Origin of the sequence: Streptomyces sp. NPDC008238, assembly GCF_042956445.1 — a bacterium.
Taxonomy (GTDB): domain Bacteria; phylum Actinomycetota; class Actinomycetes; order Streptomycetales; family Streptomycetaceae; genus Actinacidiphila.
In genome coordinates, this window is record NZ_JBIBGK010000007.1 from 172,610 (window position 1) to 285,295 (window position 112,686).

103 protein-coding genes (2 of these 103 only partly in view) are annotated in these 112,686 nt (G+C 73.8%); 40 read left to right on the plus strand and 63 right to left on the minus strand.

Annotation, left to right across the window (positions count from 1 at the left end; translation table 11 throughout):
* The 5 genes from ACFZAU_RS18025 to ACFZAU_RS18045 all read left to right on the plus strand — a co-directional run.
* On the plus strand, nt 1-154 hold the end of the coding sequence (locus ACFZAU_RS18025) for a PLL family lectin (protein ID WP_500552939.1). It extends 977 nt beyond the left edge of the window; only the last 154 of its 1,131 coding nucleotides appear in the window; its start codon lies beyond the left edge, outside the window; the stop codon is at nt 152-154.
* Between the two features lie 369 nt (nt 155-523).
* Complete coding sequence (locus tag ACFZAU_RS18030; RefSeq protein ID WP_500552940.1) at nt 524-2,272, plus strand: stealth family protein; 1,749 nt, start codon at nt 524-526, stop codon at nt 2,270-2,272.
* Nucleotides 2,269-3,243, plus strand: a complete 975-nt coding sequence (locus ACFZAU_RS18035) for a hypothetical protein (protein WP_500552941.1) — start codon at nt 2,269-2,271, stop codon at nt 3,241-3,243. The genes ACFZAU_RS18030 and ACFZAU_RS18035 overlap by 4 nt, the downstream gene beginning before the upstream one ends.
* Entirely contained in the window at nt 3,240-6,113 is a 2,874-nt protein-coding gene (locus ACFZAU_RS18040; protein WP_500552942.1) for a stealth family protein, read from the plus strand. The genes ACFZAU_RS18035 and ACFZAU_RS18040 overlap by 4 nt, the downstream gene beginning before the upstream one ends.
* 55 nt (nt 6,114-6,168) lie before the next feature.
* A complete protein-coding gene (locus ACFZAU_RS18045) occupies nt 6,169-7,554 on the plus strand; it encodes a hypothetical protein (RefSeq protein WP_500552943.1) in 1,386 nt (461 codons plus the stop codon).
* Between the two features lie 84 nt (nt 7,555-7,638).
* Here ACFZAU_RS18045 and ACFZAU_RS18050 read toward each other — a convergent pair whose 3' ends face one another.
* The 5 genes from ACFZAU_RS18050 to ACFZAU_RS18070 form a co-directional block, all read right to left on the minus strand.
* On the minus strand, nt 7,639-9,768 hold the full coding sequence (locus ACFZAU_RS18050; RefSeq protein WP_500552944.1) for a 3-hydroxyacyl-CoA dehydrogenase NAD-binding domain-containing protein: 2,130 nt from the start codon (nt 9,766-9,768) through the stop codon (nt 7,639-7,641).
* Entirely contained in the window at nt 9,765-10,985 is a 1,221-nt protein-coding gene (locus tag ACFZAU_RS18055) for a thiolase family protein (RefSeq protein ID WP_500460298.1), read from the minus strand. Before ACFZAU_RS18055 ends, ACFZAU_RS18050 begins: the two co-directional genes overlap by 4 nt.
* 794 nt (nt 10,986-11,779) lie before the next feature.
* On the minus strand, nt 11,780-13,021 hold the full coding sequence (locus ACFZAU_RS18060) for an HRDC domain-containing protein (RefSeq protein ID WP_500552945.1): 1,242 nt from the start codon (nt 13,019-13,021) through the stop codon (nt 11,780-11,782).
* Nucleotides 13,022-13,100: 79 nt separating this feature from the next.
* Nucleotides 13,101-13,763: a LuxR C-terminal-related transcriptional regulator gene (locus ACFZAU_RS18065; protein WP_499601712.1), complete on the minus strand. Its 663-nt coding sequence runs from the start codon at nt 13,761-13,763 to the stop codon at nt 13,101-13,103.
* 215 nt (nt 13,764-13,978) lie between these two features.
* Entirely contained in the window at nt 13,979-14,629 is a 651-nt protein-coding gene (locus ACFZAU_RS18070; protein WP_500552946.1) for a DUF3000 domain-containing protein, read from the minus strand.
* Nucleotides 14,630-14,718: 89 nt separating this feature from the next.
* On the opposite strand from ACFZAU_RS18070, the gene hemE reads away from it, so the two are divergent.
* Nucleotides 14,719-15,762 carry a uroporphyrinogen decarboxylase gene (gene hemE / locus ACFZAU_RS18075; RefSeq protein ID WP_500460302.1) on the plus strand — a complete coding sequence of 348 codons (1,044 nt, stop codon included), beginning with the start codon at nt 14,719-14,721 and terminating at the stop codon, nt 15,760-15,762.
* 55 nt (nt 15,763-15,817) lie between these two features.
* Here the strand turns inward: hemE and ACFZAU_RS18080 are convergent, their stop codons facing one another.
* The gene (locus ACFZAU_RS18080) at nt 15,818-16,858 is read right to left on the minus strand and encodes a DUF4349 domain-containing protein (protein WP_500552947.1); all 1,041 of its coding nucleotides are present in this window, start codon (nt 16,856-16,858) and stop codon (nt 15,818-15,820) included.
* Nucleotides 16,859-16,985: 127 nt separating this feature from the next.
* On the opposite strand from ACFZAU_RS18080, the gene hemG reads away from it, so the two are divergent.
* Together hemG and hemQ are read left to right on the plus strand one after the other, a co-directional pair.
* Entirely contained in the window at nt 16,986-18,431 is a 1,446-nt protein-coding gene (hemG, locus tag ACFZAU_RS18085) for a protoporphyrinogen oxidase (RefSeq protein ID WP_500552948.1), read from the plus strand.
* A gap of 4 nt (nt 18,432-18,435) precedes the next feature.
* Complete coding sequence (hemQ, locus tag ACFZAU_RS18090; RefSeq protein ID WP_500552949.1) at nt 18,436-19,167, plus strand: hydrogen peroxide-dependent heme synthase; 732 nt, start codon at nt 18,436-18,438, stop codon at nt 19,165-19,167.
* A 21-nt stretch (nt 19,168-19,188) separates the two neighbouring features.
* Here hemQ and ACFZAU_RS18095 read toward each other — a convergent pair whose 3' ends face one another.
* The 5 genes from ACFZAU_RS18095 to ACFZAU_RS18115 all read right to left on the minus strand — a co-directional run bounded on the left by ACFZAU_RS18095 (nt 19,189) and on the right by ACFZAU_RS18115 (nt 24,284).
* Nucleotides 19,189-19,938, minus strand: coding sequence for a TIGR04222 domain-containing membrane protein (locus ACFZAU_RS18095; protein WP_500552950.1), 750 nt, complete (start codon nt 19,936-19,938; stop codon nt 19,189-19,191).
* Nucleotides 19,939-20,035: 97 nt separating this feature from the next.
* A complete protein-coding gene (locus ACFZAU_RS18100; protein ID WP_500552951.1) occupies nt 20,036-21,211 on the minus strand; it encodes a DUF1996 domain-containing protein in 1,176 nt (391 codons plus the stop codon).
* Between the two features lie 14 nt (nt 21,212-21,225).
* Entirely contained in the window at nt 21,226-21,963 is a 738-nt protein-coding gene (locus ACFZAU_RS18105) for a DUF4142 domain-containing protein (protein WP_499601701.1), read from the minus strand.
* A 162-nt stretch (nt 21,964-22,125) separates the two neighbouring features.
* Nucleotides 22,126-23,490: an MbnB/TglH/ChrH family RiPP precursor modification enzyme gene (locus tag ACFZAU_RS18110; protein WP_500552952.1), complete on the minus strand. Its 1,365-nt coding sequence runs from the start codon at nt 23,488-23,490 to the stop codon at nt 22,126-22,128.
* A gap of 113 nt (nt 23,491-23,603) precedes the next feature.
* A complete protein-coding gene (locus tag ACFZAU_RS18115; protein WP_500552953.1) occupies nt 23,604-24,284 on the minus strand; it encodes a peptidyl-tRNA hydrolase in 681 nt (226 codons plus the stop codon).
* A 68-nt stretch (nt 24,285-24,352) separates the two neighbouring features.
* Here ACFZAU_RS18115 and ACFZAU_RS18120 point away from each other — a divergent pair, with 68 nt between their 5' ends.
* The 3 genes from ACFZAU_RS18120 to ACFZAU_RS18130 are packed head-to-tail and all read left to right on the plus strand — an operon-like array spanning nt 24,353 to nt 26,545.
* On the plus strand, nt 24,353-25,027 hold the full coding sequence (locus ACFZAU_RS18120) for an AIM24 family protein (RefSeq protein ID WP_499601696.1): 675 nt from the start codon (nt 24,353-24,355) through the stop codon (nt 25,025-25,027).
* A 1-nt stretch (nt 25,028) separates the two neighbouring features.
* Complete coding sequence (locus ACFZAU_RS18125; RefSeq protein WP_500552954.1) at nt 25,029-25,877, plus strand: ABC transporter ATP-binding protein; 849 nt, start codon at nt 25,029-25,031, stop codon at nt 25,875-25,877.
* Nucleotides 25,874-26,545, plus strand: a complete 672-nt coding sequence (locus ACFZAU_RS18130) for an ABC transporter (protein ID WP_500552955.1) — start codon at nt 25,874-25,876, stop codon at nt 26,543-26,545. The genes ACFZAU_RS18125 and ACFZAU_RS18130 overlap by 4 nt, the downstream gene beginning before the upstream one ends.
* A gap of 27 nt (nt 26,546-26,572) precedes the next feature.
* Here the strand turns inward: ACFZAU_RS18130 and ACFZAU_RS18135 are convergent, their stop codons facing one another.
* The 6 genes from ACFZAU_RS18135 to ACFZAU_RS18160 all read right to left on the minus strand — a co-directional run bounded on the left by ACFZAU_RS18135 (nt 26,573) and on the right by ACFZAU_RS18160 (nt 32,689).
* Nucleotides 26,573-27,196: a LysE family translocator gene (locus tag ACFZAU_RS18135; RefSeq protein WP_500552956.1), complete on the minus strand. Its 624-nt coding sequence runs from the start codon at nt 27,194-27,196 to the stop codon at nt 26,573-26,575.
* Between the two features lie 4 nt (nt 27,197-27,200).
* Entirely contained in the window at nt 27,201-29,273 is a 2,073-nt protein-coding gene (locus tag ACFZAU_RS18140) for a spermine/spermidine synthase domain-containing protein (protein ID WP_500552957.1), read from the minus strand.
* A gap of 98 nt (nt 29,274-29,371) precedes the next feature.
* Entirely contained in the window at nt 29,372-29,779 is a 408-nt protein-coding gene (gene msrB / locus ACFZAU_RS18145) for a peptide-methionine (R)-S-oxide reductase MsrB (RefSeq protein WP_499601690.1), read from the minus strand.
* Between the two features lie 13 nt (nt 29,780-29,792).
* Entirely contained in the window at nt 29,793-31,184 is a 1,392-nt protein-coding gene (murC, locus tag ACFZAU_RS18150; protein WP_500552958.1) for a UDP-N-acetylmuramate--L-alanine ligase, read from the minus strand.
* Between the two features lie 79 nt (nt 31,185-31,263).
* Nucleotides 31,264-31,737, minus strand: coding sequence for an indole-3-glycerol phosphate synthase (locus tag ACFZAU_RS18155; protein WP_499601687.1), 474 nt, complete (start codon nt 31,735-31,737; stop codon nt 31,264-31,266).
* A 193-nt stretch (nt 31,738-31,930) separates the two neighbouring features.
* Nucleotides 31,931-32,689, minus strand: a complete 759-nt coding sequence (locus ACFZAU_RS18160; RefSeq protein WP_500552959.1) for a pyrimidine reductase family protein — start codon at nt 32,687-32,689, stop codon at nt 31,931-31,933.
* 86 nt (nt 32,690-32,775) lie between these two features.
* On the opposite strand from ACFZAU_RS18160, the gene zapE reads away from it, so the two are divergent.
* Together zapE and ACFZAU_RS18170 are read left to right on the plus strand one after the other, a co-directional pair.
* A complete protein-coding gene (gene zapE / locus ACFZAU_RS18165; RefSeq protein ID WP_500552960.1) occupies nt 32,776-33,882 on the plus strand; it encodes a cell division protein ZapE in 1,107 nt (368 codons plus the stop codon).
* A 106-nt stretch (nt 33,883-33,988) separates the two neighbouring features.
* A complete protein-coding gene (locus ACFZAU_RS18170; protein WP_500552961.1) occupies nt 33,989-34,864 on the plus strand; it encodes a PPK2 family polyphosphate kinase in 876 nt (291 codons plus the stop codon).
* 19 nt (nt 34,865-34,883) lie between these two features.
* Here the strand turns inward: ACFZAU_RS18170 and ACFZAU_RS18175 are convergent, their stop codons facing one another.
* The 3 genes from ACFZAU_RS18175 to ACFZAU_RS18185 are packed head-to-tail and all read right to left on the minus strand — an operon-like array spanning nt 34,884 to nt 37,729.
* Entirely contained in the window at nt 34,884-35,021 is a 138-nt protein-coding gene (locus tag ACFZAU_RS18175) for a hypothetical protein (protein ID WP_499602017.1), read from the minus strand.
* Nucleotides 35,022-35,034: 13 nt separating this feature from the next.
* Nucleotides 35,035-36,792, minus strand: coding sequence for a malto-oligosyltrehalose trehalohydrolase (gene treZ, locus ACFZAU_RS18180; RefSeq protein ID WP_500552962.1), 1,758 nt, complete (start codon nt 36,790-36,792; stop codon nt 35,035-35,037).
* A gap of 28 nt (nt 36,793-36,820) precedes the next feature.
* Nucleotides 36,821-37,729, minus strand: coding sequence for a GNAT family N-acetyltransferase (locus tag ACFZAU_RS18185; RefSeq protein ID WP_500552963.1), 909 nt, complete (start codon nt 37,727-37,729; stop codon nt 36,821-36,823).
* A gap of 237 nt (nt 37,730-37,966) precedes the next feature.
* Between ACFZAU_RS18185 and ACFZAU_RS18190 the strand changes: the two genes are divergently transcribed.
* Nucleotides 37,967-38,521 (plus strand): FHA domain-containing protein, encoded by a 555-nt coding sequence (locus tag ACFZAU_RS18190; RefSeq protein ID WP_499601678.1) that lies wholly within the window; start codon nt 37,967-37,969, stop codon nt 38,519-38,521.
* A gap of 19 nt (nt 38,522-38,540) precedes the next feature.
* Here the strand turns inward: ACFZAU_RS18190 and ACFZAU_RS18195 are convergent, their stop codons facing one another.
* The 5 genes from ACFZAU_RS18195 to glgX form a co-directional block, all read right to left on the minus strand.
* On the minus strand, nt 38,541-39,077 hold the full coding sequence (locus ACFZAU_RS18195) for a hypothetical protein (protein WP_500552964.1): 537 nt from the start codon (nt 39,075-39,077) through the stop codon (nt 38,541-38,543).
* A 44-nt stretch (nt 39,078-39,121) separates the two neighbouring features.
* Entirely contained in the window at nt 39,122-39,604 is a 483-nt protein-coding gene (locus ACFZAU_RS18200; protein ID WP_499601675.1) for a VOC family protein, read from the minus strand.
* Between the two features lie 97 nt (nt 39,605-39,701).
* The gene (locus ACFZAU_RS18205) at nt 39,702-40,430 is read right to left on the minus strand and encodes a hypothetical protein (protein WP_500552965.1); all 729 of its coding nucleotides are present in this window, start codon (nt 40,428-40,430) and stop codon (nt 39,702-39,704) included.
* Nucleotides 40,431-40,550: 120 nt separating this feature from the next.
* Entirely contained in the window at nt 40,551-42,947 is a 2,397-nt protein-coding gene (gene treY, locus ACFZAU_RS18210; protein WP_500552966.1) for a malto-oligosyltrehalose synthase, read from the minus strand.
* A 51-nt stretch (nt 42,948-42,998) separates the two neighbouring features.
* Nucleotides 42,999-45,119, minus strand: coding sequence for a glycogen debranching protein GlgX (gene glgX, locus ACFZAU_RS18215; protein WP_500552967.1), 2,121 nt, complete (start codon nt 45,117-45,119; stop codon nt 42,999-43,001).
* 342 nt (nt 45,120-45,461) lie between these two features.
* On the opposite strand from glgX, the gene ACFZAU_RS18220 reads away from it, so the two are divergent.
* From ACFZAU_RS18220 to ACFZAU_RS18235, 4 genes are all read left to right on the plus strand, one after another.
* Nucleotides 45,462-46,193, plus strand: coding sequence for a Tat pathway signal sequence domain protein (locus tag ACFZAU_RS18220; RefSeq protein WP_500552968.1), 732 nt, complete (start codon nt 45,462-45,464; stop codon nt 46,191-46,193).
* A 19-nt stretch (nt 46,194-46,212) separates the two neighbouring features.
* The gene (locus tag ACFZAU_RS18225; protein WP_500552969.1) at nt 46,213-47,499 is read left to right on the plus strand and encodes a copper amine oxidase; all 1,287 of its coding nucleotides are present in this window, start codon (nt 46,213-46,215) and stop codon (nt 47,497-47,499) included.
* Nucleotides 47,500-47,623: 124 nt separating this feature from the next.
* On the plus strand, nt 47,624-48,871 hold the full coding sequence (locus ACFZAU_RS18230; protein ID WP_500552970.1) for a DUF5919 domain-containing protein: 1,248 nt from the start codon (nt 47,624-47,626) through the stop codon (nt 48,869-48,871).
* Nucleotides 48,872-49,103: 232 nt separating this feature from the next.
* Entirely contained in the window at nt 49,104-49,817 is a 714-nt protein-coding gene (locus tag ACFZAU_RS18235; RefSeq protein WP_500552971.1) for a 3'-5' exonuclease, read from the plus strand.
* Between the two features lie 135 nt (nt 49,818-49,952).
* Here ACFZAU_RS18235 and ACFZAU_RS18240 read toward each other — a convergent pair whose 3' ends face one another.
* Nucleotides 49,953-50,813 carry an aminoglycoside phosphotransferase family protein gene (locus tag ACFZAU_RS18240; protein WP_500552972.1) on the minus strand — a complete coding sequence of 287 codons (861 nt, stop codon included), beginning with the start codon at nt 50,811-50,813 and terminating at the stop codon, nt 49,953-49,955.
* Nucleotides 50,814-50,846: 33 nt separating this feature from the next.
* Between ACFZAU_RS18240 and ACFZAU_RS18245 the strand changes: the two genes are divergently transcribed.
* The 3 genes from ACFZAU_RS18245 to ACFZAU_RS18255 all read left to right on the plus strand — a co-directional run bounded on the left by ACFZAU_RS18245 (nt 50,847) and on the right by ACFZAU_RS18255 (nt 52,830).
* Complete coding sequence (locus tag ACFZAU_RS18245) at nt 50,847-51,200, plus strand: hypothetical protein (RefSeq protein ID WP_500552973.1); 354 nt, start codon at nt 50,847-50,849, stop codon at nt 51,198-51,200.
* Between the two features lie 375 nt (nt 51,201-51,575).
* Nucleotides 51,576-52,475, plus strand: coding sequence for a hypothetical protein (locus ACFZAU_RS18250; protein WP_500552974.1), 900 nt, complete (start codon nt 51,576-51,578; stop codon nt 52,473-52,475).
* 55 nt (nt 52,476-52,530) lie between these two features.
* Nucleotides 52,531-52,830 carry a YciI family protein gene (locus tag ACFZAU_RS18255; RefSeq protein WP_500552975.1) on the plus strand — a complete coding sequence of 100 codons (300 nt, stop codon included), beginning with the start codon at nt 52,531-52,533 and terminating at the stop codon, nt 52,828-52,830.
* A 16-nt stretch (nt 52,831-52,846) separates the two neighbouring features.
* On the opposite strand, the gene ACFZAU_RS18260 is transcribed toward ACFZAU_RS18255, so the two are convergent.
* The 8 genes from ACFZAU_RS18260 to ACFZAU_RS18295 form a co-directional block, all read right to left on the minus strand.
* Nucleotides 52,847-53,482 carry a CHAT domain-containing protein gene (locus ACFZAU_RS18260; RefSeq protein WP_500553042.1) on the minus strand — a complete coding sequence of 212 codons (636 nt, stop codon included), beginning with the start codon at nt 53,480-53,482 and terminating at the stop codon, nt 52,847-52,849.
* Nucleotides 53,370-56,540: a hypothetical protein gene (locus ACFZAU_RS18265; RefSeq protein WP_500552976.1), complete on the minus strand. Its 3,171-nt coding sequence runs from the start codon at nt 56,538-56,540 to the stop codon at nt 53,370-53,372. Before ACFZAU_RS18265 ends, ACFZAU_RS18260 begins: the two co-directional genes overlap by 113 nt.
* Nucleotides 56,541-57,765: 1,225 nt before the next feature.
* On the minus strand, nt 57,766-58,881 hold the full coding sequence (locus tag ACFZAU_RS18270; protein ID WP_500552977.1) for a carboxylate-amine ligase: 1,116 nt from the start codon (nt 58,879-58,881) through the stop codon (nt 57,766-57,768).
* A 6-nt stretch (nt 58,882-58,887) separates the two neighbouring features.
* Nucleotides 58,888-60,105 carry a condensation domain-containing protein gene (locus tag ACFZAU_RS18275; RefSeq protein ID WP_500552978.1) on the minus strand — a complete coding sequence of 406 codons (1,218 nt, stop codon included), beginning with the start codon at nt 60,103-60,105 and terminating at the stop codon, nt 58,888-58,890.
* Nucleotides 60,106-60,133: 28 nt separating this feature from the next.
* A complete protein-coding gene (locus ACFZAU_RS18280) occupies nt 60,134-61,051 on the minus strand; it encodes an NAD-dependent epimerase/dehydratase family protein (RefSeq protein WP_500552979.1) in 918 nt (305 codons plus the stop codon).
* Nucleotides 61,048-62,196 (minus strand): GNAT family N-acetyltransferase, encoded by a 1,149-nt coding sequence (locus ACFZAU_RS18285; RefSeq protein ID WP_500552980.1) that lies wholly within the window; start codon nt 62,194-62,196, stop codon nt 61,048-61,050. Before ACFZAU_RS18285 ends, ACFZAU_RS18280 begins: the two co-directional genes overlap by 4 nt.
* On the minus strand, nt 62,193-63,434 hold the full coding sequence (locus ACFZAU_RS18290) for an aminotransferase class I/II-fold pyridoxal phosphate-dependent enzyme (RefSeq protein ID WP_500552981.1): 1,242 nt from the start codon (nt 63,432-63,434) through the stop codon (nt 62,193-62,195). Before ACFZAU_RS18290 ends, ACFZAU_RS18285 begins: the two co-directional genes overlap by 4 nt.
* Before the next feature lie 16 nt (nt 63,435-63,450).
* Nucleotides 63,451-64,698 (minus strand): cytochrome P450, encoded by a 1,248-nt coding sequence (locus tag ACFZAU_RS18295; RefSeq protein ID WP_500552982.1) that lies wholly within the window; start codon nt 64,696-64,698, stop codon nt 63,451-63,453.
* A gap of 516 nt (nt 64,699-65,214) precedes the next feature.
* Between ACFZAU_RS18295 and ACFZAU_RS18300 the strand changes: the two genes are divergently transcribed.
* The 8 genes from ACFZAU_RS18300 to ACFZAU_RS18335 all read left to right on the plus strand — a co-directional run bounded on the left by ACFZAU_RS18300 (nt 65,215) and on the right by ACFZAU_RS18335 (nt 71,559).
* Nucleotides 65,215-66,333: an LLM class flavin-dependent oxidoreductase gene (locus ACFZAU_RS18300; protein WP_500552983.1), complete on the plus strand. Its 1,119-nt coding sequence runs from the start codon at nt 65,215-65,217 to the stop codon at nt 66,331-66,333.
* Nucleotides 66,330-66,962 (plus strand): FMN reductase, encoded by a 633-nt coding sequence (locus ACFZAU_RS18305; protein ID WP_500552984.1) that lies wholly within the window; start codon nt 66,330-66,332, stop codon nt 66,960-66,962. Before ACFZAU_RS18300 ends, ACFZAU_RS18305 begins: the two co-directional genes overlap by 4 nt.
* 8 nt (nt 66,963-66,970) lie before the next feature.
* Complete coding sequence (locus ACFZAU_RS18310) at nt 66,971-67,294, plus strand: GNAT family N-acetyltransferase (RefSeq protein WP_499601648.1); 324 nt, start codon at nt 66,971-66,973, stop codon at nt 67,292-67,294.
* Between the two features lie 134 nt (nt 67,295-67,428).
* A complete protein-coding gene (locus ACFZAU_RS18315; RefSeq protein ID WP_500552985.1) occupies nt 67,429-68,418 on the plus strand; it encodes a pirin family protein in 990 nt (329 codons plus the stop codon).
* The gene (locus ACFZAU_RS18320) at nt 68,415-68,783 is read left to right on the plus strand and encodes a tetratricopeptide repeat protein (RefSeq protein WP_500460354.1); all 369 of its coding nucleotides are present in this window, start codon (nt 68,415-68,417) and stop codon (nt 68,781-68,783) included. The genes ACFZAU_RS18315 and ACFZAU_RS18320 overlap by 4 nt, the downstream gene beginning before the upstream one ends.
* A 138-nt stretch (nt 68,784-68,921) precedes the next feature.
* On the plus strand, nt 68,922-69,710 hold the full coding sequence (locus ACFZAU_RS18325; RefSeq protein WP_500552986.1) for a VC0807 family protein: 789 nt from the start codon (nt 68,922-68,924) through the stop codon (nt 69,708-69,710).
* A gap of 180 nt (nt 69,711-69,890) precedes the next feature.
* Entirely contained in the window at nt 69,891-71,312 is a 1,422-nt protein-coding gene (locus ACFZAU_RS18330) for a carboxylesterase/lipase family protein (RefSeq protein ID WP_500552987.1), read from the plus strand.
* A gap of 49 nt (nt 71,313-71,361) precedes the next feature.
* A complete protein-coding gene (locus tag ACFZAU_RS18335) occupies nt 71,362-71,559 on the plus strand; it encodes a hypothetical protein (protein WP_500552988.1) in 198 nt (65 codons plus the stop codon).
* Between the two features lie 118 nt (nt 71,560-71,677).
* Here ACFZAU_RS18335 and ACFZAU_RS18340 read toward each other — a convergent pair whose 3' ends face one another.
* Both ACFZAU_RS18340 and ACFZAU_RS18345 read right to left on the minus strand, forming a co-directional pair.
* The gene (locus ACFZAU_RS18340) at nt 71,678-73,900 is read right to left on the minus strand and encodes an MMPL family transporter (protein WP_500553043.1); all 2,223 of its coding nucleotides are present in this window, start codon (nt 73,898-73,900) and stop codon (nt 71,678-71,680) included.
* A gap of 323 nt (nt 73,901-74,223) precedes the next feature.
* The gene (locus tag ACFZAU_RS18345; protein WP_499601634.1) at nt 74,224-75,435 is read right to left on the minus strand and encodes a pyridoxal phosphate-dependent aminotransferase; all 1,212 of its coding nucleotides are present in this window, start codon (nt 75,433-75,435) and stop codon (nt 74,224-74,226) included.
* Nucleotides 75,436-75,542: 107 nt separating this feature from the next.
* On the opposite strand from ACFZAU_RS18345, the gene ACFZAU_RS18350 reads away from it, so the two are divergent.
* On the plus strand, nt 75,543-76,154 hold the full coding sequence (locus ACFZAU_RS18350) for a winged helix-turn-helix transcriptional regulator (protein WP_500552989.1): 612 nt from the start codon (nt 75,543-75,545) through the stop codon (nt 76,152-76,154).
* A 19-nt stretch (nt 76,155-76,173) separates the two neighbouring features.
* Nucleotides 76,174-76,968: a class I SAM-dependent methyltransferase gene (locus ACFZAU_RS18355; protein WP_500552990.1), complete on the plus strand. Its 795-nt coding sequence runs from the start codon at nt 76,174-76,176 to the stop codon at nt 76,966-76,968.
* A 755-nt stretch (nt 76,969-77,723) separates the two neighbouring features.
* On the opposite strand, the gene lepB is transcribed toward ACFZAU_RS18355, so the two are convergent.
* Nucleotides 77,724-78,395: a signal peptidase I gene (gene lepB / locus ACFZAU_RS18360; protein ID WP_500552991.1), complete on the minus strand. Its 672-nt coding sequence runs from the start codon at nt 78,393-78,395 to the stop codon at nt 77,724-77,726.
* 120 nt (nt 78,396-78,515) lie between these two features.
* Here lepB and ACFZAU_RS18365 point away from each other — a divergent pair, with 120 nt between their 5' ends.
* Nucleotides 78,516-79,991, plus strand: a complete 1,476-nt coding sequence (locus tag ACFZAU_RS18365; RefSeq protein WP_500552992.1) for an ArnT family glycosyltransferase — start codon at nt 78,516-78,518, stop codon at nt 79,989-79,991.
* A 219-nt stretch (nt 79,992-80,210) separates the two neighbouring features.
* On the plus strand, nt 80,211-81,062 hold the full coding sequence (locus tag ACFZAU_RS18370) for an LLM class flavin-dependent oxidoreductase (RefSeq protein WP_500460363.1): 852 nt from the start codon (nt 80,211-80,213) through the stop codon (nt 81,060-81,062).
* Nucleotides 81,063-81,111: 49 nt separating this feature from the next.
* On the opposite strand, the gene ACFZAU_RS18375 is transcribed toward ACFZAU_RS18370, so the two are convergent.
* From ACFZAU_RS18375 to ACFZAU_RS18445, 15 genes are all read right to left on the minus strand, one after another.
* Nucleotides 81,112-81,867, minus strand: coding sequence for a sirohydrochlorin chelatase (locus ACFZAU_RS18375; protein ID WP_500552993.1), 756 nt, complete (start codon nt 81,865-81,867; stop codon nt 81,112-81,114).
* Between the two features lie 2 nt (nt 81,868-81,869).
* Nucleotides 81,870-82,763, minus strand: a complete 894-nt coding sequence (locus tag ACFZAU_RS18380) for an ABC transporter permease (protein WP_499601617.1) — start codon at nt 82,761-82,763, stop codon at nt 81,870-81,872.
* Nucleotides 82,750-83,544 (minus strand): ABC transporter ATP-binding protein, encoded by a 795-nt coding sequence (locus ACFZAU_RS18385; RefSeq protein WP_500552994.1) that lies wholly within the window; start codon nt 83,542-83,544, stop codon nt 82,750-82,752. Before ACFZAU_RS18385 ends, ACFZAU_RS18380 begins: the two co-directional genes overlap by 14 nt.
* 53 nt (nt 83,545-83,597) lie before the next feature.
* Complete coding sequence (locus ACFZAU_RS18390) at nt 83,598-84,674, minus strand: ABC transporter substrate-binding protein (RefSeq protein WP_500553044.1); 1,077 nt, start codon at nt 84,672-84,674, stop codon at nt 83,598-83,600.
* A gap of 275 nt (nt 84,675-84,949) precedes the next feature.
* The gene (locus ACFZAU_RS18395; RefSeq protein WP_500552995.1) at nt 84,950-86,299 is read right to left on the minus strand and encodes a sulfate adenylyltransferase subunit 1; all 1,350 of its coding nucleotides are present in this window, start codon (nt 86,297-86,299) and stop codon (nt 84,950-84,952) included.
* Nucleotides 86,300-86,301: 2 nt separating this feature from the next.
* Nucleotides 86,302-87,237, minus strand: coding sequence for a sulfate adenylyltransferase subunit CysD (gene cysD, locus ACFZAU_RS18400; RefSeq protein WP_500552996.1), 936 nt, complete (start codon nt 87,235-87,237; stop codon nt 86,302-86,304).
* A gap of 76 nt (nt 87,238-87,313) precedes the next feature.
* Nucleotides 87,314-87,859 carry an adenylyl-sulfate kinase gene (cysC, locus tag ACFZAU_RS18405; protein WP_499601610.1) on the minus strand — a complete coding sequence of 182 codons (546 nt, stop codon included), beginning with the start codon at nt 87,857-87,859 and terminating at the stop codon, nt 87,314-87,316.
* 32 nt (nt 87,860-87,891) lie between these two features.
* Nucleotides 87,892-88,599 carry a phosphoadenylyl-sulfate reductase gene (locus ACFZAU_RS18410; protein WP_500460369.1) on the minus strand — a complete coding sequence of 236 codons (708 nt, stop codon included), beginning with the start codon at nt 88,597-88,599 and terminating at the stop codon, nt 87,892-87,894.
* Nucleotides 88,596-88,775, minus strand: coding sequence for a hypothetical protein (locus ACFZAU_RS18415; RefSeq protein WP_499601605.1), 180 nt, complete (start codon nt 88,773-88,775; stop codon nt 88,596-88,598). Before ACFZAU_RS18415 ends, ACFZAU_RS18410 begins: the two co-directional genes overlap by 4 nt.
* Nucleotides 88,772-90,469, minus strand: coding sequence for a nitrite/sulfite reductase (locus tag ACFZAU_RS18420; protein WP_500552997.1), 1,698 nt, complete (start codon nt 90,467-90,469; stop codon nt 88,772-88,774). Before ACFZAU_RS18420 ends, ACFZAU_RS18415 begins: the two co-directional genes overlap by 4 nt.
* A gap of 169 nt (nt 90,470-90,638) precedes the next feature.
* Nucleotides 90,639-90,722, minus strand: coding sequence for a putative leader peptide (locus ACFZAU_RS18425; RefSeq protein ID WP_322975673.1), 84 nt, complete (start codon nt 90,720-90,722; stop codon nt 90,639-90,641).
* Nucleotides 90,723-90,815: 93 nt separating this feature from the next.
* Entirely contained in the window at nt 90,816-91,853 is a 1,038-nt protein-coding gene (locus ACFZAU_RS18430) for a carbohydrate kinase family protein (RefSeq protein ID WP_500552998.1), read from the minus strand.
* A 26-nt stretch (nt 91,854-91,879) separates the two neighbouring features.
* Complete coding sequence (locus ACFZAU_RS18435) at nt 91,880-92,458, minus strand: GNAT family N-acetyltransferase (RefSeq protein WP_500552999.1); 579 nt, start codon at nt 92,456-92,458, stop codon at nt 91,880-91,882.
* 72 nt (nt 92,459-92,530) lie between these two features.
* Entirely contained in the window at nt 92,531-93,823 is a 1,293-nt protein-coding gene (locus ACFZAU_RS18440) for a helix-turn-helix domain-containing protein (protein WP_500553000.1), read from the minus strand.
* A gap of 360 nt (nt 93,824-94,183) precedes the next feature.
* A complete protein-coding gene (locus ACFZAU_RS18445; protein WP_500553001.1) occupies nt 94,184-95,818 on the minus strand; it encodes an acyl-CoA dehydrogenase family protein in 1,635 nt (544 codons plus the stop codon).
* An 18-nt stretch (nt 95,819-95,836) separates the two neighbouring features.
* On the opposite strand from ACFZAU_RS18445, the gene ACFZAU_RS18450 reads away from it, so the two are divergent.
* Nucleotides 95,837-96,997 carry a YihY/virulence factor BrkB family protein gene (locus ACFZAU_RS18450; protein ID WP_500460375.1) on the plus strand — a complete coding sequence of 387 codons (1,161 nt, stop codon included), beginning with the start codon at nt 95,837-95,839 and terminating at the stop codon, nt 96,995-96,997.
* Nucleotides 96,998-97,063: 66 nt separating this feature from the next.
* Nucleotides 97,064-97,741, plus strand: coding sequence for a helix-turn-helix domain-containing protein (locus ACFZAU_RS18455; protein WP_500553002.1), 678 nt, complete (start codon nt 97,064-97,066; stop codon nt 97,739-97,741).
* 640 nt (nt 97,742-98,381) lie between these two features.
* On the opposite strand, the gene ACFZAU_RS18460 is transcribed toward ACFZAU_RS18455, so the two are convergent.
* From ACFZAU_RS18460 to ACFZAU_RS18480, 5 genes are all read right to left on the minus strand, one after another.
* On the minus strand, nt 98,382-98,774 hold the full coding sequence (locus ACFZAU_RS18460) for a VOC family protein (protein WP_500553003.1): 393 nt from the start codon (nt 98,772-98,774) through the stop codon (nt 98,382-98,384).
* A gap of 63 nt (nt 98,775-98,837) precedes the next feature.
* Nucleotides 98,838-99,311 carry a hypothetical protein gene (locus ACFZAU_RS18465; protein ID WP_500553004.1) on the minus strand — a complete coding sequence of 158 codons (474 nt, stop codon included), beginning with the start codon at nt 99,309-99,311 and terminating at the stop codon, nt 98,838-98,840.
* Complete coding sequence (locus ACFZAU_RS18470) at nt 99,295-99,813, minus strand: RNA polymerase sigma factor (RefSeq protein WP_500460380.1); 519 nt, start codon at nt 99,811-99,813, stop codon at nt 99,295-99,297. Before ACFZAU_RS18470 ends, ACFZAU_RS18465 begins: the two co-directional genes overlap by 17 nt.
* Nucleotides 99,814-99,891: 78 nt before the next feature.
* Nucleotides 99,892-100,524 (minus strand): class F sortase, encoded by a 633-nt coding sequence (locus tag ACFZAU_RS18475; protein ID WP_500553005.1) that lies wholly within the window; start codon nt 100,522-100,524, stop codon nt 99,892-99,894.
* Complete coding sequence (locus ACFZAU_RS18480; protein WP_500553006.1) at nt 100,521-100,859, minus strand: LPXTG cell wall anchor domain-containing protein; 339 nt, start codon at nt 100,857-100,859, stop codon at nt 100,521-100,523. The genes ACFZAU_RS18475 and ACFZAU_RS18480 overlap by 4 nt, the downstream gene beginning before the upstream one ends.
* Before the next feature lie 285 nt (nt 100,860-101,144).
* Between ACFZAU_RS18480 and ACFZAU_RS18485 the strand changes: the two genes are divergently transcribed.
* Together ACFZAU_RS18485 and rsgA are read left to right on the plus strand one after the other, a co-directional pair.
* Entirely contained in the window at nt 101,145-102,209 is a 1,065-nt protein-coding gene (locus ACFZAU_RS18485; protein ID WP_500553007.1) for a hypothetical protein, read from the plus strand.
* Between the two features lie 232 nt (nt 102,210-102,441).
* Entirely contained in the window at nt 102,442-103,563 is a 1,122-nt protein-coding gene (gene rsgA / locus ACFZAU_RS18490) for a ribosome small subunit-dependent GTPase A (RefSeq protein WP_500553008.1), read from the plus strand.
* Between the two features lie 42 nt (nt 103,564-103,605).
* On the opposite strand, the gene ACFZAU_RS18495 is transcribed toward rsgA, so the two are convergent.
* The 5 genes from ACFZAU_RS18495 to ACFZAU_RS18515 all read right to left on the minus strand — a co-directional run bounded on the left by ACFZAU_RS18495 (nt 103,606) and on the right by ACFZAU_RS18515 (nt 109,389).
* Nucleotides 103,606-103,737: a hypothetical protein gene (locus tag ACFZAU_RS18495; protein WP_431965331.1), complete on the minus strand. Its 132-nt coding sequence runs from the start codon at nt 103,735-103,737 to the stop codon at nt 103,606-103,608.
* 141 nt (nt 103,738-103,878) lie between these two features.
* Entirely contained in the window at nt 103,879-105,288 is a 1,410-nt protein-coding gene (locus ACFZAU_RS18500; protein WP_500553009.1) for a GH1 family beta-glucosidase, read from the minus strand.
* An 838-nt stretch (nt 105,289-106,126) separates the two neighbouring features.
* Nucleotides 106,127-107,032 carry a carbohydrate ABC transporter permease gene (locus tag ACFZAU_RS18505; protein ID WP_500553010.1) on the minus strand — a complete coding sequence of 302 codons (906 nt, stop codon included), beginning with the start codon at nt 107,030-107,032 and terminating at the stop codon, nt 106,127-106,129.
* Entirely contained in the window at nt 107,029-107,985 is a 957-nt protein-coding gene (locus tag ACFZAU_RS18510) for a carbohydrate ABC transporter permease (protein ID WP_500553012.1), read from the minus strand. Before ACFZAU_RS18510 ends, ACFZAU_RS18505 begins: the two co-directional genes overlap by 4 nt.
* Nucleotides 107,986-108,084: 99 nt before the next feature.
* Nucleotides 108,085-109,389: an ABC transporter substrate-binding protein gene (locus ACFZAU_RS18515; protein ID WP_500553013.1), complete on the minus strand. Its 1,305-nt coding sequence runs from the start codon at nt 109,387-109,389 to the stop codon at nt 108,085-108,087.
* Nucleotides 109,390-109,859: 470 nt separating this feature from the next.
* Between ACFZAU_RS18515 and ACFZAU_RS18520 the strand changes: the two genes are divergently transcribed.
* The 3 genes from ACFZAU_RS18520 to ACFZAU_RS18530 all read left to right on the plus strand — a co-directional run bounded on the left by ACFZAU_RS18520 (nt 109,860) and on the right by ACFZAU_RS18530 (nt 111,914).
* Complete coding sequence (locus tag ACFZAU_RS18520; RefSeq protein ID WP_500553014.1) at nt 109,860-110,897, plus strand: MarR family transcriptional regulator; 1,038 nt, start codon at nt 109,860-109,862, stop codon at nt 110,895-110,897.
* Nucleotides 110,898-111,001: 104 nt separating this feature from the next.
* Nucleotides 111,002-111,439 (plus strand): roadblock/LC7 domain-containing protein, encoded by a 438-nt coding sequence (locus tag ACFZAU_RS18525; protein WP_500553015.1) that lies wholly within the window; start codon nt 111,002-111,004, stop codon nt 111,437-111,439.
* 85 nt (nt 111,440-111,524) lie between these two features.
* Complete coding sequence (locus ACFZAU_RS18530) at nt 111,525-111,914, plus strand: hypothetical protein (RefSeq protein ID WP_499601996.1); 390 nt, start codon at nt 111,525-111,527, stop codon at nt 111,912-111,914.
* An 11-nt stretch (nt 111,915-111,925) separates the two neighbouring features.
* Here the strand turns inward: ACFZAU_RS18530 and ACFZAU_RS18535 are convergent, their stop codons facing one another.
* Nucleotides 111,926-112,686 carry the 3' portion of a LacI family DNA-binding transcriptional regulator gene (locus ACFZAU_RS18535; RefSeq protein ID WP_500553016.1) on the minus strand. Its footprint extends 289 nt past the window's final position, so only the last 761 of its 1,050 coding nucleotides appear in the window; its start codon lies beyond the right edge, outside the window — the gene reads right to left on this strand; the stop codon is at nt 111,926-111,928.

Here is a 112,686-nt window from a genome sequence, read left to right on the forward strand (position 1 = left end):
GGACACCGGTGTCCCGTGCCTGGGCGGACCGGCGCTCGCGCACGACGCGTACGGACGTGTGGTGCTCGCCGTGATCGGCACCGACGGCCGGCCGCGCCTCGCCCGGCAGCAAGAGGACGGCGGGCTGACGCTCTCGGAGTGGATCCGGATATGAGTGGTTTTGCGTTCCGGGTTTCGATTACGTGACAGACTTTGCGTTTTCAATAACTCGACCTGGACAGAGTGCGTGGGCCATGTAAACATTCCGTGAGGTCTGCGTTCGTGTGCGAGGGGGCTCGATGGCACGGACGGCCGTCGTGGGCTGCGTTCGCGACGGCGTGGGGCCGACGGCAGCGTGTGGAGACGGGTGCGCCCCTCGGGGCGGGGGGTGTGATGACGTCAGCGGTGGTGCGGGCGGTGGGTTCCCGCGTCGGGCGGCGTGGCGTGCTGACGGTGCCCGACAGTTCCTGGGTGGTGCGGTAGTTCGGTGGTGAGCCTCAACAATCCTGAGGCCAGCGCACTTGTGTCGACATATCGATCGCTCGTGCCTGCCCGCGCGCGCCGCCGGATCATCCGTGGCGTCCCCCAGCCGCTGCGCAACGCGGTGAAGCGTTCGCTCACCCTCGCCGACGACACACGGTCCGCCGTGGTCGTGCGGGCGCTGGGCGGCAGGGGCGGCAGCGGCCGGCACAGCCTCGCCGGACTGGCCCGTGTCGTCCGGGTGGACGGCAGGCACGTGCGCGCCGTCGTCGTCCCCGAAGTCACGGCCTGGGCCGCCCGCGCACGGAACCTGCACCTGCTGGTCGAGGCGTTCGAGGAAGCCGGCATCGACTACTTCTGCGTCCGCGGGACGTCCTCGGCCACGCCCGGCGTCGCGGTGCCGGCGCGCCTGCGCGGCGCCGTCGAGGAGGTGCTGCGGGAGGCCTTCGAGCGCGAGCCCGGATACGTCGGCCCGGTCACCGGGGGCCAGATGCGCACCGGGGGCTCCGCCGGCGTGTGGCGCAGCCTGCGCGGCAACCGCGTCCTGCGCGTCGTGTGGAACGTCTGCGACCCGACCGGGAACCTGGTCTTCGGCCGGGACTCCGGCTGCGACCTGGAGTTCTGGGCCGAGGAGAACGGCGAGCTGGTCGCGCCGCGGCCCAACCGCGTGATGACCCAGACCCCCGTGACCGCCGAACGCTGCTGGGCCCCGCAGCGGCTGTTCAGCCCGCTGCCGGACGCCTACACCTCGGGCCACGCCCGTACCTTCCCCGAGTTCACCGCTCCGCTGCCCGAGGACCACCCCTTCCCGATCGACGTCGTCTACACCTGGGTCGACGACTCCGACCCCGTCTGGCGCGCGGCCAAGGACCGGGCCCGCCGGGCCCTCGTCTCCCGTTCCGAGCAGGGCCTGCACGAACAGGCCGCCAACGACTCCCGGTACACCAGCCGGGACGAACTGCGCTACTCGCTGCGCTCGCTGCACCAGTACGCGCCCTGGGTGCGCAACATCTACCTGGTCACCGCCGGCCAGCGGCCCGCCTGGCTCGACACCACGTTCCCGGGCCTCAGGGTCGTGGACCACCGGGAGATCTTCTCCGACCCCCGCGCGCTGCCGACGTTCAACTCGCACGCGATCGAGAGCCAGCTGCACCACATCGACGGCCTGTCGGAGCACTTCCTCTACCTGAACGACGACGTCTTCCTCGGCCGCCCCGTGCAGCCCGGGCACTTCTTCCACCCCAACGGGCTGAGCAAGTTCTTCACCTCCAAGGCCCTCATCCCGCCGGGCACGGTCACCTCGCAGGACCTCCCGGTCAACGCGGCGGGCAAGAACAGCCGCGGACTCATCGCCCAGCAGTTCGGCACCGTCATCTCCCAGAAGATGAAGCACACGCCGCACGCGCTGCGGCGCAGCGTGCTGGCCGAGATCGAGCAGGTGTACGCCCAGGCGCACCGCAGCACCCAGAACTCCCGCTTCCGCTCGCCCCACGACGTCCCCATCACGTCGTCCCTGCACCACTACCACGCGTACCACTCGGCCCGCGCGACCGCGGGGGAGCTGCGCTACCTGTACGTGGACCTGGCCGACGAGCTCGCCGGCCGGCGTCTGAACGTCCTGCTGGCCAAGCGGAACTTCGACACGTTCTGCGTCAACGACACCGTGGTGCCCGAGGACCGCGACGCCCAGGCGCGGATGCTCGACACCTTCCTCACCAGTTACTTCCCCGTCCCCAGCCCCTACGAGGACCCCGGATCCGAGGGGCGACCCGCACCGCGGCGCACCGCAGAGTTGGGAACCACCCGCGAATGACCGTCCGACCCCACCGCCAGGGCCTCCGCCGCAGGGCGGCCGCCGTACGCAACACCCTGTACCGCCGCGCCGCGGCCCTGCGCACCTCGCTGATGCTGCGGTTCTTCCTCCCCCTGAGGGCCCGCAGGACCGCGCGCCTGCGGTACGCGGCCGTCCTCGACGGACAGACCGTGAACCTCCACGCCGAGCTCCCCGGCTCCGTCACGGGGACCGGCGAGGCCGAGATCGAGCTGAGCCGCCGGCGGCGGACCCACCGCACCCCGGCCCGGGTGTACGAGGGGCAGGAGGGCCGGCTGCTCATGGACGCCGCGGTGCTGCTCGGTGACGAGGTGGGGGGCGCCCCGGTCGGAACGGGCCGGTGGAAGATCCGCCTGCGGCTGCGCTCGGGAGGGCGTTCCCGGACGCTGCCCCTGCTGCTCGTCGAGCCGCCGGTGCCCTACGACGGCCCCACGATGCCGATGGCCGCCTCGCCGGTCACCGGCCGCCGGTACCGGATCGGGCGGACGGTGACCGGGAACGCGCGGGTGGTGACCTCGGCCGCGCGGCCGGGTGCCGAAGTCCTCAAGGTGGACCTGTCGCACGCCGGTCTCACCGTGACCTTCCGGGTCTTCGGCACCGAGGTCGCCGAACCGTGTGTGGAGTTCACCGCGGCGGGCCGCCGGATCCAGCAGCCCGTGACCGCGGGCGGCGACGGTTCCTGGCACGTCGTCGTCCCCCTGGCGCAGATGACGCCGCGCCGGCGGGCGACCGAGCACTGGGACGTCGCCCTCTGCTCCCGGGGGAGGCGGCCGATGCGGCTCGGACGCCGGCTCCACGACGTGCGCAATCCGCTGCGCGTGTTCGCCGTCCAGCAGGCCGTGGTCGCGCCGCACGGACAGGACCCTCGGGTCGTCCATCCCCGCTACACCCCCGCGGGCAACTTCCGCGTGACGTGCACCCGCATGCCCGAGGCCGGGGAGCGGGCCCGATGAGGATCACCTTCCTGCTGACCACCGCCGACGCGGTGGGCGGCACCGAACGGGCCGTGTTCAACCAGGCCTCCGAACTCGCCGCCCGCCACGACGTGCGCGTGCTCAGCGTGTTCAAGAGCCGCGCCGAACTGTTCTTCACACCGGACGAGCGGGTCCGCGTCGACTACCTCGTCGACGTGACCGGTCCCGTGCAGCGCCCGCTGCGCGGCACCGGTCTGGACGACCAGGCCTGCGCCGCGCTGGCGGCGCTGCCCAGCGACATCGTCGAACGGGACTGGGAGGCGGCGTTCAACCGGCTCTCGGACGTCGAGCTCGAACTCGCCCTGCAGGACACGGACACCGACATCCTGGTCACCACCACACCGGCGCTGATGGCGCTCGCGGTGCGGCTCGCGCCGTCCCGGGTGATCACCGTGCACCAGGAGCACCGTGTCTCCGAACTGCGCGGCACCAGTGGTGAGCCGTTGCTGCGGCACGCCGCGCGGCTCGACGCGCTGGCCGTGCTGAGCGGCCGCACGGCCGACTGGTTCGCGGAGACCCTGGGCCTGAGCGCCCCCCGGATCGCGGTGATCCCCAACGCGTTGCCCGCCGGGTTCCGTCCCCGGTCGACGCTGGAGAGCAGGACGGTGGTGATCGCCGGCCGTCTCGTGGCGGAGAAGCAGATCGACCAGGCGCTGGAGGCGTGGTCGCTGGTGGCCCCGCACCACCCCACCTGGACCCTGCGGATCTTCGGCGACGGGCCGCTCAGCGGTGCCCTGCGCCGCCAGATCACCCAGCTCGGACTGCACGACAGCGTCCAGCTGAACGGCAACTCCCCGCACCTGACGGAGGAGTGGGCCAAGGCCAGCATCGCCCTGATGACCTCCCGGAACGAGGCCTTCCCGCTGGTCCTGATGGAGGCGCAGGCCGCCGGGGTGCCGGTGGTCTCCTACGACTGCCCCAACGGCCCGCGGGAGATCGTCCTCGACGGGCAGACCGGCGTGCTGGTGCCGCACGGCGACGTCGGGACCCTCGCCGGCCGCCTCGACCAGCTCATGGGCGACGCCGCGCTCCGCCACCAACTGGGCGCCAACGCCCTCGATGCGATCGCCCGCTTCGCGCCCCCCGTCGTCACGGCGCAGTGGGAGGGCTTCTTCCAGGAGCTCGTCGACCTCCGCGCCCAGGGCGGCCGGGCCTCGGCGAAGGCGGACCGCCAGGCGCTCCACGCCATGTACAGCGGGTCGGACGGTGCCGTGAAGGCGGCCACCCCCGCCCCCGCCACCCAGGTGCGGTCGGGCAGGCAGCGCGGCATCCAGGAGCGGATCGCCAAGAAGCGCCCGTCGCTCGTCCACAACGGCGGCCAGCTGTGCCGCGTCACGGACGCGGAGTCGCCCTTCGACATCGTCCAGGCCAACCTCGCCTTCGCCGCCGACGTGCTGGAAGCGGCGTCGATCCCGTACTTCGTAGTGCGCGACAGGATGATCCGCCGCACGGTCGCCGTCCACGCCTCGCACCGCGAGGCGTTCCTGAAGGAACTGGCCGACCGCTACCGGAACGAGGCCGTGTACGCCGCGTTCCTGGACGACCGGCAGAACCCGATCACCACCGTCTTCGCCGAACTCGCCACCGACTTCCTCGAACTGCCGTGCTCCGGCGTCCGCGTGTACCAGAGCGTGGTGTCGGTGTCGCAGACGCTGCGCCTCGGCGAGGTCTACGGGTGCACCGTCTCCTTCTGGGAGGACGACCCCGAGGACGGCACCGTCTTCGTCTCGCCCGCCCGGACCCTGATCGGCGACCGGGTCTCCCAGCGGGCCATGGAACGGGTCCCCCTGACCCTGTCCGGGCGCGCGTACTCCTCCATCGCGCCCTACACCCGGACCCTGCACGACGACGTCACCTTCCCGATCGACGCCGTGTACACCTGGGTCGACGGCTCGGACATGGCATGGCTGGAGCGCAAGAACGAGGTGCTGGCCCGGCTCGGGCTGGAGACCGTGGACGCCGCCGCCAGCGCGGCGCGCTTCCGCAGCCGGGACGAGCTGCGCTACTCGCTGCGCTCGGTCGACATGTACGCCCCGTGGATCCGCAACGTCTACATCGTGACGGACCGCCAGGTCCCGGCGTGGCTGGATACCGCGCACCCGCGGGTCCGGGTCGTCGACCACACCGAGATCTTCGGGGACCACGGCGCCCTGCCCACCTTCAACTCGCACGCGATCGAGAGCCGGCTCCACCACATCGAGGGCCTGGCGGAGCACTTCCTCTACTTCAACGACGACTTCTTCATGGGCCGGACGGTGCAGCCGGGCCTGTTCTTCCACGGCAACGGGCAGGCCAAGCACTTCCTGTCGCCGACCGCGGTGCCGATGGTGCCGGCCACGGAGGCCGACGACTTCAACATCAGCGCCGCGAAGAACAACCGGGAGCTGATCGCCGGCTCCTTCGGGCAGTCCCTGACGCACTCCTTCCTGCACGCGCCGTACGCCCTGCGGCGGAGCGTCATGGCCGACCTCGAGGAGGCCTATCCCGAGGTGGTCGCGGCCACGTCGGCCAGCCGGCTGCGCAGTCACAGCGACGTGTCGATCGCCTCGTCGCTGCACCACTACTACGCGTACCACACCGGGCGCGGCGTGCCCGGCTCGATCTCCTGCGGATTCGTGAACGTCGGCCTGGGCGAGCACCGGACCCGCCTCAACCGGCTGCTGACCACACGCCCGAACGACGTGTTCTGCCTCAACGACTTCCACGACGGCGACGTCCCCGAGGAGGAGCAGGACGCCATCCTCGCCGCCTTCCTCCCGAGCTACTTCCCCGTGGCCGGCCAGTTCGAGACGGGTTCGCCCCGCAACGCCCTCCACCACGCCGGCCGGCTCCCGGAATGGCCGTTGTGACCCGCACCGTTCTCCGGGCCGCGGCTCCCACCGGGGCCGCTGAAAGGACGTCAGGATGAAGCTCTGCATCATCGGCAACTCCGTCGCCGCCTCGCGGACGGCGCAGGAGGCGCCGCTGGCCGGATGGGGCCAGAGCCTCGCGGATTTCCTGCAGCCCTCGTGCTCCGTGCGGAACTACGCCCGGGACGCGATGACCCTCCGCGACTACTACCCCACCCGGTTCGTGGCCCTCCTGAACATGCTGGAGCCGGGGGACCTGGTCGCCGTCGAGTTCGGCGCCGTCGACCAGCGGATCAACGTCCCGAAGCGGTACCACAGCCCCCGCGAGTTCAAGGAGTTCCTGTACCTGTACGTGGACGGCATCCGCGGCGAGGGCGCGGTGCCGCTGCTCGTGACGCCGTCCGCGCGCTGCGTCTTCGACCCCCACGGGGCCGTCCTGGACACGCACGACGGCTACCCGCAACTCGTGCGGGAGGTGGCCGCGGAGACCGGTGCCGCGCTCGTCGACCTGAACGCCATCACGACGTCGATGCTGCAGGAACTGGGCTGGAACAGGGCCCGGCAGTACTACAACTGGCTGGACGCGGGGGACCACCCCAACTACCCCGACGGCAACGTCGACTCCTCCCACTTCAACGAGACCGGAGCCCGTGAGGTCGCCAGGCGCTTCGCCGGGGCACTCCAGGACATCCCGGGAATCCCCCCGGGGCTGGTGGACCCGCGCACGCTGACCCCGTCGATGTTCCCGCCCGTCGTGCCGGAGTTCACGGTGGAGAACCCGGAGTCGGCGCTCCACTCGCCCGTTGCGTCCGCGGCGCCGCCGGTCCATGCGTCGCCCTCCCCGTCGGCGCTCGTCAGCCCCCAGGTGAAGTTCACGGGCAAGGCCGACGCGGGCACGTCCTACCTCCTGTTCTTCGAGAACGGGACCTACCTCGGCGGCACCCGGGTGGGGCAGAACGGGGTCTGGCAGTGGCGGCGCCTGGTCGGCTGGGCGGCCGGCGACCACGTCCTGCAGGCCGTGGCGATCACCGCACAGGGCCCCTCGCAGGCGACGGGCCTGCCCTTCACCGTGCTGGACCGGGTCGAAGCCCCGGTGGTGGCCGGTCCCGCCGACGGCGCCTGGAGCGGCCCGCGTCCGCGGTTCTCCGGCACCGCCGCCCCCGGGGTGTCCAAGGTCATGGTGCTCGAGGGGGAGCGGCTGATCGCCGAGGCCGCGGTGAAGGACGACGGGACCTGGAGCGTCACCCACCCGCACGACTGGCGGCCCGGGACGTACACGGTGGAGTTCGTGGCGGTCTTCAGCGCGCTCTCCTCGCCGCCCGCCCGGCACACGCTCAAGGTCCACGGCATCCCCGACGGGAACTGGATCAAGGAGTCGGTGCACGCCCGGGTGAGCTGCGGCGACTCCTGCGACCACCACCCCTTCGCCGGCCGGTGGTGACCCCCTCCTGACACGGGTCCTGACACAGGTCCGCCCCGGCGCCGTGCTCGGCGCCGGGGCGGACCCGTCGGTACGGCGGTGCGGCTACGCGGGCACGCTCGCCACGCCCGGGGCCAGGAACGGCTTGCCGTTCACCCGCTCCGAGACGCCCTCGCGGTCCAGGTACGGCGTGATGCCGCCCAGGTGGAAGGGCCAGCCGGCACCCGTGATCAGGCAGAGGTCGATGTCCTGCGCCTCGGCGACGACACCCTCCTCCAGCATGATGCCGATCTCCTGCGCGACGGCGTCCAGGACGCGGGCGCGCACCTGCTCCTCCGTCAGGACGCTGTCGCCCTGCACCAGGAGCGCGGCGACCTCCGGGTCCAGCTCCGGCTTCCCGGAGTCGTAGACGTAGAAGCCGCGCTTGCCCGCCTTGACGACGGCCGCGAGGTTCGCCGAGACCGTGAAGCGGTCCGGGAAGGCGCGGTTGAGCGTCTCGGAGACGTGCAGGCCGATCGCCGGGCCGACCAGCTCCAGCAGCACCAGCGGGGACATCGGCAGACCGAGCGGCTCGATGGCCTTCTCCGCGGTCGCGACCGGGGTGCCCTCGTCGATGACGTTCTGGATCTCGCCCATGAAGCGGGTGAGGATGCGGTTGACGACGAACGCCGGGGCGTCCTTGGTCAGCACCGCGGTCTTCTTCAGCTTCCTCGCCACGGCGAACGCGGTGGCCAGCGACGCGTCGTCGGTCTGCTCGCCGCGCACGATCTCCAGCAGCGGCAGCACCGCGACCGGGTTGAAGAAGTGGAAGCCGACGACCCGCTCCGGGTGCTCCAGCTTCGAGGCCATCTCGCTCACCGACAGCGAGGAGGTGTTGGTGGCCAGGATCGTCTCCGGCTTCACCACCGCCTCGACCTCGGCGAACACCTGCTGCTTGACGCCGATCTCCTCGAAGACCGCCTCGATGACGAAGTCCGCGTCGCCGAAGGCGGCGGCCTTGTCCAGCGAGCCGGAGACCAGGCCCTTGAGGCGGTTCGCCCTGTCCTGGTTGACTCGGCCCTTGAGCAGCAGCTTGTCGATCTCGCCGTGGACGTAGCCGACGCCCTTGTCCACGCGCTCCTGGTCGATGTCGGTGAGGACCACCGGCACCTCCAGGCGGCGCGCGAAGAGCAGCGCCAGCTGCGAGGCCATCAGACCGGCACCGACGACGCCCACCTTGGTGACCGGGCGGCCCAGGTTCCTGTCCGGGGCGCCGGCCGGGCGCTTGGCGCGCTTCTGCACCAGGTTGAAGGCGTAGATACCGGAGCGCAGTTCACCGCCCATGATGAGGTCCGCCAGGGCCTCGTCCTCGGCGTCGAAGCCGGCCGACAGGTCGCCGTCCTTGGCGGCGGCGATGACGTCCAGCGCCCGGTACGCGGCCGGGGCGGCGCCGTGCACCTTGGAGTCGGCGAAGGCACGGCCCTTGGCGACGGCCTCGTCCCACGCCGCGCCACGGTCCACCTCGGGGCGGACGACCTGGATCTCGCCCTTGAGGACGGCCGCGGTCCAGGAGAGCGACTGCTCCAGGAAGTCCGCGCCGTCGAACAGCGCGTCGGCGATGCCCAGGTCGTAGACCTGACCGCCCTTCAGCTGCTTGTTCTGGTTGAGCGAGTTCTCGATGATCACGCTCACCGCGCGCTCCGCGCCGATCAGGTTCGGCAGCAGCGCGCAGCCGCCCCAGCCCGGGACCAGGCCCAGGAACACCTCGGGGAGGGAGAACGCCGGGATGGCCGACGAGACGGTGCGGTAGCCGCAGTGCAGGCCCACCTCGACGCCGCCGCCCATGGCCGCGCCGTTGTAGTACGCGAAGGTCGGCACGGCCAGCCCGGACAGCCGGCGGAAGACGTCGTGGCCGCCCTTGCCGATGGCCAGCGCGTCCTCACGGCGCTTCAGCAGCTCGACGCCCTTGAGGTCGGCGCCGACCGCGAAGATGAACGGCTTGCCGGTGAGGCCGACGCCGACGATCTCGCCGTCCGCGGCCTCCTTCTCGACCTGGTCGATGGCGGCGCTCAGGTTCGCCAGCGACTGCGGGCCGAAGGTGGTCGGCTTGGTGTGGTCCAGGCCGTTGTCCAGGGTGATCAGGGCGAAGCGCCCGGCGCCCAGGGGCAGGTCGAGGTGGCGCACGTGCGCCTGCGTCACGACCTCGTCCGGGAACAGCTCGGCGGCGCCCTTGAGGAGCTCGGCGGTGGTGGTCACTTGCTGCCTCCGTCGAAGTGCGGGTTCTCCCAGATCACGGTGCCGCCCATGCCGAAGCCGACGCACATGGTGGTCAGGCCGTAGCGGACGTGCGGCTGGTCCTCGAACTGGCGGGCCAGCTGCGTCATCAGCCGGACGCCGGAGGAGGCGAGCGGGTGGCCGAACGCGATGGCGCCGCCGTACTGGTTGACGCGCGCGTCGTCGTCGGCGATGCCGTAGTGGTCCAGGAAGGCCAGCACCTGGACGGCGAACGCCTCGTTGACCTCGAACAGGCCGATGTCGGAGATCGACAGGCCCGCCTTGGCCAGCGCCTTCTCCGTCGCCGGGACCGGGCCGATGCCCATCACCTCGGGCTCGACGCCCACGAAGGCGTACGAGACCAGACGCATCTTCACCGGGAGCTCCAGCTCCCGGGCGACGTCCTCGGCGGCGATCAGCGAGGCGGTGGCGCCGTCGTTGAGGCCGGCCGAGTTGCCCGCGGTCACGTTGCCGTGGGCGCGGAACGGGGTCTTCAGGCCCGTCAGGCTCTCCAGCGTGGTCCCCGGGCGCATCGGCTCGTCCGCCGTGGCCAGGCCCCAGCCGGTCTCCCCGCCCTCGGGGGAGGTGCGGCGCACCGAGACCGGCACCAGGTCCTGCTGTACCTTGCCGTTCGCGTACGCCTTCGCCGCCTTCTCCTGGCTGCGCACCGCGTACTCGTCGGCGCGCCGCTTCGTCAGGTGCGGGAAGCGGTCGTGCAGGTTCTCCGCCGTCATGCCCATGAACAGCGCGGAGTCGTCGACCAGCTTCTCCGACACGAAGCGCGGGTTCGGGTCCACGCCCTCGCCCATCGGGTGCCGGCCCATGTGCTCCACGCCGCCCGCGACCGCCACGTCGTACGCCCCGAAGGCGACGCCGCCGGCGACGCTGGTGACCGCGGTCATCGCGCCCGCGCACATGCGGTCGATGGAGAAGCCCGGGACGGACTTGGGCAGCCCCGCCAGGATCGCGGCCGTACGGCCCAGGGTCAGTCCCTGGTCGCCGATCTGGGTGGTCGCGGCGATGGCGACCTCGTCGATGCGCTCCGGGGAGAGCGCGGGGTTGCGCCGCAGCAGCTCCCGGATGGACTTGATGACCAGGTCGTCGGCACGGGTCTCGTGGTAGATGCCCTTCGGGCCCGCCTTGCCGAACGGGGTGCGGACGCCGTCGACGAAGACGACGTCCCTAGCGGTACGAGGCACGTTGGCTCTCCTCAAGGTGCGGGTTCGCTTGCCGCGGGCAGAAGACGGCGGCTCCGGCGTACATGCTACTCGTGGGTAACCGATGTGCACAGTGCGGGTGGGGCGCGTCACACGCCGATCTTCCTCCGGCGTTCCCGCGTTCGGGTCGTTCCTGGCTGCCGGTTGGGTTTCTCCCCCACCCGCCCTCCCTCCCCCAGCCTTCGGCCGGGGGGACCCCCATGGGCGCACCCCGCCACACCCCCTCCGGCCGGTTTGCGCGCACAACCGCCGGTGGGGGGTCAGATAGGCGTGCGGGGGTACCCGGAAGCGCTCACTGACCCCGCGGCCCCGTGGTTCAGGCCCGCATCGGTCGGCACCGGGTCCGCCGCCCGTCCGTCTCAGCCTTCGGCCAGGGGGCGCACCCCGACACACCCCCTCCCCTTGTGCGGGCGCAGGGTGTCCCGTTGGGGGTGCGTTAGGCAGGTGCCGTGCCCCGGCCTGCCTTGTGACCACCCACCGGCCGTTGGTCGCCGTCGATACGGAGGGGGTGGGGTCGTAGGGGTGGGCGTTCTGGACGCTGACGTGTATTTGATGTGCGGCACAGACGGCACCGGCGAATGCTGCCCGTCATGCACATAAATATGCGGTACAGAATGCCCACCCCGGAGGCCCTGCCCCCGGACCACCCACGCACAGAGCGCAGACCCGCACCAATCGCGCCGGGCAATCGGGTGGGAGGGCGGGCGAACAGCCCGCCGCAGGCGCAAACAACCCGCACACAACAACAAGCCGCAACCACGGACCCCGGGCAATCGCTACGCGGGCGGCTTCGCCGCCAGCGCGGTCGTGAGGATGGGCGTCGTCAGTTCGACCTGCCAGGGGCGGGCCCCGGCCCCCTGGAGGAAGGCCGACACCGACTCGGGGCTGCGGTCGCGCGGGGGCGCCCAGCACAGGCGGCGGACGGTGTCCGGGGTGATGAGGTTCTCCTGGGGGAGGTTCAGCTGCTCGGCCAGTGCCGAGACCGCCGCCCGCGCCGCGGAGAGCCGGGCCGCCGCGGCCGGGTCCTTGTCGGCCCAGGCGCGCGGCGGCGGGGGGCCGGTGTAGGCGGGGCCGGGCTGCGGCAGGTCGCGCTCGGGGATGCTGCGGGCGTGGTCGATCGCGGCCTGCCACTGCTCCAGCTGGCGCCGCCCCATGCGGTGCCCGAACCCGGGGAGCGCGGCCAGCGCGTGCGCGTTGGGGGTGGCCTCCAGGGACGCGGTGACGATCGCCGCGTCGGTGAGGACCCGCCCGGGGGAGACGTCCCGCTCGCGGGCGATCCGGTCGCGGAGGTTCCACAGCTCGCGCACGACCGCCATCTGGCGGCGCCGGCGCACCTTGTGCATGCCGGACGTGCGGCGCCAGGGGTCGACGCGGGGCGGGGGCGGCGGGGCCGCGGCGATGGCCGCGAACTCCTGCATGGCCCACTCCAGCTTGCCCTGGGCGCGCAGCTCCTCCTCCAGCGCGTCGCGCAGGTCGACCAGGAGCTCGACGTCGAGCGCGGCGTACCGCAGCCACGGTTCGGGCAGGGGGCGGGTGGACCAGTCGACGGCGGAGTGGCCCTTCTCCAGGGCGTACCCGAGGACGTTCTCCACCATCGCGCCGAGCCCGACCCGGGCGAACCCGGCGAGGCGGCCGGCCAGCTCGGTGTCGAACAGCCGGGTGGGGCGCATGCCGGCCTCGTCGAGGCACGGCAGGTCCTGCGTGGCGGCGTGCAGCACCCATTCCGTGCCGTCCAGCGCGGCGCTGAGCGCCGACAGGTCCGGACAGGCGACGGGGTCGATCAGCGCGGTCCCTGCTCCGGTGCGGCGCAGCTGGACCAGGTAGGCCCGCTGCCCGTAGCGGTAGCCGGATGCGCGCTCGGCGTCGACGGCGACAGGTCCGGAGCCCGCGGCGAAAGCCGCGACGACGTCGGCGAAGGCCTCCGGGCTGGCGGTCACCGGCGGGATGCCCTCGCGCGGGTCCAGCAGCGGGACCGGCGCCGGGGGTGCTTCTGTTGCGGTCTCTCGGGCGTCGGTCACCAGTCAAGAGTATCTGTGTACAGCAGGGGCCCGCCGACGGAACGTTCCGGCGGCGGGCGCACCCGGGATATGACGTCGATCAGTGGATGATGCCGGTACGCAGCGCGACCGCGACCATGCCGGCCCGGTCACCGGTGCCCAGCTTGCGGGCGATCCGGGCCAGGTGGCTCTTCACGGTCAGCGCGGACAGCCCCATGGAGACCCCGATCGCCTTGTTCGACTGGCCCTCCGCGACCAGCCGGAGCACCTCCACCTCGCGGCCGGACAGCTCGCGGTAGCCGCCGCCGTGGCCGGGGGCTCCCGGTGGGCGGCGCTGCAGCCGCTGGCCGGCGGGGCCCAGGGGCACGGAGCCGGGGCGGCCGGGGATGCCGAGGTTGGTGCGGGTGCCGGTGACGACGTAGCCCTTCACACCGCCCGCGAGGGCGTTGCGCACGGCGCCGATGTCGTCGGCGGCGGACAGGGCGAGGCCGTTGGGCCAGCCGGCCGCCCGGGTCTCGGCGAGCAGGGTCAGCCCGGAACCGTCGGGGAGGTGCACGTCGGCGACGCAGATGTCTCGGGGGGTGCCCACCCTGGGCCTGGCCTCGGCGATGGAGGACGCCTCGATCACGTCGCGCACCCCGAGCGCCCACAAGTGGCGCGTGACGGTGGAACGTACGCGGGGATCGGCGACCACCACCATCGCCGTCGGCTTGTTCGGGCGGTAGGCGACCAGGCTTGTGGGGTGCTCGAGAAGAACCGACACCGGGCCTCCTGGGACATTGGCGGGAAGGGTCACAGGTTCCTTCGGCAGCAACTTCGCCCGGCTTTAGAGAATGATCACGACTTGTTTAGTAACAATTCCGGCAATTCGGACGGGCTGTCGAGCAGGGTCGATCGAAGGTGTGAAGATCGCGGTCACCGGGTGTCAGAGCGTGTTGACGGCGGTAAAGCGAGTGGTCAGCGCGGGCGCGCCGGTCCTCAGCGGGTCTGCTGCGGGCCGCGCCGCTTCGGCAGCGGCACCACCGAGGGGCCGCCCCCCGGCGGGGGGCACGGGGGCTCGGCGGGCACCGGCGGCAGTCCCGCACCGGTGCACAGCAGGTCGCACCAGGCCGCCAGGTGCGAGGCCATGTCCGGAACGCCGCCGCTCACCGCGAGCGGCGTCCACGAGGCACGGATCTCGATGCGGGTGGAGTCCTCCCGCCTGGCCAGGGTGCCGAAGTGGTGCGAGGAACTGCGCGAGACCGTGCCGCCCGCCTCGGTGAAGGCCGCGCCGCGCCCCTCCAGGGCGCCCGTCAGCCACGACCAGCTCACCTCGGGCAGCAGCGGGTCCCCCGCGATCTCCGGTTCCAGCTCCGCCCGGACCAGGGTGACCAGCCGGAACGTACCGTGCCAGCCCTCCTGGCCGTCGGGGTCGTAGAGCAGCACCAGGCGCCCGTCCCCGAGCTCCTCGTCGTCGACGACGACCGCCGCCTCCAGGGCGTACGCGTGCGGAGCCAGGCGCTTGGGCGGGGGCACGGGATCGAGCTCCACCTCGGGCCGTACCCGGGCGCGCAGCAGTGCGTCGACCGCGTGCTGGAACGGGAGGGGGGCGTCGTTCCCGTCCGAGAGGTGCCCATGAGCCGCTGCCATGCCCGGAAGCGTAGGCCGAAGGGGGCCCGCAGTGAGGGAGGACACCCGGTCGGGCGGGTCGCCCACTTGGCGCATGCGAAGATTCGGGGGTGAGTGCGCACCAGCAGACCGCTGCTTCCCCCTTCATCCTGGCGTGCCGGCGCCGGCCCGTGCCGCACACCCCCGTGTGGTTCATGCGCCAGGCCGGGCGCTCCCTCCCCGAGTACCTCAAGGTGCGCGAGGGGATCCCCATGCTCGAGTCGTGCATGCGGCCCGACCTCGTCACCGAGATCACGCTGCAGCCCGTGCGGCGGCACAAGGTCGACGCGGCGATCTACTTCAGCGACATCGTGGTGCCGCTCAAGGCCATCGGGCTCGACCTCGACATCAAGCCGGGCGTCGGCCCGGTCGTCGAGCAGCCCATCCGCTCCCGCGAGGACCTGCAGCGCCTGCGGCCGCTCGACCCGGACGACGTCAAGTACGTCACCGAGGCGATCGGCATGCTCACGGGTGAACTGGGCGCGACGCCGCTGATCGGGTTCGCGGGTGCGCCCTTCACCCTGGCCAGCTACCTGGTCGAGGGCGGCCCGTCGCGCAACCACGAGCGCACCAAGGCCATGATGTACGGCGAGCCCGAACTGTGGGCGGAGCTCCTGGACCGTCTCGCGGACATCACCTCGGCCTTCCTGAAGGTGCAGATCGAGGCCGGCGCCAGCGCGGTGCAGCTCTTCGACTCCTGGGTCGGCGCGCTCGCCCCCGAGGACTACCGGCGCCACGTCATGCCCGCCTCCGTCAAGGTCTTCCGGGCCGTCGAGGACTACGGCGTCCCCCGCATCCACTTCGGCGTCGGCACCGGTGAGCTGCTCGGGCTGATGGGCGAGGCCGGCGCGGACGTGGTCGGCGTGGACTGGCGGGTCCCGCTGGACGAGGCCGCCCGCAGGGTCGGCCCCGGCAAGGCGCTCCAGGGCAACCTCGACCCCGCGGTGCTCTTCGCCCCGCGCGAGGCGGTCGAGAAGAAGACCCGCGAGGTCCTGTACTCGGCCGGTGCCGCCCCCGGCCACATCTTCAACCTGGGCCACGGCGTCCTGCCCAGCACGGACCCCGACGCCCTGACCCGCCTCGTGGACTTCGTCCACACCGAGACGTCCCGCTGACACCGCCGGCACCGGTGACCCCGCGCCGCACGGCGCGGGGTCACCGGTGCCGCCGCTACTCCCGCGGCTGGGCCTCGCCGTCGCCCGCCCCCACCGGCGCGGGCACCCGCACCGGCTCCGGGGGCGCGGCGACGGTGCGCCGGGCGGGCAGCGCCCGGCGCAACAGCCGGAAGCCCAGGTAGCCGAGGAGGACCAGCGCGGCGAACGGCGCCACCACGGCGAGGACGACGAGCAGGGTCCGCAGGGTCACGTAGAAGGCGTGCCAGCCGCTGCCGAGGGCGTCGCCCACCGTGGCCCAGAAGCCGTCGGCCTTCTCCGGTGCCTCCTCGGCGGCCGGCTCCTGCACCTCCAGGGTGATCGTCGCCATCCCCGTCCGCGCCTTCAGCGAGGCCTGCTGGGCCTCCAGCGCCTCCAGGTCGGCCTGGCGGGAGCTGAGTTCGCCCTCCAGGGCGACGACGTCGCTGAGCCTGGTCGCCCGGTCCATCAGCTCCCGCACCCGCGCCACGCTCGCCCGCTGCGTCTTGAGCCGGCTCTCCACGTCCACCACCTCGCCGGTGACGTCCTGGGCGTCCACCTTGCGGTTGCGCAGGGTGCCCAGCCCGGAGAGGTCCTGGAGCACCCGGTCGTAGCCCTCCGGCGGCACGCGGAGCGTGATGGTGGAGTACTCCAGGCCGTCCTCGTCCAGGCTGGTGCTCTCGTTGCCGACGTAGCCGCCCGCGCCCTCCACCAGCGTGCGCGCCTTGGCCACGGCTCCGGGGACGTTCCTGGCCTCGACCGTCAGCGCCGCCGTGCGCACGATGTAGGACTGCGCCAGGGTCGGGGTCCTCCCCGCCCCGGTTCCGGTGCCGGACCTGCTGCCGGAGCTCTTGCCGGTGGCGTTCTCCGTGTCGCCGCCCGCGTCGGCGGGTGCCGTGCCCGCGTCGGGCCGCTCGGCCAGACCGGGGGCGGCGGCACCGGCCTTGCCGTCCGCGGTGTCGGCGCTGCTCTCGCTGCCGCCGCCGCTGCCGCAGCCGGTGAGCATGAGGGCGGCGGCCAGCGCCAGGGTGCCCAAGGCCGCGGCAAGTGGTCTGCGGGCTGCGGTGGTTGACGTGCTCACAGGGCATCCCCCCGGGTCCGTTGCGTCTGTTGCCGATTCGACGTGAGGGGCACGGGGCGGGTTTCGGCTCCGTGATCCCGAAGAGGTCACGGTTAGGGCTCGTTCCTGCGTCTGAGACAGTGGAGGCATGAGCAATACGCAGCCCCGGGCCGGGCATGTGGTGGTCGTGGGCGGCGGGGTCTCCGGACTCGCCGCGGCGCATTTCCTGCTGGAGGGCGGGGCGGCACGGGTGACCGTGCTGGAGTCCTCCGGCCGCCTGGGCGGCAAGCTGTACGCGGACGAGATCGCGGGCGTCCCGGTCGACCTGGGCGCCGAGTCGATCCTGGCGCGCCGCCCCGAGGCGGTCGACCTGGCCCGCGCGGTCGGCCTCGGCGACGACCTGGAGGCGCCCGCCACGACGACCGCGGGCCTGTGGACCCGCGGCCGGCTGCGCCCCATGCCCAAGGGCGGCGTCATGGGCGTCCCCGGCGACCTCGGCTCGCTCGCCGCCTCCGGTGTGCTGTCGGCGGCCGGCCTCGCGCGGCTGCCGCTCGACCACGTCCTGCCCCGCACCAAGGTCGGCGAGGACGTGGCGGTGGGCGCCTTCGTCGCCGCCCGGCTGGGCCACGAGGTCGTCGACCGGCTCGTCGAACCGCTGCTCGGTGGGGTGTACGCGGGCAACGCGTACGAGATCTCGCTGCGCGCCGCCATCCCGCAGCTCTACGAGGGCGCGCTCGGCGGCCGGTCCCTGATTGAGGCCGTCCGCGAGAGCCAGCGCAAGGCCGCCGCCGCGCGGCAGGACGGCCCGGTCTTCGCCGGCGTCCGGGGAGGCGTCGGCCGGCTCCCGGTCGCCGTCGCCGAGGCCTGCCGCGCCGCCGGGGCCCGCATCGAGACCGACGCCCCGGTCCGCACGCTGCGCCGTACCCCCGACGGCTGGGAGGTCGCCTTCGACCACGACGGCACCCGCGAGACGCTGGCCGCGGACGCGGTCGTGCTCGCCGTGCCCGCCCCCGCCGCGTCCGCGCTGCTGGCCGCCGAGTCGCCGGGCGCCGCCGCGGAGCTGTCGGCGGTGGAGTACGCGAGCGTCGCCCTGGTCACGATGGCCTTCCGGCGGCGCGAGATCGCCCACGCACTGCCCGGCAGCGGCTTCCTCGTCCCGCCGGTCGACGGGCGGACGATCAAGGCGTCCACGTTCTCCAGCCAGAAGTGGCAATGGAGCGGCGCCGCCGACTCCGACGTCTACGTGCTGCGCACCTCGATCGGCCGGCACGGCCAGGAGGCCGACCTCGCCTGGGACGACACCGACCTCGTCCGGCTCTCCCGCGAGGACCTCGGCGAGGCCGTCGGGCTCACCGCGGCACCCGTGGCCGCCCGCGTCACCCGCTGGGACGGCGGCCTGCCGCAGTACCCGGTGGGCCACCTGGCGCGGGTCGCGCGGCTGCGCGAGCACGTCGCGAAGCTGCCCGGCCTCGAGGTGTGCGGCGCCGTCTACGAGGGCGTGGGCATCCCGGCCTGCGTCGCGAGTGCGCGCGGCGCGGCGACGCAGGTGCTGGGCACCCTGCGGCGGGCCGCGGAACCGGACGCGGGACAATAGCCCCATGACCGACTCCACTGCTTCCGCCGCCCCCGCCAAGGCCCCCAACGCCGGCAAGAAGGCCAAGGACCTCAACGAGGTCATCCGCTACACCCTCTGGTCGGTGTTCCGGCTGCGCGACGTCCTCCCCGACGACCGCACCCGCTACGCGGAGGAGGTGGAGGAGCTCTTCGCGCAGCTCGCCGAGAAGGACGTCACGGTCCGCGGCACCTACGACCTGTCCGGTCTGCGCGCCGACGCGGACGTCATGATCTGGTGGCACTCGGAGACCTCCGACGCCCTCCAGGACGCGTACAACCGCTTCCGCCGCACCATGCTGGGGCGCCACCTGGAGCCCGTCTGGTCGAACATGGCCCTGCACCGCCCGGCGGAGTTCAACAAGAGCCACATCCCCGCCTTCCTCGCCGACGAGACGGCCCGCGACTACGTCTCCGTCTACCCCTTCGTCCGCTCCTACGACTGGTACCTCCTCCCCGACGAGGACCGCCGCCGCATGCTCGCCGACCACGGCAAGATGGCGCGGGGTTACCCGGACGTGCGGGCGAACACGGTGGCGTCGTTCTCGCTGGGGGACTACGAGTGGATCCTGGCGTTCGAGGCGGACGAGCTGCACCGGATCGTGGACCTGATGCGTCATCTGCGGGCGTCCGAGGCGCGGATGCACGTCCGCGAGGAGGTGCCGTTCTACACCGGGCGCCGTAAGTCGGTGGCGGACCTGGTGTCGGGTCTGGCCTGAGGCCCTGCCCCGCGCGGCGCGTCAGCTCAGGGCCGCGCGGAGGGCGGGGTCGGGGAGGGCGGAGGGGCCCCGGACGGCGAGGGCGGTGAGGAGCTGCCGGCGGTCGTCGGGGGCCGGGCCGCGGGGGACGTCGACGGCACGCAGCAGCTCCCGGCCCGCAGGGGCGGCCCAGCGGGTGTAGGGGTGAATCTCCAGGCGCGCGACGGCCAGGCAGCCGAGGGTGGCCAGCAGGGGGAGGGCGAACCACGGCAGCAGGGGCCGGCCGGCGGGGCTCAGGGTCGTCGCGGCGACAAGCATCACCAGGATGAGGGCGGAGGCGGCGCGGACCTCGCGGAAGCCGGTGGAGATCGACTCCCGGGTCGCCGCGGGCACCGCGAGCCCGGCGTCGGTGAGGCGCCGCGCCAGCGCGCGGACCCCGTCGGAGCCGGCGTGCGCCGCACGTATCGCGGGGACGGGGGCCTGGCCCCCGGGGCCCGTGGCGGCGATCAAGGAGCGCTCGATGGCGTCCCGCCCGTCGGGGTCGACGACCGTCGCCCAGCCCGTCCCGGCGAGCAGCAGGCGGCGCTCGCGGCCCATCGTGACCATCGTCAGCTCGGTCACCCGGCGCGGACCGCCGGCCAGGAAGGCCATCTCGTAGAGCCCGAGGGCGTGGTCGGCGGCCGCTGCGGCGGTCGCGTCAGGCAGATCGGCCGCGGCGACCGCCGCCCTGCACAGGCGTGTGCAGGAGGCGATCGCCGCGGCCCAGGCCACGAGGAGGAAGAGCATCCACATGGGGGAGTTGTAGCCGACCCCCGCGGGGGTCCGCCCGTGGTTTCCCGGAACGGCGGCGGGCGGACCGGAGCCGGCGGGGGTCGCGCGGGCTACCGCGTCAGCCGCAGTTGCGGTTGCCGTTGACGCAGCTGACGACCTGGTTCATCAGGCGCGTCGGCATGAAGTTGGCGAAGTCCGCGTGGTCCGTGACCGGCTTGTGCAGCTGCTCGGGGAAGCTGTCGAGCGCGAAGTTCGGACCCTGCGGGACCTTGTAGGTGAGCCGCATCTTCAGCTGGGGCACGGCCTTGAAGCCGGCCTGGCACCGTCCCGCACCGTCGGGGAAGACGATGTGCGTGCGGTGGTTGGCGCTGTCGGCGTTGGTCCCGTCCCAGCAGTTGGGGAAGTTCAGGGTGCGGACCACGCGGCTGCCCTGCGGGCACAGCGGGTACTTGTCGGTGAGCTGACGGTTCTCGAAGCCGGTGCAGCTCCACGACGCCTTGGCGTTGGCGACGCCGTTGGTGAAGGACTTCGCGTCGCCCATGATGATCCGCATCGTGGACGGCATCGCCACCACCTTGGACGTCGGGCTGCCGCCGAAGACCAACTGCACCGAGGTCGCCTGCAGGATGGTGCCGGTGTTGCCGTCGGCGTCCGGCGCGTCGTTGGCAGAACGGGTGCGCAGCACCGGCCAGAAGTACGTCGACTTGTCCCCGCGGGCACAGGTGGTGCCGGCCGCGGCCAGGGACTCGTTGGTCGAGAATCCGTCGGTGCTCAGGTTGCCGACGTAGTCGTGGACGTGGTGCGCGCCGTTGGCGACGCCGGGGGCCACGATGAAGTTGTCGGGGTTGTGGTGCTTGTTCTCGTTGCGGCCGCAGCGGGCCGTGAAGGTGCCGCGCGAGGCGCCGCGCTGGTTCGCCGCCCGCTGGACGTTCGGCTTGACGGAGCGGATGTCGGCGAAGTCCTCGGGGGCGGGGCCGTTGGTCTGCGTGCCGCCGCCGGCCGGCGCGGACGCCGAGGCCGAGGGGGCCGGGGAGCCGCTCTGGCCGCCGTTGTTCTGCCCGCCGTTGTTCTGCCCGCCGTTGTTCTGGCCCCCGTTGTCCGCCTTGGTGCTGTTCCCCGGGCTCGGGCTCTGCCAGCCGCCCGAGTGGCCGGAGTTGGACCGCCAGTGGGCCGAGGCCGATCCGGTGACCAGGGCGAAGGTGCCGCCGGAGCCGAGCAGTGCCAGCACGGCTATCAGCACGAGTTGCTTGGTGCTCAACCTGCGCCGGTGGTTCATGTGTTGTCGTGTGGGCATGGGATCGCTCATTTCTACTGCGACGGCTGGGGGGACGAAGCCGCTGGGGGAAGTGAGTACGTGGGGGACGGGGTGACGATGAAGGTCGGCTCACCGGGACCCGGCGAGACCGGCACCGCCGCCGCGGGGTTGGTGGGGCTGGCGGTCGTGTCCACGGCGACCTGGTCGAAGTTGACCATCCCGGTCTTCTCCAGAACGGTGATGTGGTCGAGCACCGTCGCGTTCGCCTGGTCGGCCAGTTCTCGCACCAGCGAATTGCGGGTGGTGGCGCGTACCTGGGCGACGACGGAGAAGACCTGGCCGTGGGCGAGCCTCAGGATGTTCGCGAACTTCTGGTCGAAATCCTGTCCACTCGCCGCGGACATCGTGGCCAGAAAGCCCATTTGCTGCTGTGTGGGCTGGTTGGGCAGGGTGATGCCCAATTGGGGAGCGATCGTGCGGCACGTGGCGTCGAGGCTGGTGTGCCCGTCGATCAGGTGCTGCCCCGCGCGCTTGACCGCGGGCGTCGTCCCCTTCTGCAGGCCCATCTGCCCGGCGGGGAACTCCCACAGGCCGGCCAGTCGGACCTTGGTGACGAAGGTGCGGTCCAGCTGCGTGAGCGGACCGTACTGCGTGGACACGGTCTGGGCGCCGGCCGCGGTCACGGCGGGGCTGTTCAGCCCTGACATGACGGGGTAGGCCAGTGCGGCGAGGGTGACCACGAGAGCCCCGACCACGAGGCTGAGTCCGGTGGCGTAACGGGTGGATCGCATGGGACCGCACGTTAGTGCGTTTGAAGCGTCCAAGGCGAGGAACGGTCACGTATTCGCGAATTCCAGGAATCGGGGCTAGCGCCTTGATATGTTGTTGTCTTTTCGTGCCCGATGGGCCCCGCCGCCATTCTCTTCGCAGGTCGGAGGCCTCTTGGAAAAAGATTATGGCAGCTTTGAACGGAGCCTGTCCCGCATACGTATGAATACGTGTGAGGGCTGTCGCGGCGAACGGAAAACGCTTCCGCGCAGCCGCGGCCGCCGGGCCCGAAGCGGCGCCGGCCCCGACCGCTCCCGCCACCACGCGGCCAACTGCCGGACGACCGCGGGTTCGTGCGTGCCGTCGGCGCCGTCGAGGACGTGCGCGGCGAAGTCCAGGGCGTCGCGGCGGTACCCGCCCGTGAGCGGCCGCGCGGCGGCGTAGCGCAGGAACGCCGGCCGGTACGCGGCCCCCAGGATCTCCGGCAGCTCCGGCGCCACCTTGGCGACGACCCCCGCGCGCTTGGCGGCGAGGGCGCGGCCCTGCACGCCGATCCGGGTCCGGTCGAAGCCCTCCGGCACCGGTGTCCCGGCCACGAGCGCCGACAGCAACGCGGTCTGCCGCAGCGCGAGGCGCTGCCGGGCCGCCCCCGACGCCGCGGCGACCCCGGCGGGCACGGAGGGCGGAGCGGGCGCGTCCGGACGCCCGCCCGTGCCGGCGTCCACCACACGTCCTATCGCGGCCAGTTCGCGGGCCAGCTCCTCGTCCGCGGGGAAGTCGTCGTCGCGCTCCAGCAGCACCCCGGGCGGGCAGCCCCGTTCGTACAGCGCCGCCAGCACGTCCAGGACCGCCCCGGGGACCGGGTGCGCGTGGCTGTCGTGCCACACGCCGTCCTTCTCGACGCCGCCCGCCACGTGGACGTAGGCGATCGCGTGCACCGGCAGCGCGTCGAGCGCCGCGAGGGGGTCCTCACCGCGGTTGACGTGGTTGGTGTGCAGGTTGGCGACGTCGACCAGCAGCCGCACCCCGGTCCGCTCGACGAGCTCCGCGAGGAACGCCCCCTCGCTCATCTCCTCGTCCGGCCAGGCCATCAGCGCCGCGATGTTCTCCAGCGCGAGCGGGACCGGCAGCGCGTCCTGCGCGACGCGCACGTTCTCGCACAGGACGTCCAGCGCGTCCCGGGTCCGCGGCACGGGCAGCAGGTGCCCCGCTTCCAGGCGGGCCGAGCCCGTGAGCTCCCCGCCCCCGCGGACGTAGGCGATGTGCTCGGTGACCAGGGGGGCGCCCAGCGCCTGCGCGCGCTGCGCGAGGGCGGCCAGCCGTTCCGCGGCGGGCCGCTCGGCGCCCCCGAGGCCGAGCGAGACGCCGTGCGGGACGACCGTGACACCGCGCTCGCGCAGCCGCAGCAGTGAGTCGGGCAGGTGCCCGGGGCAGACGTTCTCGGCGACCGCCTCGACCCAGTCGACGCGACCGGCCTCCGCGAGCGCCTCGACCGCCGCCGCGATCTCCGGCCGCCAGCCGATGCCCGTGCCCAGATACGAGTGCTCCATGCGCCCCCCTTCCTCCTGCCGGGTTTGTGGCCCGGCGGAAGGCCCGCGAACCCCGTGGGGCGGGTTTCAGAGCTTGATTTGAGCTTGCGGCCGCAGGCTCCGCGGGCGCGGCCTCAGCGGCGCAGCGCGGGATGGTCCGCCACGACGGTGCACGAACCCGGGGCGATCTCGGTGAACCCCGCGTCCCGCACCACGGGCAGCCCGGACGCGGTGAGCGCCTCCCAGCGGGCCTGCGGCGCCGTGCGCACCGCCAGCGGGAAACCGGCGTCGCGCCACTGCGCACGCCCCTCGGGGGACAGCGCCAGCCAGGCGAGCTGGGCGCCGTGGCCGGCCTGCGCCATGGCCTTGCCCGCCGACATCGGCACCCCCGGGTTGAGCCAGAGCACCGGGAGGCCGGCGTCCGGCGCCAGAGGCGGCTCCGGCTCCTCCAGCTCCGTCCCGGACACCTGCAGCCGCGCCAGGTCCTTGGGCCAGCCGTCCAGCGGCACCGGCGGGAAGACCCGCACCTCGGCGGACTTGCCGGTGACCGTGATGCCGGGCAGCGCCTCGGCCCGCCGCCACTCGGCGCCGCGCGCCCGCCGCACGACCTTGCGGATGCGGGCGTCCTCCCAGCCCCGTACCGCCTCGGCCCACTCCCCGTCCCCGGCGGTGCTGCGCTCGTCGGAGCGCAGCAGGAGCACGGCACGGGCGGCCGTCTCCAGCGCGTCGGTACGCGACGGCGGGGCGTCCCGCTCGATGCGGACGACCAGGGGGAGCACGAACTGGGGAGCGGCGTCACGAGGATCGGTTGTCACCTCGACAGTCTGCCACCAGCCCGCGGAAGAGCTTGTCGGAGCCGATCCCTCCGGGCCAGGATGCCGGGGTGCACAGCGACCTCTTCGCGACCGAGAACACGGCGCAGCCGGCCACCGAGCCCGGCATGACCCTCCAGAACGCCAAGTCGATCAAGTACGCGGTCAACGGCGAGTGCCTGGCCCGCCAGGGCTCGATGATCGCCTTCCGCGGCAACCTGCAGTTCGAGGTGAAGGGCCAGGGCGTCGGCAAGTTCCTCAAGCGGGCTTTCACCGGTGAGGGCCTGCCGCTGATGGCGGTCCGCGGCCAGGGCGAGGCCTGGTTCGCGCACGAGGCCGCCAACTGCTTCGTCATCGACATCGACCCCGGTGACAGCCTCACCATCAACGGCCGCAACGTGCTGGTCTTCGACTCGACCCTCTCCTACGAGATAAAGGTCGTGAAGGGCGCGGGCATGACCGGCGGAGGCCTGTTCAACAGCGTCTTCACCGGGCACGGCCGCCTCGGCGTCATGTGCGAGGGCAACCCGATCGTCATCCCGGTCACCCCGCAGGCCCCGGTGTACGTCGACACCGACGCCGTCGTGGGCTGGAGCGCCCAGCTGCAGACCTCCCTGCACCGCTCGCAGAGCTTCGGCTCGATGCTGCGCGGCGGGTCGGGCGAGGCCGTGCAGCTGATGCTGCAGGGGGAGGGCTTCGTCATCGTCCGGCCGAGCGAGTCCCAGCCCCACCAGCCGTCCAACTGACGTGCGCCTGGAGGCGGTCGGCCGCCGTTACGGCGCCCGCGGACCCTGGGTGCTGCGCGGCGTCGACCTCGACGTGCCCGCGGGGCAGGTGCTGCGCGTCGAGGGCGCGAACGGCAGCGGCAAGTCCACGGTCCTGCGCATCCTCGCCGGCATCGACCGCCCCACCACGGGCCGGGTCAGCGGGCGCCCGCGCACCGCGTACGTGCCCGAACGGTTCCCGCCGGCGCTGCCCTTCGACGCGTACGGCTACCTCGTGCACCTCGGGCGGGTGCACGGGCTCGGCGGCCGCACCGCCGCCCGGCGGGCCGCGCAGTGGCTGGAGTGCTTCGGCATTGCCGGCCACGCCCGGACCCCGCTCGCCGAGCTGTCCAAGGGCACCTGCCAGAAGGTGGCCGTCGCCCAGGCGCTGGTGGCCGAGCCGGAACTCCTCGTCCTCGACGAGGCGTGGACCGGGCTCGACCGGGAGGCACGCGCCGTCCTGGACGACGCCGTTCGCGCCCGGTGCGCCGCCGGCGGCACCGTCGTCTTCGTCGACCACGACCCGCGCCGGCTGGCCGCCGACATCACGGCGGCCCACCGCGTCGAGGGCGCCCGGCTCGTGCCGGTGCCCCTGGACGCCGCTGCCGGGCCGCGCGTCGTCATCGAGGCCACCGGCGGCGGGGAGCCGCCGGCCGGCCTCGTCCACGAGCCCGCCGCGCCCGGCACGCTGCGGCTGACCGTCCCGGCCGCGGAGTCCGACGCCGTCCTGCGGCTGCTGCTGGCCGCCGCCCCGCCCTGGCACATCCGCGCGGTCCGTCCTGCCAGGCCGGCCGCAGAGCCGCCCGCGACGCCGCCCACGGAGACCTCATGACCGCGACGCTGCACTACCGGACCGCGCTGCTGCTGCGGTCCTTCCGCTGGCTGCCCCCGCTGCTGCTCTACGTCGCCGTCATGGGGATCGGTCTCGCCGGCGGACCCCAGCCGTTGCTGGACTCCCTCGGCTGGAGCGCCGCCGCCCTGCTCCCGGCCGCGGCCTGGCTGGTACGGGTCAGCGTCACCGTCGAGCCGCCGGCCGCCCGGGCCTGCGTGGCGGCCGCCACCGGTCCGGGACGGGCCCACACGGCGGGCGTCCTGGCGGCGCTGCTGTGCTCCGTGGTGCTGGGCGGCGCGGGCACCGCCGTGGTGGCCGCGATCGCCGACCCGCACACCACGGACCACCTCAAAGCCGTCCCGGTCGCCCCGGCGGCCGTGGCGGGTCTGCTCGCCGCCCTGGTCACGGCGCTGCTCGGCACCGCCGTCGGTGCCCTCACCAACCCCCCGGTGCTGCTCCGCCCCGGATGGGCCGTGCCCGTCACGGCGCTCACCGCGGTCCTGGTCCTCGTGGCGGCCGGATCGCCCGCCAACGCGGCGGTCACCGGGCTCGTCACCGGTTCGCGCACCGGCGCCGTCCCGTTCCCGCTGCTGCCGCTCCTGCCGGCGGCGCTCGCCGCCGCGGGCACCACCTGGCTCGGGGCGGTGCTCAGCGCCTGCCGCGGATGAGGGCCGGGACGGCCCTGCGGGGCGGGCTCAGCCCTCCAGCGCCATCCGGATGCCGAGCGCCACGAGCACACCGCCGGACACCGCCTCCAGGCGGCGGCGCACCGCTGCGCGGCTGAACACCGACCGCAGACGGTCGACGAACCAGACGTACGCCCCGTAGTAGCCGACCTCGTAGACCGCCCACAGCGCCGCGAGCCCGGCCATGGTGGGCAGCTGGGGCGCGCCGGCCGGCACGAACTGCGGCAGGAACGACATCGCGAAGACCGCCGCCTTGGGGTTGGCCAGGTTCATCCCCAGCCCCGCGCGGTAGGCCGCCCACGGGGTCACCGCCGCCTCCTCGTCCGCCGCGGCCCGCTCGGGGTCCGGGCCGCGGCGGGCGGCACGCAGCGCCTGGACGCCGAACCAGATCAGGACGGCGGCGCCGACGATCCGTACGACGTCGTAGGCGAGCTGCGAGGCCGCGAGGAGCGCGGTGAGCCCGAAGGCGGCGCACAGGCCCCAGACGAACACACCGGTCTCGTTGCCGAGGACGGTCGCGAAGCCGGCACGGCGGCTGCGCAGGGAGTGCCTGATGATCAGCACCGTGCTCGGCCCGGGGGCCGCGGCGACGAGGGTGCACGCACCGATGAAGGGCAGGAGGACGTTCAGCATCCCGTCATGGTGCTGCGGCGGGCCCTCGCGCACCAGCCGGTTTCCGGGCGCCGGTCACGTCCTGCCCGCCCTTCCCCGTGCCGTCCGCGCCGTCCCCCGGGCCACCGCCGCCGTAGAGCCGCATCGCGACGCAGGCCCCGGCGTACAGCACCGCCACCAGGATCAGCAGCGCCCGGTAGCCGGTGAGCAGTGCCAGGTACTCCAGGGTGCCGCCGGTCAGCGCGCCCAGGAGGTTGGCGCCGAAGGCGGAGGTCGGGTCAGGCGCCTGCGCGAGGCGGTCGGAGAAGATCAGGTTGGCGCAGAAGATCGGCGCGAAGGCGAGGGCGACGGCCGCCGCCAGCCGCGCCGCGAAGGGCAGCGACAGCACGGCCTGCGCGGGGACGAGCCAGCCGACGGCGAGCGTGACGAAGAGCAGGATCTGCAGCGCCGTCTGGTTGAGCCGGCGCATCCGGCGCCGCACCTCGACGGCGGCCAGCACCGCCAGCAGCACCCCGATGAAGACCAGCGCGTTCACCAGCCAGGTGGTGCCGAAGTACAGCGCGAAGCCGATGACGTTCTTCGTCTCCAGCAGCATGAAGGCCGCGCCCATCAGGAACATGTCCGTGTAGCGCAGCGTCCCGCGCAACCGCACCCCGGCCAGCCGCACCGAGATCACGGTGACCAGCAGGATCAGGCCGAGCGCGCCGAGGTACAGGCTCGGCACGGTGCGGTCGAGGAGGTACGGGAAGGGGTGGTCGTCGTCCGCGGGCGGCGGCACCGCCCCGGAGGCCCGCCAGACCGTCCCGCAGGTCTGGTCCGCCGGCGTCAGCCCGGCCACCAGGACCGCGGCGCGCTTGCTGTACTCCGTCATGCACGGCGCGTGGCCGAAGACCTGGTCCAGGCTCCCGGCGAAACGGTCGATCAGCCACTGCTGCCGGTAGTAGTTGTACATGGCGAACGCGCCGCCGGGCGCGAGGTGGTCGCGCGCGGACTCGAAGGCCTGCTTGGTGAAGAGGTAGCTCTCCAGCCGCAGGTTGCTCGCCCCCGACACCAGCGTCAGCGAGTCCGGCAGGGCGAGCACGATCAGGTCGTACCGCGTGTCCGTCCGCTCAAGGAAGGCCCGCCCGTCGTTGATGTGGACGTGCACCCGCGGGTTCTCGTACGGCTTCGCGGGGTGCAGCTTCGCCCCGATCTCCTGCAGCCGCGGGTCGATCTCGACGGCGTCCACGTGCTGCGCCCCGTTGGCGAGCGCCACGGCGACGTCGTTGCCGTTGCCCGCCCCGATCACCAGCACCTTGCGGTGCGGGTTGTCCGGGGTCTCCCGGTAGGCCTGCTCGTACGGCGAGTTGGGCTGCTGCAGCACCTTCAGCGGCGCGATGCTCTGGTGCGGCACGCCGTTCGCGGCGATCTTGTACGTCCGCGAACTGGTGCCCGGCTCGGGGCGGGTCAGCTCGATCTTGTAGTACGGCGACCAGGACACCCCCGGCGCCAGCGACTCGAAGAGCAGCGTCATCACCATCGCCGCCAGCGGCAGCGCGTAGCGCAGGACGTTGCGCCGGCCGCCGAGCACCAGCAGCGCCGCCGCGGCGATCAGCCCCCACACCAGGGAGGGCGCGCGCAGCCACGACAGCCCCGCGAAGGCCACCGAACCGGTCAACGAGCCGAGCAGGTCCCAGCGGTACGCCTCCAGCGAGGGCAGTTGCCGGAACAGGTCGGCGGTGATCTTCCCGATCGCCGTCATGGCGAGGGCCACCAGCAGGAAGAGCACCGGCAGCGTCACCCACTGCGGCAGACCGGTGGTCCGCACGGCGGTGAAGTAGATGATGTCGCCGCTGCTCTGCCGCACCTGGACGGGGAACTCCCGCACCAGCACGACGAGTACGGCCAGCGGCAGCGGCGCCCACCGCTTGAGCCACTGACCGCGTTCTGCGGCGATCAGGAAGCCCAGCCCGATCCCCAGGAACGAGCCGAGCAGGATGAAGTTGGAGAAGTAGCTCAGATGGACGACGTTCGCGCCCGCCCACCGGATCAGCGCCAGTTCGACGAAGAGCATGGTGGCGCTGGCCAGCAGCAATCTGGCCCGTACGTGGTGTTCCATGCCCGGCCACGTTGCCACCCGGTGGGCGGGGAGTCGACGGACGCGCCCCGTGGGGCGCGTGAGCCCCACGCGGGGGGCCTAGCCGTCGGATTTCGTGATCAGTCCCCCACGGGGGCCAGTCGCAGCGAGATCGAGTTGATGCAGTAGCGCTGGTCCGTCGGGGTGTCGTAGCCCTCGCCCTCGAAGACGTGGCCCAGGTGCGAGCCGCAGCGGGAGCAGCGGACCTCGGTGCGGACCATGCCCATCGAGCGGTCCTGGATCAGCTCGACGGCCTTGCTGTCCTTCGGGTCGAAGAAGGACGGCCAGCCGCAGTGCGACTCGAACTTGGTGTCCGAGGTGAACAGTTCGGCGCCGCAGGCCCGGCAGGAGTAGACGCCCTGGGTCTTGGTGTCGGTGTACTCACCCACGAAGGGACGCTCCGTGCCCGCCTGGCGCAGGACCGCGTACTCCTGCGGCGTCAGCTCCTCACGCCACTGCTCCTCGGACTTGTCGACTTCGTACGCCATGGTCTCCCTCTCCTCAGTTCTCCAGGCGGGCGAGGATGCGCGGACCGAGATCGGTCACGTCTCCCGCGCCCATGGTGAGAACAAGGTCACCGGGCCCGGCCATTCCGGCGACGACCTCGGGGACCGCGTCCTTGTCGTGCTCCGCGGCGACGTCGGCGCCCGCGGCGGCGGCCGCGTCGACGATCAGGCCGCTGGTGACGCCCGGGATCGGGTCCTCGCGGGCCGGGTAGATGTCCAGCACCACGGAGGCGTCGGCCAGCGCCAGGGCCCGGCCCATCTCCAGGCCCAGCTCCTGGGTGCGGCTGAACAGGTGCGGCTGGAAGACCACGACGATGCGCCGGTCGCCCGCCGCCTCTCGCAGGGCCTGCAGGTCGGCGGTCATCTCGGTGGGGTGGTGCGCGTAGGAGTCGATGACCTGCACGCCCCCGGCGGTGCCCTTCAGCTGCAGCCGGCGCTTCACCCCGGTGTACGTGCCGAGCGCCTTGGCCAGGCCCTCCACCGGGACGCCCAGCGCGACGCCGGCGGCGAGGGCCGCGACCGCGTTGTGGGCGTAGTGGCGGCCGGGCACGGAGACGGTGAAGGTGTGCTCCTCGCCGCCGAGGCGGACGGTGACGTCGCTGGACATGCCGTGCGGGGTGACCCGCAGGATCCGCACGTCGGCCTCCTCGTCCTCGCCGACGCGCACGACGTCCAGCCCCTCGCGGCCCGCCACCCGGGCGGCCAGCTCCCGCGCCCCGGAGTGCTCGCCGACGACCAGGGTGCCGCCCGGCACGATCTTGCCGACGAAGACCTCGAACGACTCGTGGACCTCCTCCACCGACGCGTAGTTCGCGTGGTGGTCGAGCTCCACGTTCAGCACGATCGCGACCTCGGGGTCGTACTTCTGGAAGCTGCGGTCGCTCTCGTCCGCCTCCGCCACGAAGATCTCGCCGGTGCCGTGGTGGGCGTTGGAGCCGGGCGCGTCCAGGTCGCCGCCGATGGCGTACGACGGGTCCAGGCCCAGTGCCGACAGGCTCACCGCGAGCATGGAGGTGGTGGTGGTCTTGCCGTGCGTGCCGGCCACCGCGATCGGGCGCGAGCCCCCCATCAGCGCCGCCAGCGCGTCCGAGCGGTGCACCACCGGGATGCCGCGGCCACGGGCCGCGGCCAGCTCCGGGTTGTCGTCACGGATGGCGCTGGAGACGACCACGCATGTCGCCTCCGGAGCGAGGTGGTCCGCGGAGTGACCGATGTGGACGGTCGCGCCCAGCTCGCGCAGCGCCTCCGCCGTCTCCGAGTCCTTCGCGTCGCTGCCCGCGACGGCCGCGCCGCGCTGGGTCAGGATCTTCGCGATGCCCGACATCCCGGCCCCGCCGATCCCGATGAAGTGCGGTCGGTCCATGCCGGGGGGAAGGGTGGGGCTCATGCGCGGTGCTCCCTGGAACTCACGGGGTCGGTTGTCGGCCGTCCCCGATTCTTCCACCAGTCGGGGACCCGGCGTCCGCTCAGTCCTCCGCGTTGTGGGCGAAGAGCTTCAGCACCGGTACGCCGACCCTGTGCCGGGCCCGGGACGTCCAGTCGCGGTGGAAGAACTCCTCCACCAGGTGCGGGGCGGTCAGCACGATCACCTCGTCGGCGTGGGTCTGCTCGACCACCGACCGCATCAGCTCGATCGGGTGCCGTTCGACCACCTCGCCCACCGCCTCGCAGCCCGCCTCGCGCAGCGCGGTCAGGCTGTGGTTCAGCGCCCGCTCGGCGGGCAGCAGCGCCTGGTCGCCCTCCGGGCGGTCCCGCTCGTGGACGGCCTTGTCCAGTTCACCCAGCGCGACGTCGTCGATGGCCCGCAGCAGCCGGTCCTGGTCGCCGCGGGGCTGCATGAGGACGACGAAGGAGACGGGCTCGTCACCATGGAGCGTGGTGACCAGTTCCACGTCGGCGGGGACGAGCGGCTGCTCGATCATGAGTACGGTCGTGAACACGGACGCGTCCTTCTCTCTCGCGGGCCGTCGGGCCAGCCACGGAAACCATCCTGCCCCGCCGGGGCGCGGGGCACGCGGGGTCATCTGTTCCCGCGCCGCGGCACGCGGACGTCCACGGGCGGGCGGTCGGCGCCATCCGGGTGAGGCCGGTGGCGCGGGGCGGCGGCGGCCGGTCCCGGTCGTGCCGGGGCGGTCAGCCGCGTACGTAGCGGGTGAACAGGAAGCCGTCCTCCTCCAGGATCGACAGCGGGGCGTAACGGACGGGGTCGGCGATGCCGGGGCCGTTCATGATGCGCATGGCGTCGCCGGCGGTCAGCAGCGGCGCGACCGTCAGGCACAGCTCGTCGACCACCCCCTCCGCGGCGAACTGGGCGAGCAGCCGCGGCCCGCCCTCCGTCAGCATCCGGCGCAGCCCCAGGGCGGCCAGCTCGCGCACCACGCGCGCCGGCTCCACGCCCGTGCCCCGGCCGGCCCGGACGACCCGCGCCCCGGCCTTCGCCGCCGCCGCGACCCGGTCGGCCGGGGCCTCCTCGCCGGTCAGCAGCAGGGTCGGCACCAGCGGCTCGGTGAACAGGGGCAGCGAGAAGTCCAGGTCGAGCCGGGCACTGACCACGGCGATCGCCGCGGCCGGGCCCTGCCCCGCCGCGGCACGGCGCTCCGCGAAGGCCTCCCGGGCCCTCGCCGGGCGGTAGCCCTCCTGCCGCACGGTCTCCGCGCCGACGACGACGACGTCGGCCAGGGCCCGCAGCACCCCGAAGACCCGCATGTCGGCGTCGGAGGACAGCGGCTGGGAGCGGCCGTCGTGCCGGGCCGCGCCGTCCAGCGAGGACACCATGTTCGCCCGCAGCCAGGGCGCGTCACCGGCGGACTCCGGGTACGCGTAGGCGTCCGCCAGCGCCTCCGGGCCGTCCAGGGTCTCGGCGGGTGCGGGGGCGGGGAAGAGGCGGCGCATGGCTGCAGTCTTCCACGCCCCCCGCGCAGTGGTGTCGCCCACACGGCGGCGAGGGGACCTCCGGCGAGGCACTAGGCTGGAGTGCTGTGTCCTCGTCCTTCGCCGCCGCGCAAGAATCCAGCCCGATACCCGGCGGGACGCCGCCCGGGTCGCTGAGCGGACGCGAGCCGCGCGTCCCCGTGGACCGGCTGGTGGCGGAGATGGTGCCCCCGCCGCGTTTCGACTCCGTCCGGTTCGACAACTACCTCCCGGACCCCGGGCAGCCGAGCCAGTCCGAGGCCGTCGCCACGCTGCGGGCCTTCGCGGAGGGACTGGCCGCCCCCGAGGGCGGCGGACGCAAGCGCTGGTTCCCGCGCCGGGCCGCGGCAGCGGCCCCGGCCGGCCCCGGCGGGGTCTACCTCGACGGCGGCTACGGCGTGGGCAAGACCCATCTGCTCGCCTCGCTGTGGCACGCCACGCCCGCGCCGCGCGAGCAGAAGGCCTTCGGCACCTTCGTGGAGCTGACCAACCTCGTCGGCGCCCTCGGCTTCCAGCAGGCCGTGCGGGCGCTCAGCGGGCACCGGCTGGTCTGCATCGACGAATTCGAGCTCGACGACCCCGGCGACACCGTGCTGGTCTCCACGCTGCTGGGCAAACTCGCCGACGCCGGGGTGAAGCTGGCCGCGACCTCCAACACCCTGCCCGGGAAGCTCGGCGAGGGCCGGTTCGCGGCCGCCGACTTCATGCGCGAGATCCAGGGCCTGTCCGCCCGCTTCCGTTCGCTGCGCATCGACGGCGAGGACTACCGCCACCGCGGCCTCCCCGAGGCCCCGGCACCGTACGGTGACGACGAGGTCACCGCCGCCGCGGGACGCACCCCCGGCGCCTCCCTGGACGACTTCGGCGCCCTCCTGGCGCACCTCGCCCGGGTCCACCCCAGCCGCTACGGCGCGCTCTGCGACGGCGTCGAGGGGGTCTTCCTGCGCGGCGTCCGCCCGGTGGAGGACCAGGCCACCGCGCTGCGCCTGGTCGTCCTGGCCGACCGGCTCTACGACCGCGAGGTCCCCGTGATGGCCTCCGGGGAGCCCTTCGACCGCATCTTCGGCGAGGAGATGCTCGCCGGCGGCTACCGCAAGAAGTACTTCCGGGCGATCTCCCGCCTCACCGCCCTCGCCCGCGACGCCGGACGCCTCGCCGCCCCGCACGGTTCCTGAGCCGCCGCCCGCGGCCCGCGTTGGCGGGTCCGCGGGATCCGTCGCACCATCGGATCACCGGAACAGGGCCCGCGGGGACGCGGAACGTACCCCGGAGGGAGGCGCGGTGGCGCAGAGGAAGCCGGACACCGCGTCCGGAACCAGGCCGGGGCTGCGCACCAGGCTGCGCGTCCCGTCGGGCGGACCCGTGCGGCTGCGGTCGGTCGACCCGCGCGCGACGCCGGGCGGCCCCGCCCACAAGGCCGAGGCCCTGGCGGGCGTGCCGTACGCCAGGGACCGGATCACGGCGCTGCAGGAGCGGCTCTTCGCGCAGAGCACGGCGGGCGACCCGCGTTCCGTCCTGGTCGTCCTCCAGGGCCTGGACACCTCGGGCAAGGGCGGCTCGGTGCGGCACCTGGCGAGCCTGCTCGACCCCGCGGGGTGCCGCATCACCGCCTTCAAGGCCCCGACCGCGGAGGAGAAGGCCCACCACTTCCTCCGGCGCGTCGAACGGGCCCTGCCCGGCCCCGGGCGGATAGGCGTCTTCGACCGCTCCCACTACGAGGACGTCCTCGTCCCCCGGGTCCGCGGCGGGGCGCCGCGCTCGATGTGGGAGGAGCGCTGCGAGACCATCAACTCCTTCGAGGCCTCGCTCGCCGACGACGGCGTCAGCGTCGTCAAGGTCTTCCTGCACATCAGCCGCGAAGAGCAGCGCACCCGTCTGCTGGCCCGGCTGGACAACCCCTGCAAGCGCTGGAAGTTCGGCCCCGCCGACCTGGAGGACCGGGCCAGGTGGGGCTCCTTCCAGCAGGCGTACGAGGACGTGCTCGACCGCTGCTCCACGGAGGCCGCGCCCTGGTACGTCGTCCCCGCGGACCGCAAGTGGTACCGGAACTGGGCCGTCGGGCGGCTGCTGATGGAGCACCTCGACCTGATCGACCCGGTGTGCCCGCCGGCCTCCTTCGACGTCGAGGCCGCCCGCAAGGAGCTGCTGGAGGACTGACCCGGTGCCGCCCGGCGGCTCAGCCGCTGCAGGCGGTGCGCTGGGCCTCGTGCCAGGCGCAGACCGGGCAGAGGGTCGCACCCGGCTGCGAGTCGGGGTGCTCGGTCGGCTCGCCGCAGTGGACGCAGATCGCGCGGGGTTCCTCGTCGGTCGTCACCCGGACAGGGTAGTCAGCGCTCACGGAGCACGGCGACCGAGTGCCCGGGCAGGTGGAGGCACCCGGTGGCGGTGGGCGGCGGGCAGGGACGCCAGGCGGCGACCTGGACGTACCCCGGCGGGTCGGCGCGGCCCGGGTGGTGGAGGGGGACCAGCGCCTCGTCGCCGGAGAGGTTGACGGCGATCCGGAACCGCCCGCGGTCCAGCCGCAGGGTGTGCTCGCCCACGGTGACGTGGACGGCGTCCAGGGCCGGGTCGGTCAGTTCGGGCTCGGCGTGGCGCAGCGCGATCAGCCGCCGGTACCAGGCGAGCAGCTCCGCGTGCGGCTCCCGGGCCGGTTCGGACCAGTCCAGGCAGGAGCGCAGCCGGGTCGCCGGGTCCTGGGGGTCGGGGATGTCCTCGGCCCTCCAGCCGTGCTCGGCGAACTCGCGGCGGCGGCCGCGCGTGATGGCGGCCGCGAGCTCGGGGTCGTCGTGGTCGGTGAAGAACTGCCAGGGCGTGCGGGCCCCCCACTCCTCGCCCATGAAGAGCATCGGCGTGTACGGGGAGGTGAGCACGAGCGCGGCGGCCGCGGCGAGCAGCCCCGCAGGGACGCTCGCGCCGAGGCGGTCGCCGGTGGCCCGGTTGCCGACCTGGTCGTGGGTCTGGGTGTACGCCAGGAAACGGTGGCCCGGGGTGCCTGTCAGGTCCACGGGGCGGCCGTGGGCCCGGCCGCGGAAGCTCGAGTGGGTGCCGTCGTGGAAGAAGACCCGGCGCAGCGCCTTGGCCACGGCGGCCACCGGGGCGACGGCGAAGTCCGCGTAGTAGGCCTGGGACTCGCCGGTGACGGCGGCGTGCAGGGCGTGGTGGAAGTCGTCGTTCCACTGGGCGTGCACGCCCAGGCCCCCCGCCTCGCGCGGGTCGGTGGTGCGCGGGTCGTTGCGGTCGGACTCGGCGATCAGGAAGAGCGGCCGGCCCACCGCCGCGGCCAGCGCGTCGACGGCAGTGGACAGCTCCTCGAGCAGGTGCACCGCACGGGTGTCGACGAGGGCGTGGACGGCGTCGAGCCGCAGCCCGTCGAGGCGGTAGTCGCGCAGCCATGCCAGGGCGCTGCCGACCAGGAAGGCGCGCACCTCGTCGGAGCCGGGGGCGTCGAGGTTGACCGCGTCGCCCCACGGGGTGTGGTGGCGGTCGGTGAAGTACGGGCCGTAGGCGGGCAGGTGGTTGCCCGAGGGCCCGAGGTGGTTGTGGACGACGTCCAGCACCACCCCGAGGCCCTGGCCGTGCGCGGCGTCCACGAAGCGCTTCAGCCCGTCGGGGCCTCCGTAGGGCTCGTGCACCGCCCACAGCGACACCCCCTCGTACCCCCAGCCGTGCGTGCCGGGGAACGGGCAGAGCGGCATCAGTTCGATGTGCGTGATGCCCAACCCGGCCAGGTACGGCAGGTGTTCGACCGCCGCGTCGAAGGTGCCGGCGGTGGTGAAGGTGCCGACGTGCAGTTCGTACAGGACCGCGCCCGGCAGCGGGCGGCCCGCCCACTCGTGGGTCCAGGCGAACCGCCCGTGGTCGACGACCGCGCTCGGCCCCTCGGGTCCTTCGGGCTGGCGGCGGGAGCGGGGGTCGGGCCGCGGCGGGCCCCCGTCCAGCGCGAAGGAGTACCGCGCACCGTGCCCGGCGGGCACGTCCGCGTACCACCAGCCCTGGCGTTCGGGGTCGCGCTCCATGTCGTGAGCCCGGCCGTCGACCCGTACCTCCACCTCACCGGCGTCCGGTGCCCACACGTCGAAGCGCATGGGCACCATGCTGCCCGCCGTCCGGGGGTCACACCAGGTTGACGCGCTCCTGGGAGACCGGATAACCCGCCTTGGCGAAGTGCGCCGCCATGGGCGCGTTGGTCTGGTCGGTGGCGGCGGCGATCTTCTGCGCGCCGTGACCGACCAGGTCGTGCGTGCACTCGACCAGCAGGTCGTAGGCGTAGCCGTGGCCGCGCTGCTCCGGCAGGACGCCGATGAAGCCGACGCAGAACGCGCCCGGATTGCGCCCCGGGACCTGGATGCCGGCGAGCTCACCCTGCGGGGTGTACGCCAGGCGCCACCATTCGCGGGGCGACTGGAGCCAGTTGAGGAACTCCAGTTCCTCGCGGGCGGCCGCGTCCGGGCCGTGCAGCCGCACCGTGCGGCGGGTGTGCGCGTCGAGGCTGCCGACCCCGATGCGCCTCAGCACGTCCAGGATCACGCCGTCGTCCGGCTCCGGCCGGTACTCCAGGCGTCCGGTGCGCTCCGGCAGCCCGCACTCGGGCGTCCAGGTGTAGCGGTAACGCTCGACGACCACTTCCATGCCGGAGACGATCGCCGCGTCGATGCGGGTCTGGGCGGCCTCGCGCACTTCGCGCCGGTCCCGCCAACCGGGCGGGACCAGCAGTTCGTACTCGGCCTTCAGCGGTGCCGTGCGCAGCAGCCGTACGGCCGCGTCGGCGTCGGTGAAGTCGAACCAGTCCAGGGCGATGGGCTTGTCGTCGGTGGGGGCCGCCCACCACGCCGCGCGGGCGACCACGGTGCCGTCGCGCAGGGCCACCCAGGTCCAGTCGGGGCGGTACTCGCCGCCCTCGTCGGTCATGGCGTAGGTGTGGCCCAGCAGGGAACGGCCGACCAGGCCGTCGTCCTCGAGGGCAAGGGAGCGGAACAGGTGGGATTCGCCCGCGGCGAGCGGGCGGAAGACCAGATCGGTCATGAAGGTGAAGTCCTCACGGGAGAGTGGTGCGCTCCCGGTCAGACGGAGTACGCCCTGCGGATCTCGGGGCGGGAGCGCGGAACGCTGAACAGGCACATGGCTTCCGCCTCCTTCCTCGGTCAAGGGCGTGCGCCCACCGTAGTCGGGCCGCCCCGGCGGCGTCCACGCAATTAAGCGCGGCCCCCCAGGGCCGCACCTTCTGGACACCCCGGCCTCCCCGGCCCGACAATCACGCAGGTGAGCTACGAGTTCCCGACGCACCCGCCGCGTCCCACCGACGCCGAACGCGAGCGCGCCATCGAGGTGCTCCGCGAGGGCGCCGTCGACGGACGGCTCTCCCACGACACCTTCGTGCGCCGCATGGGACTCGCCCTCAAGGCCCGCCACGCCGACGAGTTGGCCGCCCTCATCGCCGACCTGCCGCCGGAGCAGGGCCGTTGGGCCCGGCTGACCGGCTCGATCGTCCGCGCCGTCACCAAGACCTCGGCCTTCCGGGCCCGCATGCGGCTCGCCTGGGCCGTCCAGCAGCTGCCGCCGCTGCTGCTGCCCGCCCCCGGGCCCTTCCCGGTGCGGATCGGCCGGGACCTGTCGTGCACCTTCCGGCTCAGCCACTCCTCGACCTCGCGCTTCCACGCGGAGCTCAGCCACGAGGGCGGTCTGTGGGTGCTGCGCGACCTCGGCTCGATGAACGGCACCTGGGTCAACGGCCACCGCGTCATGGGCGCGGCCGCCGTCCGCCCCGGCGACCAGGTCACCTTCGGGGCGATGAGCTTCCGTCTCACCACCGCCTGAGCCCGGGCCGGGCCCGGGCTCAGGGCCCGAACATCGGCTCGTACGCCCCGTGGTCGGGGTCGTCCACGTACGGCAGGAAGTCCGGCACCGTGCGGGCCGCGTTCGCCAGCAGCCGGGCGACGACCTCCTCGACCGGAGGGGGCGTCAGCCCGAGGGCCGCCACCAGTTCGGTGCGTTCCCTGTCCAGGTCCGGCTCATCGGCCCGCGCCTCGGCGTCCAGCTCCTCCGGGGAGCGCCCGCAGTCCACGTCGTGCCACCACACCGGGCAGCAGACGAGCAGCTCCACCGCCTCGGTCAGGTCCGCGCCGATCAGCGCCGCCTGCCCCTCGGAGTCCGCGTACACCACGGGCCGCTCGGCGTCACCGGGTTCCCCGCACAGGTAGAACGTGCCGCCGGCGGCGTCGCCCGCTATGGGGCGCATCGCGAGGCCCGAGGGCAGGCGCACGTCCTCGACCGGGTCGCGACCGGTGATGTCGAAGTCAGCGGTCCGCGTGAGGTTCGAGGCCGCGACCGGGTCGTTCTCGATGCGGGCGAGCAGGGCTTCCGAGGCGTCCATGGCAGGACGTTAACAGCGGGGTCCGACAGTCCGGTCCGCGTCGCTCAGGCGGTGCGGGACCGGAGCACCGGCTCGCGGCCGCCGGCCAGGCGCAGCACCTGCCCGCGGCAGGGCGGCGGTCCCTCGTCGACGGTGGCGAAGCGCAGCTCGTGGCCGTCAGGGTCGCGCAACTGCGGCAGCAGCCAGCCGCGGGTGGTGCGGACGACGGCGCCGTGCGGCTCGCCGAGGGCGTCCAGCCGGGCCGCCAGCGCCTCCAGGGCGGGGAGGTCGGGGACGCCGAGGGAGAACCACGCGAAGCCCGCGGAGGCGGCCGCGAGGGCGGGGTCGTGGCGCAGGCACAGCACGGGTCCGCCGCCGGGGTGGGCCATGGCGACGCCGGCGAACGCGCCGCCCTCCGTGAACTCCGCGATCCGGTGGTGGCCGAGGACCCGCTCGTACCACGCCTCCGACCGGGCCGGATCGCTGACGGGCAGCGTCACGTGGTGCACTCCGGCGAGACGCGGGATGAAGGGAATATCGGTATACATGCCGCATACCGTACAGTGTGCCCGGTCGCGCAGCTCCGGCGCAGGAACGGCGTGCCGCACGGTGGTTGACGATCCGTCAGAGGATGTGGCCGAGGGGTCAGGCCGTGGTCCCGGGGTCGACCAGCACGTCGTAGGCCGGGGTGGTCAGCGAGTGCAGGGGCAAGTCCAGCTTCTCCGTGCGCAGGATGTACGTGCCCGGCGCCAGGTCGGAGATCGGCTGGTACCGGCCGGTGAACCAGGGCTCGGTGCCGGTCCAGTAGCCGGACCCCAGGCTGTTCTTGAGGACCCAGCCGCCCGGCAGCACGACGGCCGGGTACACCGGTCCGAGCGCGTCCGGGGTGATGGTGAAGGACGGCCCGGCGTGGGCGTCCGGGGCGGGCGCCCCGGGCAGGGTGAACGAGAAGTACCGCACGTTGAAGGGCGCGCCCGCGGTCAGCGGGGCGCAGCCCTCGGCGACGACGGGACCGTCGGCGACGCCGAGCTGCAGCGGGTCGGTGAAGGTGCCGCTGCCGGGCAGGGCGCCGCAGCTCGTCGTCCGCGGGCCGCCGCCGGACGCCGGCGTCCCCGTCACGCCGCCGGGCGGATCGCCGTCGTCCGAGGGGGTGGCGGCCGGTGTGGCGTCCACGGTCGCCACCGTCCCGGACGGCTCCGCGGCGGCCGGGGACGGCGGGCTGCTCTCCGGGACGGGAGGGGAGCTGTCCACGGCGGTCGCGGAGGCAACCGCGGACGGTGATCCCGCGGCCGCCGTACGGACGGGCGCGGACCCGCCGCCGCAGCCGCTCACCAGCAGCAGGGCGGCGAGCGCCGGCGCACACCTGCGCAGCATGGATGTCCCTGCCCCCGCGCCGCCGGGAGGGTCCCCGGCGACGCTCAACGGGCGGGACATTACCGACTTTCGTGCTCGGTATCCCTCCGTACCGGATTTCTCCTCCCGCCCACCGGGGTCTCATTCGTCCACGTCGCGCACCAGCAGACCCACCGGCAGCCGGTCCAGCAGCTCCGCCAGCGGCACCACCGCCTGGAACGGGCGGCCCGTCAGCACCTCCGTCCAGACCCCCTCCGGCAGCACCAGTTCCGTGCCGCGCCAGCCGCCGGCGTCCGCGAGCCGCCGGGACAGCCGGGTGACGACCGTCAACGCCCGTCCGCCGCGGACGAAGGCCACGCAGTGCTCCCCGGCCGGACCGCGCGCGTACAGCGGCTCGTACGAGCCCTCCGGGCCGGTGAACCACTGCGGGCGGGCCCGGCGCAGCCGCAGCGCGAACTCCGTCACCCGCCGCTTCTCGCTCACCTCGCCCCCGGCCGTGCCCGGGTCGTACGGACGGCGGTTGGCGGGGTCGACGAGGAGCAACTGCCGTTCCTCGTCGCCCTGGTAGAGGTCGGGCACGCCCGGCATGGTCAGGTGCGCCAGGTGCGCGCCGAGCACGTTGACGCGTTCCGGCCCTCGCAGTGCCCGGTCGATGCGCTCGGTGGCGAAGGCGGCCGGCCCGCCGACGAGTTCGCGGACGAAGCCGGTCATGTCCCGTTCGTACTCCGGTCGCTGATCGGTCCACGAGGTGCGCAGGCCCGCCTCGCGTTCTGACTTGAGCATGGTGTCGGCCACGAGCCCGGCCGCGCCGGCGTCGCAGAAGACCGCCGCGTACTGCCAGGCCTGGTACTCCACATGACGCTCGGGCAGCGGGATCCCGCGGTGCTCCAGGTACTCCCGCAGGTCCGCCGAGGCCTCGCCCAGCCAGTCCGCCCACTCGCCGGGCAGCTCGCTCAGCGCGGCCAGCCGGGCGCGCACGTCGCCGCCGCGCTTGGTGTCGTGGGTGGAGCGCACGGTCCCGGTGAGCGGCCAGTCGCGCCGCAGCCGCTCGCAGAAGGCGTGGAACTCCTCGGGCGAGGTGGCGGGACGGTCCGGCTCGCGGCCGACCTCGTTGAGGCAGAGCAGCGGGTGGTAGCGGTAGAACGCGGTGTCCTCGGCCGACTTGGCGCGCAGCGCGGAGGAGACCTGGGCGAAGCGCACCGCGAAGTCCGCCGCGGCCTCCGCGCCGCCCTTGTGCCGGCCCAGGGCCAGGTCGCACACGGCGCCGGCCGCCGGGAGCCCGGTGGCGCCGGCCGCGGCCTCCAGCAGGGCGGTGTCCTGCGCGTCCGCCGGCTCCCCGGGGACGACGTACGGGCGGTAGCGCGGCAGCCGGACCAGTGTCGCCTCGACGGCCTCGCGCAGCGCCGTGTGCTCCAGCCCGGTGGCGCGGACGGCGGAGCGGGTCAGCCGGTCCACCTCGGCGGCCAGGTCGTGCGTGACGATGCGTTCGGCGGCGGCCCGTACGGTCGGCTGCCACTCGCCGCCCGCGTCGGCGGGTGCGGCGGTGAAGGCGCGGTAGCCGCGGACGATCTCCTCGACGCCCACGGGGTCGGTGAACAGCCCGTCGAGCCGGTCCAGGGCGTCGTAGCCGGTCGTTCCGGCGCAGGCCCAGCCGGCCGGCAGCCGCTCGTCGCCGGTGAGGATCTTCTCCACGACCGTCCAGCGCCCGCCCGAGGCGTCCGCGAGCCGCCGCAGGTAGCCGGCCGGGTCGGCGAGGCCGTCGGGATGGTCGATGCGCAGGCCGTCGGCGACGCCCTCGTCGAGCAGGCGCAGCAAGGTGGCGTGCGTGGCGGCGAAGACCTCGTCGTCCTCGACACGGACCGCGATGAGCTCGGAGATGGTGAAGAAGCGCCGGTAGTTCAGTTCGGTACGGGCCTGCCGCCACCAGGCGAGCCGGTACCACTGGGCGTCGACCAGCGCGCGCAGCGGCAGCTCCTCGGTGCCGGGGCGCAGCGGGAACGCGTGGTCGTGGTAGCGCAGCACGCGCTCCCCGGCGGCCCGGTCGCGTTCGACGCGCAGGTCGGGCAGCACCTCCTCCAGCGGGCCGCCCAGCACCGGCAGCAGCAACCGGTCGCCCTGCGCCGCCCAGTCGACGTCGAACCAGCGTGCGTACGAGGACTCCGGCCCGTCCCGCAGCACCTCCCACAGCGGCCTGGCCAGGTGCTCGGGCGCGGGCACGGCCATGTGGTTGGGCACCACGTCCAGCACGAGCCCGAGGCCGTGCGCGCGGGCGGTGCGGGCCAGGGCGCGCAGCCCCTTCTCGCCGCCGAGCTCCTCGCGGACCCGGGTGTGGTCGACGACGTCGTAGCCGTGCGTGGAGCCGGGCACGGCCTGCAGGACAGGGGAGAGGTGCAGGTGGGAGACGCCGAGCGCCGCCAGGTGGGGGACGACGGCCTCGGCCGCGGCGAAGGGGAAGTCGGGCTGGAGCTGGAGCCGGTACGTGGCGCTCGGCACGGAGGGGACGACAGCGGTCGGCGGGCTCGCGGCGCTTTCTGTCATGGAGGACTGACTACCCCGCCGACCGGTAGGCCCATCACATCGGACGGACGGTTACGCCGGGCGCTGCAGGACCACCATGCTCCGGTCGGCCAGCCGCAGCCGGTCGCCCTGGGTCACCTTGCGCCCCGAGCCGGGGGGCACGCCCTCCGGCCGCTGGGTGTCCACGACCACCTGCCACTCCTTGCCGTGGTTCACCGGGACGACGAAGTCCAACGGCTCGTACCAGGCGTTGAACATCAGCAGGAAGGAGTCGTCGCCGATCCGCTCCCCGCGGTCGCCGGGCTCGGAGATCGCGCTGCCGTTGAGGAAGACCACCAGGGCGTTGGCCTGCGCCTCCTGCCAGTCGTCCTGGGCCATCTCCTCACCCTCAGGGGTGAACCAGGCGATGTCCGAGAGGTCGTCGTGCGTCCCCTCGACCGGCCGGCCGTGGAAGAAGCGGCGGCGCCGGAAGACGGGGTGGTCGCGGCGGAGCCACACCATCTGGCGGGTGAACTCGTGCAGCCGCTCGGTGTCCGCGTCGCCCTCCTTGGGCCACGGCACCCAGGCCAGTTCGTTGTCCTGGCAGTAGGCGTTGTTGTTGCCCTGCTGGGTGCGGCCGAACTCGTCGCCGTGGGCGAGCATCGGCACGCCCTGGGAGAGCATCAGCGTGGCGATGAAGTTGCGCATCTGGCGCTCGCGCAGGGCGAGCACCTCCTCGTCCTCGGTCTCGCCCTCGGCGCCGCAGTTCCACGAGCGGTTGTGGCTCTCGCCGTCCCGGTTGTTCTCGCCGTTCGCCTCGTTGTGCTTGTCGTTGTACGACACCAGGTCCCGCAGTGTGAACCCGTCGTGGCACGTCACGAAGTTGATGGAGGCGAGCGGCCGGCGGCCGTCGTCCTGGTAGAGGTCGGAGGAGCCGGTCAGCCGGGAGCCGAACTCGGCCAGCGTGGCCGGTTCGCCGCGCCACAGGTCGCGCACGGTATCGCGGAACTTGCCGTTCCACTCCGTCCACAGCGGAGGGAAGTTGCCCACCTGGTAGCCGCCCTCGCCGACGTCCCAGGGCTCCGCGATCAGCTTCACCTGGCTGACCACCGGGTCCTGCTGCACCAGGTCGAAGAACGAGGAGAGCCGGTCCACCTCGTGGAACTGCCGCGCCAGGGTCGCCGCGAGGTCGAAGCGGAAGCCGTCGACGTGCATCTCGGTGACCCAGTAGCGCAGTGAGTCCATGATCATCTGCAGCACGTGGGGGCTGCGCATCAGCAGCGAGTTCCCCGTGCCGGTGGTGTCCGTGTAGTAGCGCGGGTCGTCGGCCAGCCGGTAGTACGAGGCGTTGTCGATGCCCCGGAAGCACAGCGTCGGCCCCAGGTGGCTGCCCTCGGCCGTGTGGTTGTACACCACGTCGAGGATGACCTCGATGCCCGCCCGGTGCAGTTCGCGCACCGCCGTCTTGAACTCCAGCACCTGCTGGCCACGGTCGCCCATCGAGGCGTAGGCGTTGTGCGGCGCGAAGAAGCCGATCGTGTTGTAGCCCCAGTAGTTGCGCATCCCCGCGTCCACCAGCCGGTGGTCGTGGACGAACTGGTGGACCGGCATCAGCTCCAGCGTCGTGACGCCCAGCTCCGTCAGGTGCGAGATCACCGCGGGGTGGGCGAGCGCCGCATAGGTGCCGCGGATCTCCTCGGGCAGCTCCGGGTGGAGCATCGTCAGGCCCCTGACGTGCGCCTCGTAGATGACGGTGCGGTGGTAGTCGATGCGGGGGCTGCGGTCCTCCGCCCAGTCGAAGTACGGGTTCACCACCACCGACGTCATGGTGTGCGGCGCCGAGTCCAGGTCGTTGCGGGACTCCGGCTCCCCGAAGCGGTAGCCGTACACCGCCTCGTCCCAGTCGATCGTCCCGCTTATCGCCTTCGTGTACGGGTCCAGCAGCAACTTCGCGGAGTTGCAGCGGTGGCCCCTGGTGGGCTCGTGGGGGCCGTGGACCCGGAAGCCGTAGCGCTGGCCGGGCATGATGCCCGGCACATAGGCGTGGCGCACGAAGGCGTCCGCCTCGCGCAGCTCGACGGCGGTCTCCGAGCCGTCGTCGTGCAGCAGACACAACTCGATCCGGTCCGCGGCCTCGGAGAAGACCGCGAAATTGGTGCCGGCGCCGTCGTACGTGGCGCCGAGGGGATATGCCTGACCCGGCCAGACCTGCATGTCGTCGACTCTTCCACTTCTCCGCCGGGTGCCGGTAGGCCGCACCCCGGCCACATCGGTGCCGAAAGGGCATCCTCACGCAAACGGGCCCCTGCGGGCGTGGAATCGCCAAGATCTTCCCCGTTACGGGTGGCCCAATTCCCCTGCCTGCCGCAAGAATCCACCGCCCCGGGGCAACCTGTGCCGTTGAGGTTCCGTCGATAAGAGTGACCATACGACACAGGGGAGACCTACGTGACAGATCAGGGGGAAAGCCGTTCCTTACCGCGTAAGGGACGGTTCGGGCGCGGCCTCAGGCGCGCCCTGTGGGGCGGCGGCACAGCCGTCGCCGCCACCGTCGTGATGATCGGCATCACCCTGCCGCGCGACGCCTCAGGCGACGACCACTCCACGACGGGCGGCCCGGCCGCCGCGCCGGGAGCGCCGGGGCGGCAGGACGCGGGCAGCGGTGGGACGACGGAGGACGAGGCGCCCGCCGGCGCGCAGCAGAGCGGTCGCGGGCCCCTGACCAAGGCCGAGGTCGACCGCGCGAAGTCCATAGCCCTGCGCCGCGACGCGCTGCGCAGCGCCGAGGACGTGGCGGGCGGCCGCGGCCCGGAGTACCTCGACACCGACCTCGCCGAACCGGCCGACGCCACGGGGGCGCGGACCGAAGGGGCCCGCCGGGTCGAGGTGCTCTTCTACGACTACGGGCACGACCGGCTCGTGAAGAAGACCGTCGACCTCACCGCCGGCACCGTCGAGCGCACCGACACCGCCACCGGCCTGCAGCCGCCGCCGTCGCCGGACGAGACCCGGCAGGCGGCGGCACTGCTCATCGGTGACGCCCTCGGTGCGGGGCTCCGCGCCGACTTCACGGCCGCCACCAAGGGCCGGGAACTCACCTCGCCCGGTCAGCTGCGGCTGCGCGGCATCTCGTTCAACACCGCTGAGCAGTTCGCCCCCGCCGGTCTGGCCAAGTGCGGTCGTCACCGGTGCGTACGGCTGTTCACACAGGTGAAGGACGGGCCGTGGATCGACACGACCCAACTCGTCGTCGACCTCAGCGACCGCACCGTCGGCCGGATCCACTAAGAGCGGAGACCCAGACACGATGCGCACCACCCTTGTGCGCCGGGCCCTCGGTACGGCCCCGGCGCTCCTCCTCCTGCCCGCGCTCGCCGTGGGCCCCACCGCCGGACGGGCCGAAGCGGCCCCCCGGGCCGCCGCCGCGGCGGACTGCGGCACCGCCACCGCCCTCACCAGGACGCTGCCGAACGGCACCGGCTGGACCATGTGCTGGCGCATGAGCGGCACCAAGGGCCTGGTCCTGGAGAAGATCGCGTACCAGCCCCGGAAGGAGCCGCAGCCCCTCAAGGTGCTGAACTCCGCCACACTCGCGCAGGTCAACGTCCCGTACGACTCCGGGCTCACCGAGTACAACGACCTGTCCGACATCGGATTCGGCAACACCGCGGTCGACATCGGCGCCGAGGAGTGCCCCGGCGGCACCATCTCCTCGGCCTACGTCCCGCAGCAGGAACGCACCGTCAAGGCGCTGTGCGTCACCACCGCGCCGCACGGCTACGCCTACCGCAGCGACCTCTACGACGAGGACGGCACCGCGAGGAAGTACACGCGGCAGGGCAGCGACCTGGTCGTCTTCTCCGTCTCCCAGCTCGGCTGGTACGAGTACGTCACCCAGTGGAACTTCTCCGACGACGGCACCATCACCGCCAAGGTCGGCGCCACCGGCGACCTCTCGCCCGGCGACTACAGCGGCGAGGGCACCGGCTGGCCCATCGGCACGGGCGGCCACGACCACGCCACCAGCCACTACCACTCGGTCTTCTGGCGGCTGGACTTCGGCCTGGACGGCTCGAACCGGGCGAAGGTCGAGCAGTACGACACCAAGAAGGCCGGCCGCGGCTCCGGCTCCGCCGTCCTGAAGACCACCAGGACCGCCGTCACCAAGGAGCTCGCCGCCAACTCCGCGCTGCGCCGCTGGTGGCGCGTGGTCTCCACGGCCGGGAGGAACGCCGACCGGCACCCGCGCTCCTGGGAGCTGGTCCAGCAGCACTCCGACCGCTACGACGCCCACGCCTACACCTCCAAGGACCTGTACGTCACCCAGTACCGGGCCTGCGAGCAACTGGCCAGCGGCAACAGCGACCCCGCCTGCGCCGGCCGCGGCACCTCGGTGGACAAGTGGGCGAACGGCGAGACCCTCGCGCACCCGGTGATGTGGGTCAACGTCGGCTTCCACCACATCCCGCGCGACGAGGACCAGACGCCCATGCCGATCCACTGGCAGGGCTTCCGGCTCGCGCCGCGCGACGTGACCGCCATGAGCCCGCTCACACCGGACGAGCTGTCGGGCGGCAACGGGCAGGGACACTGACCGTCCCGCGCCGTCGGGCCCGGTAAGCATGTGGTGAAGTAGCGTCGTTACGGCTGCACCGCCTCCCGCCCCGCAGTACCCTTCCTTGATCGTGGACGGGGGCGGGAAGGCGGGTGCAGTCGTGATGTCGGGAGGTCTGGTGCTCCCCGGTGGTGGTGATCAGGGGGACCCGGGCGGCGGCATCGGCGAGGGAAGCACCGGTACGGCCGCCCTGGCACTGCCGTTGGAGATCGGAGCGGAACTGGACTGGGGCGCCGACGAGTGGGCCGAGGTGCGCACCCGCGCCCGGCGCGCGGGACGGGCGTACGTGTGGCTCAACCTCGTCGAACAGCGCCTGCGCGCCGTCGTCAACGCCGTGCTGCGCCCGATCTACGAACCCGTGCACGGCGACGAGTGGGTGGTCGCGGCCGCGGGCCCGGCCGGTCACGAGTGGGTGCAGCGGGCCGCGGCCGTGCGCGAGGTCAGCCGCCGCAAGGGATTCCTGCTCGACCCGGCCGACGACAACATCCTCAGCTTCCTGACGCTGCCGCAGCTGCGCGAGCTCGCCGTGCAGCACTGGCCGTGCTTCGAGCCCTACCTCGACGACCGCCGGGAACTCGAACTCGCCCTGGACGAGCTGGAGGTGGCCCGGCACGTCGTCTCCCGCAACCGCGCCCTGTCCCGCACCGTCCTGGACCAGGCCGAGCGGGCCGCCGCCCGCCTGCTGGACATGCTCGGCTCCGGCCCCGGCTACCCCTCCGCCGAGCGGCTGCCCGTGGACGCCGTCGAGGAGCTCGTCGCCGACCGCTACGCCGACGTCGTCGGTGTCTACCCCGACCGGGTGCGGCTGCAGCGGCAGCTGCCCGCCGAGGACCTGTTCGGGAACGCCCGCCGCCTGGACGCGGTGGGCATCGGCCTCAACCTGCTGGTGCAGAACTACTCCGGCAAGCGGCTGGTGCGGCTCGCCGAGTCCGGCTGCCGGGTGCGGCTGCTCTTCCTCAACCCGGCAAGCAGCGCCGTCCGCCGCCGCGAGCGCGAACTCGGCCTCGGCCGGGGGGAGCTCAGCCGCTCCGTCGAGATGAACATCATGCACATGCGGCGGGTGCGGGCCCGGCTGCGGGACACCGCCGCGTTCGAGATCCGGGTCTTCGACGAGACCCCGCGCTTCACCGCCTACCTCGTGGACGGCGACACCGCGGACGGCATCGCGGTCGTCCAGCCCTACCTGCGCAGGGCCCGCGGCATGGAGGCGCCCGTCCTCATCCTGCGCGGCGGGCCGCGGGACCTCGTGCAGACCAGGGCGGACGGCGCGCCCGAGGCCGAGCACGGCCTGTTCGAGACCTACCGCGAGGAGTTCGAGGGCGTCTGGGCCGACTCCCGTCCGGTCTCCTGAAGGGTCTCCTGACGGCCCGGCGGGCCCCCGGCCGGACGCCCCCGCACAGCCCGGCCGCGGGACTGTCAGTGGCGCACGGGATGATGGAGGCGAACACGGGGGAACAGCGGGAAGGACGTACGTCAATGCGCATGGGACGAGGCCGGACACGGCCGGCCGATTCCGCACGGGGGAGGAGCGCGGGCAGCCGCCCGCGCGGCGCGGTGCACGCCACGGGCACGAGGGCCGCGCGATGAGCTGGATCAGCGACGCACTGGTCGCCTTCGACCTGGAGACCACCGGCACCGACGTCGAGACCGACCACATCGTCACCGCGGCCGTCGTCAGGCTGGAGGCCGACGGGGCCGTCTCGCGGGAGCGCACCTGGCTGCTCGACCCGGGCGTGGCCATACCCGAGCAGGCCTCGGCGATCCACGGCATCTCTACCGCGCACGCCCGTGCGCACGGCGCCCCGGCCGCCTCGGCGGTCGAGGAGATCGCCCAGGCCGTCACCGAAGTGCTGCGCTCGGGCACCCCGCTGGTGGTGATGAACGCCCGCTACGACCTGTCGCTGCTGGACCGCGAGTGCCGGCGGCACGGCGTCGCCTCGGTCAGCGAACGGCTGGGCGGCGGGCCCGAGCCCGTCATCGACCCGCTGGTCATCGACAAGCACGTCGACAAGTACCGCAAGGGCAGAAGGGCCCTGCAGGCGCTGTGCGCCCACTACGGGGTCCAGTTGGAGGGCGCCCACGACGCGCGGGCCGACGCGCTGGCCGCGGCCCGCGTGGTGCGCCGCCTGGGGGAGCGGCACGAGCCCGTCGGCCTGATGCCGCTCGCGGACCTGCACGCCCTTCAGATCCGGGCGGCGGCCGAGCAGTCGGCCTCCCTCCAGGTGTACCTGCGGCGCACCGCCGACCCGGCGGCCGTCGTCGAGCAGGCCTGGCCGGTCATCCCCAGGCCGAGGTGACCGCGGGGGCCCCGGCGCGCACGGATGCGCCGGGGCGGCCCGGTCGCGTGGCCGGGCGGCCGGGTGGCCGCCCGCGGGGGCGCGGCGCGGACGCTGTCCGTGGGCGGCGCCGTGGTGCCGGAAGGCGGTGTGGGGTCAGAAGGGGTACCAGCGTACGGTCGGGTCGCCGTCGCGCAGCGAGGTCACCCGGCGGCGGAACTCCGCGAGTGCGGCCGGGTTGCCCGGTGCGTGCTGGGCCACCCAGGCGCAGCTCGCGGTCTCCCTCGCCCCGCGCAGCACCGCGCAGCCGTCCCACTCGCGCACGTCCCAGCCGTAGGCGTCGGTGAAGACGGCGTAGGCGTCCGGCCCGAGCCCGTAGCGGTCCCGGCTGAGCGCCATGACGACGAGGTCGTGCTCGCGCAGGTCGGCCGAGAAGGTCTCCAGGTCCACCAGGACCGGGCCCTGCGGGCCGACGTGCACATTGCGCGGCAGCGCGTCGCCGTGGACGGGGCCCGGGACCAGGTGCGGGGTCAGCGCGGCCGTGGCGGCGGCGAAGCCGTCCCGGCGCTCGCGCAGGTACACGGCGTCCGCGGGGTCGACCGCGTCACCGGCCAGCCGCAGCCACCGTTCCACCCCGTCCAGCAGGTCGCGGGGCGGCAGGGCGAAGTCCGGCTCGGGCAGGGCGTGCAGGAGCCGCAGCAGCGCCGCGAGGTCGGCGGGACCCGCGGGCCGGACCGGGTCCGGCAGCCGCTCCCAGTACGTGACCGGGTGCCCCTCCACCAGCCGGGCCTCCGGCGCCGCCGCCCGTACGGCGGGGACGCCGTGCGCCGCCAGCCAGGACGCCGTGCGCACCTCGCGGGCGGCCCGCTCCAGCAGTTCGGGACCGCGGCCGACCTTCGCGACGGTCACGCCGTCCGCGAGGTCGAACACCGCGTTCTCGCCGAGCGCGAGCAGCTTCGCGCCGTCCTGCCCGTCCGCCGCGAGCACGGCCCGGGCGAGCTCTTCGGTGAACGCCATACGGCAATGATCGCAGATCAGTAGGCTGGGCCGGTGACCGAGGAAGACGTCATGGCCTTCTGCGAGATGCTGCCGCTGCTGCGCGGCGCCGCGAGCGACCCGGGCGAGGCGGCCGAGGTCGAGGCCGCCGCCGAGGCCGTACGGCGGGGCGCCGGCGACGTCGAGACCGTGACCGACCTGGGCCACCGGCTCGGCGTCCGGGTCGTCGGCCCCCGCATGGACCCGGGCGGCTACACCCAGCTGCCGGGCATGACCGGCGGGGGCGGCGGCATCCTGCGCCACCGCTGCCCGCGCGGCCTCTGTGCCCGCAGCGAGGACCCCACGGCGTCGGTCACCGCCCCGCGCTGCGCGGTCTGGGACGCCGAACTGCGGCCCGTCTGGTACTAGGCCGTGTCGTCGAAGGAGCTCCGGCCGCCCGGAGGGCGGGCCCCGCAGGTCCCCGGCTCGCGCTGGGAGATCCCCCAGGTCCGATGCATCGCAAGGCGGAGAGCCGTCCCCGTTGTGGGCTGCTCGGACGATGCGACAACACAGCGTGGGGGCACTTCCCGGCGGAGCGCCGTGCCGGATCCTGCGGGCAGGAGGGACTTTTGACGACACGGCCTGGACCTGTCCTTCCGGCCCCCGGGGAGAAGGAGGGTTGTCCGGTGCGCGCAGCCGTACGGCGGAGGAAGCAGCAGGCACCGGTGGCCGCGGCGCGAAGGCCCCGGGGCCGTTGCGCCCGCCGCGTAGTCGAGCAGGTCGCGGAAGGCGGGGCGTAGCGCGGTGGCGGGTCTGCTGGACGAGATCGGCGGGAAGCTCGCCGAACGCTGGGTCTCCCTGCTCGCGCTGCCCGGTGCGCTCTTCCTGGGCACCGCCTGGGCCGCCCATGTGCTCGGCGGCAGGCGGCCGTTCGACGCCGGCCGCCTGCTGCGCGAGGTCGAGCGCGCCGCGGACTGGACCGACGCGCACGGTACGGCGGGGTTCCTCCTGGCCCTGGCCGCCGTGCTGTTGCTCGCCGTCGTCCCGGGCCTGGCGGTGCAGGCCCTGGCCCGCGCGGTCCAGGTGCTGTGGGTCGGGCCCTGGCCGGGCGGGTCGGGGCAGTGGCTCGTGCGCCGGCGCCGGGCCCGTCGCGAACGCGCCGACGCCGACGTGGCGGCCCGTCTGCGGAACCACGAACGCGACGGCGACCCGGCCGAACTGGCCGCCGCCCGCGCGGCCGAGGCCCGCCGGGACCGGATCGCGCCCGTGCCCCCGGCCCGCCCCACCCGCATGGGCGACCGCATGCACGCCCTGGAACACCGCGTCGGCGCCTACTACGCGGTGCCCTTCACGGCGGTCTGGCCACGCCTGTGGCTGGCGGCGACGGAGGCCGACCGCAAGGAGATCCGTACCGCGGCCGGTGCCTTCGAGGCGTCCACCCGGCTGTGTGGATGGGGCCTGCTCTACGTGGCGCTGGGCTGCGCCACCGCGTGGTGGCCCGCCTTCGTCGTGGGCGCCGTGGTCGTGTTCGCCGCCTGGTGGCTCGGGCGCGAACGGCTCTTCGCCCTCGCGGACCTCGTCGACGCCGTCGTGGACCTGCGGCTGCGCTCCGTCGCCCGTGCCGTCGGGATCCCCGTCCCGCCGGGCCCCGTCACCCCGGCGGCGTGGCGGGAGCTGGATCTGGTGCTGCGCCGCCGCCGGTGAGCGCGCCTGAAAATGACCGACCGGGCCGCCCGGACCGCGAGGAGATCGGACGGGGATGCTGCACCTGCTGTTTCTGACGTACACCGGATCCGAGGAGGAAGCCGGGCCGTTCGTCGCCGCCCACGTCGCGTTCCTGGAACGCCACCACCGCGCCGGCACCTTCCTGCTCTCCGGGCAGGCGGTGCCCTCGTCCGAGGGCGGCGTGGTCCTCGCCCGCGGGACGGACCGCCGGACGATCGAGCGGATCGCCGCGGAGGACCCCCTCGTTGTCTCGGGGGTCGCCGTGTACACCGTCACCACCGTCGACCCGGCCCGAGTGCACCCGGTCCTGGCCGGACTGCTCGGGGGCGCCTGACGTTCCGTCGCGGCGCTCAGCGGCCGATGTGGACGAAGGGCGCCCACACCGCGGGGGAGCGGGCGTAGCGGGTGCGCAGGGCGCGCACGACGTGGTTGAGGGCGCGGCCCGTGTCCGCCGGGGCGACGGCGCCCGGCGCCGGGGCGCGGAGCGCCGCGTACAGGCGGGCGGCCAGGAGCGCGGAGACCGCGTCGTCGGCCTCCCACAGGGCGCCGACGACCTGCGGGTAGCCCGCGGTCTGGAAGGCGGAGGCGAGGTGGACCGCCTCGTCGGGCAGCTGCCCGGTGTGCGCGGTGTGGCAGGCCAGCAGCACCGCCAGCTCCGCGTAGAGCGGTTCCTGCCGGGCGACGTCCGCGGCGCTCAGCGGCCCGCCGTGCAGCAGCAGGTGGCTGGCGGACGGGTCCACGGGGTCGCTGACGCCGTGGCAGGCGAAGTGCACCCAGCGGGCCGTGCGCAGCGCCGACAGCACGCGTTCCGGTGTGGCCTGCTCGCCCTCGAGGGCGCGTACGCCGCCCAGCGCGTCCGCGATCGCGGCGATCTCACGGGCCGAGGCACCCGCGGAGCCCGCCGTGCCGGTGGGGCGGCCGACCGCCAGCAGCCGGCCACCGGTGCGGCCGGAGGACGCACGCCGGGCGTGCTCCAGGGCGCGCAGGGTGGGGGTGTAGGACGAGGCCACCCGGTCCAGGACGGTCCGGCCGTCGCGCAGGGTGCTTGCGCTGCAGCCCCGCGGCGTGCAGCGGCAGGTACGCCAGCGGTCCCGACGCCGACCACCACAGCCGGGGCGCCGCCGAGGCGGGGGCGTCCTCGGGGAGGGCCCTGGTCAGGCCGAGGGCGGTGAGCACGGGCTCGGCCACCGTGCGCCACAGCCAGGCGAGGGTGTCCAGCACCAGTTCGCGGGCCCTGTCGTGCTCCTCGGCGGGCGCGGTCCGCGGAAGGCCCACGGCCGCCAGGAATTCCTGCGCCCGCAGGGCGAGCCGGCCCTCCGTCAGCTCGCGCAGCGGCACCGAGAAGATCCGCTCCCGCGTGACGACGACCGCGTCGCACCGCAGCCGGTCCACGTTGACCGCCACGACCGGCCCCTGGGCCGCCACGGCCCGCATCTCCCGTTCCGTGGGCGGCATCAGGAACCGCTCGAACCCCGTCCTGCCGCGGACGCGGGTCAGCAGCGCCTCCCACTCGGCGGCCGCGACGTGCCGTTCCATGACGTCCTCGCCCGCCTCGGCCCGCCGCAGCCGGGCCCCGAGCGCGGCGAACTCCCGGGCCAGCAAGGGATGCGCCGCGGACAGCGCCGTCAGATCGGCCCGGGCCTCCAGGTCCTGCCCCATCAGCACGGCCCGGCTCTGCTCCAGCAGCGCCAGCGCCTGAGCGGGCCGGCCGGCGGCGAGCGCCGCGGCGCAGCCGGTGCGGCCCAGGCTCGTGCCCGTCAGCGGATCGGGCCGGCCCGCGTCCGCCGGGTCGCCGCCGTCCGTCCGCAGGTGCGCCAGGGGGTAGCGGCGGCCCAGCAGCGCCCCGCCGACGAAGGCCCGGCGGTCCTCCCGGGCCAGGGCGCGCGAGGCCACCGCCGGCAGCGTCTCCAGGGCCCGCGCCGCCGCGTCGGCGGCGGCCGCCCAGTCGTGGTGCTCCAGCGCGTCGGCCATCGCGATGCGCGCCACCTCGAAGCGCAGCGCCGGCATCTCGCCCCCGGGCTCCGCCGCCAACGCGACCTCGGCCGCCCGCGCCGCCCGCAGGTCCCCGCGGACCGTGGCGTCGGTGTAGTCCGCCCAGTGGCCGTACGAGGTGACCATCCCGCCCAGCAGGTCCGTCAGGCCCGGGCTCCGCTCCACGCGCAGCGAGGCGTCGGCGATCCGGCGGCGCGCCTCGGCGGCGAGGACGGGGTCCTGGCTGAGCCCGGCGAGGTTGGTGAGCGCGTTGGCGTACTCGATCTCACCGGCGGCCCGTTCCGGCGCGTCGTCGGGCAGCAGGTCGAGCGCCACGCGCAGTTCCCGGCAGCAGGCGCGCAGTGCGCCGGTGTCCATGGCGAGCACCGCCCGCATGTGCTGCCAGGGCGCCGAGGCGAGGACCAGACGGGCGTGCTCCGGTGAGCCGTGCGGGAGTTCGGCCAGGACGCGGTCGCCGAGCGCGGCCGCCTCCTCGATCACGGCGGCGTCCTGGTCGGCCATGTAGCGCATCCCGGTGACGGCCATCAACAGCGCCGCGGTCTGGGCGCGTTCCGGGCTGCCGGACTCCGTCCCTTCCAGTGCCTCGCGCAACTGTCGCTCCGCGTCGGCGACGAAGGCGGGATCCAGGCCCTGGGGCGTGCCGGGGCCCTTGGCCAGGGCGTCGAGCAGCGGCCGCATGTCGGGGGGTACGGGGAAGGCGGAGGTGAAGCGCGTGTACAGGTCGTCGCCTGTCCCTGCCCCTGCCTCCGCCTCGCCGCCGGGCTCCGGACGGGGGCCGGGCGCCGGCTTTGGCTGCGGCTGCGGCTGTTCGGCGGGTGCGGGCCCGGGGCCAGGCTCGGGGCGGAAGCCGTCCGACGGCAGGGCCGTCCGTAACTGCATCGGCGGCAGCGCGGGCGCGAACCGCACCATCAGCGGCAGGAACCGGGTCACCACCGACCCCAGGGACCGCGGCAGGAGCCGCATCCTGCCGCGGAGTTCGCCCACCGCGGCGGCCTTCGCCGCGATGTGCGGCTGCAGCGGATGGCCCGGCGGCAGCCGCTCCATGAGCGCGCGCAGCATCCGTTCCGCCTCCGCGGCGTCCGCGGCCTCCCACGCGACGACCGCGCGGGCGGCCAGCAGCGAGGCCGTGTTCACCTCGTACGACCCGTTGTCGTCCGGCAGCCCCTCGGCCCGGTACGCCTCCAGGTGACCCAGCGCCTCGTCGATCGTCGCGCGGGACGGCGCCCAGGGCAGCGTGCACATCAGCGCCACCGCCAGCGCGAAGTGGACGCTGCGCATCTCGTGCCGGTCCCGCAGCCCGCCCATGCTGCGTCCGCTCGCCGCGGCCAGCGCCAGCCGACCGCCCCGCACGGCGACGTCCACCGCCTCCCGGTCCCGCGGATGCGCCCGGACCCAGGCCACTCCGGCCAGCACCGCCACCCGGCCCGCGTCCGGGGCGTCGACGTGGCCGGGGACGACCGTCCCGAAGGCCTCCCGGGCACGCGCCCACAGGGCGGGCAACTCCCCGGTGGCTCCGCACTCGTAGCGGACCAGAGCGGAGTGCGCGAGCCGGGCGAGCAGCCCGGGGCGGCTCAGGTCGTCCGGCGGCAGCGTCGCCAGCAACTCCACCACCCTGCCCTCCACGGGGTCCGCGGGCCGGAACGGCCGCTGCGCGGGGCCCGAGGGGTAGACCGCGGCGACCGCCACGAGGTCGTCGGGCGGACGGTGCTGGGTCTGCGCCCCCAGGTGGTGCCGGACCTCGGGCCCGGTGCGGAAGTCGCCGTGCACGTGCGCCAGGGTGCGGTCGGCCAGCTGCAGGTGCAGGACGAGCCGGGCGCGCGACGGATCGTCGCGGTCCGCCGTGTCCAGGCCCAACACGGTCAGCGCGAGCGCGGCGGCCGCCGGGGCCCGCCCGTCCTCGCTCCCCCAGGACTCGCGCAGCAGGCTCTCCGTCGCGGCAAGCAGACCTGCGGGCGTCGAGCCGGCACCGTCGACGAGGCGCGCGGTCCCCGGCGGTTCCGCCAGTCCGAAGCGCGTCAGCATGCGGTCCACGGCCGCCCGCGCGTCCGTCATCAGCCGCCCCCGATCCCCGTCGCCGACGTCGCGCGGCAGAATAGCGCGCCCCGGGTGACCGACCGGTCACTCCAGGGCATGAGGACACCCCGAGGCGTGCGCGCGCCGGCATGCGGTCGCCCTCCGGCCTGCCCGCGCCGCGTCCTGCCGCGCGGGCGCCCACCGGCCGGGCTGCTCCGGGCGGGATCCGGCGGTGCGTGAGTTGCGCCGTCTTACCGTCCCGGAGGGACTCGCGGTCTTCCGGCACCGCGCGAACAGGGCCGGGGCGGGTCATGAGCTCCGGGCTTCCCGCGCGGCGTCACGATGTCCCGGGCCGGGCTCGGCGGCGGAAGCGCGGCCGGTTCGGCTCGGTCAGGCCGTTGGCGCGGCGCACACGGCTGTCCGGTGCGGCCCGCAGGACCGAGCCCTGAGCGGCGGCCATCGGGTGGCGGTCCCGGTCATGCCATGCCGCATGGCTTCGCGCTGCCTGCGGGGTTGTCAGGACCCGGAGCGCAGGACATCGGCCCCGACCGCAACGGCTTGCGGCCTGGCCGCATCGTGGCGCGGAGGGGCAGGCCCGCGGGACCGTGCCCTGCGTGTTGTCGGACCCCAGTCCAGTCCTGCTGTGCTGCTTCGCACCGCCCGCGGGTCCCGGCACGGGCGCCCGCCGTAGACAGGGCACCCGGTGGCGTGCCGGGAGCACTCGTGTCCTGCGGCCTCCTGCAGCAGTGGGCTTTTTGGGCCTCGGTGGACGGATGGCGGGCCCGGTCATGTCACGCGGCACGGCGGCTGCCTGCGAGGATGTCAGGACCCGGGGCGCATCGAGCCTCGCCCGGCCCGGCCCGCATCGTGGCGTTGAGGGGCAGGCCCGCGGGACTGTGTCCTGCGTGCTGTCGGACCCGGTCGCGCTGTGCGCGTTCGCCACTGCCCGCGGGGGCCGGCAAGGCCCGAGCCCGGCACGAGTGCCCGCCGTGGACGGGGCACCCGGCGTCCTCCCGCAGCACTGCGCTCCTGCTCGGTGGACGGATGGCGACCCCGGTCACGCCGCGCAGCACAACTTCGCGCTGCCCGCGCGACCGTCGGGACCCAAGGCCACGGGATCTGCGGCCCGGCCGCATCGTGGCGTCAAGGGGCAGGCCCGCCTCCCACGGAGGCCGGTCAGCCCCGGTCACGTCGCGCCGCACGGCGCCGCACCGCTCGCACGGCCTGGCGGGGCCCGCCACCGTGCCGCCGTGGACCGGGCAGGTCACGCCGCCGTGCGGCGGACCGCGTCGCGGAGGACCGCGGGGGCGCCGCCCCGGGCGTACATCTCGCGTTGCCGGCGGGCGCCGGAGCCCCGCGAGGTCAGGCGGTCGATGCCGGCGCGGACGGTGTAGAGGTCGCCCGCGTCCTTCAGGGCGTCCTCGACGTGGGCGACCAGGGTCTCGACGACGTCGTGCGCGCTCGCCGGGCGGAAGGTGCGCGGATCGAGGAGGGCGCCGTCCAGGCCGGAGCGGCTGGCCCGCCAGGAGGCGAGCCGGAGCAGCGCGAGGTCGTCGTCGGGCGCGGGGTGCCCGTCGGCCCACTCGCGGGCGGCGGTCTCGACCAGGCCGCGCACCAGCGCGGCCAGCACCACCGAGTCCTGGTACTCCGGGCACACGTCGCAGACGCGCACCTCGACGGTGGGGAACTTCGCCGACAGCCGGGCGTCGAAGTAGAGCATGCCCTGGTCGATCAGGATCCCCGTGGCCAGCAGCCGGGACACCGCGGCGCGGTACCCCTCGGCGGAGCCGAAGCCGCGGGTCGGCCCCGCGGTGGGCCAGCGGCCGAAGACCTGGTAGCGGTAGCTCGCGTACCCCGTGTCGGTGTCCTGCCAGAGCGGCGAATTGGAGCTGAGCGCCAGCAGCGGCGGCAGCCAGGGGCGGATGCGGTCGACGACGGCCACGCCCTCCTCGTCCGACTCCACCCCCACGTGGACGTGGCAGCCGCAAGTCAGCGTCTCCTGCGCGGTGAGGCCGAAGGACTGGGCCATCCTGCGGTAGCGGCCCCTGGGGGTGAGCCGGGGCGGCACCGTCACGGGGGAGGTCCCCAGCGCCGCCACCGCGACCCCTTCGGGGCGGGCGAGGTCGGCCGCCCTCCGGCGCCAGGAGCGCAGCTCCTCCCTGAGCTGGTCGAGGGTGACGCAGGGGGAGCTGTTCAGTTCGAGCTGCTGTTGCTGCAGCTCGGCCACGAGTTCCCGGGGCCAGGGCCCGCCGTCCAGCACCGCGTCCGCGACCGCACGCGGTTCTCCGGACCGTGCGTCCACCAGGAGAAGCTCTTCTTCCACTCCCACGGTGCGTGCCACTCCCTTCGGATACCCGCTGAGGGCGCCGCTATCCGTCATCCGTCCTCACCCGGGGGACAGCAGGTGGTCCATGGCGCGCCGGCACAGGTCCGCGGCCTCCTCGCCCGCCGTGGAGGTCACGCTGAGGAACAGCCGCCCCCCGTGCCCCACCACGATCACCAGCGGCGCCCCGGACAGGCTGGTGTGCGCGGCGCCGTGGACGGCGGCCAGCCGCAGCGGCCCGTACGCCTCGGGGAGGTCCAGGCGCGTGTTGCTCACGGACACGTCGAAGCGGGGCCCGCGCGACTCGCCGCGCCGCAGCAGGGCGCCGACGGCACGGTGCGGCAGGAACGAGGTCAGCCGGAAGACGCGGACGAGCGGCCGCAGCTCCTCGGGGGTGAGCCGGGCGTGGATCCCGGTCCGCGCCTCGCGCGCGGCCGCCCACAGGTCGTCGGCCGCGCCGTCCACGGGGACGACGAAGCTCGCCGCGTACAGGCCCATGGCCTCTCCGGGCGACGGTTCGAGCACCCGGCGCAGGTCGGCGGCGACCGCGATGCGGGCCGGGCGGCCGGGCGCGGCGGCCCGTGCGAAGGCCGCGCACAGGGCGGCCTGCAGCGTCGCGCCGCGCGCCCGGCACCGCTTGAGCAGCAGCTCCGTCTCCTCGCGCTCCAGCGACCACGCCCGGTAGGCGAGCCGCCCGTCCGGCGGGTACGGGGGCCGTACGGGCCCGCCCAGGGCGCGGGCGGTCTTGAGCAGGTCCCCGGGGCGGGTGCGCGGGCCGGGGATCAGCTCGTCCGCGGGCGCCGCCCGCACCGGCACCGTGCCCACGCCGGACCCGTCCGGCGCGCCGAGGTGGGTGAGCAGGTCGCGCAGGACGACGCCCGCGGAGACGGCGTCGGCGACCAGGTGGTGGTAGACGGTGACCAGGTCGAAGGCCTCGCCCGCGTCGACGAGCACGAAGCGGGCGAGCGGACCGGTGCGGGTGTCGAAGGGCCGCGGGAGCTCTTCCTCCACCACCCGGGACCAGGCGCCCGCGCCGGCGTCCGGGACCACCCGCACCTCGGGGTCCGGCACCCCGGCCGTCGTGAGCCGCCCCTGCCACGGCCCGGGGTCGGCGACGCGGACCCCGAGCAGGGGGTGGCGGCCGCGTACGGCGGCCACGGCCGCACGGAGGCGCCCCGGCGTGGTGCGGCCCTCGACCCGGGCCACGGCGGCGATGTTGACGGGGAGCCGCTCGCCGGCGGCCCAGATGACGCGTTCGTACGGGGACAGTCGGCGGCGCACGGGGTGCTCCCCCTTCCTCGCGGGGCGGTCAGCGGTTCGGGGTCAGGGAGCCGCGCAGCCCCTCGGGGAGCGTGACGGCGGGGCGGTACGGGAGCCGGCCGCCGGGGGCGCAGGTCCACGCGGGGTGCAGCGCCTCGACGACCTTGTCGGGGTTGAGCGCCGACGTGCGGCCGAAGAGCCGTGCCGCCGCCATCGCCAGCGGCCCGGGGATGTGCACCACTCGCGGTGCGCGGCGGCCCAGCGCCGCCGCGACGGCGGCGCCGATGTCCTCCCAGCGGTGCTCGGTGCCGTCGCACACGTGGTACGTGCCGACCTCCGTGGTGGCGGGGTCGGCGGCGGTGATCAGCGCCCGGCACAGGTCGTCGACGTGGATCAGGGAGTAGTGCCGCGGCCCGGGCCGGCCGACCGCGGGCAGCAGGCCCGTGCGCACCGCCGCGACCAGCCGCGGCAGGAACTCCCGGTCGCCGGGGCCGTAGACGATCGGCGGCCGGACCACGACGGCCGGCAGCCGGTTCGCGGCGTCCCGCACCGCCCACTCCCCGCCGAGCTTGCTGCGCCCGTACGCGGAGACCGGTTCCGGCGGCGCGTCCTCGTGGCGCCGTCGTCCCGGGCCGGAGGCGGCCAGCGACGAGCAGTACACCAGGCGGGGCGGCACGGCGAGCGCCGCCGCCGCGTCGCACAGCCGCCGTGTCCCGGCGGCGTTCACGGCCGCGTAGGCCCGTGGGTCGCCCGCCTTGGTGACCCCCGCCAGGTGCACCACGCGGTCCACGCCGCGCAGCGCGAAGGTCAGCCCGGCGCCGGTGGCGAGGTCACCGGGCACGCTGCGGGCCCCGGGCACCTCGCGGCCGCCGCGCACCAGCGCCGTCACCTCGTGGCCGTGGGCGGTGAGGTGGCGTACGAGGTGCCCGCCGATGAAGCCGGTGGCGCCGGTCACGAGGTACCTCACCGCAGGCCCCCGCCGTCGCGCTCGTACAGCCGGTGCGTCCTGAAGTGCACCCCGCCCATGGCCTGCGCGTGCCGGTTGGAGCCCCGGTTGTCCTCCAGGATCCAGGACAGGTCGGTCTCGGTGTAGCCGAGCCGGAACGCCGCGCGCTGCGCGTCGGCGAGCAGCACGGCCACCAGCCCGCGGCTGCGGTGCTCCTTGCGGACGCCCGAAGTGCCGCCCCTGACGCGGGTGATGCGGCCCATCGCCCGGCTGACCCGCAGCATGCCGACCGGCAGCCCCCAGGTGGTGAGCCGGCCCCGCACGGTGCGCAGCGCCTGGTTCACGTCGGGCACCCACAGGGTGAAGGCGGCGGGCTCGCCGTCCACCTCGGCGATCCGCACCAGCTCCGGGTGGACTACCGACCGCAACTGGGCGGCCATGTGCAGGAACTCGGCGTCGCTCAGCGGGACGGAGGCGTAGTTCTCGGCCCAGGCGTCGTTGTAGATGTCCTTGACGACGGCCATGTCGGCCTCGTAGCGGTCGGCGTCGAGCGGCCGCACCCGTACGGCCGGGTCGGCCAGGGTGCGCGCGGCGACCCGGGCGATCGCGGCGGGCGGCTCGCCGTCCGGCGGCATCGGCACCAGCCAGGACAGCAGGTCCTTCGCCTTGTTGAAGCCGCAGCCGGTCAGCAACTGCGCGTAGTACGGCGGGTTGTACGGGATGCCCACGCTGGGCGGCCCGTCGAAGCCGTCCACGAGCAGCCCGCACTCGTCGTTGACGGAGAAGCTGAGCGGGCCCAGCATCCGGGTCAGGCCGCGCCCGGCCAGCCAGGCGGCCGCCGCCTCGAAGAGGGCCCCGGCGGCCTCGGGGTCGTCGGCGCACTCGAAGAGCCCGAAGTGGCCGCACTTGTAGTCGTGCCGCTCCTGGAAGCGCGGGTCGGCGACGGCCGCGATCCGGCCCACCGTCCTGCGCCCCCGGCGGGCGAGGAAGAGCCGTGCCTCGGCCGTGTCGAAGAAGGGGTTGCGGTGCGGGTCGAGGAAGGCGCGCATCTCGCGTTCCAGCGGGGCGACCCAGTGCGGGTCGTCGCGGTAGAGCGCGTACGGCAGCCGGATGAAGTCCGTCGTGGCGGCGCGGTCCTCGACGGGGGTGACGGTGACCGCGTTCACCGGGCCACCGCCTGGGCGGGCAGGCCCGGGACCGGACCGACGCGGCGGCCGGCGGCCGTGAAGGCGTCCAGGATCCGCCGCAGGTGGGTGTCGGAGTGGGTGGCCTGCACGGTCACCCGGATCACGCACCGGCCCTCGGGGACGGCGGGGGCCCCGACGGCGTTGGTGAACACCCCTTCGTCGAGCAGGGCCTGCCACATCAGGGCGCACGCGGTGGCGTCCCCGATGAGGACGGGGACGACCGGGGTGACCGAGTCCCCCGTGTCGTAGCCGAGCGCGCGCAGCCCCGCCCGCAGTTCCTCGGCGAGGGCGAGCACGCGCCGGCGCCGCCAGGGCTCGGCCGCGGCGATGCCGAGCGCGGCGATCCCGGCGGCGAGGGCGGCCGGCGGCATCGACGCGGAGAAGAGGACGGAACGGGCGCTGTAGCGCAGGTAGTCGATGACGTGCGCGGGTCCCGCCAGGAAGCCGCCGGTGGAGCCGAAGCACTTGGACAGGGTGCCGGTGAACAGGTCGACCCGGTCCATGAGCCCGAAGTGGTCCGCGACCCCGCGCCCGCCCGGGCCGAGCAGCCCGATGTCATGGGCACCGTCCACGATGAGGCGGGCGGCGTGCCGGGCGGTGAGCTCCGTCAGTTCGGGGAGCCGGCACAGATCGCCGTCCATGGAGAACATCCCGTCGGTGACGACGACCTTGCCCGCGGCCGGTTCCGCGGCCGTGGCCTGCTCCAGCAGCGTGTCCAGCCGTGCGGTGTCCGAGTGCGGGTACAGCACGCGGCGGGCCGACCCGAGCCGGATGCCGTCGACCAGGGAGGCGTGGTTGGACATGTCGCTGAAGACGATGTCGCCGCGGCCGAGCAGCGCGGCCACGGCCAGGTTCGCCTGGAAGCCGGTGGTGACCACGGCGGCCGCCTCGGTGCCCATGAAGTCTGCGATCCGCTCCTCCAGTTCGCCGTGGAGGGGCAGGGTGCCGTTGAGGGTGCGCGCGCCCGAGCAGGACGCGCCGTAGCGCGTCAGCGCCTCGGCCGCGGCCGCCGTCACCCGGGGGTCCGTGGACAGCCCCAGGTAGTCGTTGCAGCCCGCCATGACGACGTCCCGGCCCTCGACGACGGCCTCCCCGTCCCCCGTCATGTGCAGCGTGCGGTAGAAGGGCCGGACGCCCGTCTCCGCCATGGCCCGCACGAAGGTCGACGACGACAGGTCCTTGCGGAACGCGTCCGTGGCGTCCTGGATTTCGGTCACTGGCCTGCGGTCTCCCTTAGGTGAGGGGCGAGTGGATGGTCAGCCGGGCGATGTCGGCCATGCTCGGCCCGGCGTGCCGCACCGGAGGTGCGGCGGCCCGGGCGCCGGGCAGCTCGCGGGCGAACACCCGGGTGAACGCGAGCGCCTGCGCGCGGGCCAGGTGGGATCCGAGGCAGTAGTGCAGGCCGCCGCCGAAGGCGAGCAGCCGCTGCGCCGGCCGGTCCGGGTCGAAGACGTGCGGGGCGGGGAAGCGCGCCGGGTCGCGGTGCGCGGCGCCGATGAGCGCGTGGACGACCCGCCCCGCGGGCACCGGCCGGCCGCCCAGTTCGGTGCCGACGCCCGCCACGCGGGTCACCACCCGGCCCGGCGGGTCCCAGCGCAGCAGCTCGTCGGTGAGCGGCCCCGCGAATCCCGGGTCCTGGCGGATCCTTTCGGCAAGGGCGGGGTCGCCGGCCAGCGCCAGCGCGGTGCCGGCCAGCAGCGCGGCCGTGGTGGGCACCCCGGCCGAGAACAACGTCAGCAGCAGGTAGCGGGCCCCCGCCGGGTCCTCGGCGGCCCACCGCGACAGCAGGTCGTCCGCGGGGTGCCGCAGGCGCTCGGCCAGCGCGCGGTCGTACGCATCGAGCAGGGCCAGTGCGGCGGCGTCCGCCCGCCGTACGACACTGGGCGGCGCGGCGAGTTCCTCCACCCGCACCATGGCGGCGCTCTCGGCGGCGAGCCACCCCCGGTCGATCCACTCCGGCAGCCCGGCCATCTTTGCCAGGACCGCGGTGGGCAGCGGCCGGCAGACCCGGGTCACGACGTCGGCCGCGCCCTCGCGGCGCACGGCCGCGGCGAAGTCCGCGACGTGGCGCTCGGTGAGCGGCTCCACGAGCCGTTCCGCCGCCTCTCGCACGACCCGGGGCGCCAGCACCGCGTTGAGCGGACGGCGGCGCGCGGTGTGCTCCGGAGGATCCTGCTGCAGCGGGGTCTCGCACAGCCCGACCGTGCTCGCGCTCCGCCGCCACCCGGGGCGGTGCACGTCGCGCCACCGGGCCCCGAGCGTGAGCCATTCCCGCCCGGTCAGCACCTGACGGCACTCCTCGTACCCGGTGACCAGGAGCGCGCCCCACGGCGTCGGCACCAGCGGCCCCGCCACGGCCAGCGCGTCGTACGCCGCCGCGAGTGCCTCCGGCTCCACGGCCCTGCGCCACTGCCGGACGAGGCCCGCCGCGGAGCGCGCGTCAAGGGCGGTGGGCTTCGGGGGCAGCATCACGTGGCTCATGTGTCAGGAACGGACTTCGGCTCGGAGACGGGCGGGGAGCGTGGCGGGACCGGCGCGGCGCACAAGGCGGCGTCCGCGGGATGGGCGCCCCTGAGAGTGCTCTGCCGGAGCCGTTCCGATCCAGTCACATAGGCACTTTTCACCCACCCGTGAACGTAATTCGCCTTTCCCTCACGCGGTCCGCTACGGTCGACCGTCCGTGTCCCAACCGCCCCGCGTCCCTCGTAGGTGACGCCGACGGGGGCGGTGCGCCCGCGGTGCGCCCGCCGTCCGTGGCCCTTCGGCGGTGCCCCTTACCGCGGCGGGGGAGGCCGTGTGCGGGGCCCGTGCCCCTGGTGACGCCTTCGTCCCTGGTGACGTCTTCGTCACGTCCGGGATGATCTCCGGCGCTCGGCTGCCCGGTGACGGCCCAGGGGAGGCGGCACCAGGTGAGGAATAGCCCGGTCGGGCATCCCGTTGCGAAGGGTGGTTGAATACTCAACAAACATCGCGAGACGACGGAGGAGGGTGAAGCCGGTGCAGTTCGGGATCTTCACCGTGGGTGACGTGACCATGGACCCCACGACCGGCAGGACGCCGACCGAGCACGAGCGGATCAAGGCCATGACGGCGATCGCGCTCAAGGCCGAGGAGGTGGGGCTGGACGTCTTCGCCACCGGCGAGCACCACAACCCGCCGTTCGTGCCCTCGTCACCGACGACGATGCTCGGCTGGATAGCCGCCCGCACGGAGAGGCTGGTCCTCTCGACCGCGACCACGCTGATCACCACGAACGACCCGGTGAAGATCGCCGAGGACTTCGCGATGCTGCAGCACCTGGCGGGCGGGCGCGTCGACCTGATGATGGGCCGCGGCAACACCGGTCCGGTCTACCCCTGGTTCGGGCAGGACATCCGGCAGGGCATCCCGCTGGCGGTCGAGAACTACGCGCTGCTGCACCGGATGTGGCGTGAGGACGTCGTCGACTGGGCCGGCCGCTTCCGCAGCCCGCTCCAGGGCTTCACCTCGACGCCCCGGCCGCTCGACGGCGTGCCGCCCTTCGTGTGGCACGGCTCCATCCGCTCGCCGGAGATCGCCGAGCAGGCCGCGTACTACGGTGACGGCTTCTTCCACAACAACATCTTCTGGCCGGCCGACCACACCAAGCGGATGGTCGAGCTGTACCGCACGCGCTACGCGCACTACGGCCACGGCACCCCCGAGCAGGCCATCGTCGGCCTCGGCGGCCAGGTGTTCATGCGGAAGAACTCGCAGGACGCCGTCCGGGAGTTCCGGCCGTACTTCGACAACGCGCCGGTCTACGGGCACGGCCCGTCGCTGGAGGACTTCACCGAGCAGACCCCGCTGACCGTCGGCTCGCCGCAGCAGGTCATCGAGAGGACGCTGGGCTTCCGCGAGTACGCCGGCGACTACCAGCGCCAGCTGTTCCTGATGGACCACGCGGGACTGCCGCTGAAGACCGTGCTGGAGCAGCTCGACCTGCTCGGCGAGGAGGTCGTCCCGGTACTGCGCGAGGAGTTCGCCAAGGGCCGTCCCGCGGACGTGCCGGACGCCCCGACGCACGCCTCGCTGCTCGCGCGCCGTGACGCGCGGGCCCCGGAGGAGAAGGACAAGGAGAAGGAGGCCGCGAAGTGACCGTCGCACCCCTGAAGCTGGTGGTCGTCTCGGCGGGCCTGAGCACGCCGTCGTCCACCCGGCTGCTCGGCGACCGGCTCGCCGAGGCCGTACGGCGGGCCGTCGCGGACGCCGGCCGCGCGGTCGACGTCCGCGTGGTGGAACTGCGCGACCTGGCCGTGGACATCGCCAACAACCTGGTCACCGGCTTCCCCGGCCGCGCCCTGGCGGAGGCCGTCGCGGCCGTGACGGCGGCGGACGGCCTGATCGCCGTGACACCGGTCTTCTCGGCCTCGTACAGCGGGCTGTTCAAGTCGTTCTTCGACGTCATCGACAACGACGCGCTGTCCGGCAAGCCCGTGCTGATCGCCGCCACCGGCGGCACGGCCCGGCACTCGCTGGCGCTGGAGCACGCCCTGCGGCCGCTCTTCGTCTTCCTGCGGGCCGTGGTCGTCCCCACCGCCGTCTACGCGGCGTCGGAGGACTGGGGCGGCAGCGGGGACGCGCTCACCGACACCCTGCCGACCCGCATCGCCCGCGCCGCGGGCGAGCTGGCGGCGCTGCTGGGGACGCGGCCGTCGGCCCCCGTGGCCGCGGCGGATACGGTCGTTCCGTTCGAGCAGCAATTGGCCGCCCTGCGGCCCGAGTAGGAGAGACGATGGCACTGCGCGTCGCCGACAACCCCGGCACGTCCCGTTTCGAGATCTTCGACGCGGCGGAGGAGGGCGGTGCCGAGGAGGTGGCCGGCTTCGCCGAGTACCACCTGTACCGGGACCAGATCGCGTTCATCCACACCGAGGTCGACCCCCGTTTCGGCGGTCGCGGCCTCGGCGGGGCCCTCGCCCGGGCCGCCCTGGACGAGGCCCGCGAGCGCGGTCTCGCGGTGCTGCCCTTCTGCCCGTTCATCCGCGCGTGGATCGGCAAGCACCCCGAGTACGTGGAGCTGGTGCCGGAGGGTGAGCGCCCGCGCTTCGGCTTCTGAGTTCCCCGGGGTACCGGGGTGCACCGGGGCGTCCCGGGCGGGAACGGGGGGCGGGAATGGACGCGGTTGGTTGAAGGTTAAACCGACCGTGCGAGGCCCGGACCGGGCCCGCCGGGACTGCCGAGGAGGGCGTCATGCCTGCCGTGACCGTGGAGAACACCCTGCTGCTGCCCCGCGTCACCGAGCCCGACCCGGTGACCGCGGAGCAGCGCCCCGTCCGCCGGGTGACCGCCGCCCCGCAGGGCTTCGAGGGCGAGGGCTTCCCGGTGTACCGCGCCTTCGCGGGCGTGCCGACGCGGGAGCTCGACCCCTTCATTCACATGGACCAGATGGGCGAGGTCGAGTACGCCCCGGGCGAGCCCAAGGGCACCGCCTGGCACCCGCACCGCGGCTTCGAGACCGTCACGTACATGATCGACGGCCGGATGGAGCACCAGGACTCGCACGGCGGCGGAGGCACGATCACCGACGGCGCCACGCAGTGGATGACGGCCGGCAGCGGCATCCTCCACATCGAGGCGCCGCCGGAGGAGCTGGTCGTCTCCGGCGGGCTCTTCCACGGCGTCCAGCTGTGGGTGAACCTCCCGCGGGCGAACAAGTGGAACGCACCTCGGTACCAGAGCATCGAGGGCCCCGAGTCGGCACTGCTGTCCTCGCCCGACGGAGGCGCGCTGGTGCGCGTCATCGCCGGCGAGGTCGGCGGGCACGCGGGACCGGGGAGCACCTTCACCCCGATCACGCTGGTCCACGCCACCCTCAGCCCCGGCGCGCGACTGGTCCTGCCCTGGCGGCCGGACTTCAACGCCCTGGCCTATGTGCTGTCCGGGCGCGGCAGCGCCGGCGCCGAACGGCGCCCGCTCGACGCGCACCAGCTGGCCGTCTTCGGCGCCGGCGACACCCTGACCCTGGAGGCCACCGACCACCCCGACAGCCGCACCCCCGCCCTGGACGTGCTGATCCTGGGCGGCCGCCCGATCCGCGAACCGGTCGCGCACTTCGGCCCGTTCGTCATGAACACCAAGGCCGAGGTCGTGCAGGCCGTCGAGGACTTCGAGCGGGGCCGGTTCGGACTGGAGCCGGCCGGCCGCATGCCGCACACCGCACCCGGAGAGGAGCTCACGTGAACACCCCCACCACCCACGGGTCCTACGCCTCCCACGAGGAGACCACGGCGGAGCGCTGGGCGCGCGCCGGACTCTACTTCGAGGCCAAGGAGTACACCGAGGCGGCCCGGCTGCTGACGGCCGTGGTCGACGAGGTGCCCGGGCACGTCGCCCCGCGCCTGCTGCTCGCCCGCGCCTACTACCACTCCGCCCAGCTCGGCCGCGCCGAGGAGCAGTTGCGCGTGATCGTCGAGCGCGACCCCGTCGAGCACTACGCGCACCTGCTGCTGGGCCGCACCCTCCAGCGGCAGGGCCGCGAGGCCGAGGCCGCCCCCTGGCTGCGGCTCGCCGCCGCCTTCGCGGGGGAGCTGCCGCCGGAGGAGTGAGCAGGTGCCGGGCCCGGTGCGGGCCTGGGGCCGCCTCGTGGCGCCGCCGTCCTAAAACCTGGGCAAAGTGCCTGGCCGGGACGGCGGCGCCGCGCATACGTTCCCCTGCGACTTCGGCAACTACTACGGGGGAAAGCCGTGTCCGAACGATCAGGCACGTCGTCACAGGCAGGCACGTCGTCACCGTCAGGCCCGGACGCATCGTCGGCGCCGGGGCCGGCTGCGTCGTCACGGTCTGGCCTGTCGTCCGCGCTCGGCTGGGCACTCACCCTCACCTTCAACATCGTCCTGCCCGTCGTCACCTACGGCCGGCTCACCGACGGCGGATGGAGCGAGTTCTCCGCCCTGCTCCTCTCCGGCGTCTGGCCGGTACTCGACACGGCCATCACGCTCGCCTGGCGCCGCAAGGTGGACGAGTTCGCCGTCATCACCCTCGTCTTCCTGGTGATCACGGTGGTCGTCACCGTCGTGGGGCCGCACTCCACGCGCCTGCTGCTGGTCAAGGACTCCGCGGTCACCGGCCTGTTCGGAGTGGTCTGCCTGGCCAGCCTGTTCGCGCCGCGGCCGCTGATGTTCTACTTCGGCCGCAAGTTCGGCACCGACGGCACCAAGGAGGACGCCGAGCGCTTCGACGGCCTGTGGCAGTACGAGGGCTTCCGGCACGTCATCCGCACCATGACCGTCGTCTGGGGGCTCGGCTACGTCCTGGAGGCCCTCACCAGGATCGGCCTTTCGTACGAGCTGTCGACCGCCACCATGGTGACGGTCAACTCGGTCATGGCGTACGCCGTCACCGGCGTCCTCGTCGCCTGGACGATCCTCTACGGCCGGCGCGCCGCAGCCCGCGGCAAGGAGCGGGAACGGCAGGCGGAGGAGGAGGCGGCCGCGGCCGCCCGGGCCGAGGCACCGGGCACGGCGGGTACCTGACGGGAAGGCGCCCGATGGGAAGGCGCCCGACGGGGAGGCGCCCGACGGGGAGGCGCCCGACGGGAGCGGCGGCGGCGCGGGCCGGGCGTTCGGCAGTCCGGGCGGCTTCGGGTGCCCTCGCCGCCGCGTCGCCCCGGCAGGTCGGGCCGCCGGGGGGCCGGCGGCGGTAGACCGGCTGCCATGGACAGTGAGCGCGGGACCGAAGGACAGCGGCGGCCGGTGGCCGTCACGGAACGGGGCCCCGTACGCGGGGTGACCGGGGAGCACGGGGTGGCGGCCTTCCGCGGCATCCCCTACGCGGCGTCGCCGGTGGGGCCGTTGCGGTTCGCCCCGCCCGCACCGCCCCCGGGCTGGTCCGGCGTGCGCGACGCGGCCCTCCCCGGCCCCGACGTGCCGCAGGCGCCGTCCCGGCTGGCGGTCGTCACGGGCCCGCACGCGTCGCACGGGGACGAGGAGGGCTGCCTCACCCTCAATGTGTGGGCGCCGGAAGGGGCGCTCGATGCCGGCGCGGTGCCCCGGGGGGTGCTGGTGTGGTTCCACGGCGGCGGCTTCACCACGGGTTCGGGCGGCTGGGACTGGTTCGACGGCGCCCGGCTCGCCGCCCTCGGCGGCATCGTGGTCGTCACGGCGAACTACCGCGTCGGCCCGCTGGGCTGGCTCTATCTGCCGGAACTCGGCGCGACCAACCTGGGGAGCCGGGACCAGACCGCGGTGTTGCACTGGGTGCGCGACAACATCGCGTCCTTCGGCGGCGACCCCGCGTTGATCACGGTGGGAGGGCAGTCGGCCGGCGCCTACAGCGCGCTCTGCCTCGCCGTCGACCCCGCCACGCGGCCCCTCGTGCGGCGGGTGATCGCCGAGAGCGGGCCGTGGGGCCTGGCACCGCAGGAGCCCGCGGAGGCGGCCGAGGTCACCGACGCCTATCTGCGCCTGCGGGGCGTCGGGCATCCGCAGGAGCTGCGGGAGATGCCGGCGGAGCGGCTGGTGTCGGCGTACGGGCGGCTGGCGGCCGAGCGCGCCAGGCCGGGCGACGTCGCGCCGCCGATGTACCCGGTGCTGGGCGGGGCCGGGGTGCCCCGCGCCCCCATGGCGGCGGTGGCCGCGGGCGGTCTGGACGGGACGGACGTCCTGCTGGGCAGCGCGCAGGACGAGATGACGGCCTTCCACGCCGCCTCGCCCGCCATGTTCCCCACGGCGGACGGTACCGAGCGGGTCTTCGGGGCCGGGGTCACCGAGATCGCCTCCCACTGCGCGGAGCGCGGCCGTCCCGCGTACGTCTACCGCTTCACGCGGCGCCCGCCCGGGGACGACGGCACCCTGGGCGCCACGCACTGCTCCGAACTCCCCTTCCTCTTCGGCACCTTCGCGGCGTTCGCCGACGCGCCGATGCTGGGCCCGGTGGACGACGCCGACCGTGCCCTGGCCCGGTCGTTCGGTGGTGCGCTCGCCGCGTTCGTGGCCAACGGCCGCCCGGACGCCGGGGGCGACGGGGGTGATGGGGGCGACTGCGACGACGGGGACACCGAGGGGCGCGGGCCGTGGCGGCCCTACGAGCCGGGGGCGGGCGCCGAGGTGCGGAGGTTCGGGCCGCCGGTTCGTTAACTCTTCCGGGGGATCGCACATATATTCGAACACGGGATACGCTGCGGGCATGTCGACTTCAGACGATGAGCGAGACCTCTTCTCGGACCCCGACCGGACGGCGCCACTGACGATGCGCGGTCCGGCCCCCGTCCTCGACCCGTTCCGGACCCCCGGCTCCGCGGGCGCGTCCACGGCCCCGGCCGCGCACGCGGTGGACGGTGCGGGGCGCGGGGCCATATCCCCGCGCCCCGGCGCCGGACGCTGACCACGGCTCGTTCGGAACGCCCGGCGCCGGGATCCCCGGGCGGGGAGGGCGTACGCCGCGGCCCGGCCCCCCGTGGCGTCGGGGGCCGGGCCGGAGCGTCCTGGCGGGGTCCGCGGCGTCAGCGGCCCACGCCCGAGGGCTCGGCCGGTGCCGGGGCGGCGGGCGGTCGTACCGGGGCCGGCGCGAGGCCCGCCTCGTCGTGGGTCATGTCCGGCAGCCAGCCGAGCCACTTGGGCAGGTACCAGTTGCGCTCGCCCAGCAGGGCCATCACCGCGGGGAGCAGCACACCGCGGATGACGGTGGCGTCGATGAGCACCGCCGCCGCCAGGCCCACGCCCATCTGCTTCATGCTCTGCATGGACAGCGTGCCGAAGATCGCGAAGACCGCCACCATGATGACCGCGGCGCTGGTGACCACACCTGCGGTCGTCGTGATGCCGTGCCGGATCGCGCCCTGCGTGGTCAGCCCCCGCACCCGTGCCTCACGGATCCGGGAGACCACGAAGACGTGGTAGTCCATGCTCAGCCCGAAGAGGATCACGAACAGGAACAGCGGCAGCCAGGCCACGATGGCGCCCACGCCCTCGGCGCCCACCAGGCCGGCGCCCCAGCCGTGCTGGAAGACGATGGTGAGGATGCCGTAGGCGGCGCCCACCGACAGCAGGTTGAGCACGATCGAGGTGACCGCGATGGTCAGCGACCGGAAGGAGAGCAGCATCAGCAGGAAGGCGAAGGCCACGACGAAGGCGAACACCGGGGGCACCGCGTCGCCGATCTTGTCGGTGAAGTCCATCGACGCCGCCGTCGAGCCGCCGATCGGCGCGCTGAGGCCGGCGACCTCGCCCAGCGTGCCGGGGCGCACCTCGTCACGCAGGACCTTCAGCGAGGCCTCGGCCCGCTCCTCATCGGTGCCGCCGGTCAGCGGAACCTTCAGGACGGCGACGCCCGTCTTCTCGTGGACCTCGGTCTCCACCGGCCCGGGGGAGACGCCCTTGGCCACGGCCTCCCGGGAGAAGGCGTCGATGGCCTGACGCACCTCGGGCGAGGTGATGTCCGAGGCCTTGACGACCACCTGGGCCGGGTCGGGGCCGCCGGGGAAGGCCTTGCTGATGTCCTCGTACGCCCGGACGATCGGCAGTCCGTCGCCGAGCTCCTGGCTCAGCGTCAGGTTCGCGGTGTTCAGGCCGACGGCCGGGACGGCCAGTGCGATCAGCGCCCCGCCGGCGACCACCACGGACACCACCGGGCGGCGCAGCACGCCCCCGAGGATCGTCCGCCAGACGCGGGACTCCCCGCTCGGCCCGCCGCCCCGGCGGCGCAGGAAGGGGATCCGGCCCTTCTCGACCCGCTCGCCCAGCAGGGACAGCAGCGCGGGCAGCACCGTCACCGAGCCGAACATCGCCACGGCCACCACCATCATCGTGGCCAGGCCCATCGCCTTGAAGTCGCCGATGCCGGTGAAGAGCATGCCCGCCATCGCGACGATCACCGTCACACCGGAGACCAGCACCGCACGACCGCTGGTGGCCGCCGCGATCCGCAGCGCGGTCTGCGCGTCGTGGCCCGCCTCCCGCTCCTCGCGTTCACGCCGCAGGTAGAACAGGCAGTAGTCGACACCGACCGCCAGGCCGACCAGCAGCATCACGGAGTTGGCGGTGTCGCTCATGTGGACCGCGTGGCTCACCACGGCGACCAGGCCGGTCGTCGCGAGGAAGGCCGTCATCGCCAGCGCCACCGGCAGCAGCGCCGCGACCAGCGCCCCGAAGGCGATCAGCAGGATGCCGAGCGCGACCGGCAGCGCCGAGTACTCGGCACGCTGGAAGTCGCTGCCGAAGGCGTCGTTGAAGACCTTCTCCGAGCTGGCCTCGCCGAACTGCTCGACCTTCAGGTCCTTGTGCTTGCCCTGGACGCCCGCCACGGCGTCGACGACCGGCTCGACCCGGTCGGGCGCCGTCTGCGGGTCGCCCCGCATGTCGAACCGCACCAGTGCGGACCGGCCGTCCTCGGAGACCGCCCCGGCGTCGTACGGCGACTGGACGGAAGCGACCTCACCGGTGCCCTCCACCGCGGCGACGACATCCGCGACCACCGCCCGGAACGCCGGGTCCGTGGCCTTGAGCGAGCCCCCGGCTGCCTGGACCAGCACCATCTCGCCGGCCGGTCCGTCGTTCAGCCCGGCGTCGTCGAGGATGGCCACGGCCTGCCCGAACTCCCCGGGCACCTCCTCCCGGTCCGTCAGGTCGATCCGCCCCGCCATCGAGCCGATGGTCAGCGCGAGTACGACGAAGAGCAGCCAGCTCCCGACCGCCGTCCAGCGGTGCCGGGCACTCCAGCCGCCCATGGCGGCGGCGATGCCCTGCCCGCGCACCGTCCCCGCGGTACGTGTCCTGCCGTGTGCGCTTGCCACGGTTGCGAACCCCCTCGAAGCCGGGCGGTGGAACCTCTCCTCCGCCTCGTCCACGACGCTATGGGTCCGCGGGACACCGCCCCATCCGGCTGACAGGTGAACCGCCGGAGGGTTTCTCCTCCCCAGGGAGTGGGGAAAACCCCCGCCCACGGGAGTCTTGCCCCCTACAACGACCGCCGCCGCCGCGCCCCGCCGCACGGGGACGGGGGAGCGCCGGCCCGTACCTCCCCTTCCGGGACGCGGCCGGCGCCTCGGGGCTACTGCCGGTAGCCCGCCAGGAAGCGGCCGATGCGGCTGATGGCGGCGTCCAGGTCGTCGGCACGGGGGAGCGTCAGGATGCGGAAGTGGTCCGGACGCGGCCAGCTGAAGCCGGTGCCCTGGACGACCTGGATCTTCTCGCGGAGCAGCAGGTCGAGCACGAACCTCTCGTCGTCGTGGATCCGGTGCACCTTCGGGTCCAGCCGGGGGAAGGCGTAGAGCGCGCCCTTGGGCTTGACGCAGCTGACGCCGGGGATCTCGTTCAGCTTCTCCCACGCCATGTCGCGCTGCTCGTGCAGCCGCCCTCCGGGCAGGATCAGGTCCTTGATGCTCTGCCGGCCGCCCAGCGCGGCCTGGATCGCCTGCTGGGCCGGGACGTTGGGGCACAGCCGCATCGAGGCGAGCATCGTCAGGCCTTCGAGGTAGCTCTTGGCGTGCTGCCGGGGCCCGGTGACGACGAGCCAGCCGGAGCGGAAGCCCGCCACGCGGTAGGCCTTGGACAGCCCGCTGAAGGTCAGGCACAGCACGTCGGGGGCGAGCTGCGCCGCCGAGTGGTGCACCGCGTCGTCGTAGAGGATCTTGTCGTAGACCTCGTCGGCGAAGACGACCAGATGGTGCCGCCGCGCCAGGTCGAGCATCCCCTCGAGCAGTTCGCGCGGGTAGACGGCGCCCGTCGGGTTGTTGGGGTTGATGATGACGAGTGCCCGCGTACGGCTGGTGATCTTGGAGGCGATGTCGTCGAGGTCGGGGAACCAGTCCGCCTGCTCGTCGCAGAGGTAGTGCACCGCCTTGCCGCCGGCCAGGTTCGTCACGGCGGTCCACAGCGGGAAGTCGGGGGCCGGGATCAGCACCTCGTCCCCGTCGTCGACGAGGGCCTGGACGGCCATCTGCACCAGCTCCGACACCCCGTTGCCGAGGAAGACGTCGTCCACGCCGACGTCGGCGAGGCCGCGCTCCTGGTAGTGCTGGGCCACCGCCCGGCGGGCCGACAGGATGCCGCGCGAGTCGCTGTAGCCGTGCGACGCGGGGAGCGTGCGGATGATGTCCTGCAGGATCTCCTCGGGCGCCTCGAACCCGAACAGCGCCGGATTGCCCGTGTTGAGCCGCAGGACGCTGTGCCCCGCCTCCTCCAGCGCGTTGGCGTGCTCGATCACCGGCCCCCGGATCTCGTAACAGACGTCGGCCAGCTTGCCCGACTGCTTGTACTCCATGCGACGGCCTCCCGATCCGGTCCCGCGGTCCTGCCCGGTACGCTGCTCCACTTGGTTTTACCAAGTACGCGCTTGGAAAGTCCAACTCCTTGTCTACACTGGGGATCATGCCGCGCCGAAGTTACGACCAGTACTGCGCCGTCGCCCGCGCCCTGGACACCGTCGGGGAGCGCTGGACGCTCCTGATCGTCCGGGAGCTCCTGGCGGGCCCCCGCCGGTACACCGACCTCCACGCCGACCTGCCCGGCGTCAGCACCGACGTCCTCGCCTCGCGGCTCAAGGAGATGGAGCGCGACGGCCTGGTCACCCGCCGCCGCCTCGCGCCCCCCGGCGCCGCGTACGTCTACGAACTCACCCCGCGCGGCAGTGGGCTGCTCGCCGTGCTCGGCGCCCTCGCCGAGTGGGGCGCGCCGGAACTGCAGGAGCCCCGGCCCACCGACGCTGTCCGCGCGCACTGGGCCGCCGTGCCCCTCATGCGGCACCTGGGCGCGCTGCCCGGCGCCCCCGCGGGTGTGGTCGAGGTCCGCCTCGACGAGGGCGCCTTCCACATCGAACTCGGCGGCGGCTCCCCGTCGTACGCCGACGGCCCCGCCGAGCGCCCCGACGCGGTCGTGGCGCTGCCCTCGGGGGCCGTCCGCGGCGTCGTCGGCGCCCTGCGGGACGGCGGCGCGGCGGTCACCGGCGACGGCCCCCTCGCGGACGCCCTGCGCGGCGCCTGAACCGCGGTACGGTGCCCGGATGGAGCGTCGCCGCGTGGAACTCGGCCGGGTCCAGGAGACCCTGCTCATACCGCTGCGGGCACGTGCGGCCGAGACGCGCCGCAGGCGTCCGCTGACCCGCGACCCCCGCTCGGTGGAGGTGGCCGAGGCACTCGACCGCGACCTCACGCGCGTCGGCGGCAGGCTGCGGCTGCTCGGGCCCGTCTTCCGCGGGGTCGTTCTCGACGACTGGGTGCGGGAGTTCCTCGACGAACACCCCGCGGGCACCGTCGTCGAGATCGGCGTCGGCCTCAACACCCGTTACGAGCGGCTCGACAACGGCACCGCCACCTGGGTCGAGATCGACCTGCCGGACGTCGTCGCGCTGCGCCGGGAGCTCTTCGCGGAGCACGAGCGCCGCCGCATCGTCGCGGGCTCGGCGGCCGAACCGGACTGGGCGGCAGCGGTGGCGGCCGCCCCCGGTCCCTACCTCTTCGTCTCCGAGGCCGTGCTCATCTACCTCGACGAGGCGGGCGCCCGCTCCGCCGTGGACGTCATCCGCGACCGGTTCCCCGGCTCGGTGCTCCTGATGGACACCGTCGGCTCCGCGGAGGCCCGCAGGCCGCGCGCCGTCGACGTCGGCTGGAGCTGCGACGACCCGCGTGAACTGGCCGCCTGGGGGCTGCGGTTGCGCGACTCCCGCACCCTGTGGGACCTCCCGCCGCAGGCGCGTGCCCGGCTCACCCCGGGGCGCCGCCTGCTGAGCACCCTGCTCGACCGCGCCTCACGCGGCGCGGGCTCGCGACTGTCCCGCTTCGACGTCGACGGGCATTAGGCGTAGCGGGTGTTGGGCGGCGGCGGCGGTGGTCGTTGGGCTGTCGCGCCGTCTCGCGCCCTTCGGGCGCAAAGATGCTGGCTGCGGAGGGGAGGGTGGGGCCCGGCCTTGTCGGCAGTGTGCGGGTGCGTGGGTGGTCGGGGTTCAGGCGCCGGAGCGGGTTGCGTTTCCGGTGGCCTGGGTCTCGTTGCCGTCAGCGGGTATAGATGGCCGGTTGCCACGCCTACTGCCGTTGGTGGGCGCGCCCGCCGTAACCCGCGACTGCGGATATTTCGGGGTGCTGCCCGGGCGGTCGGCGGGAGATCGGGCCCGCTTTCGACGGTATGGACGTCGAAAGCGAGCCCGATCTTTGCGCGGACGGAGATCGGGCTCTCTTTCAGCGGTATAGCCGTCGGAAGAGGGCCCGATCTTTGGATCGGCCGAGATCCGGCCCGCTTTCGCTGTCACAGCCGTCGAAACAGGGCCCGATGTCGGATCGGGGAATCACCCGCAGACGCCGGTTACGGCGGGCGCGCCACCCACGAACGGTGGGCGTGGTCACCGGCCATCTATACCCGCGGACGGCAACGAGACCCGAGCCAGACGAACAACCAGCCCCGCTCCGGCGCCTGAACCCCAACCGACCACCAGGCCGCACACCGCAGACAAGGCAGGCCCCCACCCTCCCCTCCGCAGCCCGCCGCTGTGCGCCCGCAGGGCGCGAGACGAGCCCGCACCCACCCACCGGCGCGCGCACCCCACCCCCGTCAATGCGTCTACGGCACCGGCGGCGCGGCACCCCAGACCGGCGGCAGGACCGGGCGCTGCTCGCGGCGACGGGCGGCCCGGGCCACGAGGCCCAGCACCAGTCCCGTGACGGCCGACGCGAAGCCGAGCAGCGCCGCCAGGGCCAGCAGCAGGGGTCCGGTGCGGTCCTCCAGCACGCGGGCCCGGACGCCCGCGGCGGGGAGGGTGCCGGACTGTTCCTGGACGAAGTAGCGGGAGTCCATGGAGTCCGCGCGGTGGTCGCCCATCAGGAACAGCCGTCCCTGGGGCACCGTGACGTCGAACGCCGGGGCTCCGCCGGACGGATCCCCGCCCTTCACGTACGGCTCGGACAGCTCCTTGCCGTTCACCGTCACCGGCCCGCCGCGCCGCTCCGCGACGCGGTCGCCGCCCTCGCCGATCACACGCTCGAGCACCGGCCGGCCGCCGTAGCGGTCGCCCCCGTCGATCAGGACGACGTCGCCGCGCCGGACGTCGTCCGCGCCGATCCGCTCGAACAGCAGCCGCTCACCGGGGGAGTAGCCCGGTTCCATGGACGCGCTGGCGACCGTGCCCGTCGTGTAGTCCGTCCGCGACGTCACCACCGCGCCGACCACGAGCACCAGTCCCACCGGCCCGAGCACCCACGCCGCGACGCGCCGCCGTCTTCCCGCCTCTGCCATGGCCCCTCTGCCCCTCTCGCATTCCGGTAGGCCGACACTAGGACACGGCCCGCCGGCCGGAACCGTGGCCCCCGGGGCAGCGCGCCGGTACCGTCGACTGGGATCACCGGGGGGTGGGGGATGTCCGCTACGCACGTCCGCGCGCAGGTGGCGTCGTTCGCCACCGTGCCGGTGCTCGGGGTCGCGGCCGCCGTCGCAGCCGTGCTGACGGCGCTGTCCGGCCGCTACGGCTTCCACCGCGACGAGTTGTACTTCCTCGTCGCCGGTGACCACCCCGCCTGGGGCTACGTCGACCAGCCCCCGCTCACCCCGCTCGCCGCCCGCCTGTCCACCGCGGTCCTCGGCGACTCGCCCGCAGGGCTGCGGGCGGTCGCCACCCTCGCCTGTGCCGCGACCGTCGTGGTTGTGGCAGCCGTCGCCAGGGAACTGGGCGGCGGTCGGTCGGCCCAGGTGCTCGCGGCGGTGTGCACGGCGGTCTCCGGATTCGTCGTCGCCGTCGGCCACATGGTCTCCACCGCCACCTTCGACCTCCTGGTGTGGGTGGTCGTCTGCTGGCTCGTGCTGCGGCTGCTGCGCACCGGCGACCGCCGCCTGTGGCTCGCGGTGGGCGCGGCGCTCGGCATCGGCATGGAGAACAAGTACCTGGTCGCCCTGCTGGCCTTCGCCCTGCTCGCGGCGCTGCTCGCCACCGGCCCCCGGGACGTGCTGCGCGGCTGGTGGCCGCCGGGCGCAGTCGTCGTCGCGCTGGCGCTGGCCGCCCCCAACCTGTGGTGGCAGGCGGCGCACGGCTGGCCCCAGTTGACCGTCGCGGGAGGCATCAGCAGTGACGACGGCGCCGAGAACCGCGTCCTGTTCGTGCCCCAGCAGATCGTCTTCCTCTCACCGGTGTTCGTCCCGGTGTGGATCGCGGGCGGCCTGCGGTTGTGGCGCGATCCGGAGCTGCGCTGGGCGCGCGCGTTCACCCCGGCCTACCTGCTCCTGGCCGTCGTCGTCCTCGCCTCCGGCGGCAAGGCCTACTACTGCCTGCCGCTGCTGCTCGTCCTGCTCGCCGCGGGTTGCGTCACGGCCGTCTCCCGGCCGCGCGCGATGTGGCCGGCCGTCGCGGTGACGGCGGTCGTGACCGCCCTGATCTCGCTGCCGGTGCTCCCGCCGGGCGCGGTGTCCGCGGTGAACGCCGTCAACAAGGAGCAGGGCGAGCAGATCGGCTGGCCGCGGCTCGCCGACGCCGTCGCCGACGCCTGGTCGGGCGTGCCCGCCGCCGACCGGCCCCGCGCGGTCGTCCTCGCCCAGAACTACGGCGAGGCCGGCGCCCTGGCCCACTACGGCCCCGCCCGCGGCCTGCCCGCCCCCTACTCGGCGCACATGAGCTTCGCCGACTGGGGCCCGCCGCCCGACTCCGCCACGGGCCCCGTGCTGCTGGTCCGCCAGGAGGACGCCGACGGCATCGAACGGCACTTCACCGGATGCCGTCAGGTCGGCCGGGTCGACAACGGCCGCGGAGTCGACAACGAGGAGCAGCACGCCGCGATCGTCCTGTGCGCCACCCCAAAGGCGCCCTGGTCGCGGCTGTGGCCGTCGCTGCGCCACTACTACTAGCGCCGGGGACGTCCGCGGCACCCGTGCGCGCCCGTGGCGTCGCGGCCGCCGCGACACGGGGAAATGAGTCGCCGCTGCCTGCGGCGGAGCGTTACGGTGGACGGACTCGATGATCACGCTCCCCTGAAGGACGCCGCAGAACGGGAGCGGCCCGCACGGCAGGTGCGTGGTGACGGAGGGGCGGCACCACACGTCCGTGCCCTTCCCGAGGAGTTCCCCATGAAGATCGGTCTCGGCCTTCCCGTCGACGACCCCGCCGTGCTGACGACCTGGGCCCGCCGCGCCGACGACGGCCCCTTCAGCAGCCTCGGCCTGCTCGACCGTCTCGTGTACGACAACCCCGAGCCCCTGGTCACCCTCGCCGTGCTCGCCGGGGCGACCCGCCGGATCCGGCTGCAGACCGAGGTGCTCATCTCCCCGTTCCGTGACGGCGCCGTCCTGGCCAAGCAGGCGGCCACGCTCGACCGCCTCTCCGGAGGCCGCTTCACCCTCGGCCTCGGGGTGGGCGCGCGCGAGGACGACTTCCGTGCGGCCGGTGCCGACTTCCGCCGCCGCGGCCGTCTGCTCGACGAGCAGCTGGCCGTGCTGCGCCGCCTCTGGGCGGGCGACCCGTACGGCGACGGGGCCGGGCCCGTCGGACCCGCCCCGGCGACCCCGGGCGGGCCGGAGGTGCTGTTCGGCGGCTTCGTCCCGGCGGCGCTCGACAGGGTCGGCCGCCACGGCGACGGCTTCCTCGGCGCCGGGATGCCGCCCAAGTCGATGGACCGTCTCTTCCGCGAGGCGGAGCGCAGCTGGGAGCGGTACGCGCGGCCCGGCCGGCCGCGGCTCGTCGCCCAGGCCAACGTCGCGCTCGGACCCGACGAGGTGGTCACCGCGGCCCGCGACAACATCCGTGCCTACTACGCCTTCAGCGGGTTCGCCGACCGTGTCGCCGAAGGCCTGCTCACCACCCCGGAGCAGATCCGTGACGCGGTCGCCGGCTACGGCGGCATCGGCGCCGACGAAGTGATGCTCTACTGCTGGGCGTCGGACCCCGGCCAGGTGGAACGCCTGGCGGACGCCGTGTCCTGACGCCGTGTCCCGCCGCCGTCCGGGGGCCGGACGGCGGCGGCCCCTCGCCTCAGGCCAGGGCCAGCGACAGGCGCGGCTGGAGTGCCTCGTCGAAGCGGCGCAGCAGCAGGCGGGCGACCTCCGGGGCGTCGCCGAGGACGCCGGCGAGGACGTCCGCCCCGGAGGCCAGGGCGCCACGGGCGATGCGGTCGGGCAGGAAGCCCGGCGCGATGACGTACGGCGCGACGGCGACGTGCCGTACGCCCTCGGCGCGCAGTCCGCGCACCGCCTCGTCCGTGGTGGGAAGGGATGCGGAGGCGAACGCAGGCCGCACGGCGCACCAACCGGTACGCCGCCACTCCCGCGCGATTTCTGCGATCACTGCGATCGCCTCCGGGTCCGAGGAGCCCGCCGAGGCCAGGACGATCCCGGTCGAGGGGCGGTCGCCGGGCCCGAGCCCGGCCTCGCGCAGCCGCCGCTCCAGCGCGGCGAGCAGCAGCGGTGAGGGGCCGAGCACGTCGGCCCGGCGTACGCGCATCCGGGAGTGGCGCGCCGCGGCCTCGCGCAGCACCGCGGGGACGTCCGCCTTGGCGTGGAAGGCCCGGGTCAGCAGCAGCGGCAACGCCACCACGTCGCGCACGCCCTCCGCGGCCAGCCGGTCCACGACCCGCGGCACGTTCGGCGCGCAGTGGTCGAGGAAGGCCGTCTCCACCCGCAGTCCGGGACGGGCCGCGCGGACCCGCCCGGTCAGGGCGTGGACGGTCGCGGCGTGCCGCGGGTCGCGGCTGCCGTGGGCGATGACGAGGAGGACGGGCTGCGCGGTCATGGTCAGCCCCGTGCGAACAGGCCGCGGCTGCGGAGCACCGTGCGCTCCAGCGGCGCGAACACCAGCAGTTCGATGCCGATGCCGACGACCAGGATCAGCAGGATCGCGGCCAGCACGCTCGGCATGTCGGACAGTTCGCGGCCCTGCTCCAGCAACTGGCCCAGGCCCACGCCGAGGTCGGGGGAGGTGGCGATGAGCTCGGCGGCCATCAGGGAGCGCCAGGAGAAGGCCCAGCCCTGCTTGAGGCCGGCGAGGTAGCCCGGCAGGGCGGCGGGCAGCAGCACGTGCCGCACCGCGTGGACACCGGTGGCGCCGATGGTGCGGCCGGCCCGCAGGAACAGCGGCGGGATCTGGTCGACGCCCGCGACCAGCCCGTTGGCGATCGACGGCACCGCGCCCAGCAGCACCACGCAGTAGATCGTGGCGTCCGAGAGGCCGAACCAGATGATCGACGCGGGCACCCACGCCACCGACGGCAGGGACTGCAGGCCCGACAGGATCGGCCCGATCGCGGCCCGCACCACCCGGACCCGCGCCACGAGCAGGCCGAGCGGCGTGCCGATCGCGACGGAGGCCACGAAGCCCAGCGCGCCGCGCGACAGGCTGGTCCAGACGTACCCGAGGAGGGTGCCGTCGAGCCACTTGTCCTGCAGCGCGCGTCCGACCTCGGCCGGACTGGGCAGCTGGTAGTGCGGCTTGACCTCGAAGTGGTAGGCGAGCTGCCACACCACCAGCACCAGGGCGATGGCGACGAGCGGCGGAACGGCCTTCTGCAGCAGCGTGCGGGCCAGCGGCACCCGCGCGGCCGAGCGCGTCTCCAGGGCGTCGAGGCCGGCCTCGAGCCCCGCGAGGTCCCCGCCGTGCCCGCTGTGCGCCTTCGTGTCAGTGCTGGCCATGTCGGCGGATCTCCCCCCGGAGGTGTTCGGTGATCTCCACGGAGAGCTCGGCGACCGCCGAGTCCTCGATGCGGCGCGGCTGCGGGATGCCGACCGTCCACTCCCGGGCGATCCGTCCCGGCCGCGAGGAGAGCAGCACGACCCGCTGCGCGAGCCGCACCGCCTCGCGGACGTTGTGGGTCACGAAGAGCACCGACAGGCGGGTCTCGGCCCAGATGCGGGTGAGTTCCTCGTGGAGGACGTCGCGGGTGATGGCGTCGAGGGCCGCGAACGGCTCGTCCATCAGCAGCAGCTGGCTGTCCTGGGCCAGGGCCCGGGCGAGCGCGACGCGCTGCCGCATGCCGCCGGACAGTTCGTGCACCCGCTTGCCGTACGAGCCCTGCAGACGGACGAGTTCCAGCAGCCGCTCGGCCTCCGGGCGCCGCTCGGCACGCGGCACGCCGCGCATGCGCAGGGCGAGTTCGATGTTCCTGCCCGCGGTGAGCCACGGGAACAGGGCGTGCTCCTGGAACATCAGGGCCGGGCGGCCGCCGGGGGTCTCGATGCCCCCGGCGGTCGGCCGGTCGAGCCCCGCGACCAGGTTGAGCAGTGTGGACTTGCCGCAGCCCGAGGCCCCCAGAAGGCAGACGAACTCGCCGGGGGCGACGTCGATGCTGATGTCGTCCAGCACGTGCGTCTCCGCGCCGGGACGGCCGAAGGACTTCGAGACGTGCTCGAGCCGTGCGGCGTACGGGGCCGCGTCGACCGTCACGGCGGGCTGGTTGGTGAGTGCGGTGGCCATGGCGTCACCTCCTGGGGGCTGGGGCTGCGGGCTTCATCGGGTGCTGCCGGGGTTCAGCCGCCGAGACCGGCGTCGTCGATCTCGGTCTTGCCCTCGCCCTTGAGGACCTTGTTGAGGAGCGACAGGTCGTAGATGCCCTCGAGGGAGGGCTTCTCCAGCAGGCCGGCGGTGACGGCGTGGTCGGCCTCGGTCTGCAAGGTGGACGCCAGCGGGTCGTCGATGACCTGGATGCTCTCCCAGGCCGGGTCGATCACTTCGGCGGGCAGCGGCTTGCCGGAGAGCTTCTCCAGCTGGGCGTTGGCGTCGGCCTTCGCCTTGTCCGGGTTGGCGCTGATCCAGGCGTTGGTCTTCACCGAGCCGCGCAGGACGGCCTCGACGACGTCCGGATGGTCCTTGAGGAACGCCTGGGAGACGATCACGTTGGTGATGACGAACTTCTTGTCCGGCCACAGGTCGCGCTCGTCCAGGAGCACCTTCGCGCCCTCGGCGACCAGCTTGGACGCGGTGGGCTCGGGGACCCACGCGCCGTCGATGGAGCCGGACTTGTAGGCGTCGGGCGTCACCTTGTTGTCCGTGCGGACCACGGAGACGTCGCCCTTGCCGCTGGTCGCGTCGACCTTCCAGCCCTGCTCGTTGATCCAGTTGAGGAACGCCACGTCCTGGGTGTTGCCGAGCTGCGGGGTGGCGATCTTCTTGCCCTTGACGTCCTTCAGGGTCTTGATCTTGTCCGGGTTGACGACCAGCTTGACGCCGCCGGAGGCCGAACCGGAGATGATCTTCAGGCTCTTGCCGCCGGACTTCGTCCAGCCGTTGACCGCCGGGGAGGGTCCGATCCAGCCGATGTCGATGGAACCGGCGTTGAGGGCCTCGATCTCGGCGGGTCCGGCGTTGAACACCGACTCCTTGATCGTGGTGCCCGAGCCCAGCTCGTCGGCGAAGAAGCCCTCCTTCAGGCCCACCAGCGGGGTGGCGTGGGTGAGGTTCGCGAAGTAGCCGATCTTCACCGTCGAGGCGGACAGCTTCTTGCTGGTGCCGCTGCTCGCGGCCGCGTTGGTGGTGTCGTCCTTCTTCTCGGAGCCGTAGCCGCAGGCGGCGAGGGCCAGCAGCGGCAGAAGGGCGGCGCCCGCCATGAGGCGGCGACGGGCGGACGTTCTCGGGGCGGTGGTGCGATCGGCAGTCACGGGAGGTGGTCCTCTCGGTGGCCCCGGCTCGCGCCCTCTAGGGCGCGCCGGGGTGGTGGCTGTCTGGATTTCGGTGGTGCGGTGCCGCCTGCGCGGCGCGGGTACGGTGCTCGGGCGGGGTCAGCGCGCACATCGCGTCACACCGCCCGTGCCGCTGCCCAGACAGCCGCTGCCGACCCGACCGCCCTCCTTGGCGAATCCCGCGAAGGCGTCGTCGAACGCCATCAGAAGTCCCACCCCTCCTCGTCACCGGCCGCGTCCGCGGCGGCCGTGGCGGTACGGACGGCGAAGGCCTCGCCCGCCATGCCGGCGGTCAGCGTGGTGCCGTCCGCCGGGTCGATCAGCAGGAAGGACCCGGTGAGCCGCGAGTCGGCGTACGCGTCGAGCGGCAGCGGCTCCGAGGTGCGCAGCACCACCGTGCCGATGTCGTTGACGCCGAACTCGCCCGGCTCGTCCTGGTGCTCCAGGCCCCGGGTCAGGTCGACCCGGTACGGGAGCCGCTTCACGATCGCCTTGACCGTGCGCGTGCTGTGCTTGAGCAGGACGCGGGCGCCGACCGCCAGCGGACGCTCGTGCAGGTGGCACACGGTCGCCTCGACGTCCTGGGTGGTCGCCGGGGCGGCGGCGGACGGCGCGATCAGGTCACCCCGCGAGACGTCCAGGTCGTCGGCGAGCAGCAGCGTCACCGATTGCGGCGCCCACGCCACGTCGACCGGGGTGCCGAGCAGGTCGATGCCGCTGATCGTGCTGGTCAGCCCGGACGGCAGCACCGTCACCGGGTCGCCGACGCGCAGCACGCCCGAGGCGATCCGGCCCGCGTAGCCGCGGTAGTCCGGGTGCTCGGCGGTCTGCGGGCGGATCACGTACTGCACGGGGAAGCGTGCCGGGTGCCCGCCGGGGTCGCTGCCGACGGGGACGGTCTCCAGGTGCTCCAGGACCGTGGGGCCGCCGTACCAGTCCATGTTCGCCGACGGGGTCACGACGTTGTCGCCGGCCAGGGCCGAGATGGGGATCGCGGTGATCTCCGGGACGCCGATCGAGGCCGCGTAGGCGGTGAACTCCTCGGCGACGGCCGCGAAGACCGGCTCCGACCAGTCGACCAGGTCCATCTTGTTGACCGCGAGCACCACGTGCGGAACCCGCAGCAGCGCGGCCACCGCCGCGTGCCGGCGGGTCTGCTCCACCACGCCGTTGCGGGCGTCCACCAGGATCACGGTGAGCTCGGCGGTCGAGGCGCCCGTCACCATGTTCCGCGTGTACTGCACGTGCCCCGGTGTGTCCGCCAGGATGAACCGCCGCCGCGGCGTGGCGAAGTAGCGGTACGCCACGTCGATGGTGATGCCCTGCTCGCGTTCGGCGCGCAGGCCGTCGGTGAGCAGCGCCAGGTCCGGCGCGTCCTGCCCGCGGCGCGCGGAGGCCAGCTCGACGGCCTCCAGCTGGTCGGCGAGCACCGACTTGGAGTCGTGCAGCAACCGGCCGACCAGGGTGGACTTGCCGTCGTCGACGGAGCCCGCGGTGGCGAAGCGCAGCAGGGAGGTGGCCGAGAGCTGCTCGGCGGTGGTGCCGGTGGTCATGGCTAGAAGTACCCCTCGCGCTTGCGGTCTTCCATCGCGGCCTCGGAGAGCTTGTCGTCGGCCCGGGTGGCCCCGCGCTCGGTGAGCCGGGACGCGGCGATCTCGGCGATGACGGCGTCGATGCCGGCGGCGTCGGAGTCCACCGCCCCGGTGCACGACATGTCGCCCACCGTGCGGTAGCGGACCAGCCGGGTCTCCACCGTCTCGCCGTCCTTCGGGCCGCCCCAGTCGCCCGCGGTCAGCCACATGCCGCTGCGCCGGAACACCTCGCGCTCGTGGGCGTAGTAGATCTCCGGCAGCTCGATGCCCTCGCGGGCGATGTACTGCCACACGTCCAGCTCGGTCCAGTTGGACAGCGGGAAGACGCGCACGTGCTCACCGGGGGCGTGCCGGCCGTTGTAGAGCTGCCACAACTCGGGGCGCTGGCGCCGCGGGTCCCACTGGGAGAACTCGTCGCGCAGCGAGAACACCCGCTCCTTGGCCCGGGCCTTCTCCTCGTCGCGGCGGCCGCCGCCGAAGACCGCGTCGAAGCGGTGCTCCTGGATGGCCTCGGTGAGCGGCACCGTCTGCAGCGGGTTGCGGGTGCCGTCGGGGCGCTCGCGCAGCCGGCCGTCGTCGATGTAGTCCTGCACCGAGGCGACGTGCAGCCGCAGCGAGTGCTCCGCCACGGTGCGGTCCCGGTACTCCAGCACCTCGGGGAAGTTGTGGCCCGTGTCGATGTGCAGCAGCGAGAAGGGGACTGCCGCGGGGGCGAAGGCCTTCAGCGCCAGGTGGAGCATGACGATGGAGTCCTTGCCGCCGGAGAAGAGGATCACCGGCCGCTCGAACTCGCCCGCGACCTCGCGGAAGATGTGCACCGCCTCCGACTCCAGCGCGTCCAGGTGCGACAGCGCGAAGGGGTTCGCGGTGCTCTCGTCGACGGCGACGACCGTGGTCATGCCGTTCCCCTCTCACTCGGTCCGCTCGCTCGTCCGGCCGCGCCTGCCGCCCGGGCCGCCGGGAGGTGTCCACGGTTCACGCCAGTCCCCTCTCCACGAGAAGCGCGTCGACCAGCGCCGCCGAGTCCTCGACGGTGTGGTCCTGGGTCTCGATCCGCAGGTCGGGGGTCTCGGGCGCCTCGTACGGGTCGTCGACACCGGTCAGCCCCGATATCTCGCCCGCGGCCTGCTTGGCGTACAGGCCCTTCACGTCGCGCGTGGAGCAGACCTCCACAGGGGTGGCGACGTGCACCTCCAGGTACGTCGTGCCGCGCGCCTCGTGGCGCTTGCGGACGGCCTCCCGGCTGTCGGCGTACGGCGCGATGACCGGGACGAGCACGGTGACGCCGTGGGAGGCGAGCAGTTCCGCCACGAAGCCGATGCGCTGCACGTTGGTGTGCCGGTCCTCGCGGCCGAAGCCGAGGCCCGCGGAGAGGAACTCGCGGATCTCGTCCCCGTCCAGGACCTCGACCCGGCGCCCGTCACCGCGCAGCCGCGCGGCCAGCGCCCGCGCGATCGTGGTCTTGCCCGCACTCGGCAGACCGGTGAGCCACACCGTGGCGCCCGCGTCCGTCACGCTCATCCGCCCCTCCCGGGAGGTCCGTTCCGTCGTCATCAGCCGTGCAGCCCGCACTCGGTCTTCGCCCGGCCCGCCCACCGGCCGGCCCGGGCGTCCTCGCCCGCCTGCACCCGGCGGGTGCAGGGGGCGCAGCCGACCGAGGCGTAGCCGTCCATGAGCAACGGATTCGTGAGTACCCCGTGATCGGCGACGTAGGAGTCCACGTCGTCTTGCGTCCAGCGGGCGATGGGGGAAACTTTGACCTTTCCGCGCCGGGCGTCCCAGCCGACGACCGGGGTGTCCGCCCGGGTCGGGGACTCGTCGCGGCGCAGTCCGGTGGCCCAGGCGTCGTAGCCGGTCAGTCCCTCCTCCAGCGGCTCGACCTTCCGCAGCGCGCAGCACAGGTCGGGGTCGCGGTCGTGGAGCCGGGGCCCGTGCTCGGCGTCCTGCTCGGCCACCGTCCGACGCGGCGTCAGCGTGATGACCCGTACGTCCATGACGGCCGCGACCGCGTCGCGGGTGCCGATGGTCTCGGGGAAGTGGTAGCCGGTGTCGAGGAAGACGACGTCGACGCCCGGGGCGGCGCGTGCGGCCAGGTGGGCCACGACCGCGTCCTCCATCGAGGAGGTGACGCAGAACCGGGAGCCGAAGGTGCCGGTGGCCCAGCGCAGGATGTCCAGCGCCGGGGCGTCCTCCAGGTCGCGTCCCGCCTGCTCGGCCAGCGTCCGCAGTTCGTCCGCGGTGTGCCGCTGCACGGTGCTCACGAAGGGCCTCCCTCACGGGTGTCGGTCCGCAGCCCCCGGGCCAGCAGGCCCAGGAACTTCAGCTGGAACGCGCGGTTGCAGGCCCGGCACTCCCAGGCGCCGTGGCCCTGCTCCGCCGGGTGCAGGTCCTCCTCACCGCAGTAGGGGCAGTGGAAGGGCGCGGCACGCTCGCTCACGACAGCGCCTCCTCGTCCGCCCGGGTCACCCACTGCGCGAAGCGCTCGCCTTCCGTGCGCCCGTCCTGGAAGCGCTTCAGGACGCGCTCGACGTAGTCGGGCAGTTCGTCCGCGGTGACCTTCAGGCCGCGGACCTTGCGGCCGAAGCCGGCCTCCAGGCCCAGCGCGCCGCCCAGGTGGACCTGGTAGCCCTCCACCTGACGGCCCTCGTCGTCCAGCACCAGCTGGCCCTTGAGGCCGATGTCGGCGACCTGGATGCGGGCGCAGGCGTTGGGGCAGCCGTTGATGTTGATCGTGATCGGCTCGTCGAACTCCGGGAGCCGGCGCTCGAGTTCGTCGATCAGCGAGGAGCCGCGCGCCTTGGTCTCGACGATCGCCAACTTGCAGAACTCGATGCCTGTGCAGGCCATCGTGCCGCGCCGGAACGGGGAGGGCCGCACCTGCAGGTCCAGTGCCTCCAGGCCCGAGACGAGCGAGTCGACCCGGTCCTGCTCGACGTCCAGCACGATCATCTTCTGCTCGACGGTCGTCCGCAGCCGCCCGGAGCCGTGCGCCTCCGCCAGCTCCGCGATCTTGCTGAGGGTGGCGCCGTCCACCCGGCCGACGCGCGGCGCGAAACCGACGTAGTGGCGGCCGTCCTTCTGGCGGTGCACGCCCACGTGGTCCCGCCAGCGCTCGACCGGCTGGTCGGGGGCGGGGCCGTCGACGAGCTTCCGCCCCAGGTACTCGTCCTGGAGCACCTGCCGGAACTTCTCCGCGCCCCAGTCGGCGACCAGGAACTTCAGCCGCGCGCGGTTGCGCAGCCGCCGGTAGCCGTAGTCGCGGAAGATCGAGATGACGCCCTCGAAGACGTCCGGAACCTCCTCCAGCGGCACCCACGCGCCCAGCCGGACGCCGATCTTCGGGTTGGTGGACAGGCCGCCGCCGACCCACACGTCGAAGCCCGGGCCGTGCTCGGGGTGGCGGACGCCGACGAAGGCGACGTCGTTGATCTCGTGGGCCACGTCCAGCAGCGGAGAGCCGGAGATCGCCGACTTGAACTTGCGCGGCAGGTTCGAGAACTCCTTGTTGCCGACGATGCGGCGGTGCGCCTCGTCCACGGCCCACGTGCCGTCGACGATCTCGTCCTCGGCGATCCCGGCGACCGGCGAGCCGAGGATGACGCGCGGGGTGTCGCCGCACGCCTCGGTGGTGGACAGGCCCACGGCCTCCAGCCGCTCCCAGATCTCGGCGACGTCCTCGATGCGGATCCAGTGCAGCTGGATGTTCTGCCGGTCGGTGATGTCGGCGGTGCCGCGGGCGAACTCCTGGGAGACCTCGCCGATGACCCGCAGCTGCTCCGTGGTGAGCCGGCCGCCGTCGACGCGGATCCGGAGCATGAAGAACTTGTCGTCCAGCTCCTCCGGTTCCAGGATCGCGGTCTTGCCGCCGTCGATCCCGGGCTTGCGCTGGGTGTACAGGCCCCACCAGCGCATGCGGCCGCGCAGGTCGGCGCCGTCGATCGCGTCGAAGCCGCGGTAGCGGTAGATCGTCTCAATGCGTGTCCGCACGTTGAGACCGTCGTCGTCCCGCTTGAACTGCTCGTTGGCGTTGAGCGGCGTCATGTGACCGACCGCCCACTGGCCCTCGCCGCGGTGGCGGCTCACCTTGCGGCGCGGCGCGGCGGCGTTCGGCTGGTCAGGGGTGGATGCCATGGCGATGCAGTCCTTCTGGCAGGCTGGAAAGAGTCGGTCGTAGCGCAAATGGTCCCCTTGGCCTGCGGGTACGCCGGAACGCCGGGAAGGGCGCAGGGCGTGGGCGCGTCACTGCGCCCGCGAGACCGGGGACGGCCGGATCAGTCCTGAACGGGACGGCGGCGAGTGCTCAGCACGCCTGACAGATGGCGCTGGACATGCGTCCGAGATCGACGTGCAGCCGACCTACCAAGGCGATTCCAGTGCGAGACATGTCGAAAGCGTGTCACGCGCATCTCGGGCCAGTCCACCGTTATCCATATGGTGGACGCGATCATCCCGCATGGCGAGACGTCCGAGTTGTCCGTCACCTGACAGAGGTCACCGGCCGCAGGAAATCCGCCGCGATGGCCCGGAATCCACCGTGCCCCCCGGTCCCCACGTGCCGCAGCTTGTGGCCCGCCAGCGCGGAACCCAGCCGCACGCCGGTGCCGAGCAGCGTACGGCCCGCGACCAGGGCCGCCAGCAGCCCCGCAGCGAAGACGTCGCCCGCCCCGGTCGCGTCCTCGACCTCGCCGTCGGGCAGCGGCCGGTGCGCGTAGCGCTCCACGGTGCCCGGCCGGTGCACCTCCACCCGGTCCGGGTACTTCACCACGGCCGCGCCCTCCCGCCGCGTCCGCACATGGCCCAGCCGCTCGAACTCCCGCCCGTTGACCAGCAGGTAGTCGCTCATCGCCGCCATGGCCAGCACATCGGCCGTCGGCTCCGCCGACCAGGCGTGGCCCGGGTCGAAGCTGATCAGCGTCCTCGGTGAACGCCGCCGCACCTCCACCAGCAGCCGGTGCAGCGCCGCCCCGCCGTCCGGATCCAGGAAGGAGGTGACGTGGACCGCCCGGGACGCCGCCAGGTAGCCGGCGATCTCCTCGAAGCGCTCCCGCACGTGGACGGCGATCCGCGTGTTGGCCCCGGTGTGGGTCAGCAGGGTGCGCTCCCCGCCGTCGTGCACGGACAGGCAGATCCCGCACAGCCGGTCCGGGTCCCGTGCCACCAGCCGCCGGTCGATGCCGAGCCCGTCCAGGACGGCCAGCGGGCCGGCCGCTCCCAGCGGGTCGCGGCCCGCGACGCCCACGTAGCCGAGCCGCAGCCCGCGGCCCAGGCGGCCCAGGGCGTGGAGGGTGTTGAACGCCGAGCCGCCCGGCTCCGGCGTCAACGGCACCCCCTCGTCCCGCAGCCACTCCAGCCCGGCGCGGACCGCTCGCTCGTCGACCATGCGCTCGCCGCCGCTCTCCGGCGGGTGCCGCAGCCGCATGTGCGCGCCCAGCCGGGCCAGCACCGGGCCGCCGTTCAGGGCGGACGCCCCGGTGATGAGGTCCAGGTTGAGTGCCCCGACCCCGACGACGTCCATGCCCGCCCCTTCCCTCCGGCCGGTCCCTACCGGGCTCCGGGCCAGGGCCCGGTCACGGGCCTCCCCTCCTCTTCCCCCGTCTCGGTGCGGAAGATGCGGAAGCCGCGCCTCTCGTAGTTGGCGAGCGCGTGCGGCCCGTCCAGGCTGCAGGTGTGCACCCACACCCGCTTGGTGGGGGCGCGGTCCGGCAGGCGGTCCGCCAGGTCCCAGGCGCGGGCGATGCCGACGGACAGCAGGTGCCCGCCGATCCGCCGCCCCCGGAAGGCGGGCAGCAGCCCGAAGTACGCGATCTCGACCTGGCCGTCGTCCTGCGGGTCCAGTTCGATGTAACCGGCCGGGGTGTCCCGGTCGTACGCCACCCACGTCTCGACGCCCGGGCGCTCCAGGAAGGACCGCCACTGCTCGTACGACCACGGCAACCGGTCCGTCCAGGCGCAGTCCGCGCCCACCGAGGTGTAGAGGAAGCGGCTGAACTCGGGGGACGGCACCTCGGCCCGCGCGATGCGGACGCCCGCGGCCGCGGGGTCCGGCTCCAGGGAGGGCCGCAGGTCGGCGTGGGAGGTCTGCTCCAGGGACCACGTGGTCACCGTGACGCTAGTGCTCATGCGCCACATTCTGCGGCCTCGCGGGCCCGGCGGGTCCCCGGCTCGCTGCCGCCGGCCGTCCGGGTCCGGGCCTCACTCCCCGAAGCGCGCCGCGCGCACCGCCGGCGCCGTCGAGTGCGGCAGCAGGTCCGCGGGGTGGGCGGGGCGCACCACCTCGACCTCGACACCGTCGGCGAAGCGGTAGGGACGGTGGCCGAGCACCCCGGCCAGGGTGCGGCGCAGCCGGGACATCTCGGCCCGCACCGTCACCGTGCGCGAGGGGTCCCCGAACAGGTCGCCGGCCAGCTCCGCGGCGCTGCGGCCGTCCCGGTGCAGGGCCAGCACGAAGAGCAGTTCGGCGTGGCGCGGGCTGAGCTCCTGCGACCAGCCGCCGCCCGCGCCGGAGACGCTCACCGTCCACGTACGGGGACGGGCGAGGTCCAGCACCACGTGCCCGGACGCGGGCACCTCGTCCTCCGGCGCGGCGACCCGCACCAGCCAGCCGCCCGGCAGCGGCTCCAGGGTGCAGGTGCCCAGTGCGGGCACCCAGGTGCGCCCGGCGCTCGGCGCGGCGGGCAGCGTGATCCGCTCCACCGGGGGCATCCCGGTCACGGCCGCCGTCCAGCCGTTGGGGTCGACGACCGCCGCGCGGCCCTGCATCCGGGCCAGCAGCGGGGCGGCGACCGAGCGCAGCCGGTCCACGGCCGCCCAGTGCAGGCTGCGCAGTTCCGCCTCGGCGACCTTGGTCACCGCGGTCACCAGCGACAGCACCGCGGGGTGCATGCCGGCCGCCGGCCCGCTGACGTCCACCGCGCCCAGCAGTCGCCCGTCGCGCGGGTCGTGGAGCGGCGCGGCGGCGCAGGTCCACTGGTGGTGCACCCGTACGAAGTGCTCCGAGGAGTGCACCTGCATCGGCCGCCCGGTGACCAGGGCGGTGCCGATCGCGTTGGTGCCGACGGCCTCCTCCGACCACGAGGCGCCCTCCGCGAAGCCGAGCCGGTCCGCGCTCCTGCGGACGGCCAGGCTGCCGTCCCGCCACAGCACCCGGCCCTCGGGGTCGGTGACCACCATGATGTGCCGGGCCTCGTCGGCGACCGAGACCAGGCCGTCGCGCAGCGCGGGCAGCACCTCGCCCAGCGGGGTGCGGCGCCGGCGCACCTCGATCTCGTCGGCGGTGAGCATGCCGGTCTGACTGCCGCTGTCGGGGTCGACGCCGAGGTGCAGCGCACGCCGCCAGGAGTCCTCGATGACCGGTCTGGCCTGCGTGCCACCCGACCCGCCGCCCAGCGCGGCGTCCCGCATGCCGGCCAGCAGCCGGGCGGAACGACGCGGTTCCTGGACGGACTGGACCGACAACGACCGTGCGTCGATCGGAACCTGGCTCATGGTGCTCCCCGCGTCCGTGTGCGCCGCGCTTTGTGCGCCCCGGCAGTGGCAGCGACGTTTCTTCGCTGCCACACCATGTGCATATGGTGCCGTCGGGCCGGTCCCTCCGGTGGGATATCCGGCCAATACCTTGCAACTGTCTGCAACGGTTGCGAATATGCGCGCATTCGACGGACAGTGACGGCGCATCACGCTACTCGTACGGAACCCTGAATCCGTACGACGGTGAGGCGAGACCGGGGGTGGTGCCGAGTCGGCGCGGCACCACCCTCAGTGCGGCGCGGCGGCGGAACGTTTCCCCTGGGTCCCGGTCCTTCCGTCGGGACCGTGGGACGGACCGCCGCCGCACCCGCCCGCCCCTCACATCCGCGGGCGCGCCCGCTCCACGACCGCCGCCAGGTCCAGGCCGCGCGGCAGCGTCCCGAAGGTCGCCCCCCAGTCCCCGCCGAGCCGCGAGGCGCAGAACGCGTCCGAGACCTCCACCGGCGCGAACCGCACCAGCAACGAGCCCTGCAGCACCAGCGCCATGCGCTCCACCACCCGGCGCGCCCGCGCCTCGACGCCCTCGAGATCCGCCAGTTCCGTCAGCAGCGACTTGATCGCGCCGTCCAGCCGGTGGTCCGCGCCCCGCGCCAGGCCGATCTCGCCCAGGAACGCGTTCAGCGCCGCCGGCTCCCGCTGCAGCACCCGCAGCACGTCCAGGGCCTGGACGTTGCCCGAGCCCTCCCACACCGAGTTCAGCGGCGACTCCCGGAACAGCCGCGGCATCCCCGACTCCTCCACGTAGCCGTTGCCGCCCAGGCACTCCAGCGCCTCCGCCACCAGCGGCGGGCAGCGCTTGGTGATCCAGTACTTGGAGACCGCCACCGCCAGCCGCCGCAGGTGCCGCTCCTGCTCGTCGTCCGCGTCGTAGGCGGCCGCCAGCCGCAGCACGGTCGTGGTGGCCGCCTCCGACTCCAGCGCCAGGTCCGCCAGGACGTTGCGCATCAGCGGCTTGTCGGCCAGCAGCCCGCCGAACGCGCTGCGGTGCCCGGCGTGGTGCACCGCCTGCGCCACCGCCTGCCGCATCAGCGCCGCCGAACCGGTCGCGCAGTCCAGCCGGGTGGCGGCCACCATCTCGATGATCGTCGCGACCCCGCGCCCCTCCTCGCCGACCCGGCGCGCCCACGTGCCGTCGAACTCCACCTCCGCCGAGGCGTTGGAACGGTTGCCCAGCTTGTCCTTGAGCCGCTGGATCAGGAAGACGTTGCGCGAGCCGTCCGGCAGCACCCTCGGCAGCAGGAAGCAGGTCAGCCCGCCGGGCGCCTGCGCCAGCACCAGGAAGGCGTCCGACATCGGCGCCGAGCAGAACCACTTGTGACCGGTGAGCAGGTAGGCGCCCTCCTCCGCCAGCGGCTCCGCGCGCGTGGTGTTGGCCCGTACGTCCGAACCCCCCTGCTTCTCGGTCATCCCCATGCCGAACAGGGCCCCGGGCTTGCGCCCCGGCGCCACCAGACCGGGGTCGTACACCCGCGACCCCAGCCGGGGCTCCCACTCCGCGGCCAGCACCGGGTCGACGCGCAGCGCCGGCACCGCCGCGTGCGTCATCGACACCGGGCAGCCGTGCCCGGCCTCCGCCTGGGACCACACCAGGAAACCCGCCGCGCGCCGCAGGTGACCGCCGGGGCGCGACCACGCGTCGGTCAGCCCGGACGAGACCGCCCGCCCCAGCAGCCGGTGCCACGCCGGATGGAACTCGACCTCGTCGATCCGGTTCCCGTACCGGTCGTGGGTGTGCAGCACCGGCCGGTGGGTGTCGGCCGCCTCCGCCCACCCCCGCGCCTGCGTCGAACCCGCCACCCGGCCGATGTCGCCCAGCTCCCGGTGGACCTCCTCGTGGAGACCGGGCGCCACGTGCCGTTCCACCCCCTCCACCAGGGCGGCGTCGGCGGCGTACACGTCATACCCGACCAGGGGCGGAGGCTGGTTGGTCACGGTGTGTGTGGGGGGACTCATGACAGTTACGGTAGGCGCGTGCAGGCAGCAGACGAAACACCCGAGGGGCCCAGGCGCGGCCGCCTCCACCGGGCGCAGGCCCTCTACCGGAACGTGTCCAAGCGCAAGGTCGGCTGGCTGCTGCTCAAGGACACGGTGGACTCCTGCATGGAGTACCGCGTCACCGGACTCGCCGCCGAAGCCGCCTTCTTCGTGCTGCTCTCCCTGCCGCCGCTGCTACTGAGCCTCGTCGGCGCCATCGGCTACGTCGACGGGATCATCGGCACCGACACCATCGACAACATCCGGGGCAACATCCTCACGGCCGCCGCGACCGTCCTGTCCGACAAGGGCGTCGACCAGTTGATGCGGCCGCTGGTCGACGACGTCTTCGGCGGCGGTCGGCCCGACGTGATCTCCATCGGCTTCGTCATCGCCCTGTGGTCCGGATCGCGCGCCCTCAACGTCTTCGTGGACACGATCACGATCATGTACGGGCTGGAGGGCAGGCGCGGCATCGTCAAGACGCGGCTGCTGGCCCTGCTGCTCTACATCGTCGCCCTGGTGATCGGCGCCGTCGTCATGCCGCTGCTGGTCGTCGGGCCGGACGCCGTGGTGGCGCTCCTGCCGTGGAGCGAGGCCGTGATCCGGATACTGTACTGGCCGGTCGTCCTCCTGCTGTCGATCGCCTTCCTCACCACGCTGTACCACGTCTCGGTACCAGTGCGGTCGCCCTGGTACGAGGACATGCCGGGGGCGGCCGTCGCCCTGCTGATGTGGGTCCTGGGCAGCTTCGTGCTGCGCATCTACCTCACCCAGACCGTCGAGGGCCCCACCATCTACGGCTCCCTGGCCGCGCCCGTCGCCGTGCTGCTGTGGATCTTCGTGTCGGCCTTCGCGGTGCTGGTCGGGGCGGCCGTCAACGCGGCCATCGACCGGGTGTGGCCCTCGATCGAGACCGCGGCCGCCCGCGAGGAGAACGCCCGGGCCAGGGAACGCGCCGCCGCCGACCTCGTCGCCGAGGCCGCCGCCCGGCGCGCCGCGTTCGAGTCCGGCCCGGACGACGAGGTCGGCCCGGAGGACCCGCCCGCCGAATTCCCCGAGCGCTGGGCGGGCTTCCTGCCCCCGGACGACGTACGGTCCCGGCTGCGCGGCCGCCGCCCCCCGGGCAAGGACGGCGGCAAACAGCCCCGCGACTGACGCGGCACGGGCCGGGCACGGACCGGGACCCGGCGCGGTGTCGGTGGCCGGTGCCATGCTGGAGCGGTGTACCGGGAACGGACCTCGGCCGTGCCCGGCGCCGTGCTGTGGACGAGGACAGCGGGCGCCGGGACCGCCCGCGTCCTGCCCGACGGCTGCATCGACCTGATCTGGGGCGAGGACACCGGGCTGTTCGCGGCGGGGCCCGACACCACCGCCCACCTCTCCGGCAGCCCGCCCGGCACGCGGTACGCGGGGCTGCGCTTCGCCCCCGGCGTCGGACCCGCCGTGTTCGGACCACCCGCGCACGAACTGCGCGACCGCCGCGTGCCGCTGGACGCGCTGTGGCCCGGCGCCGAGGCCCGCCGGCTCACCGAGCGCGTCGCCGCCGCCGCCGACCCCGGCGCCGTCCTGGAGTCCGTGGTGCTCTCCCGTGCCGACCGGCGCGCCTCGTCCCCGTGGGGCCCGGAGGTCGCCGCGAGCCTCGCAGCCGGGGCCCGCGTCGGCGCCGTCGCCGAGGACGCCGGGCTCAGCGAACGCCAGCTCCACCGCCGCTGCCTGGACGCCTTCGGCTACGGGCCCAAGACCCTCGCCCGCATCCTGCGCCTCCAGCGGGCACTGGCACTGGCCCGGGACGGCCGCCCCTTCGCCGATGTCGCCGCCCACGCGGGCTACGCCGACCAGGCCCATCTCGCCCGCGACGTCCGCGCCCTCGCCGGGGTCCCGCTCGGCGAACTGCTCTAGGTGCCGGTGGGTGGTGGCGGTGCGCCGGTTTTTCGGCTGTCGCGCCGTCTCGCGCCCTGCGGGCGCAAAGATGCTGGCTGCGGAGGGGAGGGTGGGGGGCCGGGGCTCGTCGGCAGTCTCCGGCCCGGTGGGCGGTTGGGGTTCAGGCGCCGGAGCGGGGCCGGTTGTTCGTACGGTCCCGGTCTCGTTGCCGTCCGCGGGTATAGATGGCCGGTGACCACGCCCACCCTTGGTGGGTGGCGCGCCCGCCGTAACCGGCGTCTGCGGGTGCTTCCCCGATCCGACATCGGGCTCTGTTCCGACGTCCATACCGTCGATAGCGGGCCCGATCTCCCGCCGACCTCCCGGCAGCACCCCGAAATACCCGCAGGCGCGGGTTACGGCGGGCGCGCCCACCACCGGCAGTAGGCGTGGAAGCGGCCATCTATACCCGCGGACGGCAACGAGACCCGAGGCCACAGGAAAGGCGACCCGCTCCGGCGCCTGAACCCCAGCCCCGACCCACCCGCACACTGCCGAAGAGCCCCTGCCCCCACCCTTCCCTCCGCAGCCAGCCGCCGTGCGCCCGAAGGGCGCGAGACGAACCCGCACCCACCCGCCGGCCTCACCCCTCGGCGCGCACCCACTCGCAGGTACCCCGCTAGGAGAACCTCGCGAAGAGGTCGACCGGGTTCCCGTCCGGGTCCAGGACCACGGCGTACCGCATCCCCCAAGGCGCGTCGAAGGGCTTCAGATGTCCCGCGTACCCGGCCCCGGTCAGTTCGGCGAACGTCGTGTCCACCTCCTCCGGGCGCTCACACACGAAGGCCAGCGCCATCCGGTGACCGCCCTGCGGCGGCTCCCACGCGGAGTCGAAGGAGCGGACCATCTCCACCGTGTCCCACGCCATCCGCAGCCCCCCGGGCAGCGCGGTCTCCACGTGCGGTTCCGCCTCCGCCCCGGCGGGGATCTCCAGCCCCAGCCTGCGGTAGAAGGCCAGCGAGGTGGCCATGTCGGCCACGACGATCTCGACGACATCGAAACGAAGAGTCATGCCGCCACCGTAGGCGCGCCCCGTCCGGCCCGTCTTGAACGAATCGGACGCGCGCCGGGCCGGTCAGCGCCGGGGGACGGCCGGGGTGTCCTCCCCGGGTTCGCCGAGCGGGGTGGCCGTGACCGTGTCGGACTGGCGGGCGGCGGAAGAGGTGCGGCGCGCGTCGGGGGCGACGGGGGGCCCCGTGCGGCGGTCCGGGCGGGGGATCCCGGACGTTTCCGGGGCGGGGGCCGTCGACGGGCGCGGCGAGGGCGGCGGGTCGGCCGCCGGGGGGACGGACACCGCGGGCACGGTCGGGCCGACCGCCGGGCCCTGCGCGGGGGCGGACATCAGGTGCAGCGGCACGGCGACGACCGCCGCCACCGCCAGCGACACCCCGGCTCCCGCGGCCGTCCGCAGCAGCTTGCGCCGCACAGCCGCGCGGCGCACCTCGCGGAAGCGGCCGGGCGGCGGTCCGAGGAGGACCGTGCCGGGCCCCAGCAGGGCGTCCAGTTCGGCGTCGCGTTCCTCGCCCGGGCCCTCAATGGGTGTGATCAAGGCTTCTCCTCAGTCCGGCTCGCAGCATCTCCCTGGCCGCGTGCAGGTCGGCCTTCACGGTTCCTTCCTTCCGTCCCGTCGCCGCCGCCACCTCCCGGACCGGCATGTCGGCGTAGTAGTACAGCAGGATCGGCACCCGCAGCCGCTCGGGCAGCGACTGGACGAGCATCCGCACCGAGGGGTCGGTCTGCCCGTCGCGTCCCTCGCCCTGCCCGTCGACGACGACCTCCGCGGTGGCGCGCCGCATGGCCCGGCGTTCGCGCTCCACCTTCCGCCAGTGGTCGCGCACGATGTTGGCGGCCGTGACGTAGAGGAAGCCGCGCGGCTCGTCCACGTTCGTCCAGCGCGCCCACAACCGGGTGAAGGCCTCGGAGGCGATCTCGTGGGCCGTCTCGTCGTCGTCGACCAGCCGCCGGCACCAGCCGGCCAGGCGCGGGTAGAGGGCGGCGAACAGCTCGGACGCCGCTTCCTCCCGGGAGGACCGTTTCAACACTCTCCACATTCCGTCGTTCATCATGCCGCAGGCCGATCGCCGGGCGGCCGGGCCGGCGGGCGTCACGTCCACCGGCCCGGCCACCCGCTAGCCGCGGTCCGCCGAGGTCAGGGAGGCGTACACCACGACGTTGTCGCGGTATCCGCTCCCCTCGCCGGTGCGGGGGCCGCCGCAGGTGATCAGGCGCAACTCGGGCCGGTCCACGTCGCCGTAGACCTCCTGGGTCGGGAAGTGCGCCTTGGCCACCGTCTGCACCCGGTCCACGGTGAACTCCGCGGACGCGCCGTCCCGCAGCCCCGCCACGACCCGGTCGCCCGGTCGCAGCCGTGCCAGGTCGTGGAAGACCCCGTCGCCGAACCGGCCGACGGTGACGTGCGCCAGGAGCACGGACGGGCCGAGCCGGCCCGGGGTGGGGGAGTGGCGGTACCAGCCGGCGGGCGAGTCGCGCGCCACCGGCGGGACCTCCACGGTGCCGTCCGCGGCCAGCCCCAGTTCCATGACCGGGGTGTCGACCCCGATCGCCGGGATCCGCAGCCGTACCGGGACCGAGCGGGCGAGCTGGGGCGGCGGGGACGGGTGCGTCCGGGCGGCGGCCGGCGGCGTCGGGACGACGGCCGGCGCGGCGACGGCACCGTCACCGGAACCGCCCGCGCACCCGCCCGCCCACGGCAGGAACGCGAGGACCGCCAGGACCGCGGCCCACCTCGCGCCCGGGGTCATCCGGCGGTGGTGCGCCTGCGCCGCGTCACCACGAACGTGCCGCCGGCCAGGAGCAGCAGGCCGCCGGCGGCCGCCCCCACCACCGCTGCGTCGGGACCCTGGGAGGCCGGGGACTGCACGCCGGTGTCGGGGGCGCCGGCCGGCACCCTGTCGACCTGACGCGGCGACGGCACCGCGGACGGCGCCGTGGACGGCGCGGCAGACGGCACCGCGGACGGCGCGCTGCCGCGGGCCGGCGAGGGCCGCGTGCTCGGCCCGTCGGCGAACGCGGGCGCCGTCCCCGCCAGCACCGCGGCGCACGCGACGGCGGCGGCGGTCAGAACACTCCTGCGCATGTATCGCTCTCCTTCGTCACCCCGCCCTGCCCCGTCGGGGCGCGGGCGGGTTCTGGCAACTGATCGCGCGAAGAGACGAGGCGGCCCGTGAGCCGGTTGTAAAGAACGGGCAAAGTCGCCCGCGCGGGGCCCCCGGTGAACGGCGGGCGACACGGCGGCGACCGGCCGGAGCCGCCGCCCCGCCGGGCGTCACGGTTGGGCAACACCCAGCTCACGGCGGCAGCCGCACGCGCCCGCGAGCGCATCATGTGATCAGGGTGGGGACGTCAAAAGGGGGCGGGACCGGTGGAGTTCACGGTGGAGCGGACGCTCGCGAGACGCGGCCGGCGGTGGCTGACCGGAGGCCTGGTCGCGATCGGGGCGGCGGTGGTGTGGCTGGTCGCCTCCGGGAGCGCGACGGCCCCCCTGATGCTGGCGTTCCTGGCGGGCGTGGTGGCCTGGAGCGGCGCGAAGGACCTGCGGAGGTCACGGCAGCCGTTCCGGCTGCGCATCGACGCGTTCGGCATCGCGCTGCACGACGCGGAGCTCGCCTGGGAGCAGATCGACAGCGTCTCCCTCTGGCACGTCCCCAACACCGGTGAGGACAGCGAGACCACCACACCGCCCAAGCCGCGGCTCACGCTCTGGACGGCACCGGGCGTCGTCTTCCCCCGCAAGCCCGACCGCGGCCGGAGCGACCGGCCGCGCTACACGCTCGTCGACTGCGAGGACCTCGACCAGGGCGTCTCCGATCTGACGGCCGTGCTCGCCGAACACGGCGGCGCCGCCTTCGAGACCGCGCCGCGCGGCGTGCGCCCGCCGATGCCGGTGACCGTGGCGGGGCCGGAACTGCGCGTGCCCGGCGGGGAGCGGCAGTTCGTCGACGACCGCAGGGCCGGCACCTGGACGCTGGTCTGGGCGGCGCTCGCCGTCGTCTTCAGCTACTCCTTCTGGGAACTCGTCCACGGCCGCATCATCGGCCCCGAACCCTTCACCGCCTTCGGCCCGCTCGGCGCGATCGGCTGCTGGTACCTCACCGGGCGGTCGTTCCGGCGCTGGCGCAAGCCGCTGCGGCTGCGCGTCGGGTCCGCCGGGATCGGCATGCGCGAGGCGACCCGCGAGGAGTCGTTCTTCTCCTGGAAGGACATCGCGGCCGTCACCGTCGGCCGCCCCCCGACCACCGAGGACACCCGCCCGTGGCTGGTGGTGTGGCCGCTGCCGGGCAGCCGACCCTACGACAACCCCTCCTACCTGGTCGACGGCCACAAGGCCTACGCCCTGGTGCGCCTCGACCGGCTGCCCGGCGGGGTGGCCGCCGTCGCCCCCGTGGTGCGGGAGTACGCGGGGGAGCGCTACGCCGAGACGGCCTGAGCCGTCCGCGGAAAACCGGTTGCGGGGGCCCACCACGCACCGGCTAGGGTGTCCCCGTCAGACCGCGAGCGAACCGGGAGGTGTTGGAACGATGACTGCCGTCGAGCAGGGCGCTGCCCGCATCCAGAAGATCGTCAACCCCACCTCAGCGGTCGCCGGCTGACCCATCCCGTCGCGGGACAACCCGACGGCACAACCGTGCGCGACCGCCCTCCCGAAGGGCTCTCCTCCGTTGACCAACGGATCCGTCCCGCAGCCGTCCACCGCGCTCACCGCCTACGGCTGGGACTCCGCACTCGACTCCGACTTCGCCGTCCACGCGGAGCGGGGACTCACACCCGGCCGCATCGTCCGCGTCGACCGCGGGCTGTGCGACGTCGTCCTCCCCGACGGCCCGGACGGTCTGCGGACCGTACGCGCCGACACCGAGGACGTCTTCACCCGCGACCCCATGGGGATCGCCTGCACCGGCGACTGGGCCGCCGTCGACGAGACGCCGGCCGACGGCCCCGCCGTGCGCGCCCTGCTGCCGCGCCGCACCACCTTCGTCCGTTCCACCTCCTCCAAGCGCTCCGAGGGACAGGTCCTCGCGGCCAACGTCGACCTGGCGGTCATCGCCGTGTCGATCGCCGCCGAACTCGACCTCGGCCGGCTCGAACGCTTCGTGTCGCTGGCGTGGACCAGCGGCGCCCAGCCCCTGGTCGTCCTCACCAAGGCCGACCTCGTCGAGGACACCGCCCACCTGCTGGACGACGCGCGCGGCGCGGCACCCGGCGTGGAGGTCCTGGTCGTCAGCGCCGCCACCGGCGACGGCGTGCCGGAGGTGGCCGGGGCGCTGGCCGGCGCCACGTCCGTCCTGCTCGGGCAGTCGGGCGCGGGCAAGTCCACGCTCACCAACGCGCTGCTGGGCCGCGAGGTCCAGGAGGTGCAGGCCATCCGCGACAGCGACGGCAAGGGGCGGCACACCACGACCACCCGCGACATGCTGCCGCTACCCGGCGGCGGGGTGGTCATCGACACCCCGGGGCTGCGCGGGGTCGGACTGTGGGACGCCGACGCCGGTCTCACCCAGACGTTCTCCGACATCGAGGCGCTGGCCGGCGAATGCCGCTTCCACGACTGCTCACACGAATCCGAACCCGGCTGCGCGGTCCTCGCCGCCCTGGACGACGGCGTCCTGACCCACCGCCGGCTGGACAGCTACCGCAAGCTGCTCCGTGAGAACGCGTGGATCGCCTCGCGCACCGACGCCCGGCTCCGCGCCGAGATGCGGCGCGAGTGGAAACTGCGCTCCGCCGCGGGGCGCGAGATGTACGAGCGCAAGCGCGGCGGCGGTCACCGCAAGGTGTACTGACCGGATCCGGCCCGGCTCCCCCACGGGGAGCCGGGCCGGCGGTCATCCGGCTCCGTTGTGGCGCTCACCGCCACGGCGCAAGGTCAGCGGGCTGCCCTCGTGCCAGAAGGTGTAGACGATGCTGCCGAGGCCGAGCGCGACGATGACGACGCCGAGGACGATCGAGTAGACCATGGCTCCTCCAGCCCGTTCGGGATGCGTTTTACCGCACCTTCACCTTCGATGTTCGAACGTGACCTTCCCGTGGCCGTGCCGTCTCACACGCGCGACGGCCCAACTCACAGCCCAGCGACCCGAGTTGTCCGTATGTGCGGCTCATGCCGACGGCAGTCCGCCCCGGGCGACGACCCCGGCGTACCAGCGGGCGCTGTCCTTGGGCGTACGGCGCTGGCTCGCGAAGTCCACGTGCACGATGCCGAACCGCTTGCCGTACCCGTAGGCCCACTCGAAGTTGTCCAGCAGCGACCACAGGAAGTAGCCCTGGACGTCCGCGCCGTCGGCCACCGCCCGCTGCACCGCGGCCAGGTGCGCGTGCAGGTACGCGATCCGCTCCGGGTCGTGGACCGCGCCCTCGGGATCCGCGTAGTCGTCGTACGCCGCGCCGTTCTCGGTGATCAGCAGCGGCACACCCGGCAGCTCGTCCCGCAGCCTGAGCAGGAGTTCGTGCAGGCCCTGGGCGTCCACCGGCCAGTCCATCGCCGTCCGCGGCCCCGGCGCCGGCACGAACCGCACGTGCGCCTCGGCCCCCGGCCACGGGGACGGTGACGCATGGGTGCCCGCGGCCACCACGGTCGGGGCGTAGTAGTTGAGGCCCAGCGCGTCCACCAGACGGGAGATCGCCCCCAGGTCGCCGTCCGCCACGAACGACCAGTCCGTCAGCGCCGCCGTGTCCCGCAGCAGGTCCTCCGGGTACGCCCCGCGGAACACCGGGTCCAGCCACAGCCGGTTGGCCAGCGCGTCGACCCGCCGGGCCGCCTCCGCGTCGGCCGCGCCCGCGGTGTGCGGGCGCACCGCCGCGAGGTTCAGCGTCAGCGACACCTGCGCCGGCACGGGCAGTCGCTCCCGCAGCACGCCGACCGCCAGGCCGTGCCCCAGCAGCAGATGGTGCGCCGCCCGCAGCGCCGCCTCCGGCTCCGTCCGGCCCGGCGCGTGCACGCCCTGCGCGTAGCCCAGGAAGGCCGAGCACCACGGCTCGTTCAGCGTCGTCCACAACGGGACCCGGTCCCCGAGCGCGTCCGCGACGAGCCCCGCGTACTCCGCGAAGCGCTCCGCGGTGTCGCGCACCGGCCAGCCTCCCGCGTCCTCCAGCTCCTGCGGGAGGTCCCAGTGGTACAGGGTGAGGACGGGACGGATCCGGTGGTCGAGCAGCTCGTCGACGAGGGCCCGGTAGAAGTCGAGCCCCTTCTGCACGGCCGGGCCCCGGCCGGTGGGTTGTACGCGTGGCCACGACACGGAGAAGCGGTAGTCCGTGAGGCCGAGCTCCGCCATCAGCGCGACGTCCTCGCGCATGCGGTGGTAGTGGTCGGCGGCGATGTCCCCGGTGTCGCCGTTGCGGACCCTGCCGGGGGTGCGGCTGAAGGTGTCCCAGATCGAGGGGGTGCGGCCGTCCTCGTGGGCGGCGCCCTCGATCTGGTAGGCGGCGGTGGCCGCGCCCCACCGGAACCCTCCGGGGAAGCCGAGTGTCGTGTGCGGCGCGTTGCGAGTGCGGGGTGCGGTCGTGGTCATGCGTGCGTGCTCCTTGTGTGCCGGGTGGGTTGTGGTTGCGGTCCGTGGTTGTGTGCGGGTTGTTTGCGCCTGCGGGCGGCTGCGCCGTGTTGCCTCGTTGTTTGCGTGCACGTTGTGTGCGCCTGCGGCGGGCTGTTCGCCCACCCTCCCGCCCGATTGCCCGGCGCGATTGGTGCGGGCCTGCGCAAGTTCGTCTGGGGTCGGGGCCGCGCCGGCGCACGTCCTCAACGCTCGCGGTTTACGCCAACGTCATTCGGCGCCGGGTCCGCCGCTCGTCGTTTCCGGGCGCACCCCGCCACACCCCCTCCCGTCGTATGAGCGCACAACGGCCGGTGGAGGGTCAGAAGGCAATCCGGGGCGCCCCGAAGCGCCCTCTGACCCCCGCGGCCCCGTGGTTCAGGCCCGCATCATTCGGCACGGGTCCGCCACCCGACTCCCCCCGGCTTTCGGCCAGGGGGAGCGCCCCGCCACACCCCTCCCTGTTGTGCGGGCGCAGGGTGTCCCGTTGGGGGTGCGTTGGACAGGTGCGGTGCCCCGGGCTGCCTTGTGACCACCCACCGGCCGTTGGTCGCCGTCGATTCGGAGGGGGTGGGGTCGTAGGGGTGGGCGTTCTGGACGCTGACGTGTATTTGATGTGCAGCAGCGACGGCACCGACGAGTGCTGCCCGCCATGCACATAAATATGCGGTACAGAATGCCCACCCCGGAGGCCCCGCCCCCGGCCCACCCAGCCACAGAGCGCAGGCCCGCACCAACCGTGCCGGGCAATCGGGAGGGAGGGTGGGGGAGAAACCCCAACAGAAACCACGACGCAGCCGCACAACCACCCACCGCCCCCTTACCCCTTCACCGCACCCTGCATGATCCCCCCGACGATCTGCCTCCCCAGCACCCCGAAGACCAGCAGCACCGGCACCGTCCCCAACAACGTCCCCGCCATGATCACGGACTGGTCGTGCACGTACCCCCCACCCAGTTGCCGCAAGGCAACCTGCACCGTGGGCTCCTGCGACGTGAGCGCGATGATCGGCCAGAAGAAGTCGTTCCAGGACGCCATGAACGTGAGCATCCCGAGCACCGCCATCCCCGGCCGGGCGACCGGCACGACGATGCTCCAGAAGATCCGCGCCGTCGAGGCCCCGTCGACGCGGCCCGCCTCGATCAGCTCGTCCGGCAGCGACTGCACGAGGTACTGCCGCATGAAGAAGACCCCGAACGCCGAGACGAGCCCGGGGAGGATGACGGACTGGAGCTGGTTCACCCACTGCAGCTCCGCGATGAGCATGAACAGCGGGATGACGCCCAGCTGGGGCGGGATCATCATCGTGCCGACGGTCAGGGCGAGCAGCGCGTTGCGGCCCCGGAAGCGGAGCTTGGCGAAGGCGAACCCGGCGAGCGTGGAGCACAGGACGGTGCCGACCGTCACCGACCCCGAGACGACGAGGGAGTTGAGCAGGGCCTTGCCGATGTCGGCCTGCTCCAGCACCTGGCGGAGGTTGTGCCCGAGGTTGCCCCCGGGCAGCAGTGCCGGCGGGCTCGCGGCGAGCTCCGCGTTGGAACGGGTCGCGGCGACGATCGTCCAGTAGAAGGGGAAGGCGGAGATCGCCGCCGCGACGATCAGGACGGCGTAGGCGAGCGGCCCGCCGTGGTGCTGCCGGCCCGCCCGGGAGGGGCGGAGACGAGTGAGGGGACGTGCGGTCCCGGCGTCGCGGCCGGCCCGCGCCCGTGTGAGGAGCGCGCTCACCGGCGGGTCCCCTTCCGTGAACGGCGCCGTGCCAGCGCGGTGTTGAGCAGGACCAGCAGGACGATGAGGACGAACGTCACCCAGGCGATGGCGGCGGCGCGACCCAGGTGGAAGTAGCCCCAGCCCTGCTCGTACATGTAGAGGCCGAGGGTCTGGTACTGGTGGGAGATGCCGCCCGAGATGCTCCCCTCGAACAGCAGCGGTTCGCCGAAGAGCTGGGTGGCGCCGATCGTGGAGACGACGATCGTGAAGAGGATCGTGGGCCGCAGCCCGGGCAGCGTGACGTGGAGGAACTGCCGCCACCGCGAGGCGCCGTCGAGTTCGGCCGCCTCGTACAGCTCCCCGGGGACGGACTGCATGCCGGCGAGGTAGATCAGCGCGTTGTAGCCGGTCCACCGCCAGGTGACGATGGTGGAGACCGCGACCTGCGAGGCGACCGTCCCGGACTGCCAGTCGACGGGCCCGATGCCGGCCAGCCCGAGCGCCCAGTTGACCAGGCCGAAGTCGCGGCCGAAGAGCTGGGCGAAGACCAGGGTGGCGGCGGCCACGGAGGTGGCGTACGGCAGGAGCATCGTGACGCGGAAGAAGGTGCGGCCGCGCAGCTTGTAGTTGAGCAGGTGGGCGAGGCCGAGCGCCATGAGCAGCTGCGGCACGGTGGAGACGACGCCGATGGTGAAGGTGTTGCGCAGCGCGGTCCAGAAGAAGTCGTCACCCAGGAGCGCGGCGTAGTTGTCCAGGCCGCGCCACTCCATGTCGCCGGGGGTCTGGAGCTCGACGCGGTAGAGGGAGACGTACGCCGTGTAGAGCAGCGGGAACAACCCGAACGCGGCGAACAGCGCGAAGAACGGCGCGATGTAGGCGTAGGGCGACAACCGGGCGAGCAGTCGCCGCGGGGGCGCGGGGGCTGCCGGGGGCGGGGCGGGGGACACCGGCGCGGCGGCGGTCAGGGTCATGGGGGACCTTCGGGTCGGGGGAGTGGCGGGGCGGGGCGGCCGGGCGCGGAGGACCGGGGCTGCGGTCCCGCGCGCCCGGCGCCGGCGGGGCGGGGGCCGTCAGCCGACGGCGTTCTCGACGCCCTTCCTGGCGTGGCTCCACGCCGTCGCGGAGTCCGTGCCCTTGCGTTCGACCTCGCCGAGCGCGTTGGTGATCTGCTGGTTGACGTCACCGTCGTGCACGCCGAGCACCTGCACCGGCGAGGCCTCGGCGGCGGCGCCGAAGATCTGCCCGATGGGCGCGTCGCTGAAGTACGGGTCGGTGACGTCCTTGACGGACTCGATCGCCCCGACGTTGGAGGGGAAGCTGCCCTGCTTCTTGAAGAGCTTGGCCTGCTGCTCCGCCGCCGTCAGCCACTTGACCAGCTCGAAGGCCTCCTTGGCGTGCGCGGAGCCCTTGGGGACGGCCAGGTAGGACCCTCCCCAGTTGCCCGCCGCGCCGCCCGGGAGCGGGGCGACGTCCCACTTGCCCTTGCCGGTCTCGCCGGCCTGGCCCTTGATGTAGCCCAGCATCCAGGCCGGGCATCCGATGGTGGCGAAGGAGCCGCTGCTGAAGGCCTGGTTCCAGGCGGGCGTCCACTGGGCGAGCTTGGCGCTCAGTCCGTCCTGGGCGGCCTTCACGGAGAGGTCCCAGGCGTTCTTGACGGCGGCGTTGTCGTCGTAGATCAGCTTGCCGGAGGCGTCGTAGTAACGTTCCTTCTCCTGGCCGACGATGACGGAGTAGAGGCTGCCGACGCTGTCGACCCAGGCGCTCTTGGCCCCGGCCTTCGCCCTGTACTGCCGGCCGAGTTCCAGGTAGCCGTCCCACGTGGACCACTTCTGCGCCAGCTCGGCCCGGCCGGTGGGCAGTCCCGCCTTCTCGAGCAGGTCGGCGCGGTAGCAGATCGCCTCGGGGCCGACGTCGGTGCCCAGGCCCAGGGTGCGGCCGTCGGAGGTGGTCGCGGCGGACCACTTGGCGGCCGAGAAGTCGGCCTTGAGCTCCTTGGCCCCGAGGGCTCCCAGGTCCTCGAACCTGTCGGCCTGCTGCTGGGTGACCGACGCGATGCGCCCCACCTCGATGCCCTGGACGTCGGCGAGGCCGCCGCCGCCCGCGAGCCTGGTCTGCAGGGCCTTCCAGTAGTCGGCCTCGTTCTCGGTGCTGCTCTCCTTGACGGTGACGCCGGGGTGGAGCTTCTCGTACTCGTCGTACAGGCCGGCTTCCTTGTAGCCGAAGGTGCCGAACAGGTCGACGGTGATCGTGACCTTGCCGTCCTTGTCCGCGGACGTGCCGGTCGAACCGGATCCGCAGGCGGCGAGGAGCGCCCCGGCGAGCGCGACCGCCCCGAGTCGGAGGGTGGCGCGTCTGGCGGCTCGGGCGATGGGCATGGAAGCCTCCCATGGCTTCGGGACGGGTGAGAGGGCTCTCGTGCACGGCTCTTGAGAGCGCTCTCAAGCGATGCCCAGGAGAGTGCCGCCGCAGCCGGTGGTTCGTCAAGAGTCGAATGGATAACGGCCGGTGGGACGGCTCCGGGTCCCGTGCGGCTCCACGTCGTGACGGCATGTCCGGCCGGCGCCGTGACCCTCCGCGATGCTCTCCGGAGCCCGTGCCCATGGGCGCGGAAACGGTCGTGAAAGGGAACGGAATTGACATCTGTAGGGCTCAAGCATTCGTCCTCGGCCATGTCGTGCGATGGCCGGAGGGGGGTGTCGGAGGGCTGCTAGAAATTACCCGCCGGCGTGAATGTTCGTGCATGAGTACGGCTTTTCCGCGCCTCCCGTCCGTACGTCCGCGAGCCCGCCCGTATGCCCGAACAGACGCAGCAAGGGGAGCGATGACCTCGGCACCATCGGGTTCCGTGCCCGCCCGGAATGCCGCTCACGGTCTGCTCGGCCGCGCGCTGTCCAGGTGCCACGACGAGCGGGCCACCGGTGTGCTGCGGGTGCAGGGCAGCCCCGGCGGGGCCTTCCACCTGCTCGACGGCGCGGTGGTGGCCGTCGAGAGCCCCGGCGCGCCGGGGGTCGGGACGCTGCTCGTCCGCTCCGGGCGCATCGACGCCGACGAGTGGAACGCCGCCCACGACGCCGCCGGAACGGGGCTGTGGCCGGGCGCCGCGATCGCCGCCGGGGGACGGCTCGGCACGGCCGAGTTCCAGGTGCTGCACATGATGGCCGTTCAGGACGCGGTCTTCGCCGTACTGGCCGGACGGCTGGACAACTGCGCCTTTGACCCCGACGCGCCCGGAACCGTGCCGGCCGCCCTGCCGGCGGGCCTGGCCCCCGGCGTGGAACCGGAGGAACTGCTGGTGGAGGCCGGTCGCCGGCTCTCCGCACTGGCCTCGCTGCCGCGCCCGGTCTCCCCCGACCGTGACCGGGTCGCCGCCGTGGGGCCGCCCGCGTGGGCGGACGAACCGCTGGCCCCGGTGCGCCGCGAGATCCTCGGCTGCGCCAACGGCCGCCGCAGCCCCCGGGACATCGCGTTCCTCATCGGCCGCGGGGTCTACACCATCACCGTGGAGGTCGCCCGGATGTGCGCCGAGGGCCTCGTCGAGACGGTCCCGGCTCCACCCCCGGCGGACCCGTCCCCGCCGTCCGCCGCGGATCCGGTCCCGCCGCCCCCCGACCCGTTCGGCGTGCTCCGCGCCGAGCCGGCCGGGCCCGCCGCGCCGGGTCCGTCCGCCGATCCCCCGCAGGACGTCCCGGACCCGGGACCGTACCCGCCCGTACCGGACCGGGAGCCGGGCGAGGTCCCCACCGCGGCCCCGGTCGCCGAGGGCCTGCCCCGCCGTGAGCCGGGCGCCAGCGGCATTCGCGAGGCGCTCGACGCGGGCCGTCCGCAACCGGGCTGGAAAGGATTTCTCCGGCCGCGAGGACGGAGCCGGACCGATTCCCCGTGACCGCAGTCCGATGACCGATTCCCCGTGACCGATTCCCCCGTGACCGGAATCCCCCGGGGACCGACCGAACACCGAACGAAGGGAATCCAAGGAGGTGCACGTGCATGAATCATGACGCCCTGGTCGCCGAGATGCGCGCTTTGCGGGACCGGGTGGTCGGTGTCACCGACACGGCCGTCGCGGCCGTCGACGGCCTGCTGATCGCCGCCGACACCGAGGACGCCATCGACCCCAACGGGCTCGCCGCGCTGGCCGCGGCCAGTCTGGGACTGGCCCGGCGGATGGCCGCGGCGGCGCTGCGCGGTCCGCTCCGCAGGACCGTGACCTGCAGCAGCGGCGGCTACACCGCCGTCTACGCGGTCGGCGAGACCGCGCTCCTCGTCGTCGTGGGCGACGAGGGCGTGAACGTCCCCCAGCTGCACGTCGAGGCCAGGTCCGCCGTCGAGCGCATCGGCGCGATCCTGCTCGCACCCGATCCCGGCCCGGGCGCCGTGCCCGCGCCGCCGGAGTCCGCGTACGACCCCGAGAGGGTCCTCGGATGACGACCCCGCCCCCCGCGAAGACCGCAGAAGGAGTGCTGTGAGCACCACCGGAAAACGCCCGCACGGCAATCTGTCCGACCAGGTCATGGGCCTGGTGAAGACCCTGCGCCAGGAGGTCCCCGACTGCCTCGCCGCCGGTGTGGTCGACATGTCGACGGGCATGCTGCTGTCCGTCGACACCGTCGACAGCCATCCGCCGGAGGTCCTGGACCTGCTCGCCGCGGCGACCCTCGACCTCTTCCAGGGACGCACGGTCGTGATGATCGAGGACGTATTCAAGGAGCGCCGCGGGGTCACCAGCGACGCGCACTATTTCCAGGAGATCCTGGTCAACAGCGACAACCTGACCCACCTGTTCATGCGCAACAACCTGAACGAGGACGTCGTCGCCGTCGTCGTCTGCCGCCGTTCGGTCAACGTGGGCATGCTCTTCGCCCAGGCCCGCCGTGTGGTCAAGGAGCAGGGCGCGTTCTGAGCCCCGGCCGGTCAGGCGCTGGCGCGCCGCACCAGCCGGGTGGGGGTGACGAGCGAGGACAGCGGACGGCCGCCGCTGTCCTCCTCCACCCGCCGCTCCAGGCCGCGGACGAGCAGCCTGACCATCAACCGGCCCATCTCCTCGATCTCCTGACGGATCGTCGTCAGCGGGGGATCGGCCAGCTCGGCCACCGAGGCCATGTCGTCGAAGCCCACGACCGCGACGTCCTCCGGCACCCGCCGGCCCCGCTCGCGCAGCACCCGCAGCGCGCCGCACGCCATGAGGTCGGAGGCGACGAAGACGGCGTCGACGTCCGGCGCCCGGTCCAGCAGCACGGCCATGGCGCGCGCCCCGCCGGCCTCGGAGAAGTCGCCCTCGACGACCAGGCGGGGGTCGGCGTCCATGAGGATGTCGTGGTAGCCGTCGAGCCGGTCGACCGACGCGGTCTGGTCCAGGGGGCCGGTGACGGTCGCGATCCGCTCCCGCCCCAGCGAGACCAGGTGGCGCACCGCCTCGCGGGCCCCGCCGCGGTTGTCGGAGTCCACGTACAGCAGGCTGCGGTCCCCCTCGGCCCCCGGCCAGCCGGGGCGCCCGCCGAAGACGGTGGGCAGCGCGATCCGGCGGATGATGCCGGGCAGCGGGTCCTCGGCGTGCAGCGAGAAGACCAGCGCGCCGTCCACGTGCCCGCCGGCCAGGTAGCGGCCCACGCGGTCGTAGTCGGCCGTGCCCTCCACCAGCAGCAGCACCAGCTGCGAGTCGTGCACCGCCAGCT

Excerpts from the sequence above, each read along its gene's own strand:
- ACFZAU_RS18035 (WP_500552941.1), top strand. The coding sequence starts at position 2,269 with ATGACCGTCCGACCCCACCGCCAGGGCCTCCGCCGCAGGGCGGCCGCC.
- ACFZAU_RS18040 (WP_500552942.1), top strand. The coding sequence starts at position 3,240 with ATGAGGATCACCTTCCTGCTGACCACCGCCGACGCGGTGGGCGGCACC.
- ACFZAU_RS18045 (WP_500552943.1), top strand. The coding sequence starts at position 6,169 with ATGAAGCTCTGCATCATCGGCAACTCCGTCGCCGCCTCGCGGACGGCG.
- ACFZAU_RS18070 (WP_500552946.1), bottom strand. The coding sequence starts at position 14,629 with ATGGCAGCGGCTCATGGGCACCTCTCGGACGGGAACGACGCCCCCCTC.
- hemG (WP_500552948.1), top strand. The coding sequence starts at position 16,986 with ATGAGCAATACGCAGCCCCGGGCCGGGCATGTGGTGGTCGTGGGCGGC.
- hemQ (WP_500552949.1), top strand. The coding sequence starts at position 18,436 with ATGACCGACTCCACTGCTTCCGCCGCCCCCGCCAAGGCCCCCAACGCC.
- ACFZAU_RS18095 (WP_500552950.1), bottom strand. The coding sequence starts at position 19,938 with ATGTGGATGCTCTTCCTCCTCGTGGCCTGGGCCGCGGCGATCGCCTCC.
- ACFZAU_RS18100 (WP_500552951.1), bottom strand. The coding sequence starts at position 21,211 with ATGCCCACACGACAACACATGAACCACCGGCGCAGGTTGAGCACCAAG.
- ACFZAU_RS18105 (WP_499601701.1), bottom strand. The coding sequence starts at position 21,963 with ATGCGATCCACCCGTTACGCCACCGGACTCAGCCTCGTGGTCGGGGCT.
- ACFZAU_RS18110 (WP_500552952.1), bottom strand. The coding sequence starts at position 23,490 with ATGGAGCACTCGTATCTGGGCACGGGCATCGGCTGGCGGCCGGAGATC.
- ACFZAU_RS18130 (WP_500552955.1), top strand. The coding sequence starts at position 25,874 with ATGACCGCGACGCTGCACTACCGGACCGCGCTGCTGCTGCGGTCCTTC.
- ACFZAU_RS18135 (WP_500552956.1), bottom strand. The coding sequence starts at position 27,196 with ATGCTGAACGTCCTCCTGCCCTTCATCGGTGCGTGCACCCTCGTCGCC.
- ACFZAU_RS18140 (WP_500552957.1), bottom strand. The coding sequence starts at position 29,273 with ATGGAACACCACGTACGGGCCAGATTGCTGCTGGCCAGCGCCACCATG.
- msrB (WP_499601690.1), bottom strand. The coding sequence starts at position 29,779 with ATGGCGTACGAAGTCGACAAGTCCGAGGAGCAGTGGCGTGAGGAGCTG.
- murC (WP_500552958.1), bottom strand. The coding sequence starts at position 31,184 with ATGAGCCCCACCCTTCCCCCCGGCATGGACCGACCGCACTTCATCGGG.
- ACFZAU_RS18160 (WP_500552959.1), bottom strand. The coding sequence starts at position 32,689 with ATGCGCCGCCTCTTCCCCGCCCCCGCACCCGCCGAGACCCTGGACGGC.
- treZ (WP_500552962.1), bottom strand. The coding sequence starts at position 36,792 with ATGCGCTTCGACGTGTGGGCACCGGACGCCGGTGAGGTGGAGGTACGG.
- ACFZAU_RS18185 (WP_500552963.1), bottom strand. The coding sequence starts at position 37,729 with ATGACCGATCTGGTCTTCCGCCCGCTCGCCGCGGGCGAATCCCACCTG.
- ACFZAU_RS18195 (WP_500552964.1), bottom strand. The coding sequence starts at position 39,077 with ATGGACGCCTCGGAAGCCCTGCTCGCCCGCATCGAGAACGACCCGGTC.
- ACFZAU_RS18200 (WP_499601675.1), bottom strand. The coding sequence starts at position 39,604 with ATGTATACCGATATTCCCTTCATCCCGCGTCTCGCCGGAGTGCACCAC.
- ACFZAU_RS18205 (WP_500552965.1), bottom strand. The coding sequence starts at position 40,430 with ATGCTGCGCAGGTGTGCGCCGGCGCTCGCCGCCCTGCTGCTGGTGAGC.
- treY (WP_500552966.1), bottom strand. The coding sequence starts at position 42,947 with ATGACAGAAAGCGCCGCGAGCCCGCCGACCGCTGTCGTCCCCTCCGTG.
- glgX (WP_500552967.1), bottom strand. The coding sequence starts at position 45,119 with ATGCAGGTCTGGCCGGGTCAGGCATATCCCCTCGGCGCCACGTACGAC.
- ACFZAU_RS18220 (WP_500552968.1), top strand. The coding sequence starts at position 45,462 with ATGATCGGCATCACCCTGCCGCGCGACGCCTCAGGCGACGACCACTCC.
- ACFZAU_RS18225 (WP_500552969.1), top strand. The coding sequence starts at position 46,213 with ATGCGCACCACCCTTGTGCGCCGGGCCCTCGGTACGGCCCCGGCGCTC.
- ACFZAU_RS18230 (WP_500552970.1), top strand. The coding sequence starts at position 47,624 with ATGTCGGGAGGTCTGGTGCTCCCCGGTGGTGGTGATCAGGGGGACCCG.
- ACFZAU_RS18235 (WP_500552971.1), top strand. The coding sequence starts at position 49,104 with ATGAGCTGGATCAGCGACGCACTGGTCGCCTTCGACCTGGAGACCACC.
- ACFZAU_RS18240 (WP_500552972.1), bottom strand. The coding sequence starts at position 50,813 with ATGGCGTTCACCGAAGAGCTCGCCCGGGCCGTGCTCGCGGCGGACGGG.
- ACFZAU_RS18255 (WP_500552975.1), top strand. The coding sequence starts at position 52,531 with ATGCTGCACCTGCTGTTTCTGACGTACACCGGATCCGAGGAGGAAGCC.
- ACFZAU_RS18265 (WP_500552976.1), bottom strand. The coding sequence starts at position 56,540 with ATGACGGACGCGCGGGCGGCCGTGGACCGCATGCTGACGCGCTTCGGA.
- ACFZAU_RS18270 (WP_500552977.1), bottom strand. The coding sequence starts at position 58,881 with ATGACGGATAGCGGCGCCCTCAGCGGGTATCCGAAGGGAGTGGCACGC.
- ACFZAU_RS18295 (WP_500552982.1), bottom strand. The coding sequence starts at position 64,698 with ATGAGCCACGTGATGCTGCCCCCGAAGCCCACCGCCCTTGACGCGCGC.
- ACFZAU_RS18310 (WP_499601648.1), top strand. The coding sequence starts at position 66,971 with ATGGCACTGCGCGTCGCCGACAACCCCGGCACGTCCCGTTTCGAGATC.
- ACFZAU_RS18315 (WP_500552985.1), top strand. The coding sequence starts at position 67,429 with ATGCCTGCCGTGACCGTGGAGAACACCCTGCTGCTGCCCCGCGTCACC.
- ACFZAU_RS18330 (WP_500552987.1), top strand. The coding sequence starts at position 69,891 with ATGGACAGTGAGCGCGGGACCGAAGGACAGCGGCGGCCGGTGGCCGTC.
- ACFZAU_RS18335 (WP_500552988.1), top strand. The coding sequence starts at position 71,362 with ATGTCGACTTCAGACGATGAGCGAGACCTCTTCTCGGACCCCGACCGG.
- ACFZAU_RS18340 (WP_500553043.1), bottom strand. The coding sequence starts at position 73,900 with ATGGGCGGCTGGAGTGCCCGGCACCGCTGGACGGCGGTCGGGAGCTGG.
- ACFZAU_RS18345 (WP_499601634.1), bottom strand. The coding sequence starts at position 75,435 with ATGGAGTACAAGCAGTCGGGCAAGCTGGCCGACGTCTGTTACGAGATC.
- ACFZAU_RS18350 (WP_500552989.1), top strand. The coding sequence starts at position 75,543 with ATGCCGCGCCGAAGTTACGACCAGTACTGCGCCGTCGCCCGCGCCCTG.
- ACFZAU_RS18355 (WP_500552990.1), top strand. The coding sequence starts at position 76,174 with ATGGAGCGTCGCCGCGTGGAACTCGGCCGGGTCCAGGAGACCCTGCTC.
- lepB (WP_500552991.1), bottom strand. The coding sequence starts at position 78,395 with ATGGCAGAGGCGGGAAGACGGCGGCGCGTCGCGGCGTGGGTGCTCGGG.
- ACFZAU_RS18365 (WP_500552992.1), top strand. The coding sequence starts at position 78,516 with ATGTCCGCTACGCACGTCCGCGCGCAGGTGGCGTCGTTCGCCACCGTG.
- ACFZAU_RS18370 (WP_500460363.1), top strand. The coding sequence starts at position 80,211 with ATGAAGATCGGTCTCGGCCTTCCCGTCGACGACCCCGCCGTGCTGACG.
- ACFZAU_RS18375 (WP_500552993.1), bottom strand. The coding sequence starts at position 81,867 with ATGACCGCGCAGCCCGTCCTCCTCGTCATCGCCCACGGCAGCCGCGAC.
- ACFZAU_RS18380 (WP_499601617.1), bottom strand. The coding sequence starts at position 82,763 with ATGGCCAGCACTGACACGAAGGCGCACAGCGGGCACGGCGGGGACCTC.
- ACFZAU_RS18385 (WP_500552994.1), bottom strand. The coding sequence starts at position 83,544 with ATGGCCACCGCACTCACCAACCAGCCCGCCGTGACGGTCGACGCGGCC.
- ACFZAU_RS18390 (WP_500553044.1), bottom strand. The coding sequence starts at position 84,674 with ATGGCGGGCGCCGCCCTTCTGCCGCTGCTGGCCCTCGCCGCCTGCGGC.
- ACFZAU_RS18395 (WP_500552995.1), bottom strand. The coding sequence starts at position 86,299 with ATGACCACCGGCACCACCGCCGAGCAGCTCTCGGCCACCTCCCTGCTG.
- cysD (WP_500552996.1), bottom strand. The coding sequence starts at position 87,237 with ATGACCACGGTCGTCGCCGTCGACGAGAGCACCGCGAACCCCTTCGCG.
- cysC (WP_499601610.1), bottom strand. The coding sequence starts at position 87,859 with ATGAGCGTGACGGACGCGGGCGCCACGGTGTGGCTCACCGGTCTGCCG.
- ACFZAU_RS18420 (WP_500552997.1), bottom strand. The coding sequence starts at position 90,469 with ATGGCATCCACCCCTGACCAGCCGAACGCCGCCGCGCCGCGCCGCAAG.
- ACFZAU_RS18425 (WP_322975673.1), bottom strand. The coding sequence starts at position 90,722 with ATGTCTCGCACTGGAATCGCCTTGGTAGGTCGGCTGCACGTCGATCTC.
- ACFZAU_RS18430 (WP_500552998.1), bottom strand. The coding sequence starts at position 91,853 with ATGGACGTCGTCGGGGTCGGGGCACTCAACCTGGACCTCATCACCGGG.
- ACFZAU_RS18435 (WP_500552999.1), bottom strand. The coding sequence starts at position 92,458 with ATGAGCACTAGCGTCACGGTGACCACGTGGTCCCTGGAGCAGACCTCC.
- ACFZAU_RS18440 (WP_500553000.1), bottom strand. The coding sequence starts at position 93,823 with ATGAGCCAGGTTCCGATCGACGCACGGTCGTTGTCGGTCCAGTCCGTC.
- ACFZAU_RS18445 (WP_500553001.1), bottom strand. The coding sequence starts at position 95,818 with ATGAGTCCCCCCACACACACCGTGACCAACCAGCCTCCGCCCCTGGTC.
- ACFZAU_RS18460 (WP_500553003.1), bottom strand. The coding sequence starts at position 98,774 with ATGACTCTTCGTTTCGATGTCGTCGAGATCGTCGTGGCCGACATGGCC.
- ACFZAU_RS18470 (WP_500460380.1), bottom strand. The coding sequence starts at position 99,813 with ATGTGGAGAGTGTTGAAACGGTCCTCCCGGGAGGAAGCGGCGTCCGAG.
- ACFZAU_RS18475 (WP_500553005.1), bottom strand. The coding sequence starts at position 100,524 with ATGACCCCGGGCGCGAGGTGGGCCGCGGTCCTGGCGGTCCTCGCGTTC.
- ACFZAU_RS18480 (WP_500553006.1), bottom strand. The coding sequence starts at position 100,859 with ATGCGCAGGAGTGTTCTGACCGCCGCCGCCGTCGCGTGCGCCGCGGTG.
- ACFZAU_RS18495 (WP_431965331.1), bottom strand. The coding sequence starts at position 103,737 with ATGGTCTACTCGATCGTCCTCGGCGTCGTCATCGTCGCGCTCGGCCTC.
- ACFZAU_RS18500 (WP_500553009.1), bottom strand. The coding sequence starts at position 105,288 with ATGACCACGACCGCACCCCGCACTCGCAACGCGCCGCACACGACACTC.
- ACFZAU_RS18510 (WP_500553012.1), bottom strand. The coding sequence starts at position 107,985 with ATGACCCTGACCGCCGCCGCGCCGGTGTCCCCCGCCCCGCCCCCGGCA.
- ACFZAU_RS18515 (WP_500553013.1), bottom strand. The coding sequence starts at position 109,389 with ATGCCCATCGCCCGAGCCGCCAGACGCGCCACCCTCCGACTCGGGGCG.
- ACFZAU_RS18525 (WP_500553015.1), top strand. The coding sequence starts at position 111,002 with ATGAATCATGACGCCCTGGTCGCCGAGATGCGCGCTTTGCGGGACCGG.
- ACFZAU_RS18530 (WP_499601996.1), top strand. The coding sequence starts at position 111,525 with ATGGGCCTGGTGAAGACCCTGCGCCAGGAGGTCCCCGACTGCCTCGCC.